Here is a 113,065-nt window from a genome sequence, read left to right as displayed (position 1 = left end):
GTGGTGTTGCGGGCGTGTTGGGCGCCCTAAAGCGTGGGGCAGGGAGGTGGTTGGTTTCAGGGGCTTGGTTGTTGTAGAGAAGCTAAAAGCTATTGCTAAATTCTAAAACCCTGCTACAATTCGCATCATGGAACTTCAATATCTCCTCTGCGCAGTCGTCGTTACCGGACTTTTCGTGTTCCTGTTCCCGAATACCTTTGGAAACGGCAACGAAGAGTTCGACAAGAGCATCGGCTACTGACCGCCCCGGGGAAGGTTCCCCCTCGACGGCCCCGCCTTTGCGGGGCTTTTTGTCGTCTGGCGCGTGGTTGGTGCGACTGCGTCGGGTCGCCGCTAGCTATACAACGTATGAGCAGCTGTTGCTCATCGGGTCGACGGACTCGTTAACCATCCGCCGGGCTTCGACCACTTCGAGCCCGAGGGGCTCGGATGACGCGGCAAGGCGGACATTCTCGAGAATGGAAAACATGCAGGAACTTGCAAAGGTGTTGGGGTCGATGAACTTCTTCCTTCAGCTCGCGCTGTTGGCAGGCGTCATCTACGCATCGCGCGATGCCATGGAACGCTTGCTCGCTCTGCGTGCCCAAGGGTTCGTGAAGACGGCGCCCGCGGTCGCGCTCATCGCTGGATGGGCATTCGGCGGCTATATGCTGGCCGGCCCGCTCTGCGCATTCGGGGCAGGCCTGGTCACTGCCTTGGGCATCGGGGTGTACGGCAGCGTCAAGCGCGAGCTGAAAGCTCGGGCCGCTCAGCAGCAGTGGCGACCCGCCCAGGACGCGGACATTCACGACAGGTAGCGCTGTCTGATTCGGGGCCCTCATCATGAGGGCCTTTTTTCGGCCCTTGCCCTCCCGCCTCGAGCTAAACCGTCCTGTCTAGACTGTGCAGGACAATCATCAATGGAGATTTGACATGGGCGGAAACGCACTAAATGGCATCCGGCATACGCGGCGCTTCAGCGCCGCTGAGTACCACCCCCTTGTTTCCGACGTGTTGGGCCGGGTGCAAACCATCGTGGGCCCCAACCGGCGCGCTGCAGTCATCCCGGCGTACCGGGCCAAGGAGTCGTTCGGGGACATGGATGTCCTCGTAGAAGTGACGGACGGCTCTGCGTTCGACTTTCGGCATTCCCTTGCCCGCGCATTCGGCATCGACTACCTGGTCAGTGACGGCTCGCCGGTAAACCAGCTTGATGCGCCGGTCGAAGCTGAAGTCGCGGTTCGCACCGTTGCTCAGCTTGCGGCATCGGGCAAGACGTACAGCTTTGCCTTCAACGAGCTTCAGGTCGACATTCTGCCAACGTCGCCGCTGGCGTTTGACACCTCGCTTTCCTACTACGGGTACAACGACTGCGGGAACCTCCTGGGACGGGTCGTGCACTCCTTCGGGATGAAGCTCGGGCACCTGGGCTTGCTCTACCCCTTCAAAAGCGGAACCCACGAATTCACAGAACTGCTGGTGGAACGCGACTGGAGGACCATCCTTCCCGCGTTCGGATGGCAGTACGAAACCTGGGCGGCTGGCTTCGACACGCTCGAGGACATCTTTCGCTTCGTCGCGAGCACTCCGTTCTTCAACCCTGACATCTTTCAGCTGCACAACCGAAACGCTAAGAGCCGGGTGCGCGACAGAAAGCGAACCAGCTACAAGGGTTTCCTTGCCTGGCTCGAAGAGCAGCCCGCTGGGAGCTTGCCCGCCTATCCGTATGACGCTGCGAAGGACAAGTACCTTCCGATGTTGATGGAGCGGCTGGAGGGGTGCGGCTTTCGCGAGCGCTACGCCGCAACCGCGGCCGAGTTCCGGAACTGGAATGAAGCGCGAGCGCGGTTTTGTGGCGAAGTGGTGCGCGATTGGTCGGGGCTGGACGGGCGAGACCTGGCCGGCTTGATGACCGATGTGCGCACTGCGATGGGGAGCAACCCTGCCGAAGTCCAGGCGTACGTGCTGTCGCACAGCGACGCGCAATTGAAGGAGTTGGTCACCCAATGGTCTCGCCAGCGCTTGAACGCCGCAGTTTGATTCACACCACGAGTGCAGCCCAGCCTGTTGCGCGCGCTCACCCTTCAACGCCGACCATGAACCTGGTCGGCGTTTCCTTTTTCCGAGTTCGGCCCGTAGGCGGACCTGTCCGACGTCGCACACAACTTGCTCGCGCCCCGGAGGGTCCGCGCAGCTCTTGTGGTTCTCACCATGTGTGCGCTTCGTGGTGTCGCCGTTCTCGGGGCAACGCCGTTCTACCATGCCCCCTGGGCGCGATTTCTCGGGCTCATTGCCGGACAGCACTGGGCGTACTGGCCGTCGTCTACGGTTCAGTGTGGCTGCTCTTGCGTGGGCGCGCGTCGGGAGCTTGGCCTTTCCTGGCGGCCGCCCGGTAACCGGCCGGTACCGTAATCATGTTCAGGCCTGTGGTTGCTACGACCTACTAGGAGCTCTGGCTGCTATAGCACTCTCCCCGGCCACTCAGCAGTCACTGCGAGGCGATTGCACGGTTATCCCGAATAGACGCGCGCGGGCGGACGTCAGGTAAGGAATCGCTCGGCGTGGAGCGGTGACGGAACCAGGCAGACCGCGGAGCGGCCAAAGATTCGGTAACGGTTGCGGGCGACAAAGCGGTAGACTGCATCCCGAACCGGTGCAGGCACCAGCCACGCCGCCCACGCGAGCCGCCATGCCCCGCCGACTACGTGAAGCACGCGCAGGATGGCCGCCGTATGCTGCCAAGTCTGCGTCCCGTCCACAAGCAGAAGTGTTTCCAGTCCACTGACCTTCAGCCCGGCTGTCGCCAGCAGGCGCCGCCCGGTCTCGCCTTGTATCGAAGCGAACTGGAACACGGCGTCCTTGTCGTGCTTCAGGAGGAACTGGACCCAACCATTGCACAGGAGGCACTGTGCGTCGAAGACGACAATCACGTCGCCTCCTGGGTGGGAAGCACGAGGTAGCCTCGATACGCGACAACCAGGCCCGCGCCCGGCACAGTGGCGCGCACATGAAAGTTCAGCCTGTTCGCCGTCCCCGTTTCTTCCGCGGTGACGCGCGGCATGAGCCACGTGGGGCAGCGAATGCCTGCAAACCACAGTTGCCGCAGGCGCATGACGAGCTTGCCCTCCACAGCTTCCAGTTGGAACGCCATGCGCGCAGTGCCCAGCTGCTCGACGATGCCTGGCGTGTCGAGTCGCAACGTTGAGCTCATCGCTGAGGCGGGAAACCTCCGCGTCCAGTGCTCGGTTGTCGGCGAGGCGTCCAGGCTGAATACCAGCGACCCGTGATTCTGACGACGCGGTGTACCGAGCATTCGGGCAAGCAGCTTGCCGGCCAGCGTGCTGGGTGCCTCGGTCTCAACGGCGCCGCGCAGCTCGTGGCAGCCCGCGAGCGTATGGAAGAGCCGCACCTCCGGGTCGAGCGTGGTGAAGCTCGGCCCCATCGCGCGTTCATACATAGAGGGTGTTCCTGTCAAGGCGCGGACCCCTGTCGAGCGCCTTGCTCGAAAATCGGTGCGGATGCTGCGGGTGGACGTTTCAGGTGCATGCCGAAGTCTAGCCATCCGGGCTACGGCTAGCAGGGGCGCGATGCCTGCGACAATTCAGCCCTTGACCGGGACAGAGCGTGGCGAAACCGATTCAGCTATCCAACGGCCGAACCTGGCCAACACAGCGGGCAGCCCTAGACCATTTCAAGGCGATGCTGGCGCGCTATTCGGACGACGAACGCGTCGACAACCGGATGGACCATCTCGACTTGGTTGCGCTCCTAGACCGCTTCGACCTTTCGGTTACCGACGACGCTCCGAAGACCGGCGCCGGCGCGCGCTACTTCATGCGCAGGCTCAACGTCGGAGATGGCTACAGCTCTTCAGGCTTCTGGCTCGCCCGCATCGACGCCGAGCCGACTGACTTCAGCTACATCGCTGCCCTCAAGGGAACGCCACGCTCGGACGCGAAGGAGTTCTACGACACCTGCATGGCCACGGTGCGGCCTGTGCTGACCGAAGCAAAGCTTGAGTTTTTCGCTGCCCACGCAGGCTTGGACGGACAGGTGCCCTGCGAGGTGACGGATGAGATGCTCACGCCAGAGCAAGCATTGATTGACCATGCATGGCCAACGTTCGGCCAAATCGTCGGTGCATTCAGAGTCCATCAGGGATGGGCGACCGAGATTCCGGCAACGGCAATCCGCGCGCCTCACGGGGACGAGCGCCAAAGCTCGTTCTCCGACCACGTTGTTGCGCAGGCGTTCTGCGATTTTCATCGCAGCGTCGCGACGCTCCGAGTGATTTCCGCACGGGGTGGTCCGGCGATGGAGGCTGAGAAGCGCAGAACAGTTGTCAAGCGCCCCGTCCCGCTCCCGCCGCGACCGTAGGGTAACCGAGCCGCCGCCTCCTTGAGCAAGCGCCAAACTATGAGCCGTGAAAAAATCGCGCAGAGTTTTCCACCGAACCCGTGCATCACTCTGTGGATAACCGGTGTACTTCGCGCCGAACCCGCATCAGCGCTTGGTTTGAACAGAGTGCCTCCAAATCGAGCGGTCGACGTTCTGGACAACAGCGTGCACTTGACAAGGCTCGAAGTACTGCGCCCAGAAAAAGCTGACGGCGCCCGAAGGCGCCGTTCTTGTTCGGGGCTACGCCCCTGGCGTCATGCCCACCACGCCTTGCGCTGTACGCCGATACGGTACTTGCCAGCGCCGAACACGGCGATGACAACAGCGGTCAGGAAGAAGAAGGCCTGCAGCTCGAGCGACCAGCCGCCCGACTTGCCGAGCGCGAAGAGGTGACTCGTGTGGGCCAGTAGTACGGCGACGACCATGTTGACGGCAATCACAATCGCCGCGGGGCGGGTGAACAGACCCAGGAGCAAAAGCGCGGGAGCGAGCACTTCACCGACGAGGACGAGGTTGGCGAACGCCGCCGGCAGTCCAGCTGCCGACAGCATGCGCTCAATTCCGGCGGTGCCGTTGAGAATCTTTGCGGCACCGTGGAAGAGCATGAGGCCGCCCAGGGTTGCGCGAAGAAGAAGTTTTCCGATGTGGTCTGAGGTCATGGGTAGTCCTTGGGACGTTTGCGGCGGGCGCCGAGATGCGTGGGCCTGGCTCGGGCGAGCAAGTCCTCCTTGTTGCATAGGCACAGGTTTTGTATGCGCGGGTCCGCCGTCCGCCTGCAGCACAGTGCACGAGCGCAACCCGGCCTGAAGCCCAGTGATGAGCAGCACGCTCGCGTATAAACCCGTGAGAGCGGTTGTGTGCAGCGCCGTGAGCGCAGGCGTGCGCACACAACTGTGATGGGGTGGGTACAGGCATCAAAGAGAAAGCGGCCTGCGGGGCTCGGGAAGGCCTCGCTGCGCCCGGTAACGCGATTTCTTAACCCCCTGTTTCCGGGCCCGTTTAATCGATGACTAACAGGCAAAGAAACAGGGGTAGGCGAGGTTCTTCGGGGTACAAGAGCCCCTCATTTCGGCCGAGGCCTCCGTAAGCTACTGATTTCATGGGTGAAATCGTCGCTAGGCGTGAGTCCCTGGGGCGTACCAGACCTTGCTCGGTTTCGGCCTTGCGGCCGGCTAGCCTCTTCGCCTCGATGTCGCCGGACTCGCTTCGCTCCTCCGACGCCATTCGGCTCGAGCCAGCACCTTCGCAGGTCTGGTACGCCCCATCGATTTATTCTCCGAGGTCCCGAAGCTCTTCCCGTTCGTACCCCGTCCCACGGCGGCTCAGGATGGACTTTTCTGCGCCCTGTAGGGGCGCGCGGATGGACGGCGGGAGGGTAGGCGGGGGGGCGGCAGGGAGAGGGGAAGCCCCTAGGCGCCGGATGTACTCACGCCTGCCTGCGCAGGTAGACCCAACTCTCGTTTCGCAGGAGGGAGCGGCCTGCCTGCTATCAACGATGAGGCTGCGTCCGGCGTAGAAAGGCTTGGGTCTTCCGGGGCGGCTTAAGCCCCGGGGCGCCGGTAAGGCGCGGCCTTCACCCGCACAGGCGGAGGTTGGTCTCACGCGGGAGCGCGGCGTTTATGTAGCCCTGCGGGCGCCGGAAGGCGTCGCCTTCTTTGCTCACAGGCATACCTTGCTGACAAAGGCTGCTGGCTTTGCTGAGGGGCTACGCGGCTTGCTGAGCTGGTGGTTTACCGGCGCAGGAAGGGTGCATGGACTGCTTCTGCGCAGGTAAGGTTTGTGAGTCATTCCGGCGCAGGTAGGCTTGAACTGCTGGGGCGCCGGATGAAGTCACGGACTGTTTGCGGCGCAGGAAGGCCTGGGGTTTACCGGCGCAGGAAGGGTGCATGGAGTCCTCCGGCGCAGGTGAGGTTTGAGAGTACTGCCGGCGCAGGAAGGGTTTGGTGTGGGGCTCGAACGTAGCCTTGCGCCGCGCAAGCGCGGCGTGAAGTCCCTGGGGCGCAGGCAGAGTCTGGGGCGCCACGCAGGCGTGGCGGTGAGGCCTTAGGGCGCAGGGGCGGAGCGTGCGGGGGACTCGAAAAGCCTGGGCATGCTCCGCAGGTCTGGTACATCCCTCGGTACTGACGGCCGAGGTCCGGAAGCTCATCGCGTCCGTACCCGTCCCACGGCGGCTCAGGATGGACCTTCCTGCTTTCTGCTCCTTGGGGCTTCGCCCTCTGTGCGTTCTGAGCACTCTGCGCATATACGTCTGCGGGCTATTGGGGCGGCGGGTCTTGGCCTGCTATGTGTGCTCCCTTTATGGAATCAAGGAGAGGTGGAGGTCTGGCTATGGTGCGCAACGTAGGTTCGGAGTAGCGGATGAGGGGGTAGGAAGGACTGGGGCTTCCGCTGGACTTAAGCGCTGCGGATGCATGTCGGCATATACAGCTCCCCCACACCGGTGAGCTTCGCTTCCACTTGCCTGCGGCGCGATGAACTCCCTCGCGGGCAGGACTGCCGGCTCCGTTTTTGAAGGCAAGGAGGGGCTGCGCGAAGGCTTGGTCATGCTCCTGGCGGGGCTGGTGCTGCTTGTGAGGAAGGGCGGGGAGGCGGTCGGTCCGACGTTGGATTTGACGCGCGGGGGGAGTTCGAGTTGCCACCGGGAACCGCGGGGCGGCAGGCCTGCGGGGTGGCGCGGGGTGGCGCGGCGTGGCGCGGCGTGGCGCGGCGTAGCGCGACTAGGGGAGAACAAGTTCTCTAAAGCGTAAAAGGGTGACGGTTCTTTTCGGCCCCGACCAGGGGCTTGGCTGGAACGCCTGCATGCTGGCGGGGGCACTGGGTGCTGGTAGCAAGGAGGGCCTGCCGGCGCACATACTTCATCCTGCGCAGATAGGGTTTAGGGTTTACGGATGGACCGCCATCTGTTATAATGCAAGAGCCGTAGGCCGTCTTTCAAGAAGTCTAAACAGATAGCCGCCAAGCCCACCGGGGCCTCACCTGACCACTTCTCGAGTCCGGGTACGCGGTCCCCGCGCGTGAGGGGTTTGGTCTCCTTCGCATGCCCTGGCCGACACCCGCCGGGCGCCTCGACTCCCCAGAACTTCCAGCCTCGCGGCAGCCGCATCTGGCCACCCCGACGGTGTCTTCTTCCTCCTTCGGCCCGGCTCGACTCCTGGGCCTGGGGCCTTGCGCTTTCCCGCCAGCGACCCTCGGCGTCATGGAGCCGTGAGGCATAAACACGCGCGCTAGACAGTCTTCGGGTTGGCCGCCACCTGGCCTGGCCACTCGTCCGGTGCAGCGCGCCTGGCGCTGCAAGCCCATCCTTCGAGGACCTGCTGAACCATGACCGCCAATCCGCCTTCCGCTCCCGACAACGCCTGGCCGACGGCCGACCCTGCCGACGCGGACTTCGCTGCGATGCTTGCTGAGTGCCATGCACTGGACCGGGACGAGCCGGATTTCGAGGCTCGGCGCGACGCTCTGACCGAACGCGTTTTCCGCCTGCTGCTTGCCCGAATGGCTGTGCACCGCGAGCTATTTCCCACGCTTTGGGCGCAGGGCTCGCCGCATTCCCGCCACATGGAATGCCTCATCTGCGCCAGCCCGCTGGAGTCGATGCCTGATGACAAGCTGGTCTTCTGGAGCATCTTCGACGGCCGGTTCGAGTGCACCATCGACGACCAGAAGCGGCCGCGCGCCTTCAAGACCGTGAGCATTCCCGAGGCCTACCTGGGCGTCGACGGCGTGCAGGTCATGCGCGCTGACGCTGCCACCTTCAACAGCGGCGCCGCGGCTTGAGCCTCCCGACTGGCCGGAGCTGGACGAGCGTCTGCAGGCCTCGAACTGGTTCCTTGCCACCTGTGAGGCCGGCCAGGCCCTGAGCGGCGAGCAGTCCCTCCGAGCAGCAAAACATCTTCTTCCTTGGACCCTGAGCATGACCTCGCCCACCCACATTCTCGACGACGCCACCGCCGACGCAGGCGAGGCCTCCTCGAACTCTCGCGCTGCGGCAGCCCCGGGGCTCGAGGCTCTGCGGGCATACGCCTTCGCCGGCTTCTTCCTGCCTGAAATCAAGGCGGAGCACGAGCGCCTGAACGAGCAGGCCGCGGCCGTCATCGCACGGCGAACCGTGCTGCGGGACCGGGTTTGGGAGTTGTTGAAAGCCCGGGTCGCGCTCCACCGCGAGCTGTTCCCGACCCTTTGGGCTCAGGATTTCCCGGTGACTGAGCACCTGGCGTACGAGTACTACGAGTGCCCGCCGGACGACTGGTCGAACGACGCGCTGGACCACTGGAGCGTGCGCGCCGGCCGGTTCGAGGCCACGATTGCCGACAAGGACGTGGACGCCAAGTTCAAGCTCCTGAGCATCCCGGAGGTCTACATGGGACCCGACGGCGAGCGTGCGATGCGCGACGACGCCGCGCTTGTGAATGCGCATCTGGATGCCTGACCCAACTGGTCTGCCGCAGAGTCCGCTGGTTTAAGACGGCGCTGCTACACGCCGCGCGAACTCAAAAAGGACCACGATGATTGACGCACGCACAATCGAAGAGCGAATCGCCGAGCTGGCCCACCAGGCGGGGCTGCGCTATGTCGACGCAACTATGCCAGGGGCGCGGGTGGTTCAGATGCCGGGCTTCCTCGTCCGTTTCGGCGGACTGGACGCCCCTGAGTGTGACGGCTTCAAACAGGCTCGATTCGTACGCCTGGTGGCTACGCAGTTCCGCAGGCCCTTCCGCCTGCGACGCGACCGCACCCTCGACTACCCAGCGTACGGCGCCTGCTTTGAGCCGCTGAGCGACAAGAAAATCCTGGCCGAGGTCAAGCGGTGGGCGCTCGCGACTTCCTGGAAAGACAGGCACATCCGCCGGCTCCCGCTGCCCCAGTCCGTCCGGAAAAGCTTGCTCGCAGAGCTCGAGCTGGCACTCCAGGCTTAGCCGTCCGAGCAACAACTCGGCATCTGGCCAAGCGCACCCGCGCGGCGCCGGTCAGGCGCCGAACTCCCTCCGCCCACATTCCCGAGCGCGCGGCCGGCCGCCCACCAGAGCGCCCGCCGCACCTGCAACGCCTTGCCTTCCCGCTCTCCCGTCCTTCACCTGGCCATTGGGCAGGCAGTCGGCTCTTGCGCTAGGGCCTAAAGCGTTTCTGGGCGCGCCGGCTTTCTACACCTGCTCAGGACCTCACTCAACTGGACAGGACATATGAAGCACGTCGACTACAGCAAATACCCGGTGGCCGAAGCCCGCAAGCCCCGCGCGCACTTCACCGAAAAACTCATCCGCGCGTGCAAGCGGCTGGTCGAAAGTTCGGAGCGAGTGATGTCGTTTACCCCGCTTCTCCCCTCCCTTCCGGACCACGCGTACATCCGGATTTCCCGCCTCTGGGTCGTCGGCTCGTATGCCCGTGGCGCCACGACCTGCGGTGACCTGGACCTGGTCGCCGAGTGCAAGACCCTCGACGGGATGCAACCTTTCCCCGCTGTCATCAAGAAGAACTTCTTTGGTCCCGTGCCCAGCGTCAGCCTGTATTGCGGCACGCCGCAGGACAATACGTCGGGCGTCGCGTTCGCGGATGCCGTGCTTGTTTGGGAGCAAGGCCTGGACTGGCAGGCCGCCATCAAGGCAATCCCGAAAGTCGCCAACGCCGGTCGATTCTGGCGCGAAACCGATGAGATTCCCGTGCGCTTGCAGCAAACGACCCTGGACTGGGCGATTTTGAAAGGACTGCTGGAGCTGGAGCGCGATGGCAAGCTCACCTGGAAGTTCGTCCCGCTCACGCGCGTGGAGTCGGTGTTTCGACCCATCGGAGGACGAGAAGGAGGCTGCCGAGATGCTCTGCGAACAGAGCGAAGCCAAGCGTCAGCTGGCCCCGGCCGTTCTCGGTCTCGCTCGCCAGCTGCGGCGAGAAAAGGGAGTCGACGAGGCCCCCTGTCAGCGTTGCTTCGATGACCGCCACCTCTGTTTCGGCGGCGTGGAAGTTCATGTCGAGCGAGCCAATTTCGACCACCGAACGCTGGACAGCATCCGCAAAACCTGCATCGTCTTCGCACCAAAACTCAGCACCCGCGGGCCCAACGGCTTCTGGGTCATCGAGCGCGGGCCGGAGCATCCGCTGACCAAGCAGTTCGCTGAAGCGAGCGCTTGGATTCAAGAAGTTGGAGGCGGCCGGTCCGTTGAGACCCTCTTCTGCTACGACGCTTTCGAGGCGTCAGGCCCGACATTGTTCGCAACGCAAGAGGCTGGACTGACGGAGGTCGCTGGATGGATACAAGACGACCCCGAGGCAGGGTATCGGCTGAGGGAGCTTCGTGGCTCGCAGGTCTTGGAAGCAATCGCCGGCCACGACCTGGTTGAGTGCTGGGATAGCAGTGGCGCGTTTCCCCTCACCCAACGGGGTAAGGAGTACGTCCGTGCGTGCGAGGATGAGGCCTTGACCCTGGCGCAGTTCTCCGACTACGCGCACGGCAAGACGACCGAAGCAGCCTGAGCCGGCCGCGGCGCCGGCAGGGTTGGCCGTCCGCTGAGGGGCGTTCCCTTCACCCCACCCGGCGCCGACTCCCACCGCCCTTCGACCCTGTCGGCAGTTGCTGGCGGGGTTTTCTCGTGTGGGCCGTGTCACTTCCTTCCCGCTCAGGGCTGTCACAGTCTCATCTGGCCACTTCCGGCGGCGCGCCAAGGATACGTTTTAGCTGCCCGTTGCTAATGCTGAACCGGTTCCCCGAGCCGCTCTTCCGGCATCGTGCCCGGCTTCCGCCAGCAGCTTCGGGCTCCTTGCCTCGGAGGAGGCTTGCGAATGCTGCAGTAGGGCCGGCAGAATGCTCACACTGAGATTGCACGAGGAGGCTACCCGTGTCGAAAATTACTCCCCGACCTAGGGGGCCAAGCCCTTTGGCCGTCGCAGCAGCACTCAGCATGGCAAGCGGAGGGTGCTTCGCAGACATCGGCAAGCACTCTGAAAGCAGTCCGGAGGTGCAGGTGTACCGTGCTCTGCAAAAGGAGTTCTTGGAGGGGCCGCAGGGCAAGGAGCTCTTTGCCCGGTTGGGCGCGACGCTTTGCCAGCCGAAGTCTGAGCGCCGGGGTGACATCTACAGGTTGGATTCCGCGAGCAGTTTTTCAACAATCACCGGTGCCGCGGCTGACGCATACCCGTGCGCTCAGCTGATTGAGGGCACACCGGTCTGCGGGCAACTGGAGGGCCCCCCGTACTTTCAGGGCCCGGCAGATTCGGTCTGGCGCTTGCCAATGCATGGCGTGGCGTACGCGACCTACGTACGAGAACTTGCGCGGCGCGCCTCAATACCTCCAGGGGAGATTGAAGCTGAGCTAGCAGACATCGAAGAAGGCACGCTGGCGAGCATCCAAAGAACGTTGTCGCCCTCGGCCGCCGGCCCTGATTCCATGCGCACTCGCCTCGTGAACAATCCAGCGACCAAGGAGTTGAGCCTCATGGTCAAGTGGAACGCCTATGTCCTGGCGTTGCCAGATGCGCAGCGGGCAACGACCCCCGTCCTGTTGTCGGCTCGCCCTGTATGGGGCCAGTGTTACAACTCGCCCGGGACGGAGTACTTGGTGCGGTCGGTGCCGCCCGGTGCGATGATTCGCATCATCCAGGACTTCGACTGGAGGCTGTGTGGTGCGTTGAAGCAGGACCCCTGGGGCGATAAATGTGTGGGATGGACGGTGGTCGTCGCCAAGCGCGTCCTCATCGGAACATATCGGTACGAAGCACAGTGGCAGGACGGCAAGCGTTCGCGGCAAGTCTTGAACGTGGATGGGCGAACCGGAGACACACTGGACTTGCCTTGAGGCGTCTGGCTCCGGACGCAGGGACTCGAGTAAAGCCCCTTGCGAACTGCATCGTGCGCATACCGGCACCGGCCAGACGCCCGAGGCCTGGCCGCACCTGCCTTTGAGCACTCCGCAACCTCTCCCTGGCCAATTCGCGATGTGTTCGGTCGAGATGCGCTTCAAGTGGCCGCGCATCCCCGCCACTTTCCAGGAGCGGCGCGACAACCTGGCCGTGGCTCATCGTCCAGGCACTTACCTCCGGCGCCCCTAGCAGAACGCCCTCCACCCGGAGCTGGGCACCTCGACCCGGCAACACGAGCTGGAGCGCCGTCCTGATTACTCCGGAAAAGAGCGACATGTTGACCTGTTGTTCAGCAAAAACACGACACAGATGGCTTAACCCGGCTCCGAGAACCAAAAAACACGACACGTCGCTTGGCGCTAATGGCCGAAAAACACGACAATAGAAACTAATTGCACACCAAAAACACGACATTTCGCGCAACAAGGCTCGCTTGACCATGAAAAAAACGACAACGGTACTGGACGACACCCTCGTTCTGTACGCGGAGCTCTCGTCAGCGCAGGTGCGAACTGCTCAACGGCGACTCGCGGCGGGGGACCTGAAGCTTGTGGCCAAGGGCTTCGCAACCTCCTTGCCCGAGGGTGACTGGGAAGCCCTGGTCGCACGTCACCGAACCCGTGTGCTGGCCGCGTTCTTCCCCGGCACCGTCGTGAGCTTTCGAACCGCGTTCGACGGCGGTAGCCCGAGCAAGGGCACCGTCTTCCTGGTGGGCACGTACCGCCGCACCGTAGAGCTGCCCGGCCTTACGGTAGAGGTCTGGAAGGGACCGCCGCCGCAGGCTGGCGATGGCCAGATGATGGGGCGACCGATTTACTTCGCGTCGGAGCCTCGGATGTTGCTTGAGAACCTGTCACCAAGTCGAGGGGAGAGCCGCAGGAGCGTTGGCGCCGAAGCCGTGGAGAGGCGGCTGCTGGACATCTGCCACTCTCGTGGCGAAGAAGCCCTGAGCCAGTTGCGAGAGCGCGCGCGTGAGCTCGTGCCCGAACTGGGCCTCGAGGACGAGTTTTCCCAACTCGACGGCTTGGTGGGCAGCATCCTGAACTCTCGCCCGAGCGTTCTGACCACTCGAGAGGGAAAGGCTCTGACCGCGGCCATCCCTTACGACAGTGCGCGCTTGGAGCTATTCGAGAACTTCGCCCAACGCTTGCGCGCCGTCCCATTGCCCATCCCTGCCTCGTCGCTGACCACGGACCGTGCTCGGCGAAACTTCGCTTTTCTGGAGTCCTACTTCTCCAACTTCATCGAAGGAACGGAGTTTGCCGTCGAGGAAGCGCGCGGCTTCGTGCTGGAGGGCGTTCCGGTGGTGGCGCGACCCAAGGACTCGCACGACATCATCGGCGTGTTCGAGCAGGCGCTCAGCCCCACTTGGTCCACGCTTACGTTGCCCGCGGGCGAGCCGGTGCTCGAGCAGCTGCGCGCACGTCACAAAAAGCAGATGGAGAACCGGCCTGAGGTGGGCCCAGGGGAGTTCAAGCTGGTTGCCAATCGAGCAGGCAACACAGAGTTTGTGCTGCCGCCACTGGTGAGAGGAACCTTGGTTGAAGGGAGCAAGCTGCTATTGAGCGTCCCTGAGGGAACAGCTCGTGCGCTTTTGGCAATGTTCCTTGTAGCCGAAGTGCATCCCTTCAATGACGGCAATGGACGCCTGGCTCGCTTGGTCATGAACGCAGAACTGTCCGCCGTCGACGGTTGCCGCATCATCGTGCCGACGCTGTATCGCGAGGAGTACCTGGACTGCTTGCGCGTGCTGACCCGCGAAGGCGACCCAGCCCCATTCATCAAAGTCATGTGCCACATCCATGACTGGACATCCCGCTTCAGCTATGACGACATTGACCAGGTCATTTCGGACATGCGGCGCTGCAACGCCTTCGAGCGTTCGCGGAACCAATTTGAGCTCCTGATGCCCTAGAAACTCGGCATCGGCACCACGGCCTCTGCCAAGGCCAGAGGCAATATTCGAGAGCGCAAGTCGCGCCGTGGCTTAGTCGGCCCCAAGGAAAAGCTCCGCCGGGTGACGGCGGAGCTGGAATAAGCACAGGGCGGGCGGCGCTTAGGTCGCGCTGCTTGCAATCACGAGGTCGCGCTCGGCACGTGCGGCGTCATCTCGGGTCCGGAAGGTGTAGTCGCCTTCCTCGTCGAGTTCACCACGCCGGTCGTCGCAGACAATGCGCCACTTCTTGTCCGGGTAGTTGTTGCTGACGCAGCCACAGGCACCGGTGGGGTAGTGCAGGTTGGTGACGTACCAGCCTCCGTTGCGCCAGGGCAGGTATTGCGGCTCCCACGCGAAGACACCAATGGCGAAGCGGTCGGGGCTGCCTTCGATGGCGGCGCTCTTAACCAGAACCACGGGCTCACCGGCGAAGCGCTCGGCGGCCTCGTTGACGGTGCCTCTGAAGTCCTCGCGGTGGGTGTAGTCGGCGGGCACGACCTGCGGGGCGGTGCCAAATTCGTGAACGACCGCGGGAAGCTTGGCGGATTTCGCGTTGCGCGGGGTAGTTTGGGTCACAGGTTTCCTTTGAGTGATTTGGTGGCAGCACAGCTGCGCGAGTTTCTAAGTCGTATAGCTCCGCCAGGCCAAGCCAGAGGATGCGCGGGCCCCGTAAAACATGTTCGCGGTGGCGCGCCAAGCTACTACGCAAGACACAACGCCCAACTGAGACGGTGGTCATCGAGCGTGGAACCGTTCCTGCCATGAGACTGGCCAAGCATCCTCAAGAGTCTATAGGCTCTGCTCGCAAATAGAAGCCTAAACAGTTTAGGTTGTCCGGCGGGCCTCAACTCTGCTAAAATGGACACACCCAGAACGCTTTTAGAACCATTCGGAGTCACGCAATTTAAAGCAGGTGCTCGATGCAACGAGCACTGTCACCGCGGCAGCTTGCGGTTCAACAGAAAACCTGTCGTACGCTCTTCCCATGCAACTTCACTCATCCACTGAAACGTTGGCGCCGGCGGCACAAGCAGTCGCTGCCTCGCCGCCCGACACCCAGGCCCCAGACGTAGGCGGCGCGGCGCGCGCGGGCGTCACCCCGACCGTTGTGCGCCCCGCACTCAAGAAGCCGTACCTGCCACCCTTCGACGTCCTGATGAAGATGGACCTCGACATGCACCAACGCCGGGGCGGTGGCTCTGGCCGCAACAACCTGCTGCGCGACCTCGGCAAACGGGCCCGGTACATCCAGAGCATGCACCAGGAAGCGTTCCTTCCCACCTGGCGAGAGCATCAGACCCGAAGCTACAAGCGCAACTTCCCGTCTGTTTTCGGCCTGGACTACTTGGCGGAGTGGTGGCTCGACGGGGACCTTTGGGTTGGCCAGTACGCGCGCCCCGAACTCCAGAACGCCGCGGCGAAGCAGTTTTTCCTCGCCCTTCCGCTGGCCTACCTGAACGAAGGTGGCGAGGAGCTGATGGCACGCGACGTCGAGGCCCGTGACTTCAGCCATGTCGCCACCGTCATCGCCTGCCTGGAGAAGCTCAAGCGTCCGCTGCGGTCCATGCGCATTCCGGCCGACTTCGCATTCCCGCCGGGGTACGTCAAAGCGCTCGAGAAGCGAAAGGCGCTTGCCTCGGCAAGAGAACCCGTGGCCATTGCGGCTCCTGCCCGTGCCAAGACGCTCTCATCGGCTCTGGCGGCAGCTCTCGCCCTGAACAACAAAGACAAACCCTGCGGCATCCCTGCTGCGCCACCTGGAAAAACATGACCAACGAATCCGCACCTGAGGCCATCGAATCCTCGCCCGTCCTCTCTCCGGCAGAGGCGGAAGCGCTCGCCCAGGACATCGTCGCCCTGGCCGACTACACCCGCGGCTATTTCAGCCGCATCCCCGGCCCGGGTGAATTCCTGGTGACCGGCTTCCAGCAAGGCCGCCGCGATGCCTTGAGCCGCATAGGCTTTTGCGTCCAGGTACGCAAGGGCGTGGGTCAGTTCAGCAGTGACATCGTTTTCATGCGTCACGCCGCCGGCAAGCTGAGCACCCACGAGAACCAGAGCTTCATCCCGATGAGCCCGTACCAGCTGAAGCTGGCGCGAAAGCTCTTCGCGGGAATTCCGGAGTCGAACCTTCCCGAGGACGAAGACATGACCCACGGATACCGCTGCCAAGCCGGCATCCACGAAGTGGGCCACATCATCGAGAACTCGGCCTCCCGTGCTGCGCCCACCGCCGGCGTAGTGCTGCTCAACGTGACCGAGGCCAACGGCAGCGTCAGCTCCACCGCGTTCATCTGAGCCTCGCGCTCACGCTCCCTATTTCTGAATCGTTCGTTGCCTGGCGCGCGCCGGCGACGCTTCAGGCTCCGCCCGCTGTTGGGCAACACACCGGAAAACTCGTCCTCATGTCCAAGACCGATACGCTCCTTCGCGCCGAGAACCTGCGTCTGCGCGGCGCCCTTCAGCAAATTGCTGCCATCGAGAACGAGATGGTCGGAGGAGACTGGGATGAAATCGACCACGCGCGCACTGTGGCGCTCGACGCGCTGAACACGCCTCCCGTCACGTTCGACCAGGTGCCCACGAAGTTCATCGACCGGTTCCAGGAGGTCCTGACGCTGCTGGCCGGCGGCAAGGCCCCCTCGCTCGAGCACTGCGACATGTGGCTGCGCAACATCCAGGCCGGCGCCGTCGACCCCCTGCAGGAGTGGGCTGCCAACAATGTCGTGCTTCCCTGGGCCCAGGGCATCGGCGCCATCGACGCGGCCCGCACGCTCGCGGAGCAGCCGGAGGAGGGTGTGGAGCACGAGTCTTTCGAAGAAGCCTATCCCTCAGAGGTCGAGGTCACCGAGTTGGATGCTGAAGCGCAGGCTGCGGAAACCGACGACGAGTGGCTGGCGCGCATGCACGTTGCCATCAAGCAGTTCCACACCCACGACTTCGGCTCCGGCCCGCAGCTGCACGCTGACTGCATCTCCGATGCGCTGCGCAAAGGCCTGGCGCGAAGTGCGGAACGCGCCAGCAATGCCGAAGGGGCAGACGGCGCGGCCGGTGCAGATTCGCTGGAGCAGAACGTTCGCTACCTCCTCGAGAGGTGCCCGTTCACGGTGCGTGACCTCTCTGGCGAGCTCACGGGTGTTCGGGGTATCGAGTCCCTCACCGGCTCCCTGGCCATCACCTTCCTGGCCATGCAATCGCGCCTGACCGGCGCCGCGCAGCAGCAAGCGGCGACCACGGGACGTGGTCTGAGCGTCGACCTTCCCGAACGTGTCGCGGACGTTGTCGCCCAGACAGCTGGCATCTCCGGTGTCTTCACGCCGCAGTTCTACCGGTTCGCGCAGGACTTGAAGGACGAGGTCCTGGCACGGGTTCCGAGCTCGGCGTTGGCCACGGGCGGACAGTCGCAGGCGGCCCAAACCCTGCACGAATTCAAGAATTTCCACCGCAACCTCTGCATGCGCTTCGACTACGTTCACGACGAGCGGGATTGGAAGCGCGACCAGGCCTCCCTCGAAGAGCACATCGCGGCGCGGTTCACTCGTAGCCCGGCGTGAGTGCGGCGCAACCACCTGGCCCATGGGGCGCGCATCCGGTGAGCAAGTCATGGTGTGTCTGGCGCGAGTGGCCCTGTGGCAGGGTTGAGTACCTGCTCCGAGCCGACGGGCAGATGCGCCGGTTTCGTTCCGAAGAAGGTGCATGCGCCACCATTGCCAAATCATCAGTTGCTATCAACGGCGCCTCAGGCGCGGCACCCAAGGATTAAATACATGGCCAACCACATCGAGAACCTTCTCGAGATACTGGACGAAATAAAGGAGCATGGGCTCTCCTGGGACGACCGGTACGACGCCGTCATGGACAAGGCGCGTCAGGCGAGCAAAGGGGCGGGAGGCCGGGGGCCTGCCAGCAAGCTGGAGGCCGAAGAGACCGCGGTGGTTCCGGAGGACGTGGTTCGGCACATCTTCACCCTGGCCGAGCGCTGGGCCGACGCTCGCGTCGATGCCATCCGCAAGCGGGCCTGGGGCCCCGAGGTGCGCAAGGCGCAGGATGCCTTGTGGGAGTTCTGCAGAGGCCTGGGCAAACAAGCCTCCGCTGCAGCGCCGGCGCCCGGCTCCGACCCGGTGCCTGGCGGCCAAGTCATGATGTCGATGCAGCCTGAGCTCGAGCTGGGCTGGGTCCGCTACGAAAAGGCGCGCAAGCTCAATCCCCAGCAGTGGGCGGACCTTCATGCCCGCAACCTGGCGGGCGAGAACTTTGACGACATGGTTGACGCCCTGCCCGTGCCCTCGACCCCGCGACCTGAAGGCTGAGGCCTTGTTCCCTGCGTGCCGGCCGAAGTGCTCGCGCGCCCTCGAAGACCGAAAAACCAATGCTCAGACGACCTGGTACCGCTGACGCAAGCCTTCGGCACCGTGAACTCCTCGGCTTCCCTTGGTGAGCTGGACCGCAAGCCCAACGAGGTATCCCATGGGTGCGTCTCGTTGCGCCATACGTGCCGTATCGCAGCCCGCCCCCTCGAACACTCTGCAACCGTGACCCTGATGCGACGACCCGGACGATGGAGAACCTGTGGCCTGAATGCGTCCGCGCCGCGAAGAAGCCGTTTCCGACGCTTGAATATCTCTGAACCCCATCATGCCTGACAGCAAATTCATCGTGAGCTTCGTGCTGCTGGCCTTCGTGGTCCTGGCGCAAAACGCTGCAACCCTTGCGGGGGCCACCCTCATTGGCGAACTCGGGCCACAGACCGCAGCCGCTGCAAAGACCCTCAACCTGGTCCTCTCCATCGCTTGCATCGGGGCCGCCACGCAATTCTTCTTTCCTCACTGGTGGGGCGAAGGAAACGAGGAATTTCGCCGTGAGCTCGAGGAGCGCGAGCGCAACCGTCGGGATTGACGACGAGCCCCGCAATCAGTGGGCGGACAGCGCACGATGCGGACAAATGAAAGGCGCTACCTGGCCGACGTCCCTGCCAGCGCGGGTAGACGCAGCCGAGGACGCCGACAAGGAAGTGACGCGCGAGCCCTCAAGGCCGGCGGCCCCCGGCCGGGACAGGCGCGAACCCGGCTTCCAGGACGCGGAAGTCAGGTGCTTGGTGACGCAGGGAGGGCTCGGCTGCACAATGCGACCACCACAGGCAAAGCAGGAGGGCGCCATGCCGAAAGCCACAGTCCTCAGAACGCGTTTTCGCTGCCTGGCCGCCTCTATGCTTTTGGGAGCCGCCGGCTCCGGCTGTCTGGCAGACATCGGCAAGCACCCAGAGGCGAGCCTTGAAGTACAGGTCTACCGGGCGCTGGAGAAGGAGTTCCTGCAAAGTGCGTCAGGCAAAACGCTGCTTGAAGAACTTGCAAAGACCCGGTGTGCCCGCTCACCGGTAAGCGCCTATAACTATGCGCCAACCGAATCGGACACACGCGTGCGAGAGATGGACGCTGCTGCGGGCAAGGCTTTGCCTTGCAACCAGCATCTGTATGGCGTGTGCGGCTATGCGAACATCACGGGGCCCAGGCCTTTTAGCTCCACCTGGGCTAGCACGATGAAGGGCGTGGCTTTCCGCTTGTACATGGTTGAGCTCGTCCGGATGACGGGCATGCAAGTTCCGGAGCTTGAGAGGGCATTGCAGGCCTTGGCAGAAAGGGACGTTCAGGACATCGCCGCGAGGTTGAGCGGCACTGAGGCCGACCCAAAGGCTGCGGCGTTCAAGGGTCTCTACCGCGAAGGTGATTACGGTGAGCTTGAGGCTTCGCTTGCGAAGAAATGGAACGGGCTGGTTCTGGCGCTCCCGGAGAGCCGTCGCCACGAGGTTCCGCTCCTGCTGTTTGGCGGCGGCATGTGCCACTTTCTGCTCGGCGACCCATTTGAGGTCAGGACAGAGCCGTCCGGGGCAACGGTGAGCTTGATTCTCGATTTCGACTGGCTGTTATGCCAGGCACTCGGGCGCGACCCGTGGAATCAATCCGACTGCCCCGGCTGGTTCGTGCTTGCATCTCCGGGGCATCGACTGCTGGGAACCTACCGCTACGAAGCCAAATGGCCGGGACGACCCGTGTCGCGGAACACAATTCGAACCGAAGGCGCGGTGGGGAAAGTCCTTGTACTGCGATGACGCACCGCACCGAGGAGAGTTGGTTCACGGTTTGGGGCACCTCACGGGTAGCGCTCTAGCGCCGGTCGCCCGTCTATGGACACAGCGGCGTGACCTGACACTCCGCGTCGGACTGCGCAGTGCGAAGCGTCAGCTGGTGGCAGCTGGCGTCGTTTGAGGCCTGCGTGGTCGGCGCGCAGCCGACGGCTCAAGACCCAGGTCCTGCAGCTTCCGGCCGAGTACGTCATCCTTTGCAACCAGGTCAAGGTCCTTCTCCAGGCGTAGCACACGCAACGCTCGAAGATAGGTTCCCAGGGCGATGTTCGGTTCGCCTTTCTCCAGCCGATGTAGTGTGTCGCGCGAAACTCCCACGCGCTCTGCCATTTGGACGGCCGAAATCTTGCGGCGTAGGCGCGCCATGCGCAGACGGTCGCCAAGCGCCTCCATCTGGCGAGCTACAGAGGGAAACGGTCGTTGGAAGGTTCTGCTCATGGTGTCCGATACTTCAGGCTCAAAGCTGTAATCTGACGATAGTATCGGACGTCGACCGGCTTAGAGCAGGGCTTTCCCGCTAAATTGCCTCCCTAGACGGAGGCAATGCGTGTCTTCATCTACCTCAATCTCCACCGGCGGTGCCTCTCCGTGCGCAGCGAGGACCGTGAGACCCGTGGCCGCGTCATCGCCCACGTCGACGCTGTCGAGCTGGAGAACGCGTCTTTCGTGGTCTCGCAGGCCGGCCGGCAGCGCGCCCTGCGAGAGAAGCGCAAGAACGTCCACGCGGGCATCCGCGGTGAGCTGGTGGGCTGGCTGGAGTCAGGCGCGAGCATTGCTGACAAGCGGCCCTGGCAGCAAAAGGTACGCAGGATGCGCGGGGTCGGCGTGACCTACGACCCGTACCGCTACAGCACCTTCGTGGACCGAGCCACGCGAGAACCTGTTTTCAAGAGCGCGCGTGTGGTGGCACTGGGGAGCTCGGTCGTTGCCCGCAAGACACGCGTGCCGACCTGACTGGGCTCACGGCGGGCGAAGCGATAGTGCGAGGCTACTTCCCGCTTGCGCCCTCGTATTGTGGTGCGCAACCATCGAAAGAACATGTTCTTCGGAGTCGCCGCTTGTGACACTGCTCGACGACTGGTAACGTATAGCGGTTTGCGGTATCTAAGCAAGCGGCCTCTACCTCTCATGCCCCGCCCGCTCCGAAAGACCTCGGCCACGTCGCTGAAGCTCACCCCCGAGGTTCGCGACCTCTGGGAGCAATGTGCGGCGGCGGAGAGCCGCAGTTTGACCAACATGTTTGAGGTCCTGGTGCGCGAGCATGCCAAGAGGTTGCATCTTGCACCCGCGCCGGCTCCCCCAGCGTCCGCCAAGAAAACCAAGCCGTCCAAGAACTAACAGGGAACCAGCTCATGGCCCAGAATTTTTCCGAACTCGCGAACTTCCTCTGGTCGGTCGCCGACCTCCTGCGCGGCGACTACAAGCAGGCGGACTATGGCAAGGTCATCCTCCCGTTCACCCTGTTGCGCCGCCTGGACTGCGTGTTGGAGAGCACGAAGGAGGATGTGCTCGCCGAGTCCAAGAAGCGCAAGGATACTGGCATCAACCTCGACCCCTTTCTCAAGCGCAAGAGCAAGCAGGCCTTCTACAACGTCAGCCCGTTTACCTTGCCGGGCCTGCTCGCTGACCAGAAGCACATTCGCCAGAACCTGGTGGCCTACCTGGGCGACTTCTCGGAAGACGCGCGCGACGTGTTCGAGCGCTTCAAGTTCACCGAGCGAGTGGCGGAGCTAGAGGAGAAGAACCTCCTGTTCCAACTGGTGCAGAAGTTCGCCAACGTCGACCTCCATCCGGACGTGGTGCCTAACGAGACCATGGGCCTCGTCTTCGAGGAGCTGATTCGGAAGTTCGCGGAAGCCTCGAACGAGACGGCCGGCGAGCACTTCACACCCCGAGAAGTCATCCACCTCATCGTGCAATGCCTCTTCGCGGGTGATGACGAAGCGCTGGCCAAGCCGGGGGTGGTGCGTTCGATGTACGACCCTACTGCTGGCACCGGCGGCATCCTGTCGGTGGGCGAGGCCGTCGCGCGCTCAATCAACAACTCTGCCGTCATCCGCCTGTTTGGCCAGGAGCTGAACGACGAGTCGTACGCCATCTGCAAGGCGGACATGCTCATCAAGGGCCAGGACCCGAAGAACATCGTCCGCGGCAACACGCTGTCGGCCGATGGCTTCGCTGGCGACAAGTTCGACTACGGGGCTGCGAACCCGCCATTCGGGGTGGACTGGAAGAAGGTCCAGGACGTCGTGAAGGCCGAGCACGAGAAAAAGGGATATGCCGGCCGTTTCGGGCCTGGCCTGCCGCGCGTCTCGGACGGCTCGTTGCTCTTCCTCATGCACCTGATTTCGAAGATGCGCCCTGCTGCCGACGGCGGCGGTCGCATCGGCATCGTCCTGAACGGCTCGCCTCTCTTCACCGGCGATGCCGGGTCTGGCGAATCAGAAATTCGCCGGTGGATTCTCGAAAACGACCTCTTGGAGGCAATCGTCGCGCTGCCTAACGACCTGTTCTACAACACCGGCATCGCGACCTACATCTGGCTGCTGTCAAACCACAAAGGCGCTGAGCGCAGGGGCAAGGTACAGCTCATCGATGCGACGCGCATGTACAAGAGGATGAAGAGCCTTGGCAACAAGCGCGTGTTCATCACCGACGAACAGGTCGAGGAAATCGTGAAGGTCTACGCGGGCGCTGTCGACCAGGCCACCTTCGCGGGTGAGTTCGCCGAGACGGGCAAGAACGGCAACGGGAGGGGTCAGGCCGAGCCGGCGCGCATTGTGTCGAAGGTCTTTGAAAACAAGTTTTTTGGATACCGCAAGGTCACCGTTGACCGACCGCCGCAGGAGGGCAAGGCGCCGCCCAAACTCAAGAAGGGGCAGAAGCCGTACGACCCAGACCTGCGCGACACCGAGAACGTGCCGCTCTCCGAAGACGTCAAGGCATACATGGTGCGCGAGGTACTGCCGCACGTGCCCGACGCGTATGTTAACGAGGACGTCTGCGACGAAAAGGACGGCCAGGTCGGCAAGGTCGGCTATGAAATCAACTTCAACCGCTACTTTTACGTGTACAAGCCGCCGCGCAAGCCGGCCGTCATCGCCAAGGAAATTGGCGAGATGGAGAAGCGGTTCATGGAGCTGATGAAGGGAGTGCTCGCTTGAGTACCCTGACGCCCTTCGTTACGAAGCATCCAACCAAGCCGCTGAAGTTCCTTGCCGGCCTGAGAGGGACCAAGGTTGACAGCGTGCCCGCCGAGGGCGTTTATGTCGGCCTAGAACAAATCGAATCTTGGACGGGCCGCTTATCCGGCATTGAGCTACAACAGCAGCCGGAAGGCAGTGCGAACGTATTCGAGCCAGGCGACGTGCTCTTCGGAAAGCTTCGCCCCTATTTGGCCAAAGGGTGGGTGGCCGAAAGTCACGGATTCAGCACGACGGAGTGTCTGGTCCTGCGAACTGAGGGTGTAGACGCACGTTTTCTTAGGTATTGTCTTCTGTCCACGGAAAATATTTCCGCCATCGATGGTTCAACCTACGGGTCAAAGATGCCGCGAGCTGACTGGAGCTTCATCGGAAGCGTCAACTTTCCAGCACCCGCTCGCTCCGACCAAGTGCGCATCGCCAACTTCCTTGACGAAAAGACCGCGCGAATTGATGCGTTGATTGCAGAGAAAGAACAACTCCTGGTGTCACTTGACGATGCACTTGAGGCCTATGCGTTCGACTTCGCGAGCGAGGGACTTCAGCGCAAAGGAACTTCCAGTGGACGCAAGGAAGGCTGGCTCGCCCGCGTGCCAGCCCATTGGTCGACTCCGAAGCTGGGCTATTTCGCAGATGTTGGAAACGGCTGCACGCCGAAGAGAGAGGTGCAGAAGTACTGGTTGGACGGAACCATGCCTTGGGTCACCAGCACCGCCATCAACGACAGAGTCATCAAGGAGACGGCAGAGTGCGTGACCGACTGCGCCCTGTCCGAAACCGGACTCCGTGTGGTGCGGCCAGGAAGCGCCATAGTTGGCCTTATCGGCCAAGGACCAACGCGGGGCATGACCGCTCGGCTGGCGATTCCGGCCACGGTGAGCCAGAACGTCGCATATGTGACCTCAAGGAGTCCCGAGGTTTCAGACGACTACCTGGTTGTCGTACTAACAGGGCTGTACACCGCACTGCGCTACCTTAGTGACGGGAGCGGCGGTGCTCAAGGGGCGATGAACTGCGACACCCTGAGAGCCTTCCGAGTACCGATTGCGCCGCGAAGCGAACAAGACGCAATCGTGCAAGCGTTCATCGCAAAAAAGCACGCGATTGAAGGCTTGCAGGAACATGCCAGAGCGCATATCCAGCGCTTAAGCGAGTACCGCTCTTCGCTGATTTCCGCGGCGGTGACCGGCCTCCTGCAGGTCGGCACTGTGCTCAAGGGGGCTATCTGATTCCCAAGCCGCTGCTGGACGTGAAGAGGCGGACCTTCTTGCCTTCGTTGAGCAGGAGGCCGGGGAGGGTCCTCAAATCACCGCTACTCTAGAGAACGACATCGCTGGAGAGGAACGTGCACCACATCTTGAACATCATGAACTATTTTGCTTCGCTGCGACCGGGTCGGCGCGACGACCCGCTGACTGCGGAGTGGAAGGGAAAACAGCTACGAGCATGGGCAAACCTCTTGATTCTGCTCATCGGATTGGGGCTGAGCGCAGCTATTGCGAGCTTCCTTGACACGATGGATGGCAACCCCGGTCTGAGTACGATGTCCGAGCGGTGGCGCCCCGCAGTCTCGTGCATGGTCGCCGGAGGACTGGGACTCGTGCTCCTCTTCACCGTATGCTCCTGGGCGGTCGGTCGCTCGCTTCTTGAAGAAGCAGGGGATTGAGTGATGCCGACCACGTCCAACATTCACACCGAACGCGTTTTCGAGAACGAGCTCTGCACGCAGCTCGAGGCTCACGGCTGGTCGGTCAAAACCCATCCCAAGCAGGCCTCCAGCTACTCGAAGGAGTACGCAATCCTGGCCGAGGACCTGCTGGCTTTCGTGCAGGATACGCAGCCCACCGAGTGGGCCAAGTTCAAGAAGTGGCACAACGGTCAGTCCGACGCTGTCTTCGTCAAGCGGGTTGCTAAGCAACTGGACACCCACGGCACGCTGCACCTCCTGCGCCATGGCTTCAAGGACGTCGACGCCAAGTTCTTCCTCTGCCAGTTCAAGCCGGCCCACAAGAAGAACCCCAAGCTGCTGGACCTGTACCAGAAGAACCGGCTCACGGTGGTCCGCCAGCTGCACTACAGCCTGCACAACGAGAACAGCATCGACCTGACGCTGTTCGTCAGCGGCCTTCCAGTCGCAACCGGCGAAATCAAGACCGACCTGACCCAGAACGTCAAGGACGCCATCAGTCAGTACAAGAAGGACCGGTTGCCGAAGGACCCGAAGTCCAAGGAGCTGGAGCCTCTTCTCCAGTTCAAAACCCGCGCGCTGGTTCACTTCGCCATCTCCAGCGACCTGGTCTTCATGACCACGAAGCTTGCGGGCGACGATACCCAGTTCCTGCCCTTCAACATAGGCAGGCCGGATGGCGTCGATATGCTGAGCGCAGGCGCCGGAAATCCGCCCGCGCCGCCCGGGAAGGGTTACCCTACTTACTACCTGTGGGAGTACGTCTGGCGACCAGATGTCTGGCTCGAGGTGCTGGGCGAGTTCATGCACCTGGAAGCGAAGGAGGTCGAGGATTCTGACGGCAAGAAGGCCACCAAGGAATCCCTCATTTTCCCGCGGTATCACCAGCTCGTGGCCGTGCAGGAACTGATTCGCGCGGCGGCCGAGGAAAGCCCGGGCAAGGACTATCTGGTCCAGCACTCCGCCGGCTCGGGCAAGTCGAATTCCATCGCCTGGGTAGCGCACCGCCTTTCCAACCTGCATGACGCGGCCGACAAGAAGACGTTCGACACAGTCGTCGTGGTAACGGACCGCCGCGTGCTGGACAAGCAGTTGCAGGACACCATCAGCCAATTCGAGCACAGGGCCGGCGTGGTGCAGGTCATCTCCGAGAACAGCGCGCAGCTGGCCATGGCCCTGAACGTGGGCGCGCCGATTGTCGTAACGACTCTGCAGAAGTTCGGCTTCATCCTGGACCAGGTCGGAGCGCTGGGGAAACGCAAGTTTGCCCTCATCGTCGACGAGGCACATTCCAGCCAGACGGGCACCGCGGCGCGCAAGCTGCGGGAGGCCCTCACCAAGGGCAAACCGAAACAGAAGGCGGCCGAAGTCATCGACGGGGTGGAAGTCCAGGTCGAGGCTGACGTCGACATCGACCCGGAAGACCTAACCTCCGAGGACATGGTCGCCCTGGCAATCGAGGGACGCAAGCGCCCCGAGAACGTCAGCTACTTCGCCTTCACGGCCACCCCAAAGTCCAAGACCTTGGAGCTGTTCGGCCGAAAAGGGCCCGAGGGCACACCGGTGCCATTCCACGTCTACTCGATGCGCCAAGCCATCGAGGAAGGCTTCATCCTGGACGTGCTGAGGCACTACACCAGCTACAGCACCTTCTATAAGCTGGGCGCGGTAGCCAATGAAAAACTTGTGCCGCAGAAGAAGGCCAAGATGGCGCTGGCTCAATACGCCAAGCTGCACCCGCACAACATTTCGCAGAAGGTCGTGGTCATCGTGGAGCACTTCCGCGAGCACGTGGCGGCCAAGATTGGCGGCAAGGCGAAGGCAATGCTGGTGACCGACAGCCGGAAGGCTGCGGTCCGCTACAAGCTGGCCATCGACCGGTACATCAAGGACCAGAAGTACACCGACCTGCGTACGCTGGTAGCATTTTCGGGCGCCGTGCTGGACCCGGACTCGGGGGCCGACGAGTTCACCGAGTCGAACATGAACGACGTCAAGGGACAGGAGCCCTCGGAGGCGTTCAAGCAGGATGAGTACCGCATCCTGCTGGTGGCCAACAAGTACCAGGTCGGCTTTGACCAGCCGCTGCTGCACACGATGTACGTCGACAAGCGCCTGTCGGGAGTGCTGGCCGTCCAGACTCTGTCGCGCCTGAACCGCATGTACCCCGGCAAGGAGGACACGTTTGTCTTAGACTTCGTGAACCGGCCCGACGAAATCCTCGCGAGTTTCCAGCCCTACTACCGCACCGCGCAGCTCGAGGACGTCACCGACCCGAACGTCGTGCACGAGCTGTTCACAAAGCTTGACAAGGCCGGCGTGTACTACTGGACCGAGGTCGAGCAGTTCGCTGCGGCCTTCTTTGACCCCAAGGTCAAGAGCCAAGGCGCCCTGCATGCCGTTCTCAAGCCCGCATTTGACCGCTATGAAGGGCTGGAGGACGAGCCACAGGAGCTGTTTCGGAAGGACCTGGGCTCGTTCCTGCGCCTTTACGAGTTTCTGTCGCAAATCATCCCCTACGACGACCCCGAGCTGGAGAAGCTTTTCGTTTTCGGAAAGAACCTGATGCCGCGCCTGGCCGCCCACGGCAAGGACAAGCACAAGCTGGAGCTTGACGCCGACGTGAAGCTGACGCACTACCGCTTGCAGAAAGTGGGCGAGCAGCAGCTGGACCTGGAAAAGGCCGAGGTCGTGAAGCTTCCTGGCATCGGCGAAGCCGGCACGGGCTCGGCGCCCGAGGACGAGAAGAAGGCGCTGCGCGAGATTGTGGCCAAGATGAATGACCTGTTCTCCGGGCACATCACCGAGTCGGACTTCATCGGCGCGGTCACCACCTGGCAAGGTCACCTGGCCAAGAACGAGAAGCTCGCTGCCCAGGCCCGCAACAACAGCGAGGAGCAGTTCGCGATGGGTGACTTCAAGGATGCCTTCACGGACGTCGTCATCGAGGCCCAGGACGCTCACAACCAGATTGCAGAGCAGTTGCTGAAGGACGAGCGCATCTTCGGCATGATGCAGAAGATGGTGGCCAAGATGGTTTGGCAGGGGTTCCAGCAGGGGCCAGCCGCCCGCACCTAGTGCCGACGCACATGCCTGAAGCCGACCTGCGGGCCGGCTCGAAACCTCCGCGCGCGGGCCGATACTGAAGCGCGCCGGACGGACGGCAGGCAACAGTTGCCGCGGGAGGTTTACCGACATGGCGAGACCGAGGCTGGCAAGCTGCAGTCGAGTTCGCAGGTTCCAAGGAGAACGGTCATCTCCTGCGCGGAAGCTGCCGCAGGGCGCCCGCGGTCAACGGAGGTCCCCCAGTCCGCCCAAAGAAAGACCGCACAGCGTGAGCTGTGCGGCCTTGAACAAGGTCTTGCGGCGAACCGCATAGTCCTGGAGGGTTGCTTGTGGGTCAAGCAATCAGGCAGCTGCTTTTATCGCGCGGCGGGCGCCGGTTACGACTTGGTCATTGCCAGGGTTGAAGAACACCGGTTGCGGCATTCGCTTCATGACACGCCAAGTGACTGCATTGAGCAGCCTGAGCGTCAGCCTTCCACGAATCTGCAATGCCGCGAGGGGCACCCAAGCGAGCCTGTCGCAGTCGATGTACAGCAAGCAACCGTGCTTCCAGCCAGCGGACTCTGCCGAGACCCGGTCCCTCGGGAAAGGGATGTAGCCAGGGCGGCGCTTGTTGTTGCCGTGAGCGTCGGTTCCGGCGTACGCGACCAGCGCCATCTCACCATCCACTTGCAGAAGGACGGAGTGGTGGTCGGCAAGATTGCGGTACTTCTCGATGAGGCGGCCTTCGATGACGGCGACCGTCTTCACGGGGAACATGCCAAACACGGTGGTGCCGGCGGGGGTGTTCTTGGTAACTTCTGTCATTTCTCTCTCCTGATGAAGGGAAAGAGGGGCGGGTGCCCCTCCGGTTGAGGGGCAACGCCGAATGCGCTGTCCTATGACGCCTATAGCGATTGAGCCGACGCGCTGGAGTCTGGCTGCCGCCGGCGAGATGGCGTCCGCGAAGAATCGGGTTTTCGCTCTGACCGCCGACGTCACAAGGGCTGGTCTCAGGCGCTGACCGCACGACGAAAGCCGCGGGACCAAGAGAAAAACCGCACAGCGTGAGCTGTGCGGTCTAGAACAAGAGTTGCGGCGAACCGCATAGTCCGGTGAGGGGTGCCTGAATGCTTGTGGGTCAAGCAATCAGGCAGCTGCTTTCATCGCGCGGCGGGCGCCGGTCACGACTTCATCATCGAGCTCGCTGTAAACGACGGGCTGGGCCCGGCGCTTCATGACGCGCATCGAAACTGCGTTGAACAGTGCATTGGACAGACGTCCACGCACTTGCAGCGCTTGGACGGGAACCCAAGCGAGCACGTCGCAGTCCACGTAGTACTCGCTGCCGAACTTCCAACCAGCCTTCTCCGCCGAGACCACATCTCTCGGGAAAGAGATGTAGCCCGGGCGGCGCTTGTTGGCTTCGTCAGCGTCGGTTCCGGCGTATGCCACCAGAGCCTTGCTGCCATCGACGCCCAGAAGGACGCAGTGATGGTCGACGAGGTTGCGTTGCTTTTCGATGAGGCGGCCATTGACGACAGTCACCGTTTTCACGGGGAACATGCCGAACACGGTGGAGCCCGCGGGGGTGTTCTTCGTAACTTGGGTCATATCTCTCTCCTTGTGATGGGAAAGAGGGGCGGGTGCCCCTCTTGGTTGAGGGGCAACGTGCGCTGTCCTATGACGTCTATAGCGAACTACCGCCCAGCGGCCGGCCGAGCTTCTTTACGCCCGTGGTGGGCCCTGACTGAGCCAGCCGTGGCCAGCTGGGCAGTCGCCCTCGGTAGACCGGCGTGCCGCGACCGGAGAACTCGTTCTTCGAGCTCGGCTGCACCAGGGAGACGGTGGGTCCACCTTCAGGACGCTGGCCAAGAAAAAACCCACCGGAAGACACCGGTGGGTTGGAAGTAGGGCTTGAGCGCGAGCTACAGAACCTGTCGAAAGTCGAAGGTCGTCGGGTTGATGGCCTTGAAGGTCGACGCAAGCACTTCAGCCAGGTGGTGGGCCTTGCCTGACAGGTCCGCATAGTCGGTGGCCACGAGGATGCCCTGGAGGACCTCGTCGTTGCGTTCGACCGAAATGCTGCCGCTTCCCATCATGTGGAAAGGGGCGTTGGCGGCGTAGAACGCCTCCTTGCTGTCCTTGTCGGGGAAGACGTCGACCCCGTCCGTGCCGATGGCGATGCTCTGGGTCACCTTGAAGTCGAGGGACGTTTCCGTGTCCTGCGCCTCCGGCTTGGCAAGTACTGTGAGCTGGAATCGCGACATGCTCTCGTTCTCGCGGAACAGCTCAGCAATGCTGAGCGCCAGTTTCGTGAAGCACGCGGCGCGGGGGTACACCACTTCGTTTTGGAGGTTACGGCTGCTCAGCAAGGTCAGGTCTGCCTGGCCCTTGAGCAGCGGAAAGTTGAGGTTGAACATGTGGTTTTTGTCTTTAAGAATGTGGCCTGGCATCCTCTATAGAGAACCGACAGGGGATGGGTTGCCCAACGAGACACCCAGTGTCGCCGAAGACGCCCTGGCCGGGTTGAGTGCGACGGCCGTGTCCTGTGGCGGAGGCCGCCCCTTTGCTGCTTCAGCCAGCGCCGCCGGCGCCCAGCAGGAAACGGCAAGGCGTCTCGCCGAACGTCGATGTAAGCGAAGGTCGGAACGGCGCAAACTCCTTGAAGGCCTTGAAAGGCTTGAACTCTTTGAAGCTTTTGAATGGCTCGAAAGCCGTTGTCTTCAATGCTTCCTTCGTCGCGCAGGAGGCGTAGCCCTCGCTGTCCCAGACCACACCCTTCGTGAACCATCCGAGGTGTTTGCCGTTAAAGCCGTAGACGTGGTAGCCGCCGCCGGTGTCGTTCTTCTCCAGATAGGCGACAGGCTTGCCGCCCCAGAGGTAGATTGTGAGCTCTTCGGCGATTGCGATGTACGCGTCCGCCCTTCCTGAGCCGCTGAAAAGCGCAACTTCCTCATCGTCGGCGTGCGCCGCAGGTGTGACCAATGCCAGGGCAAGAAGGCTGGCGGCAAACAGGGAGTGCTTCATTGGGGCAGGGCTTGTGTTGTTGTGGTTGACCAGATTCTCGCCTCGACGGAAGCCTCGGCGCCGGCGACTCGGCCTGCCGGTCCGCCCGGCGGTCGAAGAAGACGTGCTTTGGGTGAACTTTTCCGCGATTTGCAGCCGGGCGTCACCCTCACCGAGCCTTTGCTGCACGCGGGCAGCATCACGGGCCGCGGGGCATTGGCTATACGTTGCCAGGAAAACTCACGGCCTCGGCCAATCACCCATGCAAATCCATATCACTGAGCACAAGAGCGTTGGCACGCTCGACCCCCGTCCCAACCGTACCGTGCGCGTCTTCGTGGACCGTGACTACCAGTACGGCTACTTCGTGGACGAACACAAGCTGTTCGGCCTGCTCACCCCGGAGCAGCAGCTGGTCTACCTGGCCGGCGGCGAGGCGAAGCTGGATATCGAACCGGCGACCGCTCAGGTCATCATCGACGACGGTACGACGCCCTACGCGAAGCCGCAAGTGGCGGAGCCTATCCCTCCCGAGCTCGCTGATAGGCCGCAATGAAGCGCGCCACGCTGGTCGCGCTCGCGCGGGCCTCCTCACTGCACGAAGTGCAAGACGACGGTTGCCGCCACATCATCACGAACAAGGAAACCGGAGTGGCCGTTGCTGTCTATGAGAACGGCGCGCCCCACCGGGCCGACGTTGACCTGAGCATCACCACGAACATGACGATTCGTGCGAGCGCCGGTGTACTGGACCTGCCGGCAGACAAACAGGGCGCTCCCGCGGCGTTCCAAAGCTCGAGTTAAGAACTCATTCTTCCAACCAGCCCCACCGTGGGCTGGTTTTTCATTGCCTCGATGTACGAAGGCGGGATTTGCGGCTTGGAGCACCGCGGGTGCGCCGGGCTATTCGCCGGGTTCGACTGCCCCTGCCGGCTCCGCAAGCGCCGGGGGCACCAGGCCGTCTCTGGCTTGGTGGCCGTCGTCCCCAAACAGCTCCGCCATCCGGCGCTCGAGTCGAAACCGCTCAAAGTCCTGGATGTCCTGGGCCTTGCCATCAGCACGCGGCCGGCGGGAGGGGCTGACTTTCATGAAGAAGTGCAACAGGCCGCTCGTGGGCTGCTGCTGCGCTGCTTCGATGAGCTCGGACCTGGTGAAGAGCCAGATGCGGGGTGTCGACATGTCGACGAGCGCAACGAGCTGCGCCGGCGTGGTCGACGGGACCCACCAGTCGAGCAACAAGGCCCCCTTGCCCCCGCCAGGCTTGGCCGCAAACACGGTCTTCACCTGGACGGTGGCGGGCTGTGCCGAAGCAGACGAATAGGTGACCAGGTCAATGCCCGTGTCGGTGCTCATGGGAGCAGATTCGACGCCTCGAGCAAGGAGTTCGTACTGGACCAGGAGCTCGCCGCATCTTCCAATCTGCGCTGTCGAAAGTTTCATGACCGTCCACGCTGTTGACCGCGCATTCTGCCAATCCCGGGAGTTCGGCAAAAGAAAACACGCTCCACGGGCAGGCCAGGGAGCGTGTGAAGAAGGAATCGTTATGCCAACCAAGGGCTCAAGTGCGAAGCGTCAAGCACGTCGCGAAGAGCGCCGTTGGAGGAAACCTGTTTTCCGGTGAGCCGGTCGACCATTCCGAGGATGGCGCATTGCTGGCGTCCTTGTCGCGTGCAGTAGGCCTGGTCGAGCATCCCGAACCAGTCCCAGCTTCCCTTGGGGTTGAACAGGAAGGGGCTCATCGTCGGGTACGCCTGAGGGTACAGGACGATGATGTCGTTCGCTTCCGCCCACTCGTTGTAGCCAGCATGCGTGGCGAACAGCTCTCCCAACTTGTACTCGGACTGCTCGCAACCGTGGAGGGCGACATGCAGCTTGCAGCGCTTACCGCGCAGGGCAGCGGTTGGGTAGTAGACCAGCCCGGTCTCGCCCATTCCGTACAGCGTCGGATGTCGCAAGAACTCGTTCTGGCTGAATCGCGCCAGGAGGCCTTGAGGCGTCGTTCGCGACCTCAAGGGCCCGTACAGGTGCTTGAGCATCTGGCCAGCCGCATCGAAGCCGACGTTGCTGATGTACGACTCCCGATAGGGCGACAGTGCCTTCGCGTCGAAGGAATCCGTGGGCATCGTGTGCGCGCACGGCACATTGTTTACGTAACGAACATTTCCCTTGGCGGTGAACCGCTCGCAGAATTCCACCAGGCCGTCGGTCGGACCCTGAAGGACCGTCTGGTCTTCGGTGCCGCGGAACACCCAAATCCGGGCGTCTACCAGGTTCTCGAGGTCGGCGATGGCGCCGACCGTTTCGAGGTACCGCGCCTTTGAAGCCAGGCGAGCCACGTCGAGCTCGGGTCCGCCGCGCATGCCCGCAGAGAGTGCCCCGTACAGAGAGCCGTTCGAGCAGAGGAACGGACCGCCGGCGATAGAGCCCATCCCGGAAAACACGTCGCTGTAGGCGACCAGCAACTGATGGGCCATGTACGCGCCGGCGGACAAACCGGAAACCGTTACTTTAGAGACATCGACAGCCGCTTTGGAAAGCTTGTCCATATTCGTATACCTTTGATTTAGTCCTTCGAGGTATAGGAATCGGGAGCTCGGGCCTAGCCGTTGGCGAAAAGCGGGGCCGGAGGCGTTAACTGGGAACGTCGCTCGCGGCGTCGCAGGTGAGTACTCGACGGAGAAGCTCACCGTCAAGAACATGACCGCCAGTGCGGCTGGCACGGTCGAAGACCGGGGCAAGCGAGTTGCCCACAAGGGGGGCCGGAATCGATAGGTTCTGGACACCGCTCGTTCACGGCGGGCTGCCCGAAGAGTTAGCCAGCGCCGCCCAGGGGGTGGGAACCGTCCTCCGGATGCGGCGCGCAAGCTAGGAGGGTCTGTGTGTACAAAAGTAAGCAGGCTGCACTATAGTTCACGACCACAACGACGAAATGATTTAAGCCGTGATTCATCTAAAGGTTCGCTTGCCCACTTTCGCGCTGCTTCTGTTTGCATCCGTCCTGGTCACGAGCGCGCGCGCCGACGACGAGGTAACTGCTTCCGACGTCGCCGACTCTCGAGAGGTGTTCACGCGCATCGGCAAAGCGTACCTAGTAGCCAAGGACAACGGGTACATGACGAAGGCGGCCTTATTTTTCAATTTGCGGCTCGCTCGATTCACGCCCCGGCCGACCACCAAGTGCAGCCCCGAATGCAAGGATGCTATTGCGCTGCCGGCGCGCCGTGAGTTCGTTGTAGAAGCGGTGGTGGCACCCGATGACGAACGTAAAGACGTGAGGCTCACGTGCCGCGCAAACAGCATGTTCTGCCACTACCGGGTGCGCTTCACTGACGGGCAGGTCGCCTATGTGGAGGTGCACACTTTCGAGGAGTCCGTGAGCCCCTCCACGGCCATCGCATTGGACATGCCCGGCTTGTACTCAATACGCCCGAAGGTGGCGACCGCCGCGTCGCGCAAACACCAGGTGGAGCTCGACAGGCACTTCCGCAAGATTGGCATTAAGCCGGGGTTCACAATGGCTGAGGTGCTGCGCAGCGACTGGGGCAAACCTGAATTCAAGACGTCGGGCAACGGGCGAACCGCGGTCTGGGCGTACCGGACCCGGATGGTGTCCTTCATTGATGGTGTTGTTCACGAAATCAAACCCCTGGATTAGGCGTTCGTCGGCCGCCGCCGTTAACCCCGCTTCAGTCAGCCCCTTGTGGGCTGGCTTTCCTTTGCGGGCGGGCGCCGTCATCATCTTGCGAGTGCCTTGCTGTCGCACAAATGAAACGAGCCCCACAAGAGGGGCTCGTCTGCATCAGGACCTGCCTGCGCCAGCGCTTTTGCGCTAATGAGGGTGTGGCTCCTGCACGGCGGGGTGCTTCAGCCCGTGGGCAATTTCCAAGGCAGTGATGCCCGCGAGCAGTTCCATCAGCCCGAAGGCGGCGACGCTGCCCATCAGGCCGAGCTGCGGGGTGTGCCAGGCCCACATGATGAGTGGACTGAGAATCGCGCCTTGCGCGAGGCAGTCCGTGATGCCCCAGAAACTGCCGAATCGAATCTGGGCCGGCGGCAGGACGCTGCGTAAGATGCGGCCAACCTTGCCGGCCCATGCCGGCGTGTGCGCTCCACGTCGTGCCAGCCTTGCCTGCAACGCTTCCTTGATGGGCTCGCCCCGCCAAGTGAACCCCGACTTTCACGGCAACGTAGACGGACAACACGGCGTGGAGGTCGATGACAGCGGTGGTGTCCGCCAAGTTGTTACAGGCCAGCAGACCCTTGGCCACGCCCACGACACCTGCGCTGTGCGCACACTCGGCCATGAGGGTGGCGGCGTTCCAGAGGGTAATACGGGAGCTCACTTTTCATCTCCTTGGGTAGCGTCATGGTTGACGGCCGTCTTGCGCGGCGGGCCCTCGAGACGCGCCTCGAGGCGCGGCGGCACCACCGGCTCGACGTGCTTTTCGATGTGCGCCGGCGGCGGGGCGGTGTTCGGCTCGTGGCCACCGGCATGGCCGCCGCCGTGACCACCGCCGAAGATAGTTCCGATAGCCAGGCCCGCCAGAACGACAACGCTCTGGACGGCGCGCGCGACGGCGCGGTTTCTCAGTGCCAGGCCGAGGACTCGGCCTGCGAAGCGGAGGACTTGAGGATTGGGCATGGTGGCAATCTCCAGTTGGGTGGTGCGTGCTGGAGAGAGCCTAAACAGCTTTTCGGAAGCTCGATAGCCTTTAGTGGGTTCGCCCGACCAACCTAAAACTACACGCTGTCCCGCTGTGCCACCTAAAACGATTTGGCGTGTCGCGACAGCGTGAGGCCCCGGGCGGGAAGAGGCGCTGCAGGGAGTGGTTATCCAGGCAAACCCTTAGACGGCGGGTTCCGGAGGAGGCGTCGCGAACGAGCGCGAGCCAGGCGCTTTGGATGCGCGGGCCGGATTGTGCCACACGAACTCCCCCGCAAGCGCGTTCGCCGGAGAACTTTCGTTATCAGAAAACCAGTTCTCTCGGCAGAATGTGCCGCTTGGACCTGACATCCGTGGAAGGAGATTGCGATGGCGACGCGCAAAGCGAAGACCGGCAAGGTTTCGGCCGGCGCCGGAGAGTGCGGGGGTGACGTGAAGGCGCAGGCGGCGGGCAAGGTGAAAGAGGACGTCACAGACAATTGGAGGCGCCTGCTTATCGACCACATCGTCTTTGGCCTCCTCTCGTACGACATCCAAGGTAGGCGCGAGGGCACCTCGATTCACGGCGCGATGAAGCGCTGGCGCCGGCTTTGCGAAGAGGGGCTTCGGTTCGGCCGGGGTCCAGACGAGATATGGCCGACGCGCTTCTGGTTGGGGACGCAAACCGACGTCGTCTTGGACCTTGGTTGCGGAGACGCGTTTCTGGGGACGCGGCTGACCCAGGCAGGGCACGTCGAGTACATCGGCATCGACTCCTCCGCCGAATGCTTGAAATCCGTCCAGCTGACGAAGCACAATGACGGTGACGGTTCACAACCTGGAGGGCGATGACCCGCTGGCCCCTATTGGGCATCTGCGACAGCGCCCACAGTTCATTTTGGCCGTCCGACTCTTTGACCACATCAAGGACCCGGCAAAACTCTTGGCTGAGATTGGACAGCGCTACGAACCTGGCAGGTCCGCGTCGATGCTGGTTGTGACGAGTAACTTGCGCTATTTCCGTAAAACGGGGCACCCCCCTGACTTCGGAGAGCAGCCGCAGGTAGGGGGGCTTACTGAATGCCGAGACGGCCAGCAGCGCTTTCTGAGGTCCCGCACGGAGATGCGCAGGCTGTTTCGTGACGCAGGGTTTCTTATTTACGACGAGGCATCGCCCTTGCTTCCCGCCGGCGCGCAGGACCTGGACGGCTTCACTTGGCGAGAAGGTGACCATGCGGTGGCACCGTTTCACGTCTGGCTACTTGGTATCCACAGCACGCGCCGAGAGCCGGCCAATGCAACCCAGATTGAGAAATGGCTGAGCGAACTGACGTCAGAACGCGACGCGCACGGTACGGCCCACCTGCTCCTGGAGGCCATCAAGGAGAACCTTGACGGTGTTCACTGGCGCACGATTCCTGCAGATTCGCCACTCATTTACAAGCACAACACCGGAGGTCAGGTCTTCATCGTGCGCACCGGCAGGTTGGGTGCATACATGCCTGGCACCGAACCCGGGGCCGTCCGGAGGGTGGCAAAGTCGAAGGGGACGGCGGCAGAGGCGGAACTACCGCAACCTCCCGCCCCGCCCCCTCCACCGCGACAGCCCAGGGTCGTCTTAGACCCGAACGAGGCCTTTGGCGAGCTCGAAATTTTCGACCACGAGACGGAGCACGACCGACGTTTCGTCTCATCGGTGTATGGCATGCCTTTGGACAGGCGTGTACCTCTGTCGGATGTACTCGTGCTGCCCCAAGAGACGGTCCAAATACTAATGAAGCTTCCTAAAGTGCTGGGCAATCCCATGCTCGTTGACCTGCGGACGAAAAGCCTGGAGTCGTCGTTGCGCTATGAGGCACCCTACGTTGGCACGTCCAAGCTCTCGTTTCAAATCGCTGGTGCCCCCCACCCGCGTGTAGTTGAGCCGGTCAACGTCAGCATGGTTGCATCCCTCCTGGCCTTGGCCCTGGAAGCAGACCGCGAGAAGGCGCTTTACGCGCTTGATGGACGGCGCGTCATCTACATCGACCGCATTCACGAGGCGCCGTCGCGGCTCTTCCAGCGATTTCCGGGTCGGGATGTCCGGGCCGCCATCAATGGCGCACTCGAGTACCTGCAGGCAGCAGGTGTGCTTGGCCTCATGCGGCCGGTCCCGCTAATGGCGACTCCAAAGGAGAGGGAGGAGCGCTATGCGCGGCTACGCGAAGTAGCCAAAGAACGAAACGTGCACAGTGCGCTGGCCACAATCGAAAAGTCCGCGCCTGCCAGCGCCGCGGTCTTCGAACGGTTTCTGAAGAACCCGTTCTATTGCCTGATTATCGTCGAGGCCGATATGTCGCTTCGCAAGTTCGTGCTGGAGCCGACCGAGGAGCTTTTCACAGATACGAACGCTTCAATCGTAGCGAAGGGGAAGCCGAGCCCTGAGTCGTTGGCGTTCTGGCACGACGAAATGGTCAAGGTCAGCATGGACTTTTGGAGAACGCGCATCGAGGCGGATGCCTGGTGGTACGACAGTCTGGGCACCCCGCTCGCCGTGGGCCGCCAAACCGCCCCGCACCATGAACCGTTGGTCTCCAGCACTCCTGAGCCAATGCGGTGACGGTCGAGGCCTAAGGCCTTGCGGTGGGAGGCAGAATGTTAAATCGTTTGCGAAAAGCGCCTTAGTACGGTACTATTCGCATAAAATCATGAGACCCATCTCGCCCCTGTCTCAGCCAGACACTCGCCGTGCAGGTCTCGAGCCTGCCCTGCGCAAAATCCAGGCCCAGGCTCGTTACCTCGTGCGTGCCGACGAGTTGGCCAAGCTCACGGGCCGGGAGCCAGGTGGCGATGCGATGAAATCGGCGCTTCGGCGTGTCGCTCAACAAGGCCTCGTCACCCTGGCTACGAAGCGTCCTTCGACATGGCTCATCGTTCCGCCCGAGCACAGCCATTTTGGGGCGCCTCCGGTCGAGTGGTGGCTGGACGACTATTTGAAGGATGTCGAGCCACACTACTACCTTGCGTTGCTGTCGGCCGCCAGGCATTGGGGCTCCGCGCACTATGCGCTGCAAGCCACCCAAGTGATGGTTAGCCGGCCGCGGCGCGCCCAAACCATAGGCCGCCTGCGCCTGGACTTCACCGTGAAGAAGTCCATAGACAAGACACCGGTCGACTACGTCACCACGCCGGTGGCGCGTCTACGGGTCAGTACCCGCGAAGCGACGCTCCTGGACCTGGTTCGACATCAGTCCCAGGTTGGTGGCATCGAGTCGGTCGCTCGAATCGCCAAGGACCTCGCGCCGTCATTGAAATCCGATGCGCTCTTGCAAACCCTGGACGCGCTCGACCAGGTGCCGGCAGTTCAGCGCCTTGGCTTCGTCCTCGATACGCTCAAGTTAGGGGAGCAAAGCCATGTCCTCAAGAGCTGGTTGACTGGACGGCACCGGGCGTCGCAGCCCCTGGAACCAGCCAAGGTTGCGCCGTCGGGCGTGTTGCACGATTCAACGTGGGGCGTGGAGCACACCCTGCATCAAAGAAACAGTATTTCGGAGCTCGCTTGATACCCCTGAAGGAAATTGTGCCTTGGCGCTCCAAGGCACCATGGAGCGACGACTTGATGGTGGAGCAGGACTACCTGCTCAGCCAAGCCGTAGGCGCAATCTTCGCGGACGAGAAGCTGCGAAAGCAACTCGCCATGCGCGGCGGCACCGTTCTTCACAAAGGACACCTGGCTCCGGCGAGTCGATATTCGGAGGACATCGACCTTGTGCTCACGGCGAAACGGTCAAGGAGTGGCATCTCTGCGGACATTGCCACGGCGCTCAAGCCGCTGCTGGGCGAGCCCTCGGAGGTTGTTCGCACAACGGTAACGCTGGCAGTTCGGAACTTCCTCTCCAAGTCGGAAATTGCACGGGTCACCTACGTCTATGGGCCAACAAGCCTGTTGGCCGCCCAGGCCAAGCTAAAAATCGAGGTGAATCTGAACGAGCAGACGAGCCTGTACCCGCTGACCACCGTGCCTATCGAGATGCCGTTGGCAGGAGGCGGCGTCGGTTCGGTACTCGTCCCCTCGTACGACCTCGACGAGATGCTGGGGACGAAGCTGCGCGCATTACTGCAACGCGAGCACGGCCGCGACCTTTACGACCTTTGGTGGGCCTGGACCGCATCGCAGGCGCAAGGCGCCGTCGCCCGAGTGCAGCCAGCCCGCGTAGCGGAAGCGTTCCGCTACTACATGGCCCAGGAGGGAAGCACATTCACCGCGGATGACGTCAAGTCTGAATTGCTGCGGCGAATGGGTTCAAAGAAGTTTCTCAATGATATGGCGGACTACCTGCCGGTTGGTGCGACGTACAACCCGCAGGTTGCCTGCAGCGAGTTCTTGGACGTGTTTTTGCCCCACCTTACGGCGAAATCCCGTTGAGCGCGGCCGACTCCGTCAGAGCAAGAGTTCGCAGCCGCGAAAGCACTCGCGTGGCCGAGCGGAGCCGTTCAGGTGGCGACGGCGGTTTCCGCAGTTGCCGTTAATCCGGTTGCTGTGCCCAAGCAGGTGGCGCCGTGGATGCCAGCGCGGACAGAAGGGCGGGTCGTTTGAAGGGAATGCCGAAGTCTGCTTCCAGCCGTTTCATCAGGTCAGGGGAAAGTCGCCCTCGGTAGTCGCTCTCCTGGGCGTTGCCCATGATGAGCATCATCGGGCTGGCAGCCTTGATGTTGAGCCGCATGCCCAACTGCTGACTCCACAGCATCACCGCCTCGAAGCCCCCTTCTACGACGAACATGAGTAGCATTGGCGGGGGCGCGTGCGTACGGTCCTGAAGCTTATGCAACTGCACCCACGAAGCGCGGACATCGACCGGGCTTTTGGCGCCCTTGGCCACCGCGAGGAGCGCTTCTGCAAAGTCCTTGCACTCCATGGACTCGGGCTTGCCGCCCAGGGCCCTGAAGTGCAACGTTACCTGGTCGACAGCGTCGTTGGCGAAGCGAACCTTGACCCGCTCACCACAGTTGTTGAACTCCTCGAAGAAATGCGCCAAGCCGACGAAGTCGACCTGGTTGTAGTTCACGTAGGGCGGAGGTCTTAGCCCCTTCTCTACCTGAGAGAAGTCGGGGGTCACCCAAAGTCCGAGAATCCGTTTGAACGTGGCCATGCCAGAAGCTCCAATGGGCCCGAGGTTTTGCCGCGGGTACACGCAGGGAACGGCCGCCTTGTCGGCCCGCAGCGATTCGTATCCTGAAGAACGGTTCTACCTCGCCATTCGTCATCGGTACAGAGACAAAGCGCAAGAAATAAGACGCATGCGTCTTGTCGAAGGCGAAAGCGCTGCCTCACCAGCAGTAGTCCGTGCACCCGACCTTCGTCGGTTGGGTGTCGCTGGCCAATATACCGTCGGGATTGAGATAAAAAAACCAATTCCACTTGGCATTCTGGTTTTCTGGGCGTATATGCCCAGCGGAATGCAGGTGGTGCTTCGGAGGCCATGACGCCCGGACTTGGCGAGCCCCTAGCCCAGCTCGTCTCTACACCTGGAAGGCCACTCTCAAGGAAGCTCAACATGATTCAAACACGCGTTCTTCGCACAAGCGAGCAGAAGCACCAAGTCTTCGCCGGACAGCTCAAGGAGATGGAGACCAGCCTGGTCTACTTCGACCCGTACACCGCCCGGCATCGCTCGTTCATCGCTGCGATGGACGGAGAGCAAGTCATCGGCCTGGCCGCACTGAAGGAGGAGTCGACGCGCATTCCCGGCGCGATGACCATCACCTTCGTTAGTGTTCGTGAGGACCGACGCAACCAGGGCGTTGCCAAACTCCTCGTCGACGCGCTCTTCGACTTCGCGGAAGCCGAAGGCAAAGCGCTGGCCAACACGCAGTACGAAGAGGAGGGGCTGCTGTACCTGAAACCCGCTCTCGAGGCAGCAGCGTCCAGGCGTCCGCACGTCGGGTTTCACGAGTTCCCAGTCGCTCATTGACACAGTCTGTTCGCAGCTCCTCCGGGGGCTGCTTTTTTTCTGGCCGCGTGGTCGCGCGCCTCGAAAACGTGCCGCTGGCGAGGTGCCGGGCTTCGAAGCTGCTAGGCTCCGCTGCCAACAAGAGGGGTCGACGATGGTGAAGATGAAGACGAAGGTCAAGGCTTGGGAGCAGGCGATGGTCCGCGGCTTGGCGCTCGCCTTGTTTGCAGGGGGCGCGGGTGCAGAGAACTACTCTTTTGACGGGGTCCGGCTCGAGGTTCCCATCCCACCTGGCTTCTGTAAGCTCGAGGAGCACGGGCCCGACGCGGTGCTTCGTAAGGGAATCGCTCCGACACTCGGCCCGGAGCTGCGGCTGCTGTTTGCGGTCGTCGATTGCCCAAGCCTGCCAACCTTGCGGAAGGACCCGGGCTATGACGGTGACGTGTCCTTCGGCATGGTTGCTCTCATGCAGAAGGACGGAAAACCAGCTCCGATGAAGAACACAGTCAGGGACCTGGCCGTGGGGCAAGCGGGCAAGGCTCCTGAGCGCGAGCGTGTTCGCAGTCAGGTCGAAGCGTGGATGCGAATGTCGGGGCACCCCAATGTCACCGAGCGCAAGGAGCTCGGGATAGCCGACGTCGACCGCAACGGGATTTACGGACTCGCGACCGTCAAGGCCCGCGGGCGTACGAATCCGGCGCTCCTCGTACAGACGCAATCGATGACCGTCGTGAATGGGATGGGCGTTGTCGTAACCATCACCGAGCCCGTCGGGCCGCGGACGACCGTTGCCGGCATCCTGGCAGAACAGAAGCGTAACTTGGCCGCGTTGGTGTCTGCTAACGGCCCCTGAGTGGCTGCCTGACACCGCCGCCGTCGAAGGAGGTCGCACCCGAGCGCCAGAGCTCGTCAACAGTCGGGCGGAAAGAAGTTTTTCGTTCAATCGCCATATGGCTGCTCGGACGAGGGAGGCTGCAGCCTCAGCGCTTCAATGAACGCCGCGTCGTCTACCCTCGACACCGGGCATTGAGCGGCCGCCACCGGCCCCGCGGGTGCGCTAGGTCACTTGGCGGACGACGCTGTCGAGGTCCTTCCCCGCTTTGTTCTTCCAAGTCTTCCAGCCGTTCATGTTGTTGCCAACCACGATTGCAGCGGCAGCGCTCGGCGTCGGAAACGGATAGGTCTGCGTGAAAATCAAATGCTCGCCCTCCTGCTTGAGCACTCCAGCTGCTTCCAACTTTTGGCGCTTCACGTGAAAGCTCTTGTCTTTGAAACTGTCGGTGACGCTCAGACGGGCCTTTGAGCCCTTCAAAACAACCAGCCCTTCAGCTGTGTAATGGCCGCGAGCGTCAGTGCCTGCTGCATTGCAATAGTAGAGCTCGAGGTTGGTTTTGCTCTCAACAGCCCCCGGCTTCTCAAACAGGAAAAAGCCGAGGGTGCTCATGAGGGTCTCCCCCGTATCGAACAGCTCGTCGCACTCAGACTCGAGCGGCTTTGAGGTATTCAGCTTGTTGCCGTTGGTGTCGTTCTCAATGACGCAACGGCCCGCCTCCTTGGCTTTTTGAATGCAAAGTCGCTCCAGATAGAGCGAATGCGTCGTCGTCAGGCTCTCCGCACGACTGAGCAGGACCACGACGCGCTGCCAGAAATCCTTCTTCTTCTGGTGCTCGACCAAGCGTTTCTTGAGGTCGGTTGTCTGGCCGATGTAGACGAGGGGCTTTGCGGCCTCCTCCGCGTCTCCGAATAGGAAGTACACCGCGCCACCGGCGGCCTCGGGCATCGCCAGGAACTCCTTCAAAAGAGCGCGCGGCACGTCGATGACTCTCACGATGCGCGTGGTGATTTCCGCTTGGCGAATTCCTTGGGGGTCTCCAGAAGGGAGGAATATCTGAATTGTCTTGGCGCGGGAGGACATCGGGTTCTTCTTGTGAGTTGACGGCGCGAACTCCTAGCTCGCACCAAAAAAGACGGGCAGTATCCGGCAAATCCTGACAGGTTAGATTTCCGATGTGGATTGCTCGACTTGCTTTCCGGACCCGAGGGATTCCGCCTCTGATGTCGCGGCGGCAATCGCATCCTCAACCGCTTGGGCTGCCGGGTCCGATTCCGAAGCCTCCTCGAGCTCAGGCAAGCGCCACTCCCGATACTCGACCAGCGAAGGCGCACGCTCCAGAGCGCCCAGAGGCTCGATGCCCATCGCCTTCAGGCGAGCAAGCAGCTCCTCGACGACCTCGTCTCTCCGCAGCGACCAGGTCGAAGCGAAGCAGCGCCAGAACGTCCAGCCGGCTCGCTCGAGCACGCGCTGGCGGCCCATGTCGGCCTGCCAACGGTCGGGCCCGTGGAACTCGTCCCCGTCACATTCGATGGCCAGGCGAGCATCGTCAGCGCCTTCGACCACCATGTCGATGCGGAAGGAGCCTGCCTTCACCTGCGGCACCACGCGATAGCCGCGGCTGTAGAGCTCGGTGTAGACCTGTTTCTCGAAGCCAGATTCGCACAGCTCGATGAGCGACTTGGCCTGGTCGTCCTTGAACTCCTCCATCGGCCGGCTGAAGTGCTCCAGGAGCCCACGGCGCAGGTCCAGGTGCGACAGGTCTGACATCTGAACCGAGCGCACCAGGTACATCCGGTCTCGTGCACGGCTTGCCGCTACGTTGAACCGCTGCTCGGAACTGTTGCCGGAGAGCGCCTTCGAGCGCTGCGGGTCAGCGACCATCGAGAGGAACATGATGTCGCGTTCGCTGCCCTGGAAAAGGCGGGCGTCGCCCACGTCGAACCGCCGGCGGATGAGTTCCTTGGCATCTAGGCGCTGACGCACCAAAGTATCAATTCTCTTGGCCTGTTCGGGGCCCAGGAGTGACACGACCCCGATGGTCCGGCCGGCAAGCTGTGGGTTGGCGACGATGGCCTCGATTTCCGCCAGGATGCACTGCGCTTCCAGGCTGTTCTCGTCCTTCACGCCGCGCATGCCGCCGGGCACGAAGATGTCCACAAGCGGAGGGTCGATGCGCTCAGAGGCCTTCGGAATGCGCAGGGGCTGGATGCCGTCGTAGAACCTGTCGCTGTAGGCAATGATGGCCGGCACGCAGCGGAAGTGTTCCCGCAGCATCACCTTCTGGGCCGCGAAGACGGTTGAGGCGATGTCGTAGAGCGACTTCTCCGGCGTCAGCACGGTCGCGTACGGCTGCTCGCTCAGGAACCGGTCACGCAGTTCCTGAATTCGAACGGCCGAGACGAAGCTGCCGTCGGGCGAGACCTGCTTATCGTCTCCGACCACCAGAATCTTCTTGCCGCGCAGCACCGCGGGCAGCGCCCACAGGTCCGACTGGCTTGCCTCGTCGACGATGACGAGGTCGAAGGCGCCAAGCTGCGCCGGGAGGCTCTCGGACACCTTGGCGTGGCTCATCACCCAGCAGGGGATGGCGCCCTGCGCGTCCAGCATCGCTTTCTGCGCGTCGCGACGGTGCCGCGTCGCATTCGGGCCGGTGCCCATGCCGATACGGCGGACCGCTGTCCGGTAGGTCTCCAGTGCCGCCAGCACTCTTGGCGAAGCTCCGAGCTTGGTTGAGAGCCAGGCGGATTTGGACACGACGCTCTCGTAGAGCCGGGCGAGGCCTGCCTCCAGGTCTCGCCGGCGCGCCGCGAGTGTGCGCAGCTCTTCGCGCGATTCGATGGCATCCAGATGGGCGCGGACACGCGACCACGTCCAGGCCTCGCGCCAGCTGACTGGCAGGACAGGGTCATCTCCAGACGCGTCGACCACCGAAGTTCTGATTCGCACAGCAAGCTTGGCGGCGCCGGCGCGCTCCAACCTGTCCGCCACGTCGTTCACCAGCGCCAGGTCATGGCCGAGGCCTTCCACTCGGCGCACGTCACTCACGAGCTCCGCGTATCGTGCCGTGGCCCGTTCAACAGGGATGGCTGTGTTGCCTAGCTCATTCGCAACGAAGGCGCGCAGGGCGTCGGAGACCGGACCGGTCGTTCCCGCAAGCTTCTCCTGCAGCGTCACCAGGGTCGTGGCTGCCTTGGCCAACTCGAGACGGGTCAGATGACTGCGCAGATGGCGCTGCATCTCTTCGAGCTGGGAGGACAAGCCACGCAGCAGCATCTTTGGAGGGTTCGCAAAAACGCGTTCTCCAAGAGCCGGCAACTGCGCGTCGAACTGCATGGCTAGCGTGTGTGCCTTCCTGGCAATGCCCGTGACCAGCTCAACGCGCCGCAGCCCGACCACGCCACCCTTGAGCTCAGGCAAGGAGAGAAGGTCGGCGACCTCGTTCCACCGCACGCCGAACGAAAGAACTTGTTCGTGGAGCGCCAGGTAGCGGTGCACGTGCTTCCAGTGGTCGACGGAGGCAGGCGCCAGGCCGCTTACCCGGATGGCATTCACGAGCTCCTTGATGTCGCTGCCGCCGAAGCTCATGAGACCAAAGGGTTTGCCGGTTTCCGCAGCGCGCTGCACGGCTTCGCGCACCTTCGGCTGCGCCAGCGCCTGCTCAGGCACCTCCACCGGCGTCTTCAGGAACTGGGCGCGCGCTGCAATCAGCTGCTCGATGTTGGCAAAGAGTGCCTCGAAGGCGGCCCGTTCGCTCGCAAAGGTCGCCTGGCCACACTTCTTGCGCAGCTCCAGGGTCCACAGCTCGCCGGATTCCTCGAGCTCGAAAGCGAGTTGCCGTGCCTCCTCGACCTTTGCCAGCAGGCGACGGGCGTCATCCAATACCTCAGGGGTCATGGCGCGCAACGCCAGCAGGCCTCCATTGGCTTCTGCAGCCTCGATTTCGCGCAAGCTGACCAGCGCGTCGTGCAGCTGGGCCACCTCTGCAGCTGGCAACAAGGCGTTGCTCGAAGGGATGCGGGCGAGGGCGTAGTCCAAGTCTTGGCCAAGCCGGCGACGGGCTTCACGGGTCTGGGCGGCCAGCGCTGCGTCCATGGGCGGCGCATGCGCGGCATCGAGCGACAGCGCGTCATCGAACCATGCGTGCTTCTCCTGGCCCGAGATGACCAGCTCTGCCATCTTTTGCGCGCGCATCTGCACCCCGTCGACCTCGATGTCCGAGAGCTGTGCCATCGCAATCGCGTCCACCCGTCGGTCGATGGTCGCGAGCTCCTCGTGCGCGCGGTCGATGCCGCTGCGCTCGGTGCGAATCTGCTCGTTCACCACCTCGGGGTTGAGCTGCGAGACGTTGTGGATGATGGCCTCGATGGAGCCCTGAAACTGGCGCATGCCTTCGCGGTCACCGGAGAGGAGCGCCACGGTCAGCGGCCGGACGGTCTCCGGAATCTTGGACTGCAGCACCTCGAGCGCCTGCTCGCCTTTGGAGGTCACCAGCACCTTACGCCCCGTGGCCAGGTAGTGGCAAACGATGTTGGCGATGGTGTGAGTCTTGCCCGTCCCGGGCGGGCCTTGCACGGCGACACCACTCGAGCGTTCGAGCTGCTCGACGATGGTGACCTGCTCGTGGTTGTAGGGCAGGGGGAAGAAGAGCTCCTGCACCTGGTTGCGGCCGCCGTAGTTGCCTGAAACACCGGAGAGCCCGCGGAACGCGACCGGCACGTGCGTGGCCAGTTGGTCCGATGGTGGCGTGACCAGCGAGAGTGGCCCGAGAGGAATCTCGACGCCGGGCGTGAGGCGCGCCTTCAGGCGCTCGATGTCCTCTTCCAGGTAGTTGACGGACTTCGGGCGGGACAAAAGAACCCATGCGTCGGTGACCACCAGGTCCTCGCCAGGCTTCGGGAAGGCCTCTGCTCCAGGCTCGTAGCGCCCCTTGTCATGCAGGTTGCCGGCGATGAGCTTGAGCAGGTGCTCGTAGCTGCCCGAATCAAAGGGGCTCACTGGGCGGTCTGCGCTCTTCTCCAATGCCGCGCGAGCGGCCTTCTCGACCTCGGGCGCGCTGAGCAGCTGGCAGGCAGCGAACGCATCGAACGAGAACTGCGGGCCGACGGCGCGCGGGCGCAGCTCAAGCGCTAGCGTGCGGTCATCCATCCCGACCTCGAGAGCCTGAGTGATGAGCGGGTACTGGAAATCGACGACCGATGTCGTGCCGCGCTCAGTGTAATTCAGCTTCCAGGCTGACACGCCCACGCCCCAGACGAGCTCATGGGGCTTGGCGGTCTCCTCGGCCTCCAGCTGATGCTTGATGGCAAAGAGGTCGCCGTAGAGCGCGATGGTCTTGCGGCGGGGCTTCTCGCCGGTGGCCCAGGCTGTCCACAGCTGGGTGTACGCCCCAAGGGCTTCTTCGAGCCGGGTACGTGCTTCGGCGACAAAGACGACCCGCTCCTCGGCGAGCATGGCTTGGGTCGCAGCTGTCATCCGATGCTCAAACGCGACCTCGTCGATGCTCGGGCGGGCGCCCGTGGGCTCGCGGTGCGCGACGATGAGGGGCTTCCACTCGTCGTTCGGCAGCGCCGGCGGCGGGTGCGCTTCAAGGCGCGCCACCTTCAGCCACACATGGTCGCCGTCACCGGCCAGGTCGAAGTCAACACCGGGCAGGCCTTGGAGGTCGGGCTTTGCCTTCTGGAAGCCGCCCTGGCCAGAGAGCTGGAAGGCCGTGGGGTCGACGGTCTTCGCTTGCTCGAGCACGTAGTCGAGCAGCTTCTTCATCAGGTCGGGCGCGTTCATTGGGCACCTGCTTTCTCGAGCTCGCGCGCGGCCGGCGGGTTGGCGCTCAGGCCGTGGGTCCGGCAGTAGTCGAAAAGAAGTTTTTCGAGGAGGTTCGTCTGGCTGCGCTGCTCGTGAGCTGCGGCTCGCTCGAGGAGGAACTTGAACTCAGGCGTCACTCTGAAACTAATCGAGACGTTCTTCTCTGCGGCCATTTGGCTCCTCTTTGCTTTTATCGGCTGTATAGAGGTTCACCATACAAGACTTCGCTGTGTTGCCGACTGCTTGCGGCTCAATGAACTGGTGCACCTGTGAAGTTGTTTGCACCATCGCTTGCTGTGACGGGCAGGACAGGGCAGATGGGCGGCTCAGCCCTCGGACGAACGGCCGTGCAACGCCGCCGACGAGTTCAAAGGACAGGTTCAAAAAGCTGAAAAGGGCCACTTCTATGTTGTGTGGTCCAGACTTTCCAGCCGACGTCCCGCGGCAGGGCGGCCAAGGTGTTCCCTCGGGATGAAACCTACGCAGCCATTGGCCCATGGATGATGCCGGAGTACGCGTTCTCGAGCGCCTGTGCCAAAGCTGAAATCATGAGACAGTGCCGCCGTGCCATGGCTGTGTATGCGACGCGGCAGGCTAAACTGATACGCTATAGGCTACGTTTTAAAGGTAGAATTCAAAGATGACGGTTTTAAGCAAGCTAAGCATTTCCAAGGCGGTTGTCCGCCATGCTGCGCTTGCACGATGTCTGTGCGCGAATCACGTCAACCGATTCCCGCAGCCATCGAACGAACCATCATGCATCTCAAAGATTCCCTCTCGGGCGCGCTGAAGCGCGTCGAACCCACCGACGTTTCAATCTACGCTTGCGGCATCACGCCGTACTCGTCCGCGCATGTCGGTCACGCACGCACCTATGTCGTCTTCGACCTCCTGAAGCGCGTCCTCACGGCGCAGGGTCACCGTGTGCGCCTGGTGCGCAACATCACAGACATTGACGACAAAATCATCAACACGGCCAAGACGGCCGGCGTTGCCTGGCACGAGCTCTCGGACAAGTACGCCGAGGAGAACCGCCAGCTGATGCGCGCCACCGGGCTGGATGTTCCGGAGGAGCCGAAGGCGAGCGAGTACCTGGCCGACATGTTCTGGCTCATGAAGCAGCTCATCGGCCTGGGGCTGGCCTACGTGGCGAGCACGGGTGACGTGCTCTACCGGGTGAGCGCCTATGACGGTGCACTGTTGATGCCCCACAAGGAAGGCGCACTTCGCTCGGAGCAAGGCGCCACGCGGGTGAGTACTGACGGCAAGGAGGACCTGCGGGACTTTGCGCTGTGGAAAACCACTTCTCGGGATGAGCCTGGCTTCGAATCGCCCTGGGGCTGGGGCCGCCCGGGCTGGCACATCGAGTGCTCCGCAATGATTCGCGCGCTCTTTGGCGGCAGCGTGACCATCCACGGAGGCGGCGTCGACCTCAAGTTCCCGCACCACCAGGCGGAGATGATGCAGTCGGAGCCGGTGTTCGGCCGGCCCCTGGCCGAAATCTGGATGCACAACGGCTCGGTCCTGTCCGATGGTCGCAAGATGAGCAAGAGCGAGGGCAACTTCGTCACTTGGCAGGCGGCCCTCGACTCCGCGGAGGCGTTGGCGCCGGGCCTGGGCGGGCAGCTGCTGAGCTTCGCGCTGGTGCAGGCTCACTGGCAGAAGCCGCTGGACTGGAATGACAAGCTTCTGGCGTCCACCCATGCGGACGTGCTGCAGCTCACCCAGGATTTGGCTGGCGTTGTGCCTGGGACAGCGGATGCTCTCATTGAGGTTCTGGCGGACAACCTGAATGCACCTGCCGGCAGCTTTTGGCTGAAGCAGGAGCTCAAGGGCGGCACACCTGCGCGATTGGCGGCCGGTCTGCACTTCTTCGGTATCGACGTCGATGCCTGGGCCCGCCTGCCCCGTTCGGCCGCGGTGAGCTTGAGCCACACGGACATCGACGACCTGCAGTCGCAGCGACAGCAGGCCCGGGCTGCCAAGAACTGGGCGCTCGCCGACGAAATCCGCCAGCGGTTGAATGCCCATGGCGTTGCCGTCAGCGACGCGCCCGTCGCGCAGCTGTAGTCCGACTCGGCTCGAAATTCCATCCCCAAGGACGCCTTGTGCCGCGAGAACGATGGCAAGCCTGCACCTTGCGAGGAGGCATTTTGGGCAGCTGACGGCCGAAAACAAAATGCCCTGCATCGCAGGGCTTCCTCCGACTCTGGCAAGGACTACTGGTCGGAATGCCCGCGGGCCTTTGCTGCATGCGAGCTCGCGTGCCACAGGCTTTCGAACACTTCGTAGGCCACGATGAGTCCCAGAAGCTCATGCATGCCCAGCACGGCAGCGCATGCCGTCGGGCCCAGCTGAGAGGCATGCCACAGCCACATCGCGAGCGGCGCCAGCATGACCCCGTTCGCCACTGCATCGACCAGGCCAAGCCAAGAGCTCAGGCGGAGCTGCGCTTTGGGCAGGAGCCGACGAACGCACGCACCGAAGGTGCGGGCCCACCTAGGCTGCTCGTTTCCGTAGCGGGCCAGCACATACGCTTTCGCGGGGGCCCCAAACAAATGCACCGAAAGCTTGGCCGCGACGTAGATGGCGGCCAGGGCGTTCGGGTCGGTGAAGACCGATACCGCGTCGGCCAGGTTCTGCGCCGCCAACAGGCCGCGGGCCACCGCGAACACGCCCGCGCTGTGAGCGGCTTGCGTGCCCAGCAGAAGGAAACCCCAGAGTGTCAGTTTAGTGCTCACTTTCGGCTCCTTGCATGATGTGTGCTGTGGTGGCAGCGCGAGGCTTGTTGAACTCGGCTTCGAGCAGATGAGGTGCAAAACGCTCCTCGTGCTCGCGCTTTTGGATGGGCGCCGGCGGCTGGGTAGGTTCTGGCTCGTGGCCGCCTCCGTGGGTATCGCCGTGGGTTCCGCTGAAAAAGGCACCAAGGGATAAGCCGAGCGACACGGCGACGGCGGTTGCCAGCCGACGCACAGCAGGTTCCTTCAGGCAGGCGGTCGCGACGGCGGTGATGACCTGGACGATGGGGCTGAACACGACAATCTCCGGTTGGGTTTTAGATGACCCAATCATCCGGATTGAAACGGGAAAGTCTTTAGGGTACTTTGCGTTGACTCTAAAACGTTCCCTGAACTCGCCGCCCGGGCTACTGAGCCACCGCGCAGCACGGTCCGAAAACCGTCGTCAGGGCGTTTCAGGGGGCCGAAAGACGAGGGCCGGGAAAACCCCAGTGCCTTGTCATCGGGTCGGGGCCCCTCGTCGCAGTGCTCGGCTCAGCGGACCGTCGTATTCGGCGGAATTCTGCCATGCGTGCGGGCGTGGGGGTAACGTCCAGGCGTGGAACCTTCATATCAAGAACGCGTTTTTTGGGCAGAATTCTCCGCTTCGGGGAATCCTCCTCGACGGAGGACAGGCATGGCAGCGCAAGACGCAGAGGATGTCGATGGTGCCGACCAGGGCCGGGAGGTCCGAGACGCTGGCGACGCAACCGATGAGCTTCGCCGAGAACTGGTCGACCCAATCGTGCAAGGTCTGTTGTGCTACGACCCCACGGGAAGCCGAGATGTCACCTCCATCCAGGCGGCGCTACAGAGGTGGGAGGGGCTTTGCGACCAGGCGACAAGCGCTGAGTTGACGCCAGAGAAGATGTGGACCTACAAGGATTGGCCCTCCAACAAGCGTCACGACAGAGTGCTGGACCTCGGGTGTGGCGATGCAGTCATCGGCCACAAACTGATGAATGCGCCGAATGTCGCCGCCTACGTCGGCGTGGATAAGGAATCGGAACGGCTCAAGGCTGCGCAGCCCTCCAAGTTCATGCAGGTTCTCGTCAGGAACCTCGAGGAAGACGACCCCTTCGGATTCATAGACACGAAGGAGATGCCGAACATCATCCTGGCAATTCGGCTTTTCGACCACATCGCTGACCCGGCTAAGCTTTTGCTCGCACTCGGGCAGCTGTTCGAACCGGGCCGGGAAGGAATCATGTTGGTGGCGACGAGCAACAGGCGCTATTTCAAGAAGGACCTGGGTCCCGAAGACTTCAGCACTGAAAAGCAGGATGAGCCCTCCTTGACCGAGTGCCGGGATGGGCTCCATCGGCATTTGCGGTCCCGAACGGCGATGAGACGACACTTCCGAGACGCAGGCTTTCACGTCTTCGACGAGGCCTCACCCCTCCTTCCGGCGAGCATCGACCGTCTCAAGGGTTTCACAAAGCGCAACGGAGACCACGCGGTAGCGCCATTCCACATCTGGTTGCTTGGGATATACAGCACACGGCGCATTCAGGCCTCACGCAAGGACATCGACAAGTGGGTTGCAGAGCTCGCGGCCGCGCGTAGAAGTCTCGGGCCAGAGGAAAACCCCGGTCCGGCCCACTTGCTGCTGAGCGCCATCAGCGACGATATCCTCCCTGGTGTGCATTGGCGCACGGTTGCCGTCAACCATCCGATAGCCTACAAGCACAACACGGCCGGCCAGGTCTTCATTGTTGAGAGTGGACGATTCGGAGCCTACCTTCCTGGTACTGAGCCATCCCCGGCCCTCACCGTCAGTGCGGAGCCTCGAGTGGTCTTCGACCCCAACGAGGTGTTTGGCGAGCTCGAGGTGTTCAACCAGGACAGGGAGCATGACCGACGCTACGTGGCTTCGGTCTATGCCATGCCGGGCGAAGACAAGGCTGCCAAGTTCTACAACGTGTTGGTCCTTCCTGTGAAGCCGACGGTGCAGGCCTTGATGGGGGTGGCCACGGTGCTCGGCAACCCCATGCTGCAGGATTTGCGCACGAAGAGTTTGGAGTCGAATTTGCGCTATCACGCCCAATACAACGGCGTGGAGCGCTTCAGCTTTACCTCCCCGACCGGGGTGACCACGACTGTAAGGCCGGCATTCGTCATCGTGGTGGCATCGCTGCTCGCGTTGGCTCTTGAAGCGGACAGGGAAAAAGGGCTGTACTCGCTCGATGGACGGCGGGTGGTCTATATCGACCGAATCGACCTGGCAGCGGAACGGCTGCTGCGCCGGTCAGGATTCAAGGACGCGAATGCCATCAACGGAGCTCTGAAGTATCTCCAGGCCGCGGGCATTATCGGGGTATTGAGGCCTGTGCCTGACGTCGCAGCCGAACGGGTGGCAGCAGCGGCGCGGCTGGAGCTTGCGGCGAGCGAGCTGTACGGCGTTCGAAAGGCCACGGCTAACGTTCCTGGCAGCAAGGAGGTGTTCGACGGATTCATCAGGAACAGCTATATATGCATGGTGCTGGTGGAGCGCGAGATGGCGCTGCGCAAGTTTCTCCTGGAGCCCACTCAGGCGCTATTCGATGAGACAACGAGGGGAATAGCGGCCCAGGACCCCGCCAGCGCGGAGACGCAGGAGTACTGGCGGGCGGAAATGGACAAGGTGAGCATGCAGTTCTGGAAGCGGCGCATTGAGGTCGGTGCATGGGCTTACGACAGTCTCGGGTTCCCGTTGTCGAAGTTCGCGGGAGCGAAGCGGCCGGCCAGAGTGCAATGACCCACGGAGATGGCGACGGCCGCGTCGTTCAGTTGGGGAAGAGTGGCGGTATCTCCAGCATCTCCGTCGGGGGCCCGCGTCCTGGCAACATGGCTGTTTCACACTCGTCCGCCACCTTCTTGAGGTCCCAGGGGCCTATTGCCCGCCTACGGGCCACACTGGATGGCGTGCCGACGGCCGCAAGGACGCTTACGCCGACGTACAGCCACACGTTGCCGCGCATCTCAGCCTGTTTGAAGGAGCAAAACCGTTCTGCTTCGAGGCGGACGTAAACGCTAAAAGGGCGTCCAAGCTCCAATAGTGCTACGTCCTCCACGACGCTGCCTCTCACCTGCGAAACGTGCCCAAGTCCCCCGGCGCGCAACTCAGCGGTGCTCGGCTCTCCCTCCTGCTCCAGCGGCTGTGGCGGCCTCATTGCTTGAGCTGCGAATTCTCCGAAGCTTGGCGTTGCTATAGCGGCGGCTGTGCTTAGCCGGCGGGTGGTGCGCACGCCGGGGCCAAGGATTCTGGGTGTGAAGTACAGCAGCTGCTCACCATAGTCCAGGGCAATGCTGCCCGCACCGGACGTGAAGCCCAGGAGCTGGCACTCAATCACTGACTCACCGGCTTGGGTCATTGGGCCCAACTTGCAGAATGAGGTCAATGGCTCCACCTCTACCGTCTCCTGGGGTTCCCCTCTTGGAGTGCCTGCAACTTGCGCCTGTTCCAGGAGTCCTGAAGAGGTACTCAGCGCGAGAACAGCGCTCATCAAAATTGCTGCTGGCAGGGAGACTGCAAGCAGGACGAGTGCCGGCGCGGTGAGGATGGAGGACAAAAGACCTGCCCACCTGCGGCGAAAAAGGGCTCCCGCAAGGCTCCGGGAAGCGCGAATCGCCGCGACCACGAGAGCGAGATACAAGGGGACTAAAGCCAAGTACGACAACAAGCTCGCAACAAGCCCCGCATACATGGCGGTCGGCAGCTCACGGGGCGAGGTGGGCACACTGTTGAAGTCGTAGTTGCCTAGTCCAAGCACCCCGCGTATTGGTGCAAGCGGAACCAAGGCGCCCGAGACCAGAAATGCAATCAGCCAGGCGCTGAGCGCGAGGGCGAACGTCGTCGCGGCCAGCAGTCGGACACCGTGGGCAGCGCGACCATTTACGAGCTTCGCAGCAAACCAAGGGACCAGCGCCCAGGCCAGCCCGAGAGCAAGCAAAGGTACAAACGCCGCGAGGTATCGCGATGGCGTCAGCACGTTGCCGAGCGATACCGCCAGCGAAAAGGGGTCTACTATGCGCGGCCCATGGGCGAGCACTGGGTAAAGGACGCTGAATAGCGCGGTGGACACCAGGAGCACGCCAACCCAGCCGAGGACGCGCCTATCGGCCTCCAATTTGCAAAGCTTGTCGACGGGATGCCGACTCATCAACGTGCCGTAGCCGTGGATGACGGAGCCCCACACCCGCTTGACCAATTCCAGCCAGCCTGCAAGCCAGTCTTCCCCTTCGGATACCAGAGGAAGCCGCTGCCGCAGCTTCTGGGTCTCCTGTGCCATCCTACGGGAACGGGACCGAAGTGAGCCCCCGGGTTTCCGCGCTGCGGACCCTCTCAAGCTCCAACGCCTTTTTGGGTGGGCCATCCTTCGCTCCTTCGCCCACATCATCAAGGCGCGGCGTCACCTTGGCAACTCGTTCGGAGCCGGCCATGAGCTAGGAGCCAGGCCCAGCGACCGTCCGCGCTGGGCGATTCGAGAGGGCTAGCAAAAGAAAACGAGCCCAGAGGGCTTGTTTGCAGCCAATCAGGCTAGTCGTCGAGGAGGTCGGCGCCGCCGTCGGGGGCCAGCTCGGGCACCAGCATCGACACGGCAAAGCCGATGCGCTCCATCGCATGTGAAATCCGGTGGAAGCCGAACCAGTGCACATCTTTGACCGCCGGGCAATCCCCATAGGGCTGCTCGTAGCTCAGAACGTAGCCCTTGTCGCGGCCGTCGGCATAGCGCAGACCGATGCCCGCATCCTTGTGACCAGGTACCAGTGAGCCGCGCAGGAACGTATTCAGGCAGGGCCGTTTGGGATAGTTCACCCCGGGCATGTCATCAGAAAACCTGTCCGCAGCTTCTGCAGCCAGGCGGAGGACGTCCTTGATGCTCAGGTTGCTCCCGGTGTACTGGTCGAACGTACCGTGGTAGTCCGGGGAATCCAGCAAGGCTGGGTCGTCCCAGAACTGCCGGATGTGCAGCGTGTGCCGCCCGAAACGTTCCTCGAGGACCACGACCCAGTTCGTGCTCTGTGTTTCCACGACGAACGCCTTGACGACATGCGGCGGTAGCTTCTCGCCGCCAATCAGGCCGAGGAGGCCCTTTGCGCCGGCGGGTACCTCTTCTGCCTCCACCTCGCGATGAGGGATGAAGTAGCAGTACGCGTCGTTGCCGAACTCGAACGAGTTGCTGGCGTCGTGGCCCTCGGCGACCAGCTTGTCGTAGAGGGCGACGTATCCTGCGAGGACGCCTTGCACCGCCAGGCCGACGTAGTTGGCCATCGTGCTCTCGAGCTCGAGGTTGCGAAGGGCCGCCTTGTCGCGGCGCTTGAGCTCAAAAAGCTCGGCCAGGACGACGGGGCGCTCCAGAAGCGAAAACTGCTCGCAGCAGCCGGCCTCCATTGCGACGCGCAGGGACGCGGCGAGCGTCTTCAGCTCTGTCATGCTTTTCATGTTCGTTTCCTTGTTGATTGACCTTCCTTGTGTAGGAAGCTGCAAACAAGGGACGGGGTAGGCTTCTCCGAAAACATCACAAGCTGGCGCGGTGTGCCTGGGTTGCGCCTCACAAAGCAATCAAGTCTGCTGGACGTTGCGCTAACCGGCCGCTCCGATTGCCCGCTGTTGCCCTTTAGTGGCCGCCGGGTGCGGCAGTTTGCCAACGGGCATCGCCTAGACCCCATAGAACTCGCGCGTTTGATGTCCATTGAGGGCCGTACCCTGACTTTTGCAGGGTCCGTAAATCAAGTTGCTGATTGAGCGCGCCAGCGATGCGGCGTCCTGCTGGGGAGGAGGCGGTATGCCATGCACGAGCATCATCTGCCGTACCTCTCGCACAGTACGTCGCCTGCTGAAGGGCTCGAATACCCAATCACCGGGAGCAACGTCGTCACGCGCAATAAGACCTGCGAGCGTCTTCAATCCAAGGCGAAAGTCGACGCTCAACGCCTCTACGCTGAGGTAGCGGCGATGCTCGAGAGTTCGAAGGTTCCAGGCGAACCACTTGTGCAGGACTGTGTCTCTCAGAACCTCATGGGCGGAGTTGTAGTTTTTCGCGGTGCCCCAATAAGTGTTTAGCAGCGCCTGCTCGCCTGCAAGCATTGCCTCTCTCGTCTCGAATCTCTCGATGATTCCAAAACGAAAATCAGACAGCCCCCAGCCGTTCTTCTGAATGTCCAAGCACATCAGATGGTTCCCGACTCTGGCTGTGCGGGCAGCTTTAATAGCCCGCCGATGTTCTGCCCACCGGCTTGAAGTATTGCTCGTCGACCCAACGTAGAACTTGCCGTTCCGCTCGTTTTTTATCTTGTAAGTGACAAACGGACGTTCGCTTTCCATCATTCTCCCTTTCTACGCTTCTTCCGTTTCTAGTGTTCCGTGTCGACGCCAACTGCTGACCTGACCGGGGTTCAAAGGACTCTAAACGGTAGCGTTAAGTGTTTTAGAGTCATCAATGATACAATGCAGCCATCGGGTATTCCGCCCTAAAACACAAGGGTAAGAAGAATCGAATGAGCGAAATGAACGGCTGGGCCTGGTTTGCCCTTTGGTATGCGACTGGCCTGCTGACAAGCTTGTTCTGGCCGCTCAGATATCGCAAGAACATGCGTCGGCGCGACTGGGATGTTGTGCTCAAGCGGTTGCCCTTGATGGCGCTCTGTGGCCCGTTGGGCCTGATTCTTTTCTTCCCGGTCTAGGCCGACGAGTTCCTCAGCCGACAAGGCCCGGCCATGCCGGAAAGGGCGTGGCCGTGGCAGGAGCCGTTGTGCCTTCCTGCTTGTCCGCAATGCCAGCTGCCCCTTCCGCTACCGCGGTCGCCGAATGAGCTTTCAATGTACGCTGCTGGAGGGCCATGTGGCGTGACAGGACTGAAACGGCCAACGCCTGAGGCACACCGTCCAAGTCGCCCAACTCGAACTCCACCTGGTCGCCGGCGTCGAGCTTCCCTTTGCCTGCGACGACCTGTGAGAGGTGGAAGCTCACCTTACCCGACGTCTTGCTCGCAATGAGCCCTCGGCCCGTGATGCGGTTGAAATCAGCGACTTTGCCGGTCATTCTCATTCAGCACTCCATCCTCGTTGTTGCAGCATTTTAGGCGCGCATCTGATGCACTCCGATGCGGACTAACGCGCACTCCGTTGAGACCGTTTGCGGCGGCCCGCAGCGGTAGACTGCAGCCTGGTGGCTTCTGAGAGGACCGCAATGAAGACGACGAAGGCTTGGGTGCGAGGAGAGGGCGTGGTCCTCGAGATGGACCTCGAGACCGGAGACGCCCGGATTGAGTGTGGGCATTTGGGCAGGCTCACCGCTCGTGCCAAGGAGGTACGAGCCGGCGCCAAGCTTAGCGTTGGGCAGCGGGTGGACTTCGACATCGTCGTTTGCGGCGGGACCGCCTCGGCCGTTGACGTTCGGGTGCTTCCAGAAAAAGCCGGTGTAGCGCCCCGGCCAGCGCCCGTCTACGGAAGGGCGAGCCCCAACGTACTCCGGCCAGGGCCGCTCGAACCTGGTTCCGCAAGCCGTTCTGCCAGGTCCGCGGGGCCGCGGGAGGTCCCGGCTTGGCCACAGCGGTCGCCGCAACCGGTCTCGACCGGACAAGGAGTTTTCTCTCGCCTGCCGGATGAGCGGACGCACCCAAATGCTGCCGGTGCTTCCCAGGTGCAAGTTCTGCCTAAGGCCCGGCCGGCGGCGCCCGCCATGGAGCCAAAGCCCAGAACGGCGCGCCGCCAACGCCCGGACGTCACGGAAACGCATGACCGCTGCGGACACTGCGGAAAGCTGATGGTCCCAATACTCGTTGTCAGAAAGGGCAGGGCGGTCCGCTCTCTGTGTCGGTTTTGCGGGGGCACGCACATCGATTTCACGAAGAGCAGCGGCGCCGGGGTGGCGGCCGCGCTGTTGTTGCTCGGCCTCCTCGCGAGCTGAAGCTCGAGCCTAGAACACTTCGTAGAGCTTCTTCTCGCGGCCGCGCGGGTCAAGCGCGCTGCAATGTCGGATTGCCTTGGGCGTTTCGGTATAGCCCTCGACCGACTTTCCAGGCAGGACCCGCAGTCCGGTGAGCTCGAGCTTCACGAACTCGCGGTCGCGCACGGTCCTCGACGAATAGTCCGAGATGTGCTCTCCGCCCTTGCCCTTGCGGCCATCGCCCGAGGTATTTCCGAACAAAAGGGAAAAGTCTTCGTCAGGCGCCACGACAGCTGAGCCCGTCGCTAGATGCTTCGGCCGAGGCCTTGCAGGCGGGACGTAATCTGGAGTCATGGTCACCGGGGGAAGGTCAACCTCGCACTGCACGGTGAGCCCGGTCAGCACTGACTGGCTGGCGTTGAGCACGTCCACGTACAGCGCCTTCCCATCCTTCTTGAACGAGACACCCAGCTTCTGGGCATCCTCTGTTGGTAGCAGTCGGTCCGCAGCATGGCAAACCGACGTGAACAAGAGGGCGGTTGCAAGGATTGGCAGCAGGGGTTTCTTGAGCATCTGTTGGTGGCGGGTGGTCGGCTGCGAGAGTGTATTGCCGGGCGCGAGGTACCAAGAACGACTTTGTCACGAAGGGCGCGAAGAAGACCCCCGGCGAACGAATCGCCAGGGGGCAAAGCCAGCCGACAAAGGGAGGAGGAGGGAAAGACTGTCGGCCGCGTGAGCATCTTCAGCCCACGCCGGCGATTCTACGCGTCGGGACGGTGGGCCGCGTCTTCCGAACTCGGCCTAAGACGCAAGTTGCATTCGCCCGCCGTCGGCCGGTCGCGCAATACGTCGGAACACCCCAAACGGTTTTAGCAGTGGGGTGCAATGCATTTTAGGTCCGTTGTTGTAGGGGCTCTGATAAAATGCAACGGAGCTGAGCGGTTCAGCGGCCTACCCCCAGGAAAACCCCCTCTATGACTGCATCTCTCGTGAGCGCCCCTGACAGCTCTGCATCTGCGCCTTCCAACTTTGCCGACAAGCTCGAGGCTCTTGCTGCCCTCAAGGGCAGCGACCCTACGACATGTTCAGAACGCTGGCGTGTCAAGGACGAGCTCGCAGCGACTCTGTTGCAGCGCATGCAGCTGCATCGGACCCTTTTCGAGCCCCTGTGGACGAGCACCGATGCGCCGCCGCGGACGTACTCGGATGACTTCCCCCCGGTAGACCCCGCGACGGACAGCATCCATGAGTGCTATGAGGCGGACGGCATCCTGTACGCGGTCGTGCAGCGCAATCCTCCCGGAGCTGCCTTTGCAAACCTGCTCAGGATTGGTTTTCCGATGCCCTACCTTGCAGACAAGGGGTTGGAGCTGATGTGCGAGCACGCGACGGCGACGCTGAAAGCGCGCGAAGCTGCCCTCAAGACCATGGTCCGGGACTTCGATGCCACCAAAAGCAAAGCGCTCAAGGTGATATCCGCGGCCCTCGGCCATCCGGAGCACTGACGCCGAAGGGGCCGTTCTATCGGCGATAAGTTCGCTCGCTACATGCGATGCCCGTCGGCGTTCGGCGGGGAAACGGAGTTAACGTGGCAACCTTCACGTCGAGCAAACAGGGCAGCCAAGGCAGGGAGAAAAAGCCTTCCAAGACGGGACCACAAATCTTTCACGCGGCCGCCGTCGACCACTGCGTTCGTCTCATCCGCGCCAAGCGCCTGCCCCTGATGGTCGGCGCCATACTCCAGCGGACACCCAAGCCGAGCCCGGAGGGCCAGAAGGGCCGCTGAGCATTCGTGGGGCGGTCAGCAGACAAGCAGGCGCTCCAGGCACCTGCGGATTTCTACGAGGCGGTCAAGAACCGACGCGCGGTGGCGCTGAGCCCGACCGCAGGCGAGCTTGGCGACTTTGCACCGGCGTTCGAGCATGAGCCGCTTGAGGGAGCGCGCGCGTCGCTCAGCGGCGCCCCTTAGGTACTCGGGCCTCCGGCCTACCCTCGCCACTCTGCAGAATCTTCAGCACGGTCATTTGCGACACGCCCACCAGGCGACCGATAGCCTGCGCGCTGAGCGATGACCGCTGGTACTGGAACCAGATTCTCTCGAGGAGTGCTTCTCTGGAATCGTAGCGACCTGTCGTCTGCTTTCGCCCCCGCTTCTTGGTCGAGCTAGGCTCGGTGGAGGGCATTGGGGTGGCGTCGGGCTCGTTCATCTAAAGGCTAGGTGGAAAGGTGATTTTTAGCTAAAATGCGCATCTGCTAAAGCATTTCTCTAGAGCGTTGGTCGCTTCATCCGCGAGGCGCGCACGCCCATTCGGCACACCTGAGGACACATTCTCCTATGACGACAACTCAACCCCGTAGCGGCCAGGTATCCGCGCTTCGCCTGACGCCCCGGCAGCGCACGCTGATTTGCGGAATGATGCACCAGCCACAGCGCCAGGCATGGCGCCACTACGAGCATCCGGGAACCTTCGACTCGCTCATCAGACGAGGCCTGGCCAAGGTGGTGAGCACCAAGCGCGAGAAGGTCGTGCGTGCGGAACTGACGGTCGCTGGCGCACGGGCCTGGGCGAAACTCACGGGGAACGTGCTGGACGAGCCCGCGCCGAAAGGGAAGGCTGTCAAGCCTCCGGCCATTGAGCACTCCGAGGCAGAGCTGGTCTTCGCCGCGCTCGCCACCGGCCACTGGACGGTCGAGCGCAACCTTCCGCTGTCATACCTCACGGCCGCAGCCAACAAGCGAAACGCATGGTCCGTTCGGAGGCGCGAGGCGCCGTTCTGTGCCGACCGTCGAGACTCGCCTCGCTCCTGGTCGGCGCCCACTGCCCAGAAGGCCCTCACCGCTGCCTGCGTTGACCTCAAGCTCCCGTTGCCCCAACCTGATAAAGCCTGAGCGCCGAGGATTTGTCCCAGACGCTCACCCTCACAATAAGTAGTATTCCTATGCCCGACGCGCTCCTGCATTCTCTCGACTCCCGCACCGCCGCGGCCGTGCGCGGGCTGCTCGTCCTCGTAGACTCGTACGCTGAAACGCGCCACAAGTGCGGCGCGTAGTACAACGCCCGGGCGGCCGAAGCTCGCAAGCAACTCATCGCAGGCTTGGTCGCAGAGCTCCCCGCGCTGCATCCGTGCGCTCAACAGGGCGCACCAAGTGCTCCGGCGTTCGTCGCACAGGGTCGTACCACCCCTCCGAGCCCGCGCGGATTCAGCTGCGACTGAGGCCAGCGGGGCCAGATTCTGGCCTCCGTAGAATGGTGGTTTACTTGGACTTTAGAATCATGACCGAAAAGACAACCAACGCCTTCTCTCGCCCACTGACCCCCAGCACGGAGCTGGCAGCAGTCATCGGCTCGACGCCCCAGCCCCGCACGCAAGTGACGAAGCTGCTGTGGGAGTACATCAAGGCGAACAACCTGCAAAACCCCGGGAACAAGCGCAACATCCTTTGCGACGCCAAGCTGAAAGCGGTGATGGGCAAGGACGAAGTGACGATGTTCGAGATGACCGCCCTAGTCGGCAAGCACCTGAGCTGACACCTCCGGCTCCTCCGCGCCTTCTATAACGTTACCCATGCCACGCCAATCCGACGACCTCACGCTCAAGCGAGCCCTGGCCCCTGCAGTACTGGACCGCGAGAGCTATGCCCAAGCGTATGGCGGCAAGGGACCGGAGGCTGAAGCGGCGACAGCCCTCAAGTTTGCGTTCGAGGCCCTTCGAGGCAAGAGCCTGAAGTCCTTGACCTCCGAGGAACGAGAGACCGCGCGGCTGGCGCTTATCTACGCCGAGCAGTGGGAGGCGTCGCTGGCCGAGGCCAATGAAGGCCTTCCTGATGCGCAGGAGCCGCTGCAGGAGGCCGCTGCCTTCCGCAAGATGAGGCTGCGCCTATGGGGGCGCACTGCGATGGAAGCAGCGCTTGCTGGCGGCAAGCCCGTAGACATCCGGAGCCTGTAGCCGCGGTCGGCGCTCCGCCGGCACTTCAGGCTTGGTGTTCTCCCTGATGCCTAGTCGCAAGAAGGTCCTGAACATCTGCAATCAACTCGAGCTTGCGAACGTTGGTGCCGGGGCACGCATGCGTGGTCTCAGGGTCCTCGCGATGGAGCTTCGTGGTCATGGGCTCGAGCCCAAGAATGGCGCAAAGGGTGGCCATGGCGGCAACGGTGTTGTGCCGAACCTTCAGCCCTCTGCCGGCGTCGAACGCGTCCCTGTCGAAGTCGCCGAGCATTTCGATGCCGAGTGACTGCTTGTTCCACGAAGGCGAGTGCACGCCTGACATCGTGAGTGGCGTGAAGACCCAAATGCGCTTGTCGTCAATGAAGAGGTGAGGGCCCGCGCTCCATTTCATCTTGTCCCGGTAGTAGGTTGCGAAGTTGCCCATGTGCGTCTTCGTGAATCCGTTCGGCCGCTGCGCCAGGGTCGGTACACCCGTGTTGTGGACGACAAGGAACGAGGGACGCCAGGCAGTCCAGGCCAAGCTGTGGCAGTAGGTGTCGAACGCGTCGACATCAAACGACTGGTCGACAGTAACCTTCCAGGCCATAGGTTCCTCCGAGCTGCTGCTTTAAGCGGACGAACTCCCCTGTTGCCAATCATCCATCGTCCGGTACCTGAATGCAATCGAGAACGGCTTCTTTCAGACCTGATGCCCGGCCCAAGGGGCCAAACGCATGCAATGCGCAGAGGGTACCCGGCGGCTAGCCCCGATGCTCTGTTCGCCCGTCCTTGTGGAGCCAAACGCCGCCTTCCAAGTAGCCCGGCTCGCCATTTCCTGGACTTACTGCCTGGAACAGCTGGGCAGCTTCGTCGTGTTCGGCTCGATAGCGCTCGTTTGACTCCTTTCGACCCAGGCCGGCCTTCTGGAAAAACGAAGGTTCTATCTCCTGGTCCTGGGTGAAACAGTGCGATGCGTCGTTGACGCGTTGGTGGACGGCTGTTCCGCTTTCCTCAAAGTTGTACTCGGCCACCCAATCGGCCTCGCGTCGGAGGCTGATGCTGGCATCGCCTTTTTCGTTGAGCAGCTCTTCGAGCTTAAGGGGCGTCACGACGACGTCGACTCCGCGTTTGCGGACCAGAACGAACATCGTCCTTGCCGCGGTCGCGAAGTAGAGGGCTCCCATCCAGCGAGAGGAGGCGGTCGCCTGCATCTTGAAGCCCTTGGCGCGCAGTTCTGCAATCAGCTCATCACGGGTCATCGCTTTCCTTTCAGCGTGCTCGACCTGGGCCCGCCAAGCGCGCCGCCTGGCTGAGCCGGCACCAGTTCGGCGGTAAGCATTGTGTCTTACATTTGAACCGCCATCCCTCGACCCAAGGCAGGCAGGGCGTCGGGCCTGCGCGGGTTCGGTGGTTTCGCCCGGTCGCCGGGGCAGGCGCTCATTTCATCTCAGACGTCTCCGATGAGCGCATCACGCGCCGATTCACGTGCCGCGTGGTCCTCGTGGAAGCGCACCCGGGAGCGCACGAACTTCTTGGCGCCACGCTTGGCATTCGCGTAGCCCTGATGGCCGTTGGAGTTGTCTCCGCCGAAGCAGGTCCCGATGGTGCGGTCTGACAGTGCCGAATAAGAGCCGGCGCCGTCGAGGGGGCTGTGCCGATAGCGCTCGCTGTCCTTGCGGGACTTGTCGCCCTGGCGGCGGTGGTTGGTCTTGCTCATCGAGAACCCTTCGCCTGGTCAGAAGCTGCTGTGAAAGCCCCGCTCGAACGGGAAGTTGACCTTCAGCACTTCCGCGGCCAAGTGTCCGGAGTCGTACAGCGCGGTGACTGCTTCCCGGAAGGCGACCACCTTGGCCGGCTGCTTCCCCCGCCAGTGCTCGACGGCTGAGAACCCCTTCACGACATAGACGCAACCGGAGACGAAGTCCGGGGCCCTTTCCTTGGAGCGCAGAACCCGCAGCGTGCAGGTCGCGACGTCCCAGGACGCGCCTTCCTTGGGGTTGGGCAGCTGGATGTAGATGCTGGGGTCGCTGAACGAGGACTCGTTCCATGCGCAGATGGCGGGGAACCCCGAGCGAAGGAGCTGATTTTCCAGGCGCAGCAGCAGAGCCTCGATGGCCAGGTTGCGGGCTTGGTAGAAAAGCTCGTTCATGCCGCCAGGGGTCGGCTGGAGCGTTCGGAGCTTCGTAATCTTCTGAGCGAGTTGCATGAGATGCGTGGGGGTGAGGCGCGGCGCGCGGGTGGGAACCTATAGCGGAACCGTCTTAAACCCGCTTGGGGCACTGGCCTCGAACCGCCGCGCTCCCTATACCAGGAAGGCTGCCAAAGCCTGCCGCGCGAGCCTCTTCGGAGGTCCGGTAAATTTGGCGGTTCCCAGAACCCTGTCAGACGCAGCTTTCCCAGTCATTCCGACTGGCCTTGCTGGCAACTCGCGCACCCAAGCTTTACCCCTATCGGAGGCCAGTCAGAACCTGATTGGAAACAAAAATGGACATTTCTCAAAGCAAGCTCAAGGCCAAAGTTCTCTCGACGTACCTGCGCGAGATTGGCTCGCCCATCAAGCACGGCCAGGCGCTCGACGCCATGGCCCGCATCAACGGGCACCGTACCTGGAACGAGTTTTCTGCATCTGCACAGAACGTCGACCTGGCGCCTGCCGTGTCGCAGACCATGCATGTGCTCCCTGTGCTCAGCGTCTTCGCCGGCCAGCGCGACACGTTGCGGGCCCCTGCTCGCATCAAGTCGGACGACAACCGCATGACGGCGGACTTCGATGCCACTGCCTGGCTGGACCAGGCCAGCGACAAGGAGCTCTCGGACCTGGTTGAAATCGGATTCGGAGGCGACTACGCATCCGACGCCGCCGGCGAGTTCATGGGCGCGCGGGACGCAGAGGTCGATGCGGTGTTCAAGTACATCGAGCGGGCGCAGGAGTTCCTCGGCCGCCGGGAATCACTCGGCTTCGAAGTCGACGTGAACCCGGAAGGTGTCTGGGCTTACCTGCGGGCGTTCCGGTACGCGCTGTATGTCCGGCTCACCCTGGCGCAGCATTTCGGTCCGGTTGCCAAATGGCCAGCAGACCTTGTCGTCTCGCGGCTGAGCACTGAGCCCGCAACCTTCGTCATCGAAACGCCCGGCGTCAAGGAAACGAGTTTTGCAGACGAGGACTTCGCCTGGACGGCCGTTGGCCGCGCCCTGGAGGAAGGCCTCGCGGACGAGCGCGGCATCACGATGGAGGCCGAGGAAGTCGCCCCGTGGTCGGGAATCCGGGAAGGCAGCACACCCGCACTGCCGACTCTGGTTCCCGGCCGTTTCCTGGAGGAGGGTGGCAAGCACCTGGTGCTGGCGGGTACGTCCCCGCTCACGCACGCGGAGCTCCGCCGCATCACCGACGATGGTGAACACGTCCTGGACGTCGTGCTTGGCGTAGAACTAGAGGACATCGCCTCAGGCATTGACTCGCTCAACGACCACGTTTCCGAGCGCATCACTGGCGGCATCTGCGACCTCACCGGTCTCAGCTACCACGGCTATGCCGGCGCGGACGTTGCCGACCTTGCGGGCAACTTTGGCGCCATCATCCGCGTCCGGGCGCACTGGACGCCGATTGACGGCATCGAGGACGACAACGAAGGCTAACCCCGTGCGCCCCTGAGCGCTCATTCGACCCTGCTGGCAAGCGATTGCTGGCAGGGTTTTTTCTTGGCTCCTCGAGGCGCTACGGCGAGACCGACGTCGACCTTCGCGACTCCGGGTTCGGGAGGCACGAGCACCTCGAGGACCTCTAGCGCATCTTCAAGGGCTGACGCCCTTTTCGGTTCTTGCAGGCTGTGCAGGCTTTGCCTGACAATTTCGACCGCTGGACGTCCGCAACGGCGTCAGGCTGGCCAATAAGCTACCAAGTCAGACCTGAGGTCGCTGGCTCGTGGGTGCTGCTGCAGGTTCTGCTCCAGCGAGCGTGTTGCCGAGGTCCGCCTGCGTCGAACAAGATTGGAGAGGAGAAGTCGGGAATGGAACCTGGAGATTTGGCCGCAGGCGCAGTGCGCCGGAGCTCGCCAGGCCTGGCGCGCCTCGCACGGCTCCTCGGGTGGCTGGAGCTCATCCTTTTCGGGTTGGCTGTTGCCTCCATCGCCATCTCCGCGCAGAACATCTTGGCGGGAGATGCCTTTGCACTCAGGTCATTGAGGTCGTTCGCAAAGGTTTCCGCTTGGTTCTTCGGCCAGTGCCTGTGGTGCACAGGACGCGAGACCACAGGGGGCATCCTGGCGAACCTGGCTGGGGGTTTCGGCTACCTCCTCGGGGTGTTCTCCCCGCTGGTGTTTGGGCTAGGACTGGGCATTTTGCGCAGGGCTGTCGAGCTTCGCGCCTCAGCTCTGGACAGGGCGGCGGGCACACCTTGGCCCGCTGTGTGGCTGCGCCCATCATTCCTTGCTCCGGCGCTCGCGGCGGCGGGTAGCCTGGTGCTCGCGCTTAGTGCCGTCTACAGCAGCTCGCGGCCCGCGTCGTCCCCTGCAAGACCGTCTTCGGCTGAAGCGTTTTTGGATTCGCCTTCAGGAACATCCCTGTTTGTCGTGCAGGTGGGCGTCTTCGAGAATGAAGAGGAGGCGAACCGCGTCCAGGCGATGCTGGAGCGCGTCGGTCTGCGTCCCTTCGCCACGGCGCCGCAAGGAGGGAAGGTGCGTGTGCGCCTGGGGCCATACCCGAGTCGCGATGACGCTCTGACGGCCGCGCAGGCCGTAAGAAGGCTCGAACTCCCAGCCGCGGTGCTCGACGTCAGCCGTTGAGGGCCGCTTCGCCCGAAAGCGAAACAAAAGTGCCTGCTCGAGAGGCGCAGACGGGCAACGCCTGCTAGCGGGCCTCTCTTCAGGAGCAGACGCTGCAGCGAGAAAAGGGCCCCCGTGTGATGCTTCACAGGGGGCCAGGGTCGTCACGCAAGAAGGGAGGAGGAGAGGGGTATTGCAGCGCGACGACGATGCAATCATGATGCACCCCTCCAATGAAGGGCGTCGGCGAGTATGCAGCGGCTGGGCAGGCCGTGTCCTAACCCGAAAGCTCCAGGCGCGCCCTAACCAGGATGCAAAAGAACAGAGCCCGGGTTCTCCCGGGCTCTGTGATGTGGCCGCTTGTCGGCTTCAGCTGAACTTGAACTGGAGCCTGGTGCCGTACTGCGTGTAAGGCGTGGGAGCGACCGGGCCGTAGGTGCCCGTGGTCAACGCCTTGCGGGTAGCCGTCACCTTCACGACGCAACTGGCGCCGGGAGCGACATTGCTGCACGCCGACATGTCATAGGTGAAGTTCGCCGGGACAAAGTTGTTGTAGCCCGTCACGTTGTTGATTCCGGTCCAGTTTGCATTCTGCGTCCCGTCGTTGCGCACGGTCGCATTGAGTGTCTTCGACGTGCCCACGGCCAGTGCACCGAAGTCCACCAAGCCATTAGCCGGTGAGACGACGTTTGGTTTGTTACCAAGGATGGTTGCGGTCAGTGGCTTCACGCCCTTGATTGTCCCGCCATCGGGAATCGTCGCCGTGTATGCAACGCTGTAAGTTCCTACCCCGATACTAGAGCCAGCGCTCAGGTAGAACGAGAGTGCGCAAGTTTGACCAGGCGGAACGTTCACGCAGTTGTTGCTATCTCCAAAGAATGGGCTGGTAACGCTATTTCCGAATACCACACTAGGGATGGTCGCTGTTCCCGTGTTCAAGAACTCAACGCTGTCAGGGTACCCCCCGCTGTTGTACGGCACAGCAAAGGCCGGATGGTGCACGACAGACAACTCACGATAGACCCCTGTGCCGGAGACCGTGAAGCTCGTCTGCCCCCCCGGGCCGTCGTGGAATACGGTGACGAGGGCTGTGCTGATACCCATCGTCGTTGGCGTGAAGGCAATTCGGACTGCGAAGTCAGTTGCACCAGAAGGTGCAGTAGCCGCGTCGAAGCCAGGCAGGTCCCGTGTCACTGATTCCAGGTAAGGACTTGCGTAGTTCGTTATCGAGCTCGCCGTTGTCGAATCCCGAGAGCCTCGACCTGTCGCGGCAATCTTGAACGGGGTACCCGACTGGACCTGAACACCGGTGAACCGGACCGCACCCGCCGTCCCCATGTTGCGCACGAAGAAATACTTGAACGAGGAGCTGCCGACGAGTGCATCGCCGAGGGGAGTGGGCGGCACATACCCCGGGCCCTCGGACACTGCGAAGCTCACGTCATACGCCGTGCGCGCAGTGAGGTCGAGCGGCAGGGGGGAGACGTTGTCGCCGTTGTGCTCGACCAGTAGCTGCGCATTGAAGTCGCCAATCTTGTTCGGAGCGAACTCAATCCGGACGTACGAGCCGGCCGGGAGATTGACGGCGACGTCGCGAGTTCCCGCCGGTGGAACGGCCCCTGTATATGAGGCAATCGAAAAGGCCGAAGCATCGGGTCCGACGATGCGGAATCTCGTAATTTGGAGGCTGCCCGCTTGCGTAGGGTTCACCACATAGAAGACCTTACCCTTTGATGCGTTGACGCCGTTCGGGTTGTACGTGACGAGGCCGAAGTCGGGCGAGACGACAGGGTCGACGGCAGATGAGCTGTCCGACCAGGCCGCGGTCGCCTGCACGCCCGTGCCCTCTAGCTGAAACGTCGTGCTGCCGCCAGGTCCGTCATGGAACACCGTCACCGTCGCTGTGACCCTGCCGCGCTGGGTCGGGGTGAACTTGAAGTTGAGGGCCAGGTCGGTGGACGTGGCCGGCGCCGTCGCGACATCCGCCCCCTGCATGCTGAAGCTTGCCGAAGTGGCCCCTGCCGGGAACGTGGTGGTCGGTCCATACTGCGTCTCCGCGCCGCGGCGTGCGAAATTGGCCGAAACCGCCGTGAATGCGGGGTCGCCCGTCAACTGGATGCCGGTATACGTGACGCTTCCGCGCGTGCCGACATTGCGCACAAAGGCCGTGCCGGTGGCGGTTGCGCCCACGGCAACGATGCCCTTGTCGACATTCGCGGCTTGCAGGACGACATCACGCACGCCCTGGCCCTGCAGGTCGAGTGCCAGCGGAGACGTGTTCATGCCGTCGTGGTCCACCAACACTTGCGCTGTGTGGCTCCCGGACTTGGTCGGCGTGAACTGGATGCGAAACGACAGGCTCGGGTACGCGCCCTCGACCATGTTGGCCGGAGACACGTCCTGAGTCGACACAGAGGTGGCGCCGCTGTACGCAACAATCTTGAAACTCGCTGCGTCAGGGCCGGCCAAGCGGATTCGGTTCACGCGCAGCGTTCCGACCCCGGTGGTGTTGACGACGAAGAACGTCTTCGCCACCGCCTCGGCAGGCGCGCCTGCTTCGCCGTTGAAAGTGGCGGAGCCCAAGTTGCCATTGGGCACCGCTGCGGGCGAACCGGCGGTCTCAGACAGTGCTGCCGCTGCGCGCACGCCCTCCCCGCTGATTTCGAAGGACGTCTTGCCGCCAGGGCCATCGTGGAAGACGGTCACGGTGGCCGTGTGCGCCCCGGTGGTGGTCGGCTTGAACTTCAGCTGGGTGTACATGTCCGTCCATCCGCTCGCAACGGACGGGTCCGTCAGCGTTCGCGTGTACGCGGCGTAGCGCGTACCTGCGGGATAGGGCGTCGCGCCGTTCTTGTTCGTCACGGTAGCCGCGCCGGCTTCGGAGATGGAGAAGGCCGGCGAGCCTACGACCTGAATTCCCGTCACGGTGAGGCTACCCACCGTGCCAAGGTTGCGAACATAGGTCGTCAGGGTGGCCTCGGCTCCCAAGCCGACGCTCGGGAACGAGGGAATCGCGACCTCACCTGCGCCGCCGGAGGCCACCACACGCACGTCGCGCGCGCCGGTTCCCCTGAGAGCCAGGATGGTCGGAGAGCCGTTGTCGGCATTGTGCGAAAGCAACAGCTGCGCGTCGTGCTGGCCCATCCGGGTCGGCTGGAATTGCACGGTGACACCGAGCGGTGAAGTGGCGCTCGTTTGCGCCATCTCCAGTGGCGCGATGGATTGCGCCGGCAGGCGGTCGCCCGCGGCTTTCGGCGAAATGGACGTGATGTGGAACGCTCCCGCGTCCGCGCCCACGAGTTGAAGGTCGCTCACCTTGAGCAGCTTGCCCTGCGATTCCGTGGTCAGCAGATAGAAGGTCTTGACTGCTGACCCGGCAGCTTCGGATGCCTCGTTGTACGACAGCGTCCCGAAGTCCCCAGAAGGCGCAACCACGGGCAGGGCACTCGAGCTGGAGAGCTCGGCCTTGTTGAAGTACTGCGCTTCACCGTACAGCGGCAGTTGCACCTGGCGCGCGCCGTTGTACCGAATGGTCAACTGTGCGTTGTGAACGCCCTTGGCCAGCGGTGCGTAGGACAACACGACAGCGAGGTGGGGGTAGGCGCCGTTGCCGACGTCAACGACCGCGCCCGTAGCGCTCAACTTATCGGGCGCAATCGTAGCGCCGCTGACCTTGTTCGAGCCGCTGCTGGCAGCTGCCACGACATTCGTGATGCGGAAGTGGGGAGCGTCGGGGCCGGTGATGGTAATGACCGGCTCGTTGATGCGCGTAGCGGCTGCCTGGACCAGGTTCAGCAGGTAGATGTTGCGTGCGACCGCGGGGTTGCCCTGGCCGGCTTCGCTAAGCGCGGCCACGACGCCGAAGTTTCCGCTGACCAGGCCGAGCCCACCCGCGGAGTTCGACAAGGCGAAGTCGGGTTCCTCGACCGTTGCGAACAAGGAAAGCGGCGCCGTGGAGCCGCCCTGCGGCACGGAGGTCGCGGCGACCACGGTCCCGGACGCGGCGCCCAGGGTCGAACCGGTGGCGATGACCTCGACGGTGCAGCTGGCCTTTGCCGCCAAGGAGGCGGGGAATGCCTGCGGGCAGGTGCCCTGTGTCCCGAGCGAGAAGACCGAAGCCGTCGGGGAGCTGACGATGATGCTCGAGAGCATGACCGGCGCCGTGCCGGCGTTGGTGAGGGTCACCGTGCTGGAGGCCGAGGAGCCCTGCGCCACGGCACCGAAATTGCCGCCGGCCGGACCCCAGGCCAGGTCGGCCGCCGGAGCGACGTACTGGATGGCGGCCGGAAGGCTGGCGGTGCCGGCGACGTTCGTCACGCTCAGGGCAACGCTGCCTTCGGCGACGATTGTGCGCGCTGGCACGGTCACAGTAGCCTGCGTGAGGCTGCGCACAACGATGGTCGCAAGCCGGCCTTCAACCGTTGCGGTCATGCCGGCAACAAAGTTGGTCCCCGACACCTGGGTCGTCCACCCGCCCGCGAGGGACCCGGACGCGGGGGACACGTCAGCGATGGTCGGTGCAGCCACGTACTGGACAGCACCAGCGCGCGACGCCGTGGTCACGCCGTTGTTCACCAGGCGCATGTCCGCGAGGCCCGCGGCGTGCGCCGGCGCGGTGACGGTCAGCTGCGTGGCGCTGACGAGGTTCACCGGTGCGGCCTCGACGCCGCCGATGAAGACCTGCGTCGTGTCGGAGAAGCCCGTACCTTGCACGACGACGGTCGCGCCGCCGGCCGCGGGGACCATGCTCGGGCTGACGGCAACAATGCTCGGCGACGAGGCGGTCGCGGTCAGTGGGACGGTCAGCTGGCCGGCGGTCGTCATGATGACCAGTGACGAGCTCAGAGCGCCATTGCCCTGGCCGGTAGCGCGCACGAGGATGTCGCAGGACGAGCCGGCGTCGATGGCTTCGCCGCATGCGTTTTCTGTTGCGAAGCCGGCTTGACTCGTGAGCGAGACCGAGCTGACCCGCATCGGGAGGGTCCCGGTGTTGTTCACGGTCACCAGGCGGTCTTGTGGGGCCGTGGAATAGACGACCCCGAAGTCCACCGCGGTCGGCGTAGCCTGGGCGGTCGTGGTGATGCCGGTCCCCGTCAAGGCGACGTCGATGGCGCCTGCGGAGTTGGAAGTCGACAGGCGAAGCGTGCCGGTGCGCGGGCCGGCGCCGGCCGGCGTGAAGGCGACGGCAACTTGGCACTGCTCCCCGGCCGCCAGGATGCCCGGGCAACCAGAAGTCGCGCCGTAGCTCGAGGTTCCGGCAGTCACCTGCGCGGAGTACACGGCAACGCTCTGGAGGCCGTCGTTGGTGAGGGTCACCACCTGGGGTGCCGACGTGAATCCGACGGGCTGGTCAGCAAAGGACACGTTCGTCGGAGTCACGGAGATGTGCGCCGGCGGGCCTTCACCAGCCAGGGACACGACGCGGGACTCGCCAGAGAGCGGAACGATGCGCAGCGCAGCTTCATGCCGGCCGGCCATCGTCGGCGAGAAGGCGACAGTCACGGTGCAGGACTGGCCCGCGCCCAGGGAATCCGGGCAGGACGGCGTGGCGGTGAATGCCTGGGCGCTGTCGCCCTCAACCGTGATGCCGGTAATAGGCAGTGCCGCGGTACCGACGTTTTGCACCTGGACGGACAGTTGGGCTGAGGCTCCGATGGCGAGTGCGCCGAAGCCCAAGGTCGCCGGGTTGACCGCGAGCACGCCGATGCGGCCCACGCCATTCAACGCCACGCGGGCGGTCTGGGTCGTCGGGTCGTTGGTCGAAACGAGGAGCCAGTCAGCGTGCGTCCCGCCGGTGACCGGTGAATGCTGCACGAACACGCTGCAGGTGCCCTCCGGCGCCACGGAGGAGCCGCAGGTCGTGCGCTTGGTGAACTCGCCACCGATGCCGATGCCGGAAATTTGAAGTGCTGCCGTGCCGGTATTGCGCACGACGACTTCCTGCTCGGCGGATGCCGTGCCCACGTCGTCGGAGCCGAAGTCGAGTGCGGCGGTCGAGAGCGAAAGTTTCGGAGCGGTCACTTGCGTCTGGACGCTGGCCAACTCAACCTTCACCGTTTGCTGCGTCTCGGTCACGAGCGTGAGCTCGGCCTGGTCCTCGGAACCGCTGCCGACATATTGAACGGTCAGGTCACAGTACTGGCCGGTCGCGATGAGCGTGTCGCAGCCGGTGGTCACAGAGAAGCTGGCGCTGCCGCTGACGATGCGCTGATTGAGGGCCACGGCGTCGGGCCCCTGGTTCGCAACCCGGACCTGCTTGCTCGAGGGCGTGCCCAGTGCAACGTTCTCGTAGGTCAGCGCGAGTGGCGTCACGGTGACCGTGGCGGCGGGCGCCTTGGCGACGCCCTGCACGTGCAGGGGCACGGGTGCCAGCGACACATCGGCCGTCTTGAAGCGGATGTCGAGTTGGGCGGCATGGTCGCGCTCCTCGCGGGGCGTGCCGCTGACCACGATGTCGCAGCTGGTGCCTGGGACCAGGCGTACCACGCAGTCGAGGCCGCGCGAGAAGGCGGCGAGGTCCGAGCCGTTGAGGTTGATGCTGTCGACCACCACGTCCACGTCGCCGTTGTTGCTCAGCCGCAGCTTTTGAGAAATCGACTTGTTGATGACGACTCGCCCGAAATCGACAGCCGGCTGGCTCAGGGACACCGAGGTGGCAGGTGCCGTCGTGGACGTGCCGTAGCCGCTCAGGGCGACCGCAATGGATGTGCCGGCGCTCGTCTGGACCAGGAGGCGGGCTTGCGTGGCGGATGCCGCGTCCGGCTGGTAGGCAACCAGGGCGGAACAGGATTGACCGGGCTCGAGGCCCAGGCCGCAATCGTTGTTGGCCGCAAACTGGTCAGCACCTGTGCCCTGCAGACTGATGCCTGTGAGCTTGGTGACGGCGCTGCCGCGATTGGTCATCGTGACGACCTTCGCCGGCGAGAGCTCGCCCACGCGCACGCCACCGAAGGCGAGGGTGGTCGGCGTGACCTCGATGTAGCCGGAGCTGCCCACGCCGGACAGCGGAACGAGGAACTGGGGCAGTTTGGCGTCGTTCGAATCGATGACCAGCGCCGAGCTGTGGAGGCCCGCGCCAGTCGGCGCAAAGATGACAGCGACCTGGCACGACTGCTGGGAAGCCAGTGCGGAGCCGCAGTTGCTGCTCTGGTTGAACGCAGCGGTGTCAAGGACATCCAGGCCGCGAATATCCAGCGTGCCAGTGCCGACGTTCGAGACGTTCACGTAGACCACGGAGGAAACCTTGCCGACGGCGGTCGACGCGAAGGTCACCTGGCCAGGGGACACCCGGATGGATGCGGTGCCTTCCTCGCCATCTCCGCCACCGGGGGTCGTTGCGGACAGGTTCACGACGGCAGTCGGATTGGACAGGTCGTTGGAGCTGAGGGCCAGCGACGCGCTGCGTTGGCCGGCCGCCACGGGCGTGTAGGCCACGGTCAACTGGCAAGAGCCGTGCGGCGCCACCGGGGTGGTCGTGCAGTTCTCAATCACGTTGAACTCTGCGGTTCCCGTGAGCTTGAACGTCCGGATGACCAGGCTCGCATCGCCCTGGTTGGTCACCGTCAGCGTCTTGCTGGCGGTCTGGCCGAGTGCGACGCTGCCGAAAGAAAGGGATGCGTCACTGAGCCGCATCGCCGGTGCTGCTGCCGTCCCCGCCAGCGGGACGGTCAGGCGCTGGCCGCCCGTGGATTGCACGGTCAGCATGCCCGCTTCGGCGCCGCCGGCGGTGGAGTTGTAGCGCACCGTCACGCCGCAGGAGGCGGCGGGGGCGAGGCTGCTCGAGCAGGCGGAGTTCACCAGGCTAAAGGCTTCGCCCGTCACCGTAGCGCTGGCCACGCCGACTGCAGTCGTACCGACGTTGTCGATGCGCACCACCCGGTCGAGCGGGGTGCCAATGCTCCCCCCCCCGAAGTCGAGGGCGTCCGGCGTCGCAGCGAGGAGCGTGGGGGTGGCCGTGGTGCCCTGGGCGGCCACATGGACGCTCAAGGCCTGGCCGTTACCGAGCGATGCCGTCACCTCAGCCGAGTACGTCTGGGCGGCGGCCACGTCAGCCCGCACCTGGACCTCGCAGGAGGCCGTTGCACCCAGGCTGGCGCCACAGGTGCTGGTGGTCGTGAAATTCGCGGCGTCCGCGCCCGTCACGTTCACGCCGGCGATGGCGACCGCGGTGGCGCCAGTATTGGTCAGCGTGAACTTGCGGGTGACCGCCTGGGGGATGCCCACCGAGCCGAAGTCGAGCGACTCGGGGAACACGCGGACGTTGCCAGCAATAGCGGCACCCGCCCCGGTCAGGAGAACGGATTTTTCGGTGCCGTCGGAGGTCTGGACGTCCAGGGAGCCGGCCCAGCTGCGACCACTCGCGTTGGGGGTGAACTGGACCGCGATGGAGCACGAGGCACCGGCATCCATGGCGCTGCCACAGTCGTTGGCCAAACTGAAGACCTGGTTGCCGGGAGCGCGAACGCCCACGCTCGAGACCCGGATGCTGCCGGGGCCCGGGTTCGTCACGGTGACTGTTTTCGCGGCAGAAGCCACGTCCTTGGCCACTTCGCCGAATTCAAGGGACGCCGGTGAGACGTTCACCTCGCCGACGAGACCTTGTCCCTTCAGCGTCACCAGGGCCAAGGGTTGGCGGGGGTCGTTATTCTCGATGGCCAGCGAGGCGAGAGCCTGCTTTCCGTCCAGCGGTGTGAAGCTCACTGCGACTTGGCACGACTGGTTCGGCTGCAGCGGGGTGCCGCAGTTGTTGCTGCTCGAGAAGCGCTCGGGGTCGGTCACGCCGATGCCATTGACTTCCAGGGGAAGGCGGCCGGTATTGGTGACGTCGACAGTCTTGGTCGCGGCGGTCAGTCCGACGCCGACGCTGCCGAAGTCCACGGTTGCAGGTGCAACCTGGATGCGCGGCGAAATGACATAGCCGGTGAGCGGGATTTGCAGGTTCTGGCCTTCGCCCGTCGTGACGGTGAGGGAACCGCCCGCGTAGTCGAGCGCGGCGGCCGAGAACTGGACTTCGAGGTCACAGGTTCCCTGGGGCGCCAACTCGTCGGTGCAGCCGCTCAGCACCACGAAGCTGCTCGCGGGCGAGGCAGACGTTTGCATCACGTTGGCCGCAACGGTGCCCGTGTTCGTGAGTCGCACCGTCCTCTTGACCGCGGCGTTGAGCGTCGTCTCGCCGAAGTCCACGGTCGTGGGGGCTGCGACCAGCTTGGAGTTCAGTGCAACCGAGCGCGCGACCAGGCCGACGGCGGCAGGGCTTGCGGGGTCATCCGACGCCAGCTCGAGGCTGGCGCTGTAGGACTTGTGCCCCGTCGGGTTCAGGCTGACGTCGATGGCACATGTCGCACGCTCGGCGAGCGCCTCCGGGCATTGGTTCTGGAGGGTGAAGGAGCCCGCGTCGGCGCCCTTGAGCGCGGCCGCCGAGAGCTGCAGCGCCTTGGTTCCCGCGTTGACGAGGGTGACGGTCCGCGTCACCGTGCCCGCATCCGGTTCCAGGGTCCCGAAGTCCACGGTCGAGGAGGTCACCAGCTTCGGTGTCGGCGTTGTGGGAATGGTCTCGGTGCCGCCGATACCCAGGAGCCAGACGTCGCGCACCTTCTCTCCGCTCTTCACGCGCAGCGCGCCCATGCGTTGACCCAGCGCCGTCGGGGTGAACGAGACGGTCACGATGCAGGTGTTGCCTGGCGCGAGCGAACCACCGCAGTTGTCGCTCAGCTTGAAGTCACCGCCGCCTGCCTCGAGCAAGTAGGGCTGGCTCAGGCTAACCGGCGCCGTGCCCGTGTTCTTGATGGCGAGCTGCTTGCTGGTGCTGGTGGTCCCGACTTTCCAGGTGCCGAAGTTCCAGCCGCTGTCGGAGATTTCCACGTCCGACAGCAGCGGCACGGAATTGCCCAGGAGTTGCGCTTCAGCCTTGGCGCCTGCGCCATGGACCGTCAAGGTGCCGGTATGGAGGCCTGCCGTCTGCGGGAGGTACGAGACCAGCATCGTGCAATCGCCACCGGCAGGCAACATCGAGCAGCCCTGCGTGTCGATGGCAAAAGGAGCCTCCGCGCGTACGGCCATACCTGCCACGGGCACGTCGCTGTGGTTCACGACCCTGACAGGGCGCGTGCTGCTTTGCGTGCGCGCGACATCCCCGAAGTCCGTGGCCGCGGGCTGAATCTCCAAGTCCGCCGCGCTCTGACCGACCTTGAGGTCGATGGGAATGCGGTACATGTGTTCTGAAGCAGCGGCCAGGACGGGTTGCAGGGCAATTGTTGCGCTCAGCAAGGCTGAAACGGCACGTTTGAAGTAGGGTCGCATGGGTCGGAACTCGTCAAGGGTGCGGGCGAAAATTGCCCGTATTTAGGCGTATTCGAAGGTGTAGCGAATCACCTTTTAGCTCGCCAGCGCCTAAAACCCAAGGTCTTTGGGGCGTGGATATAGGGCGGCTCCCGCTCTAGCCTCATGGGGAAACGCGGCTCGGGCTCGCGCGTGGCTACACAACGCAGGCCATCAACTCCACGCAAGCCTGCAACATGTACCAACTAAACCAAATCAAGCACGAAACTGCCAACTTCTGGGTTCTCGACGTCGGCCGGAAAGGCTTCGAGGTGTACCAGACAGGCCTGACGCACTCGACCCGCGTCGCGAGCATCGGCCGCGCGACCGAGCAATGCCCCAACCTGGGGCTGCCGCGCGCCATTCGGGAGTGCGAGAGGCGCGAACGCGAACTCCCGCCGGCCATCGACCAGGCGGAACCTTCCCGGCCCCCGGGTCAAGTCCGGGACGCTGCCGCACGCGGTGCCGTAGGAGCGGCCATGGCTGCCCAGTAGCAATCCACCATTCAAATGCGCCACCTTCATCGGTGGCGCATTTCTGCTTGGGCCCAACAGGGTCGGGTCATGCGTGCACAGGCACCGCGGGACACCCCCATTTTCTGGCTATAAGTCAGCTCCGTTTTCCCGCTAAGCGATTTAAATTGCAAGCCCCGACCGCTGGCTGCTAAAATCGGTGGACACGCCGGACCTATAAGGCGAACACTTGGCACCAGGGTGCCCGTTTTAAGACGGCGCACCCCGACCGGCCCCGCCCCATCTCGTCGACCGAGCGACCCCGGCGTCTTGGCCGACTCGGATGGCGCGCCTCCAGGCCTGAGACCTGACCCAGAAGAAAAGGAGTTCTTGTGAGCACCGACACCATTGCCCTCCGGAGCGTGAAGGACCTCGCCGCCGCGGCCGATGCGCGCACTTCGAGCATCGCGCGCAACCTGCTCGCGCTGGCCGACTCGTATGCGGACATTCGCCACGTCAGGGGCGCGCCCGAATACAACGCCCATGCCGCGCACGCCCGCAACCTCCTCATTGCTGCCATTGCACAGGCTCTCTCCAGCCAGCAGGAAGCCCTCACGTCCGCTGCGCTTGACCTGCGTGCGATTGCAGCGACCGCGGGTGTGGACTACGCCCAGAAGGCGGCCACGAGTGCCGAGCGAGCGCTCGTCGCCCCAGTGGTAATCCAGGTGGCGCAGCCTGCAGGCCCGCGAGCCAAGCAACGGGTCGAGACGGATGTGTCCAGTACTGACGGCGCTCTGCTCGATGAGGGTCTTGCTATGGCGGCCTGACCCATGCCCGCTGGAGGCTGAACGTTAGGGCCGACGATGCCATGGCGCTGCATGGAGCAGTGGGACCGTGCTCGATTGCCCGCCGGCACGATGTCTTGTGGGGTAACCTTCAACGTCTAATCGACCACTCGAGGCGTCCATGTTCATCGAGCATCCCAGCCAAGTTCTGAATGCGCTATTCCGCGATAAGCCTTACCAAGGGGCAAATCCAAAAAGCGCAAAATTCCTGTTCATTGGCCTCGACGCGAACTATCACGCAGAAGTAGAAGACGAGCCAATCTTCAAGAAGCTGCGGGAGTACCACGAAGACGGAGTCGCCTTCTGGCGCAGTCACCAACGGCATCATCCGTTTTTACTAGAGCAGTACCCATACCGAGGAGACGGCCGCTTCTATCACAGCAGCTTCGCCCGCATCGGCTTTACGCCGGAGCATGCGAGCCAAGTCGCATTCATAGAGTTACTGCACATTCCTACGGTCGGGCGAAGTCGCCTCGTGCGAGCAGACTTAGACGACGCCCATCTATCCAAGCTCAGCGACTATGTCCTGGATGGCGACGCAGAGCACGTCTTCGTGTCGAAAAAGGTGGCTCGCCTGATGCATGCCACGAAGCGCTTCCGATGGCTGGAAAAGCGACCGCTGGGCCAATTTGGACCGCTCGACATCCTATATCGTCAAGAAACGAAGACTGTCTACAGCCATACGCACTTCTCCGCATATGGCAAATATGAGGCACAGAAGGTCGATGAGGCGGACGCAATCCGGTCACTTCTTCGCGAATCCTCCAGCAAGTGCGTGTAGATGTTTTTGCGGGCAAGTCGCGGTAAATAGCAGATTTCTCAGGTCCGTAGGCCTTTTCGCCGGTGGCAGGCGTGTGCGTAGAAGGCTTGCTAAGCCCGTCAGCTCTGCTCGAGGCGCTGCGCCGCGTGCGCAAGGGAATCGATGTCGCCACCCGGCGGCTGTGAAGTTCACCATGCCGCTTGGCGGAGACCGGGACTTATTTCACGGAATAATGAGGGTGCGGGCGCGCAACCAGTCCATTCGGACCGTGCGCGACAAAGGCACGTTGGCCAGAATCCGGCCATGGACCGAACAATCACCTCGCATCTGGTCGCCACAAGGTCTTTCGTGGACGCATTCCTCAACGACATGTCGCAGCGTGGCCGCGCGCGAGGCGCCCTCGTGCCTGAGCCATCTGGGGACGCTGACGACATTTCGTTGGTGCCAATGAACCCTATGGAGGTGATGCGAGTCGCGAGCGACTGGCGACGCCTGGCCGGTGTGGACCAACGTGCTGAGCGGGTCGCACAGGCCCTTGAAGTCGTAGCGACCGCACGTCGAAGCTCGGCGCAGGTGCGAACAAGCCGGGTGGCCCGGCTTTTCGCCGGCTGCAGGGGAAGCTAGGTGAAGGCTTCCCGCGCCGGCCGCACATGCTGCCATTCGGGGCGGGGACCCGCGCGATGCCAGGTGAGACGCGTAACGGCGCACTGCATGCGGGCCGGCTACACTCGCCTTGCCGCGGCCGGCACGAGTGGTTCGTTCCGGCAAATCGGCTCTGAACGTCCATTGAGGTGTTCGAGAAAAACAAGAGGAGTGCCATGAGCGAGGAATCTAAAACTAAGAAGCCCTTCTTCAAGCGCCTATGGTTCTGGGCCTTGGTCGCAGTCGTCGTCGTCGGGGCCTCCATGGGAGAACGCAAGAACGACTCCAAGGTCGCCAGCACATCGTCGACAACCTCCAGCGAAAAAGCTAAGGACCCGAAGAAATCCGTCGTAACGCTCCCGCCCGCGGAGGAAGACCTCATTCGGGTCATCAGCGGAGCTCAGCGTGAGTCGAAGGACGCCGAGAACGACATGCAGCGAGGCGGCACCAAGGCAAATCGCGACAAGCTGATTTGTCAACAGATGCGTTCGCTTGCTGTAAGCAACTGGGTCGGCAAGGTCGAGAAGATTGACTCCAACAGTGACGGAAAGGGAGTTCTCGAGCTGTCTATTGCCCCCGGCATCACTGTGAAGACGTGGAACAACGCCATCTCGGACGTGCTCCACGGCACACTCATCGAGCCAGGCACGCCGGTTTTCCAAACAGCCTCCCAGATGAAGAGGGGTCAGTATGCGGTGTTCTCCGGCTCGTTCTTTCGCGGCACCGAGGCGGACTGCCTTGCTGAGCAGAGCGTGACCCTGCGCGGGAAGCTGGAGGCGCCCGAACTTGTCTTCAAATTCTCAAGCGTAGCGCCGTACATCGCTACTCAGAGCGCTGCGGCGGCTCAAGGCCCGGTGCCCGCGTCCAATCCGGCCGTCACGACAGCAGTGCCGCAGGCGGCGGCCGCTGCCACTGTAGACCCCGCCGCTGGCACCAAGGTCGTGGGGCAAATCGAGGCAGACGGGCCGAAGACGCTCGGCACCGTCGCCGGGGAGCTCAAGGTCACTGAGTTGCCTTCTGGGGAGCGAGCTGTCACGTTGGGCGGTGCGCCTCTGTTTACCGGCGAGGACGCCCAATGGCAAAGCATCGTCCGGCGGTTCGCGCTTTCTGGGGGCCGGGATGCCGTACTCCTTGCGAGCAGCGGTGGCCGCGGCAATAGCTGTGAAACGCTCTACTTCTTCGTCATCTTGGAGAAGAACAACCAAGCGAAGTGGACGCCTGAGTTTGGAACCTGCTCTCCCGGCGGTACTTTTTCCCAGGACGGCGACCGAATCTCGCTCAGCCTGCCTGCGGTTGGAAAGATGGAAGTGAGCATCTTCGACGGCAAGCAGGTGATTGAAGACGGGAAGCCAGTCGTGCTGGTGGCTGGCAACGACCCTTCGAAGTGAACGGAAGTGGCGGAACGGCGCCAGGCTGACCCGCTACGCATTGCGTCCGGCGGGCGCCGACTGTATCGAGCCAGAGCACCGAGACGCGGGCGCCTAGGTCCCCTGTGAGACCATTGGCGCCGATTGCCCCGACTCGGTTCAGCTCTTGCACTCAATGAACATTGAGTTCGGTCCCCGCACGAACGTGGCGCCGGCGCCCATCGGGGTCACGATTCCATTCGGCCCGTCCTGCCGGTCTACGAGGCTGTAGCCCTGTGGGCAGAGCTTGGCGGCTTCCTCGTAGCAAGCATGAAGAACTGCGCTGCCGCACTTGACCGTGTATGCAGTTCGCCCGTTCGGACCCGGTATGGGTTTCGAGCTGATAGCGCAGCCGTGAAGTACCAAGGCCGTCGCAACAATCGCACTCGCCTTCAAAAAGCGCATAGGTGACTTCTCCTCGTTCCCGATTGGCGAGTGTACAGAACTGCTTTCCTATTCCCGAGTGCGCCGGGGTTCGGGCTGCAGGGGCTTGAGCGCAGCCTTCTGCGCCGCCCGGAGGTCCCGGACCAAACCGCAGGGGAAAAAAGGCATGGAAGGGTTGCCGATATGCTTGCCACCGGCTGACCCTTGGCGCCCAGCACAGCAGGACAAACGGCCCCCAATAATCGTGACAAACGGCTTAAGGATGACAGTAAGGGGCAACGTAGACTTCTGCCATGGGAAGCAGTCACACGGCAACACGATGTTTGAGGCTCTAAAGTTGTTCCTTGCAGGGGCGATTTTATTCGGGCTATTACCGAAATCCTGCACAGCCGACTGCACCGTGTGTGGCCGCTTTGAAGCAGTGGACGGCTGCTCTACTCTGTCTGTGTATAAAGATGGAACCGCAGCGCTGGTGGCCCAGTGCATCGGTCCGGCCAGGGCACCTCGAACCGAGGTCTACAAGTACACCCTAGAGCAGGGTTACGACAGCGACCATTTTGAGTTGTTCACCACGGGGCCCCTTCAAGCGGGGTCAAGCGCTCCGTTTCGCATTTCGATGAAGCGAGCGGGCTCCGACGACTGGGAACCAGTTGGCTACCATCAAAGAATGGATTCGCGCTACCGGCGCCGTTAGGTTTTGCGCCAAAGCCACTCCGCGACTATGAATTCCCCTGGGGCTGTGTCGCAGTCGAATCGTTGCCGGTGGACCGCTGATGCCGTTGCTGCGAATACCTGTCCAAGCCCCAAGATAGGAGGAACGAGCCGACGATGGCTGCTGCCAGGTACAGGATAGGGGAGTCAAACCCGCTTTGCTTCAGGCCCCGATGGCCACCCAAATTCCCCCGCCTATGGCCACCTCAAACTCCCCCACCTGAACTGATCGGGGATAGGGGTTAAACGCCGGCGCCGTCGGCACCTGTTGGCAGGACATTGATCCGGTCTTCCTCGAGGGAAGGCCAAGGAGTGAATGTCTTGAAGTCCAACCAACGCGCCACCATAGAGACACTGCTGGAGCGCAATACATCGCAACGCGAGATCGCCCGCATCACGGGCATCGACCGCAAGACGGTCAGGAGCTATCACCAACGCTGGCTGGAGCAACTGCAGTCAAATTCCCCCGGGGTGGCCACCGGCTCGGCCCAGCAAATTCCCCCACCCTGGCCACCGGCTGCTGTGCCGGTGGCCACCTCCCTGTGCGAACCCTGGCGCGAGTTCATCGAAGCCCAGTTGCGTCTGAAGCGCAACGCCATGGCCATCTTCCAGGACCTGGTCGACCAGCACGGATTTACTGGTCAGTACAACTCGGTCAAACGCTTCTGTGCAAAGCTGCGCCACAAGGAGCCCGAGCAGTTCGACCGCCTGTCCTTTCTGCCTGGGGAGGAGATGCAGGTGGACTACGGCGAGGGCGCGCCCACCCGCGTGCCGGGCAGCGAGCGGTACCGCAAGCCCCGCCTGTTCGTGGCCACGCTGCGCTACTCGCGCGCCAGTTTCCGCTGCGTGGTCTGGAAGTCCAGCCAGCAAATCTGGGCCGAGTTGCACGAGCAGGCTCTGCGGTACTTCGGTGGCTGCCCGCAGTACGTGGTTCTCGACAATCTGAAGGAAGGCGTCTTCAAGCCCGACCTGTACGAGCCCGAACTCAACAAAGTCTACGCCGCCACCCTGGCGCACTATGGCGTGGTGGCCGACCCGGCGCGGGTGCGAGACCCCAACCGCAAGGGCACGGTGGAGCATGCCATTGGCCACACCCAGGCCACGGCCTTGAAGGGCCGGCGCTTTGAGTCCATCGAGGCCCAGAACGAGTTCCTGGCGCACTGGGAGAAGAGCTGGGCAGCCAAGCGCATCCACGGCACCGAGCGGCGCCAGGTGCAGGCCATGTTCGAGGAGGAGCGCAGCCACCTCAAACCTCTGCCGCTCCTGGGCATGCAGTATTTCGAGGAGGCGGTGCGCACCGTCTGCGACGACAGCTGCGTGCGGGTGGATCACAGCAGCTACGCCGCTCGCCCGGCGAACATCGGCTCCAAGATGCTGGTGCGCATCTATGCCCAGCGCATCGAGATCCGCGATCTGCAAACCGGCGCCTTGCTGCGCACCCACGCCAAGGCCGAGCGGCCCGGCACGGTGGTGCTGCCCATGGAGGAGCGGGTATTCAATCCTTCGCGCGAGACCCGTCTGATCCTGCGTCAGGCTGGCGAGATCGGTGAGCACGCCAAACGGCTGTGTGAGCTGCTCTTTGCCATCGAGGGTCGGGTGGGCCAGCGCAAGCTCTGGGGCATCGTCAGCCTGGCCAGGCGATACCCAGCGCACTGCGTCGACACCGCCTGCGCACAGGCCCTGGAGCAGGGGATTTACAGCTACAAGCGCGTGCTGGCTTTGACCGAGGCCATCTTTGCCCAGGCGCTCAACGCCATCGAGACCCAGTCCAGCGGTGCGCCCGCCGGCGGCGGGCGCACGCTGACCCAGCAGCACGAGCTCATCCGCGACGCCGATGAGTACGCCGATCTGTTCGCGCACGCTGCGGCCGTCACAGCCACGAGCACGCTCGAGTCCGCCACGGCGAACACCACCACCAACAACACCAACAACGCACCTGGAATTCAGCCATGAACATGATCGAGATCGAACGCGCGCTGCGCGAGCTGCGTCTGTCCGGCATTGCCGAGACCCTGTCCACCCGCGTGATGCAGGCCCAGGCCGCGCAGGAGCCCTTCCTGGAGACCTTTGGGGCCATGCTGCAAGACGAACTGGACCGCCGGCGCTCGCGTCTGACCGAGCGCCGCTTCAAGCGCTCGGGCCTGGATGAGCGGCCCTCGCTGGCTGACTTCGACTGGCGTTTCAACCCGAAGCTGCCGCGCAGCGCCTGCTTCGAGTTGCATACCCTGAAGTTCATCGGCGAGGGCGCCAATGCGCTGATCATCGGCAAGCCCGGTACCGGCAAGAGCCATGTGGCCAAGGCCGTGGCCTACCAGGCCACGCTGCAGGGATACGACGCGCGTTACCTGGAAGCCGACACCGAGTTTGCTCGCTACGCGTTGGCCAGCGACTCAGAGCGCACCGAGCTGCTCAAGGACTGGGTCTCACCGGACCTGATCATCCTCGATGACCTGTTCCTGGCCAGACGCATCAGCGAGCACGCAGCCGAGGTGCTGCAGGCCATCGTGCACCAGCGCTACAAGCTGCGCCGCTCCATCGTCATCACATCCAACCGCGTGGTGCAGGACTGGGGCAAATATCTGGGCGACGCCACCATGGCCACCACCATCCTGGACCGCCTCATGCACCGCTGCGCAATGCTGGAGTTCGAGGGCAAGAGCTACCGCCTCAAGGAGGCTGCCGCACGCATCGCCATCACACCCGAGTCGTCATAATCTGGTCGTCCTGCCTGGGGGAATTTGGGGTGGCCAAGGGTGGGGGAATTTGACCTGGCCATCGGGGCTTCAGGAAATAGAACGCTGGGATGTGGATGATGTAGAGCGGGTAGGAGATATCGCCAAGCAACCGAAGTGCCGCTGAGCCGCTCGATTGCGCGCCTACGGATTTTGCAATTCGCTTAAAGGTCCAGAGCACGGCAAGCAAGGTGAATGCCTGCAGTGCGAAGCTGTCGATGCCGACGTGCAGGAACTGGTCGACCTGGTCTCGCTTCCAACTCGAGGCGAACTGGATGGATATGGCGAGGAGAATGTGCAGCGCAAACATCCACCCTACCTCATTCAGTATGGGCTGGTAGCGCTGCGGCTCTCGCGCAAGCCTGAATCCCGCCAGCCAGATGAAGGACAGGAATACGAGGTTGAGGCCATACCCCACGCCCGAATAGTAGTTCCAGTGAAACAGCGTCCGACCGCAGGTGTGCGCGAGGAACGCGACGAACGACACGCGCGCCAGCAGCTGCAGGGTCGAAGGCTTCAGGCTGAAGAGTAGCGGCGTGAGCAGGTAAAGCCAGAACTCCAGCGCCAGGCTCCAAGCAGGGCCGACGAACGAGTCGCTGGTCACAATCTGATTCAGGAAGAGCACGTTCGCCACGAGCAACCAGGCCGACGGCATGGTGCCGTGCTCCATCGCGAAGACGACGCAAGTCAGGGCGAGCGCGGCGATGTAAATTGGATAGATTCTTAGAGTGCGCCGCCGGAGGAACGCTTTCGGCTCTTTCTGGTACGAGGTGCCTATCGAAAACCCACTAATCAGCAGGAAGCCCAGCACCGCTTCAAAGGCGCCGAATTTTGGAACCAACGCCCAAATCCCGACCGGGACAAAGTCGGGCAGATGGTTTACTGCAACGATGAAGGCCAGGACAAAGCGCAGGCCCGCAAGCACGCTCCATTTATCGATTTGCATTTGACAGGCGCGATGTTGTTTTGAAGACGTTCCTCAGTCCGAGGCCAGTCCCTGGTAGCTCTATTGCTCATACCCGGAAGTCGTTTTGAACGCACTCCGCCGTTTCTCTACGGTCGGCACGCTCCCGCTGGCTTAAGCGCTCGAATCGGCTGTTCGCCTCGAGCGCGATGTCGCATGCCATCGGCCCAGGAATCGGGCCAGGCCTTAGGCCTTTTCTGCACGACCCACCTGCCCTTGGCCGGGAGGCGGGCGTTGGCGCAGGGAATGAAGCAGGCGAGGATGACGTTCTGCACTTTGCTTCGGCCGAAGCGGGAGGCGTCAATACAGGTAGACCGCACCCGAGTAGGCCGTCGCGGGTCCGGTCGGAACGCCATTGATGCCAGAGGTCACGTTCGTCTCACTGGGGGCACCTACAGCCAAGGTTCCGCCCTCGCGTGAAAGGGAAACGGCCCAGCCGAAGCCGCTCACCGAACCGCTCAGGGCAGTTGGCCTGGCCTTGACGAAATCCTCGAGCTTCCATAAACCCGTTCGGTGGTGGAAGGTTTGCACCGCACCTGTGGTGCCACCGACCATATCCAGTGGCCCTGAGCCATTGATGCCAGTTGCGGTAGAGCGGTCGAAGACAATGCCCACCGCCATGAGCAGTCCATCGTATGAAAGCGAGATGCTTTGCCCCATGCCCTGGTTTGCGTACGTGACCGCAGGCTTGAGGGTCGTCTCGAGTGCATAGGCGCCCCCGGGCGCGCGCCGGTAGGTGTGGACCGCACCGGAATTGAGCGCTGGCGGCGCCGTACCGTCAAAGCCAGTCGTGCTGTTCCAGCCTGAACTTTCGTTCGTGGCGCCGACGGCAAGGACACTGCCGTCACCTGAGAGCGCAACCGTGATGCCAAAGACCGTCGGCAGGGCGGGAGTGGGCGACTTCAGGAAGGACGTACGCGTCCAGCTCGAGCCGTTGGCAGCATAGACGTGAACCGCACCAGATATCACGCCCGCATTGCTCGTCTCGTCGCCATCCGCGATGCTGGGGTGCGCATACTCACCGATGGCCAGCGTACTCCCGTCGGGCGAAAGCGCCAAACCATGGCCGAAATGCGCGAAGAAATGGGGATGCGACGCAACGAGCCGCGTTTGCTGTGACCAGGCGCCGGCAGATTGCTCGAATACGTAGACCGCCCCTTCCCGTGTGGCCACGCCAAGCGATTCATCCGGAGCTGCGACCGCCAGACGCGTCCCGTCAGCTGACAAGGAAACGGCGCTCCCGAAGGAAGAGTACCCAGCGACCGAGCGCTTGAGATAGGCCTGTTGCGACCAGGTCGCGCCACTGCGCTTGAAGACATAGGCAGCCCCGGTGCCGGGGAGCGAGTCGTTGTTCGGGTCCGCACCTGTTCCGGTTCCCGAACTCGCCTCGGCTTCAGCGCCCACGGCCAACGTCGAGCCATCCTCGGAGAGCGCTACCGACGCGCCGAAGTAGTCGTTTGGGTCATTGTTGTCCGCCAGCACCCGGGCCTCGAACTTCCACTGGCTCGAACCGACGCGGGAGTAGATGTCGACCTTGCCCGTGTTGGTCACCCAGAACTTCGAACCGACCGCTAGCGTGCTGCCGTCACCTGAAACCGCAACCGAAAGACCGAAGTTCGTGTTGCCCGCGGGTACCGGCGCTCTGAAGTGTCCGATGGCCAGGCTGGGCACCGGCGTCACCGAGTCCGAAAAGGGGCTGCAGCCACTCGCATTGCACGCTTGAACCGCGAACTCAGTGGGTACCTGCTCGAGCAGGGGCAGATTGAGTAGGCTGAACGTTGTTGACAGGAGGTTGTCCGCCATCAGCGTGAGCGAGCTCGGCGTGACGGTGCTCTGGCCGAGCTTGTAGTACGTGGCGCCAGATACCGGCGTCCAGGCAAGGATGTAGCTCTTCACGCCATAGCTGACGGTCGGGGTCGCTGGCTTGTTCGGCGCCGGCGGCGGCGGGACGTTCGCACAGCTGATGGCTACGTCGCCGACCGTGCCCTGGACCGTCCCCGAGCCGAGTGCGACGGTGCAGGCCTGCCCGGTAGGCAGGGTGCGGACCGTCACCGCGTACGCGCTTCCGTAAGCCAAGGCGGTCGGAAATTGGAAGGTACCGTTTGAGCTGAGGTTCAGCTCGTCGCCCCCGTTGTTGCGAAGCACGAGGGTGCCGCTCAGCCCGCTGAGGCTTCCGCCCACGTTGAACGTCGAGACGGCGCAAACCACCCGGATAGCCGTGACTGCGGCGGTTACCGAGCCTTCGCCAGCGCTCACGGAGCACAGGTGCCCCTGGGGTTGCGCCGCCACGGTGACGGCATAAGGGTTGCCTGCTGTGATGGTCTTGGGGAACTGGAAACTGCCGTTGGCGGTGATGCTGATGGCGTCGCCGCCGTTGTTGTGCAGAACAAGCGTTCCGCTCAGGCCCGACACTTCTCCACCAACGCGGAACTCCTTTTCAGGAGTCGGAGCGGGTTCTGCCGGCGCCGCAGGCGATGGCGTCTCCGCTACAGGAAACATAAAGCCTCCGCCTCCGCCTCCACCGCCGCCGCCGCAGGCACTGAGAGCAAGCGCTGCTGCGGCTGCAAGCCAGGCGCGTTTGTAGTTGAGCCATTGGAATGGCGTTGTGGTCCCCAGCGTCACTGTAGCCCTTTGTTGTTAATTTAGGCTACGCAATGTAACCGAAATGTACTGCTGTCAGGTGCCAGGGCGCGCCGGTGTCTGCAGAAAAGTTCGCGAACAGCGCCGAATATCGATGCTTTTGCAACCGTGGCCCCCGCGGAGGCTCCCTCCCTGCAAGTCCTTTAAGCTTTAGCGAGCCGTGGGCGTCTTATAGGAGCGTCCCTCCGCTCCCTACCGAGTGGATTCTTCATGCCTGGCCTTTCCTTTGCACGACCCTGCATCAGCTTCCGACGACAAGGATGGCTGACGCGCCTGAGGGCACGTGCGGCAGACGCCGCCGCCTTCTGCCTGCGTGAATGCAACGCTTGATGCGAGCATCAACACGGCGACCAGCGAAAAGACAACCCTGCGAGTGATGTCTGCGAGCAAATAGAGGGTGGCGTTGCGAAGGAAGCCTCGGGGCGGACGTTGGATATGAAATGAAGACATGGGCAGCCTCGGCGAGGAGGGCGTATCAAGTTCAGGGCGAGACAGAGCACAGGGGACGTAACTGTCCGGATACAGCGTCTAGCCTTCCCGCTTAGCCTTTGGCGGGCGAGCCTATTGCGCCCCGCCCGCGAAGAGGCGGGACGCCCTCCGAGTTGACTAAAATGTGTCTCGGCCGAAATAGGGTTCTAAAATACAAGTGACTGCTATAATGCGATTTCGCGGCCTCTTTAGCGGGTTCGCATTCCAGAGATTGATAGGTCATGACCACAACTGCCGCCACAAGCTTGAGCTCCTCTGAAGTCCGCAGCCTCACCGTGTCCTCGGCGCTCGCGGCACTGCGGCAGGGGACCGGGCGTGCCGAGCCGCGCGACCAGATGTTGAACGCTGACGCGCTGCGAGCGCTGCGCCCTGTGCTCGAGCAGCGCATGGCCGTGCACCGTTCGCTGTTCGAGCCCACGTGGGTGAAAGGTGACGGCGTATTCGAGAGCTTCCTTGACGAGTTTCCGTCGCTGGACCCCGGGGCCGACCAGCTGATGAACGCCGGCGTTCGCGACGACGTTATCTTCTTCGAGGTCGCGCGCCACCGCGAGGGCGTTGGCCTGAGGTATTCCCACATGCTGCGTTTTCCGCTGAGGTATCTGAGCGACGGGGGTGAAGCTACCTTGCGTACAGAGGCGCTAGCCCGGCTGAGCAAGCAGCAGCAAGCGCTGGAAGCGAAGAACGCGGCATTCTCCGATGCAGAGACTGCGGTGCTCACCACCCTTCGGCAGCTGGCTCGCGAAGACCAGGCTGGCGCATGAACGCGATAACGTCACCCCAAACACCTCTGTGCGACTGCCTCCTCGAGGCACTGGACCCCGTCGGCGCGAGTTCCCCCTCCGAAGCTGGCTGGATGGCCGCCGCGCATCTATTCCTCAGCAGGATTACGCCTCCCTCTCTCGAAGCGCTTCTCGTGAGAGCATGTGAAGGTGCGGCCAGGGACAAGGAGCCTTTGCGCACCACCGCGCATGTTCATTTCATCGCCCTGGTGCTGAGCGAAAAGAAAGCCCTGGGCCTGGTCGAGCCCGAGGCGCGTGCGCTCCTGCTGCTTTTGGCCGGGCAGGTCGACCAAATGGAAAACATCTTTTCGTCTTGCGTGCTGCCCGAGTGGGAAGACACCGTGGACGCGAGCAGTGCAAGCTGACACTCAGCCCGACTTCTATGACGCCAACCTGTCCCTCGCAAGCCACAGACGGTCCAGCCGCTGCGCAGCGCCACGTGGCACCCGCGGGAACGCCTCTGTCCGACGCGTTGGAGCGCACGCGCGTCGAGCTCGGCCAGCAGCGCACACCCGCATACGGCGATGCCCTTGCGCTGTGCCGCTGCCTGGAAGCAGAACTTGTCGCGCTGCGAGACACGCCCCAGCCGGCTGCAATGCAGCGCGCCGACCGCACCGAGATTCATAAGCGCTTGACGCGGCTGCAGACCGGAGGCTGCACCTGCATGACGAAGACGCCGGTGCTGGCGTATCACAGCGAGAGTTGCCGATACCGGCTCGCGTCCGAGGTTGACCTGCTACTTGCGGCCGAGGAGCAGACGGTGCCCTCGGCGCCGGTGCCGAGCATTGAGGAAATGGCGGCATTGCTCGGCAGATTGCGCTATGCGCTGCGCAAGCATGCCGGTACCGTGCCTTTCGCCATGGAAGTCGCGGACCGAGCGGGGGAGTACCTTCGGCGCCATGGACTGCAAGGTTCCCCTCTGAGGACGGGGGCCCGCGAGCCCGGTCAAGACAGGGCCTAGCAATCCTGCAGCAGCCCCAGCCCTCCCAGCTGGGCTTTTTTTCATGCTTTCGCCGTGGGAGGGGCCGCCGTACTTAGGGTGGCCAGGTCCGGCCGCCGGCCAGGGTGAATAATGCGCCGGATGCACACCCCAGATTCGCTGAAGGCCTTCCTCGAGGCGCAACCGCTGCGTGGCGCCCTGTTGGCAAAGCTCGCGCCTGCCAAGGACGGGCACCACCCCCGGCCACATCTCGCCGCGGTGCACGTTCTCCTCAGCACCGCGACGCCGTCCGTCATGGAGTTCAAGCTGGAGCATTCCTGCCTTCTTGCGGATTCGACGTCGGACACGCCCGACCAGGCCGTATTCGTCTTTTTCCAGCAGCATCTGAAGCAGGGCGGCCTAGACGGCATGACCGACACTGACCTCCTTGCAACGCGCTATCTCTTCCTGGCCTTTGCCGACGAATTGAAAAATGTCTTTTCGGCGGTGCACGAAGAGTGGGTGCCAAGGCGTCGGCCCGGCGCGCTACTGCTTCCGCCGCGCCGGACCCGTGAGTGACCTCAAATGGACCCACTGCAGTTTGCACGCAATCTGCGCAGCCCGGCCTTGCCGGCCAACGCTTCGGAGTCAGCGAAGCTAAGGCGGGTGGCCAATGGCGTGCGAGCCATCGTACCGCCGCAGCTGCAGGCACTTGGCTTGACACCTACGACCGAATGGGGCGGACGCCGGGAGTTCATCCTCGGCTACATCGGCGGTGTCGCGCTGGGCATCTGCCGGGCGCTGAACATCGGGCGTCTCTCGGCAGAAGCTGCGCTATCGGCGGTGATGGATATGGCCGGTGCGTTCGCGAACGACAAGCCGACCGTGGGCGAGCTCGTCGGGTTAATCGAGGACGGCCGCCGAGCCTTCCTGGCTGGGATGGCTGCTGGGCGCGCCGACGGCCTTGCATGGGAGACGACCACCCCCGCCGCAGGCCTCGTCGGTGCCTTTCAATCAGGGCGCCGAACTTCCCCGCCAGGGCAGGCCGACCCTTCCGCCGAACCGGCAGGCACCCGCTTTGGCAAGGCCGGCGTCGCAATGCGACGCTTGGAGCGCTATCTGGTCGAGCACCTGCCGCGGGTAACGCTAATCCTCTGCACCGCCCTGGTACTCGGCATCACCTTCCAGGCTTGGTCGACGCGCCACGCCGGAAAGACTGCTATCAAGGAGCGGGAGGAAGCGGAGCAGGCTGTGGGCAGGGATGCGAGCAACAGTGCAGCAATCCTTCTTGGGGCCTACCAGAAGTGCCGTATCGTCGGCGTCAGTGACTTGCACCTTTGTGCGACGCACAACGGGCCTTTCCCTCAAGACCGCGCCGCCAAGGCGATGGCAGCCCTCGCCCTGGACTATCGCGCGAGGTTCGACAGCAGTTGTGCCCAGGTGCACAGTACCCAGGAATGTCTGGACCTGCTGTCGCGCGCCTTGCGGATAACGCAGGCCGAGGAGGCACTGGAAAAGTAGTTCGAGACGGCAACCTTGCCGGAGACGGCGAGAAGCGCGCGAGGTGCAGGGGCGGCCCTATACGCAGCAGGCCCCAACGGAGATTCTTATGAAACGTGTTCACTTCCTGCCGCGGCACATGGCGGAGAAAATCCACCCCTTGCCGAACTGCGGCGTCATCTCGCTGACGACACCTGGCGACCCGGACGCTGTGCTCCATTCGGGATGGGCAGCAGTTCTGCGCCTCGCATTCCACGATGCCGACAAGCCTGAGCCGGAGCGCATCGTGTTCAGCAAGGAGATGGCCCGCGAAATCGTGGCCTTTCTGCGCGCGAACGAGCAGCTCGACGAAGTGCTGGTGCATTGCGACCTTGGCATCAGCCGAAGCGCGGCCGTCGCGCTTTTCATCCGGGACACCTTCGACGTCCTTACCTACCGTCGGGGCGTTCCGGTCGACATCCGCTACAGCCAATACAACCGCCTAGTATATCGCCTTTTGAGCGACGCCTACTGGCGGGACGCTGATTGAACAAATACCGCCATCTGGCGGTATTTTTTTGCTCTCAGCGCTGAGCTGGCGCGACCTTTGTCGCGTTTCCGAACCTCCCCGCGCCGGGCCTGAAAAACGCCCTGCAACCAGAAGGCTGCAGGGCGGGAATGGTCAGAATTGGGCGACTGGCTTGACGCCGAGCCTGGCCGGAACGCCCCGAATCAGGTTCAGGAACTTGTCGTCCGGCTGCTTCTCCGACTTCTGCACGACGCCATAGGTGTCGTAAGGGCCGTTTACGGCAACGTACGCTCCGACGTGAAGCTGGAAACGCGAGGACAGCTGGTAGAGGCTGCCGGTGTACTTTGGGTTGGCCATGGGGTGTCCTGGAATGCTGCTGCAGCGCAAAGAGCGGCAAGGCGGGCAGCGGTTTAGAAGGTGACTGCCTTGTCTAGTGACGACGCCTCCTAGCATCTCATTTTGCTTGGCTAAAACGCGTGCGAGATGCTAAACTGTTTAGCAACTCTTAGCCCAAGGCTTATAGGCGACCTAGCATAGTTCTCCTCGTTCAGACTGGGGCTTCTTCGAACTCTTCTAGCCGAGCTCAATCGGTCGACAATGCTTGCAACTGAACTCTCAGAGGCCCACCTGCGTGAACACGAGGCCATGGCGGTCCTGCGCGGCCTGTTGGAGGCTGGCTCGCCGCTGCTGGTGGCCTATAGCGGAGGCAAGGACTCCTCCATCGTCCTGGCCCTGACGCTCAACGCTGCCCTCAGCCTAAAACGCGCCGGCGGCATCGTGCCACCCATCCTGGTCACCCACGGAGACACCGGCATCGAGAACCCAACCGTCTCGGCGCTGGCGATGCAGGAGTTGGAGAAGGTGCGTCGATTCGCCGTCCGCCATGGCCTGGTCGTACGGGCCGACGTCGCCCGCCCGGCGCTCAACGACACCTGGGCGGTCTCGGTTCTCTCGGGGCGCAAGCTCCCGACCTTCGCAAACTCGTCGTCTCGCGACTGCACCATCGGCTACAAGATTTTGCCAATGGTTAAGCTGCGAAAGCGCCTCCTGGCCGCGTTCGGCAAGCACGCCGGCCGCCCAGTCACCGTCATTGGCACCCGATTCGAGGAATCTACTGGTCGCGCGGAACGCATGGACGAGCGCAAGGAGTCCGCCTTCGTGCCCTGGGAGAAGGATGGCGCGCTCTACCTAAGCCCCATCGCGCTATGGACGTCGGACGATGTCTGGGAGAGCCTCGGAAGAATGCGTGCTGGCGACATGGAGGCCTTCACCGACGCGGCCGACGTGTTCGACCTCTACGCCGCGGGTGGCGGTTCCTCCTGCGCAGTAGTCGCCGACATGGCGAGTGAGGGCGCCAAGAAGTCGCGGGCCTGCGGTGCACGCTTCGGGTGTTCGCTTTGCGCGGCCGTCGGCCGGGACAAGTCGCTTGAGAACATGCTCGAGTCGGGCCCCGGCTACGCCTGGCTCCGCGGGCTCAACAACATCCAGCGCTTCCTAGTGGACACGCAGTACGATTTTGACCGCAGGACGTGGCTTGGGCGCACCTTGGACAAGGACGGGTTCCTGCCGGTGGCGCCGGACACGTATTCGCCGGCGATGCTCAAAGAACTCCTTCGCTACTGCCTGACCGCCGATGCCGACGAAGCGCGCGCCTGCCGCAGAGACGGCCTGGCCGCGCCACGCTTCGAGCTGGTCTCGCCGCAGGCTCTTGTTGCCATCGATGCACTGTGGGGGCTTCACGGCAACGCCGAGCGCCCTTTCGCCGCGGTGGAGGTGTGGCTGGACGTGCACGTGAACGGCGCGCGCTACTATCCGCCGAAGGACGTGATTGCGTATCCGGTCCAGAGCTTTCCGGCGCCGCGCTTCATCGCTGTGGGGGAGGAATGGGACCAGGGGTACGCGGGGGACTATTCAGGCCTTCGCGACCTGCACGCCGAGCTCGCGGCACGCGAGGGCACGCCCAACCGCAGGCTGGGTAACGGCCGAGAAGTCCTGCAGTTGTGGGAGTCCGAGCTGTTCGAGGTCGACGTGGAGGGCGCGGACACGTTCCTGGCCTGGGAGGCGGAGGGCAAGGTTGCCGACACCGCCAGCGGCGCTTCGTCGGGCGCCATCTCGTTCTTCTATTACGCGCAGCTCGGCGTCCTGGCCACGTCCGCGCGCCACACCGGCATGCTGGATTCCATCGTCCGGCGGACACGTTGGAAGCAACGTGAAGGGGTCGCGGGGCCGGTGTCTGCTGCCAAGGTGAAGGCGATGGCGCTCTCCAAGACTGAGCGGGACGTTCAGGCTGCGCAGCGTCAGGCGTCAGGAAACGCCTTCCTTGGCCCGACTCCCGAAGTGCCACTGCGCATGAAGCTGTGCCGCCCAGCCTATGTCTGAAGGTCGCCCCGGCAGGTGCCTCCCCTAACCATCGCCTACGACGGTACCTCGCGGCGATGCCCTTTGCTACACGCTTAAGGCAGTCTCCCTTAAAGCAACCAGTATGAACAACCAGTCGCTCCCCCTCGCCGTCTGTCTCATGGCGGTTGTCGGCAATCACGTCGTAGCCGTTTCGCGACGCGACGACCCCACGCAGTGGGGCCTGCCTGGCGGCAAGGTCGACCCCGGCGAGACCGAACTGCAAGCGCTCTTGCGAGAAACGAAGGAAGAGATTGGCCTTGACGTCAGGACATCCGACGTCGTGCCGCTGTTCGTCGGTCCCTGCGGCGGCGAGAACGGTACCAGGCGCTTCCTGGTGACAACGTACCTCCTCAACGCGCCGGCGCCCGAACTCTCCGCCTTGCAAGCAGAAGAGGGCCTGGCGGTCGCGTTGCAGCCCATCGCGCTGCTGCTGCGCCCGGACACGTCCCCCTTTGCTGCATACAACCAACAAGTCTCGTGGGCGTACGCCAAGCACATGGATGCCGCGCAAGCTTGATTCCAAGCAGCCCGGGCCTCGCGCCTGGGCTTTTTCCTGCCCATTCAGGCAGCGAGGTGCCCGCTGGGAACTGCTGCTGCATCGTGCAGCTTCCAGCGGCCTGCCCCGCGCTCGGTGCGGGTAAGCACGGCGGCGCCGAGGAGGGAGGACACCCGTGCGGGCGGGTTCTTCAATTCGCCAGGAGCGCCGAGCGCGGCGCGCAGCTTTTCCGTGACGTACTCGTTGGGCTGCGGCGCATTGCAGTGCAGGCAGATGTTGCTTGTCGGCGCCTTGGACCTCCTGCCGAGGTTGATTTCATACTGCTCGATACGGTTTAGACCGAGGCCGGCAAGCTCGCTCGAGCTTAGCGCGGCCTGCACGCCGGCGAGGGTCTGGGAAAGAGAAGCAGCGGTGAGCGGGTGATACCACCAGGGTTGTTCCGCGCTGTCGAGCATCCCGCAGACGTGCTTCAGCTGCCGTTTGCATGTCCAGCACTCGCCCAACAGGTATCCGACGTGGAGCGTTCGGGTGTATTCAGGCACCTCGTAGGTCAGCCGCTTGCCCAGCAGCGCCTCAACGAACTCGGGCAGCGCCAGAGGGAATCCTTTGACCCGGGGCGGCACGCCGACCTCGAAGTCCTCGAGGGAGAAGACCGGGGTTTCCTTGTCCGTCAACGGCGCAATGCCGCTCTTCATCGGCGCGTGGAACCAGGCGCCGCGTACCCCGGAATCCCTGTAGCGGCGTTGCCGCCGAAGCGTCTCGGCGTGCGGCTGCGGGGACATCTGCACTTCGAACGCGACCTGGGCACGGCCGCGCTCGCAGAAGACGTCGGCAATCCACGCCTCGCCGGTGGGGCAGGCCCCCGGCCGCTCAGTGGTCACCGTCCAGCCGGCCGCGTGCGCCGCCTGCGCGATGAGCTGTTTGCAGTAGAGGTGCTGGGCGCTTTCAGGGGCGGTGGCACAAGGTCCCTTACGGGCGTGCGCAAAGAAATAGTTCCCGAGCGGGCTCGTCTTGGGTACCGCTGCACGCTGGCAACAGGGCATGGTCAAGCCGAGCCGCTTGTAGGTAGCCTTGAGCTCCTCCCACTGGCCTTCCTCAAATTCGAAGGCGTGCAGGTTTGTCGTACCGGTGGTAGCGCGCAGAGGCATCGAGGGTTAGTCGTTCGGCGTAGCTTGGATGATAGGGGCGCGGGGCTGTGGCGGCGACCCTCAACTTTTCCCTCATTCTGCCGATAACCCCTTCCAAACCCCCCAACGAAGGGGGGGGCGACCCTCGTATTCATCCGCGCCGGCGATTCCGCGGGCGTGCTGACCTTCGCTATACGGCAAAGGGTCAACTCTCATCAAGGAAGCACTGTGCTCATCACCCAACAAGAAGTGGAGGCGCTCGCCCAAAAGCGAGGCCTGGTTCTCGAATTCCCCAAGGCTTGGGCCTTGAACAAGTGGGATATCGAACTGGTCAAGCCGCAGCCCGAAGGCACGAAGCCACCTGCCGAGCCTCGCAAGGTCCTGCAGACCAACAATGTCGGCGACCTGTGTCGATTCCTGGGCAAGGACGGCTACACGGAGATGGCGGGCAAGCAAATCCGCCGCACCGAGCCGACCATCTTCCACCTGTGGCACCACGACGGCACGCTCCTTCATAAGTTCACGGGCCCGGTCGCGCTGATGCGCGACTAGCCGGGCCACTGCAACGCAATACATGCATCCGCATTCGGGCCGAATAGTGCCCCGCTCGGCCGTAAACGTAAACGGGTCGATGAGCGAACCGTCGGGGCCGACGCTCATGGTCCAAACCTGAAGGCGCTGACCGAGGCAAACGGGGCCCGGGCCACGGAAGGGAGCCAGACCTCAAGCGGGAAAACGCGCAGCGTCACAATCCGCTGGTATGTCGCGTCCCCACGGCAAACATGCCTGTGGAGGCCAAGGGGGGCAGGAGGCGCGCTTTCGAGAGCGTCTCATTCCGCTTAAGCGGTGAGACGCATGAGACGCGATGCGCACGAAGCAGCAATGGCCACCGAGGCTTCTGCCTGGCGTGCTCCGGCCCCGCCAGCGCCAGGCCATGGAGCTGTTGGTGAACAATGCATCCCACTGCCCATGCCTGTTCTTTGAGGGAGTCCGCGTGCCGCATGCCTTGACGTTTGAAAACTACTTCCTGGAAGCGGAGGAGGGGCGCGTTCGCCTGAAGGTCGTTCCGTCGGTCGATGGGCTTGTGCTCGACCAGGACGACCGATACGCCTTTGACTTCGTGCTCCTTCCGGCGGCAAGGGCCGGGGCCTGGGCGGACGTCTACCTCTTCACCTGCGACACCTGCGGGGACCCAGGCTGCGCTCGCATCGAGGGCGCCATTAGGCTGGAGGCGAGCCTCGGGCACACGACCTGGGTGATACCCGAATCGCTCCGCTCACAGCTGAATCCTGCGTTCCATGGCAAAGGACCGCTGAAACTCACCTTTGATGACAAGGCGTACTCGGCGGAGCTCGAACGCGTCATGGATGCCGTCAGGGCGGAGTCACGTCGTCTTGGCCGCAATGTTGACCTCGTCCCTTGGACGATGAGCGACGGCGAGCCCACGCTGGACCTGGAGGCGCACGTCGAAAAACTCATTCTCCGCAGGAGGTGGCTCGAATGGCGGGAGCGGGTGTGGGGTGCGCTCGACGACACGCACCTGGAGCTCGAGTTTCCAAGCGGCTACGTCCATGCCATCACGGTGGAGTGCCTCGCAAACCTCGTTGTGGGCAAAGGGCCCGCGACACCCTGGACCGAGCAGGTTGGCCGCGAAATCGAAGCGGACGTGGCGCCGCGCTTGAAAGCAGAGCTCGAGTCCGTCGTGGCTCTCGCCAAGACGCTGGGGTGGCCAACCATCTTGCGCGAGGGATTCACTGCTGACCGCAGCCCGGAAGGCCTAGAGCTGGGCGAACTCGAGCGAGAGACTGGATGGTCACAAGCGAAGCTGTCGCTCACGACGCACGCGCAGCGCTACCCGCCAGATTCTGAATAGTCGACGCGCGAAGGCCGAGCCACCGACCCCCTCGATGCAGGCCCACATCCTGCCCTTCTAGCTAGACAGAGGTCACCGAAACGGCCATCATGCCGCCTGGCGCGTCAGAGCGCGGTCAAAGGAGCGGCGATGCACGTTCTTCATTCTGTAGCGTGGAGAAGCTGGCGACTTCTCGCCGCATCAATCCTTGCTTTCAATGCCCTTCATCTCGCGGTAGCACAGCCACGAGGAGGCCAGACCGTTTCGTTTGATGTTACCGAGGCATCCGGGGCCTCACGCAAGCTGCAAGGAGTGCTCTACAAACCCACTGGCGCTCCAAAGGGGGCCGTGGTTCTGGTACATGGCTCCTCCGGCTGGACAGACCACCGAGAAGGCCACTACGGGCGTGCTCTGAGTGAGCGCGGCTACACCGTCCTTGCCATCGACACGTTTGGGCCGCGGGGAATCTCCAACACTGGAGAAAACCAAAGTCAGCTGACGACACTGCAGCAAACGCGTGATGCCTTCGCAGCGCGCCGTTTCCTGGTCGAACAATCGCACCTGCCAGCGCGCATAGCCGTCATGGGATTCTCTCGCGGTGGGCTCGTTGCGCTCTACGCGGCTGACCGAACATACCTGCCAGAGCAGAGCGACCGGTTCGCCGTCGCCATTCCTTTCTATCCGAGCTGCAGTGCCCGACCGCGAGAGCCCAAGCCAGCAAGCGTGGTCTTCATGGCGCTGGGGGAAAAGGATGACTACACCGGCGTGAAGCCGTGCGAAGAACTTGCCAAGGACTATGCGAATGCCGGAGGGAAGATTGAGGTCAAGGTGTACGCCGGAGCCAGTCACGGCTTCGACGGCGACCCAGCCAACACGCGCCTCTTTCGAGCCAGCACGGTTGAGAACTACATGGAGTGTGCGGTTGTAGTGGAGCCGGATGGTCGGTACGCACTGGGCGGAAAGTACTTTTCCGAAGCGAACTACGAGGAACTACTTGGCGAGATGAGGAAGGGCTGCATGAAGAAGGGAGCATCTTTCTGGACGAACACAGCGCAGAAAGAAGCGGCGACCCGAGATGTGCTCGAATTCCTAGACGCGCGGCTCACGGGAAACTAACTAGCACGGTCCCAGGTCGGCCTTCGAGGCCTCGGATGGCAGTCTTGTGGGCTCCGGCTTGCCCTTGAAGGTCACCACACGCGGAACCATGAACTTCCCGCAGTGCCCACAACTTTCCTTGTCGTCGGGTGCAGGGGCTCTACGGTCGGCGAACGAGACAACTTCTTATGCTCCCACTCAAAGTGTGAAGCTCATTCTGGTAACCGAGTGCGGGGGATTCAGGTCCCATTTGTAAGGGAGGTGAAGTCTCACGTCCTGGGCCTCGTGGCCTCAGTGCCCATAGACGGAATGTGATTGAACGCGGGCCCCTTTCCGATGGTGCGGGCCCAGAGGCAAGGCCATAGACCGCGCTGCCGGGGAACTCAAGTCGAACGCCTTAGCTCCGGCGCTGCGCCGTTTCCTCCGCTGCTTCCCCCGTTGGCCGGGGGGCTCTTTTCATGTCTCGGTTCGCCCCATCGGCCCAAGCGCGTCACGCCGGCTATCCACAGGAGCGGAGCTCCGCTGCTGCGAGTACTTGTCCAGTCCCCAGTACAGAAGGAACGAGACCGCCACGACTGCCGCCAAGTAGAGGGTCGGAGATTCGAGCGAAGCGCGCTTCAGCAGATAAAACACTGGGATGTGGGCCACGTACATCGGGTAGGAAATGTCGCCAAGCAGTCGCAGCGTTGCCGAGCCACCTGCTCCCACCCCAGGGTACGTCGTGAACCGTCTGAACGTCCACAGTACAACGACCAACGTGAATGCCTGCAAGGCGAAATGGTCGATGCCGCTGTTGAGGAAGTCATCGATGTGGCCACGCTTCCAGCTGGAGGCAAACTGGATGGCAGTGGCGAGCACGATGTGCAGCGCGAACATCCAGCCAACTTCCTTCAGGATGGGAACGGAATTCTCCGGCTCTCGAGCAAGCCGAAGGCCGGCTAGCCAGATGAAGGAGAGCAACAACAGATTCAGGCCGTAGCCCACCCCAGAAAAGTAGTTCCAGTGGAAGAGGGTTCGCCCGCAGGTGTATGCCAGGTAGGCTGCGAATGAGGCTGCCGTCAAGGCACGCAACGTGGACGGGCGGAGCTTGAAGAGCAAAGGGGTCAGACAGTAGAGCCAGACCTCCAGAGCCAAGGTCCAGGCTGGCCCAACAAAGGAGTCGCTGGTCAGAATCTGATTCAAGAACAGGACGTTGACCAAGACAAGCCAAGCCGACGGGAACGTGTCGTGCTCAAGCGCGAAGACGCCACACGTCAGTACGACTGCCGCAAGGTAAACCGGATAGATACGCAGCGCCCGGCGCCAGAGGAACCCCGCTGGCTCCTTCGCGTACGACGCTCCGATGGAGTAGCCGCTGATGAGGAGGAAACCGAGTATCGCCTCGAAGGCACCGAACTTTGGGATGAAATCCCAGGTGCCGAGGGCCACGAAGTCGGGCAAATGATTCACTGCGACGACGAACGCCAGCACGAATCTCAGCCCTGCGAGGGCGCTCCACTTTTGGATTTGCATTTTGTCGGATGAATGTTGATGGGTTTGCGGGCTCAGCAATGCGACTGCCATCGCCAACTGCGCGCCTGCGAACCCACCACGAAGGGGTAACGGGAGGGGTCATCGCCTCGGGCCCACCGGTCCTTCAAACGGCCTAGCAGCGCCGCCAGACCACCTTGCTTGGCTGCGTAAGCCAGATGCTTGCGGTAGAGCTCGCGCTCCATGGCCAGCACCATCCGCAGGGAAGAGATGTTCTCCTCTGTGTACGCCCACACGCCGTGGACAACGAAGTTTCCGGGGCGGCTCGCGTCAGGCCTGGGTCGAGCTTCAATGTCCGTAGCTCCAATGCTCCTCAGGAACTCGACGCGCGCCGCTGCGACCATCAACCCGTCGCCGTGCATCTCGAGTTCCCGACTCAGCGCGAAGTGCACAGCCTGAATAGCCGGGAAGCGCTCGGCCAGGAACATGGTCACCTCGGCCAGCAATAGAGGTGCGAAGTTGCGAACTTCCCTTCTTGAAGACGGCGAGGGCACAAAGCGGCCGACGCGAACCTCAGACCTGTCGGGGCTAGCCTCGACAGGCTCCACTGTGCCCAGCAGGCGGGCACCCTCATAGACGAACATCGGCTCGCCCAACTCGTACCTCGACAGGCCTGGGCCCGAGAGGTGGAGTTGATGAGGCGGGGAGGGCGGTGCCATTGATTTCATGCTTTCTCGCTCCCTCATCAATGAAGCGTTAGCCCGCAGTACGTCAAGCTCGTCGCCTGCGCCTTCGCGTTCAGGCGCAACAGCTTTCGGCCCCTGCCTTGTCGCGCGTCGGAGAGGCTGCGGTCGCGCAGCACCTTGCGGAAGCGGTAGCCGACGGTGACGACCTGGCCATGAGCGACGACCGCGTACGCGGAGCGGGTCTCGCTTGCGAGGCGCAGCGCCTCGGCACATTCATTGCGGGCAATCTGGCGCAAGGCGCTGCTGTCCAGGGTGACCACCTCAGCTCCGAGGTGGTCATGGGAGTAGTGGCCGTACCGCAGCAGACAATCGAGCAGGAGGCTGTTCATCCCGCGCTGCTGGACGCGCAGGGATGCGTGGGCGCTGAGAGTGGCCGCGACGCCCTCGGTTTGCGTGGAAAAGTGCATCGAACCTGACATCACGAACTCCTCTTTTTGTTTGCAATGCAGGTAGTATTTGCACAAGGGTGGCTCATAGCGTGAGCCACTGATACCAAAGAGTTACTCCCCAGCCGCCACAAGCCCCATGGACCGGACCGAGCGCTTCTACAAAATCGATTCCTTGCTCCAGCGGGGAAGGCCGGTGCCCATCGCCAGGATGCTGGAGGAACTGGAGGTCTCCCGGGCCACCTTCAAGCGCGACATCGAATACATGCGCGACCGTCTCCAAGCGCCCATTGAGTGGGACCGAGATGCCGGTGGCTACGTGTACGCCGGGGCCGGGCCGGGCCTGGAAAGGCAAGAACTCCCGGGGATGTGGTTCAACTCGAGTGAGGCGTATGCGTTGCTGATGATGCAAGCGCTGCTGTCGGAGATGCAGCCAGGGTTGCTGGGCTCACATATAGAGCCTCTGCGGGCGCGACTGCGCGCCGTCATCGAGACAGGACAGCACGCCGCTTCCGACGTCGAGGGCCGCGTGCGCCTGATAACCACCGGCGCGCGGGCCGTGCCAGACAAGCACTTCGAAGTCGTGGCCGCTGCCTTGTTACGCGGCGAACGTCTTAAGTTGAAATATTTTGCCAAGGGGCGTGGCGAAAGCAGCGAGCGTGAGGTGTCGCCCCAGATGCTCTTGCACTACCGCTCGAACTGGCTTCTCTGCGCATACTGTCATGTTCGCAACGGCTTGCGGTCGTTCGCGATGGATTCGATGGAGGCCGTAGAGGTTCTCGCTCGCCCTGCAGGGAAGGTGCCGAACAAGGTGCTTGCCTCGTTCATTGGCGAGGGCTACGGCATTTTCAGCGGCAGCCAACTCACCTGGGCAAAGCTGCGCTTCAGCGCCGAGCGCGCCCGCTGGGTGTCGCGCGAGAGCTGGCACCCGAAGCAACGCATGACGCGCGACGCCCAGGACCGCTTAGTGCTGGAGGTCCCGTATGCCGATGCACGGGAGTTGACGATGGACATCCTGCGCCACGGGCCTCATGTCGAGGTCTTGGAGCCGCCGACCTTGCGTGCGCAGGTGGCGCAAGAGTTAGCTCGGGCGATGGAGCAATACCAAGCCGCTTAAAGGGGTGCATCGGACACCTGTTTGCGGGCCACTGGTCGCTCGTGAGCACTGCCCCGAAGCCGGACCAGCGAACCCCTAATCGAGCTCAGGTCCGGAACCTAGCGACGGCCTCAATCGGCGGGTCGAGCGCGGCTTCTGCAGTGTGTGCCCACTGACCACGTGACACGCAATCGGCGCGATACGCGCTTCCGTCCATGGCAGGACATCAAGCCCGGTTCCAGTTACGATTGCCGGCGGGTGCCACCGACAAACCAAAGAAAAATGAACAAACTCGCAGCCTGCGCCATGCTCGCGGCCACGACGATTCAAGCGCAGACACTGCCGAGCGACGTGGACGAGCGTGGCAGCTACCACGAGGCGCATGTCTACCACGTCATGTTCCGCACAGAGGCGGATGCCAAAGAAGTAGCGTCGCTCCGAACTGTCCCCAAGGAGCGTTTGCTGCCAGCCTTCAAGGTGGCGGCTGTCGCCAAGAGCATCGACCCAGGCTCGCGCCAAGCGGGCGGAGACCTCGGGGTGATTAAAGAGGGCACGATGGTGCGCCCTTTCGAAGCAGCGGCCTTCGCTACCGCGCCTGGCCACATGAGCGGTCCGGTCCAAACGGAGTTTGGCTGGCACTTGGTGTACGTTGCGTCGGCGAAATCGACCCCCGTCGCGCAGGTCTGTGCCCAAACTCTCAAGGCCCAGCTGAGGGCGACGCCGGGACTGCCTGCGAACGTGATTGAGCTCACGAAGAGCTACAAGCCAGGGATGCCGGGCTTTGAGGGCAAGGTGGCGCGGTTACTCGGTCCGCTCTGGGCCTCCCCTCAAGAACATGGATGGAAATCTCACCTTTCTTAAGGTGGGGTCCACCGATGCGTCTGGCAACACGGAGGTCCTGCAGCACACGGAGTACCCGTACGCACGCCTGAACACTTCGCCCCTGGCATGCAAACGGTCGGAGCGAACCAGATACCTGGTGAACTGCAAACAGGGCATTGTCCAATTTCATTCGGCTGAAGAGCAGGCGCTCCGAGGTGGTCAAGGACTCATTGTCAATCGACGGCCCTCAATCGCCGGCGCTATCGACAAGGCAGAGTACGGCGGGTTCTACCGGCAGCTGCGCGCCCTTGCTTGCAGGCCGGAGCTCAAGACCTAAGATATGAGGAGGCCCGATTTTCCATCGTGGCGCCACGGCAAGCCTTCTCGTAGGGGCTTCCTGCATTCGGGCCAGAAGCAGACGGTCAGCCCCTGTCGCCAATCCTTGAGAATCCGTCCATGTATGCCTTAGAAATCTCCATCAACGGACGAGACGCTGTCACCGGCGGCGCAACCGACCTGTGCGTGCTCTCTGCCATCATCACCCTGACAGGGAAGCTGGGCCCTGAGGCTGCACCGCCGCGGGATGATGGAAGCGTCGACATGGACTTGCGTCTTGGAGGACTGACGGCACGCGCGGACGGGGCCGCCGACGAACACTTGGATTGGTTACGAGCGAATTTGAAGGCTGGGGATGTGGTGAGCATCCGCGTCGTCGAGACAGCCACTGCCGACCCTGTAATTTCTGGGCATGAGGCTGAGCGCGTCGCAGACGATGAAAGGGCCTATTTCGAGCATTGCAGGAAGGCATATCTTGAGATGCGTGAGAAGTATGAGCCGACCTCCGCGGCTTAGGGCGTGTGGGTGTGAGACGCTGCCAACCGCCGCGCCGGCCAAAAAGACGGTCGTTTCGGGCCTCCACTTCTCAGCGTCGATGTAGGATTCCCTTCGATGTCCGACGACTCTCTCGCAACGTTTACCCGCCGGCTGTCGGCCGAGTGGCTACCCGCCTATTGCAATTACTCAGCCCGGCAGTATTCGCCGGCGGGGTACAAGGCGATATCCAATAAGGTGACGACAGCTGATGCCAGGGGCTTCCTCCGCGCGCTGGATAGCGGCATCGTGGTGCACGGGAAACGTGGCGGATACCGACTGCCCCACGGCAAGACCGAGGAAGTGATTTTCTGGGAGGGTTCCAGAGACGCCGTCCCGAGGAGCATCACGCCTTGGCTGGAACCGGTCATTGCCATTAGCTCGGTGGCACGCCTCCATTTCGAACTTGGATGGCCCGTGACCTGCTTGGCACTGCAGTCGGCCAAGTGGGAATTCGACCTGACCGCGTCTCTTCCCGGCAACCTGGAGACGGAGTACATCGCCGGCGAGGTCAAGAAGACCGAGAAGGAACTCGACGCGCTCATCGAGCATATGCTCAACCTGGCTCCCCAGTCCGAGGTGGATGAGAAGTCCCTGACGGGCCCGAAGCTGAACGCCTACCGGAAGTTGAATCGTCGTCGCGCACCGTTCTTTTGGGCCGTGGGACCGGGGGGTGTCAGCCACGCATTTGCTGTCGTGCACTCACCCGAGTTGAAGATATTCTTCACCCATGTGCCGCTAGACCGGCTGGCCTGCCCAGGTAGCGTTGAGCCGGCACGCTCTGAGACGGACGCGACCGGCTGGTAGAGCTCTACAAGACTACTCAACGCTCGCGTTGCGGCCAATACCGGAAGTTCGTCACGACCCTCCAGTTCCGCTAGCGTTGCCTTGATTGAAGGCCTATTGACCGTGGCGCGGTCGATAAAGGCCTCCACACGAACGAAAACGTGGCCCATCGCGGGGGGCGCCGAACTCCCTTCTCGAGGGTTTCACGTGAAGTTCACCGGGAACGCACGGTGCGGCTCTAACGTAGCGCGTGCATTCGGTGTGAAGTGCAAGACTGGGGAGATTCTGCTTGTGACCCGTTCGACGATGAAGCTCGCTGTGCCGCTGTTGCTGACCTTGACCGTTGCAGGGGCGGCGGCAGGTTCGTTGTTGGAAACCAAAGGTCCAGTGCTCGCCGGTTCTGTAACTCGACCTGAGTGCAAAGAGGCGCTCGTCATTGCCCAAGCAGCGTTCGCATCGGACTCGCCTCGTCTCTACGCTCCCTTCTTGCTGCCGTCCGTCCTGTCGAGCGAACTGGTGTTGGGAGCGTCAGAACTCGACCTCTCTGGCGGCGACGCGCTTCAGGTCGATGAGACGATGTTTGAGAAGCACCGTACACCGGATAGCACCATCGCCAGAGCCGTGTATTGGCAGCGGCATGGAGAACATGGGCACCGCTTGATTGTGCAAGAAACTCCGCGCGGGTGGCGCGGAGATGCATATTCCGCCTTCATCACGCCCGATGAGCAGACTGTTGGCGACTTCGTTGCGCGTCTTGGCCAACCCGCGCAGCGGGGGTCGAACGGCGAGATTCTCTCGGGCGTGTGGAGGCCCCCCCCTGGTATTCAGGCACGGCGCATCAGGGGCACTCTGGCTCATCGATGTGGGGCAGCCTTTTGTCTTTCTCGCAGCTTGGTCTGTGTATGCGCTCGAACGCGGTCCTAGCCCAAGTTGCCGAATTGACTTCCGGCCGGCGTCTGCAAAAGATGCGAGTGCGCTGCTCCCTGAGCCGACAGCCGCTCTCGTGCGCCTGCTGGATAAGGCAATCGGGTCCGGTGCGGGCGAAGGTACGCAGCAACCAACGGCGTGGATACAGGTGGACGTTCAGCACACGCTGGCGAACGCCGCGCTGCGTCCGTGGGCGGTTCAGCAACCGTTCAACTCGAGGAGCGAGGTGGATTCCGGGCTGGCCGAGTGGGCAGGCAAGGATACGTATAACCGTCAATTGTTCCAAGCGTTTGGGATGAAGTATCCGGCTGCAGAGAGGGCGCTTGCGGCTCACTATCGGCACCGCTTTCACCTGGGGCGGAGCCAATCAAAGCGGATGGCGGCGTACTCGTTGGACGTCGCATTTCGCTCTCATTTCACGTTTCCTAAGGAAAATACTAATACTCCAGGGGGGAACCCTGCGCCGGCGAACCCCTGGCACAGTTTCAATCCACCTCGTGACGGCTGGTGACCTCCATAGGCAGAATGTGGGCCATCAGGGACAGTCAAGCGCGACGTCCGAAGCGCGTGCGCTCTGTCCTGAGGCCGGTCACGATTGCGCCTGCACTACGTACAGGCAGCCTGCCACTTTCGACTACCGATGCCTTCAATTGACCACGTCGAGGAGCACCTGCCAGGACTGCAACTCGCCTTCTTCGAGATTGTCTGGCCTGCGTTCGATTGGCTTGGAGCAATCGGTCTGCGCCCCGAGCCAGGCCATGTAGTGTCGGTGCAGCTACGGGCCTCAGAGCTTCCGACTAAAGGTGACCTCGATGACTGTAAACGGCTCCTTCGAGACGTTCTAGACGCGGCGTTCGCCGGTGTGAAGGTCAAAATCCACATCACCAAAGACAAACCTGGGGCAGAAGTTAAGGGTTGGTACCTCGGTATGTCGCCGGACCTTTTTAAAGTCATCGCGAGTTCGCATGCACCTTGGCGTCTTGAGCGCGGTCGATAGCCTTAGCGGCGCCTGGAGGCCTTTGATATCGGTCCGCAGCCGTCCGAAGCCTTCGTTCTTGATGGCGTCTCAATTCCAGTTCAACTGAACTGCAACAAAACGCGCCTCTTCCAGTTGGCTTTCGATGCCGTCCGGGTTACATTTTGCTGACATAAATCGGCTGCGCGAACCGTGCGCGGCCACGAACGAGGAGCGCCGTAGCAATGATTTGCCCGCAATGCGAGGCTGAAAACACGTTCGCGGCCGCGCGCTGCACCGACTGCGGGAAACCCTTCGGTCCGTCACGCGACAATCGGGACGAACCAGCCTCGCGTGCAAGCGAAGTCGCACCGGCATCCAACGTGACGCGTCCCAGTTCTTCAGCGTCACCAGCCGAGGTGCTAGGCCAGCCGCAGAACCTCGACTGGCTCGTCCGCTATGCGCTCTGGGGCATGCCTGTCACGTATATCGGCTTGGTCGCAGCATCCGCGTTTGGGCTGAAGCCGCCAATGCTTGTTTTCAAGGTGCTCCTTGGAGGCGGCGCTCTATGGCCGTTGCGCGCGTTGCTCAAGAAGGAACCCAGCAACGAGCGCGCCCTGGTCGCAAGAAAGTTCGGGCGCATCCAAATGGCCGTGATGCTCGCCGCAGAACTGACCATGATTCCCTTCATGTTTGTGTTGCCGGCCCAATCTTGGTTGTTGGTCGGGGGAATCTTTTTGCTCGTGGCTTTCGGTGTGCATCTTGTAGTCGGTGTCATAGGCACACGTCGCCTCAGAGGCTTTGCACAGCTCGGCGGATAGCTCGCTGGCGCTGGCGGCGACGAATTGCTTGCGCGGACGCCTCCAACCGGCCAAGACCGGACCTTCGACCCTACCCTCTGACTTCTCAAAACATGAGCCAACTCTGCACCTTCGCGGGCGTCCGCATCGCTCTCCCCAACGGCTGGGTCGACATCAGCGACGACATGCCCGAAGGAACACCGCCCACCCTGGCAAAGCCGGAAGGGGTCGGGGCACTGCAGTTCTCTGTAGGACGGTATCTTTCCGGCGCCAACCCACAAGTCAGCCCGGACGACCTTGACGCGATGCTCAAGGAGTTCGCCGACACACGTTCTCTTGGCGTGGCTGCGAACGTCGAACGAGGCAAGTCCGCGAGCCACTATGTCGGCGGGAGCTTCCTGCATGCAGGCGACGTGATTCGCGCCTGGTACTTGACCAACGGCTCCGACGTGGCACTTGTCACCTACGTGGCAGCCGCTGAAAGCGGCGATGCCGCGGGCGAGCTCGCTGACGCGGGCACTATCGTCAGGTCCGTTGATTTCGGCTGAACGTCAAAGGGCAAGATGCGGCCACAACCGGCCCTTCATCCGCATTTCCTATTCATGCCGAACATCGAAGACTTTTCATCGTTGAGCACGGAAGAGTTGGTGCAGGCTTTGTCCATCAGCCTGTACGAACCTCCCCTAAATCGCCTTCGAGAAACCTTGGCATCGCGGCCTGAGGTTTTTCGTGTGCTGACGCTCGTACTCGACTTCGATACCGAGGTCTCGATGAGCGGGATTCTCGGATTCTTGGAAAATTCCACCGGCCAGTGGCTCAGCGAGACCATTGAAGCCTTCGACCTCATCAGTGCCAACGAAACCGCCGGCATCCTTCGCCGCGTTCACCAGGCGATGAATCGACATGGCATAACCCCAACGACCTTACGTTCCGAAGTGAATGCCGGAACGCTGTATGACGTTGTTTCGTTCGGCGAGCTTCATGGAGCGAAGAGCCAGGCCATGTCTCGCGAAGTGATGCAGATTGCCGGCGACCTCTACGTCGGCAATCCTGGTTCGCAGGAGGAACCTTGGCGCCTGCTCTATGAGTATGTTGAGCCAAGGCGTCAGCAGCTCTTGGATGTGCTTAGTCAGATTTGACTCCGGCCAGGCGACGAACTGCAACAGCCGCTTTGGGGCAACGGCTACTTCCGCTATGGGCCTGCCCAGAAGTACGGCGCCGAGAAACCGGATGTTCGAGGCGTATGACGGGTTCGTGCCCGTTGCCGTCGCAGCTGTACCTCGACATCGGAGACAGCTATCCGCCACCTAGCGGTCAAACAAGCATTACCGCGTCATTGCCCCGCGCGCACTTGCGCTGCCTGAGGCACCGCTTGCGAGGTCGTACTTTGACGCCCTGGTTATCGCAGCCGACTGCCGATGCGCGACCTGGAGGGCCAAGGTACCGGCCGCCCAGGTTGGTCAGTTGGGCAGCCGTAAGTTGCCGACGTGGATGCCTTGCGCCGTCGCCGGCAAGAAGTCGGCGCACTCGTTAATTTGTGCCACGACGAGCGCTCATCAGGGTGCGCAGGGGCGCGCCGTCCTGTATACACTGCCGCCACCAGAAGAACGAACGGCCCATCGAGCCCTAGCTGAATGCAGAACTCAGGCGAACAAGCGAAAGCGCAGGGCCAAACCGCCACGCAGATGGACCAGGGCGCTGAGGCGCCAGTCCAGGATGGTGGGGTGCCATCCCAATCGTCGACCGAGCAGGCCGGTGCGTCCACTGCGAAGCCAAACTTGGCCGCAATCGCGGTGGCGACAGCAGTCGCTTTGGTGGTTGTCTATGGCATCTTTCAGGGCTGGTTTGGCACCAAAGTGACCCCCGCAAGGCTGGCAGGCACCTGGGAGTGCGACGGCCAGGGCCGGCCCATGTACGAGTTCGACCCCGCCGGCACGTACACACAGTCGACAATTGGCGACCCGAATTCGTCCGACTCGGCGAAGCGGGCCAGCATGGAGGTCAAAGGAACGTTCGCCATCTCGGGCGGTGAGGTGACCATGACCCCAAAGCGCGTGCTCGCGGCGGTAGAGCCCCAAGACCTCCCTCTGTTTGCGCCGGCCATGCGGTCCGGGGCCATCCGCCTTCTTGGCAGCAACACCTTCGAGATTCTTCCTGGCCAGGGCAGCACCACGATGAGTGCAAAGCTTTCCGACAAGACACTGACCTTCCGGGTGACCCGGCGCGTCGACGCTCGAGGTTCGGTGGTCAATCCGCCCGCGGGCGCCTGGCAGCCATTTGAGTGCACCAAGGGATAGCCCGTCGAGGGCTTTTGGTCTTCAAGAATCAATGAAACAAGCAGGAGGAGCGTTCATGAGATGTTTGGCTTTAGCGGCATCGTTGCTGCTGGTGAGTTCGTTTGCGGCCGGTCAATCGCGAGTCCCTGAGAAACTGCGGCGCAGCGCCAGTCCCGAAGCCATTGCGGCCCTGTCGGAGGCTTCCGGAGAGAAGCCGGAGGTCATCAGGGCCATCCAAATGTTCAGGACGCAGCTTGAAAGCATCCGCGCGACGCGGGAAGACGAGCTCGAATTCAGCCGGGAAGAGGTCGCGGAATTTCATCGAAAAAACCCGAACTTCAAGCCCGACAACGCCGACCAACTTCTGCTGGTTTGCTTCGACTGGAGGCCTGTTGCTCAGCAGGTTTCTGACATAGTCCCCTGGATACTCTTGCTTAGTTCCTATGGGCCTTGTTTCGAGCAGGGGTCCGCGAGTGCATACGTGGTCAATCGTGCCTTGGTCAAAGTCGCGATTTTCAAAATGCGAGAGCTCGCGCCGAGCAGCTGGTCGACTCCCTGGCCAGGGGAAAAAATCGACCGAGTCGAGAGCTATATCTTGGGAAGCAACAAGAAGAACATCGAATTGCTCGCCGAACTGATGCGCAAGGAAGCGGTGGCTGCCATGTCCCCCGCCCAAAAGGCTGCGCATGAGAAAAGCGAGCAAGCTCAAAAGGCGGCAGGGCGCGCGAACATGTGCCAGTTCATGAAGGCAACAGTCGACCAGGCAATCAAGGCAGGTGATAGAGCTTCGGCCGAAAATACGCTTGCCTCGATGTCGTTGCACGGCTGCAAGTAGTACCAGCGCTGAAGATGCGTTGCCTACAGGGCAGTCCTCTTCGCGCTGATGACGAATGGCCAATACCTTGATTTCCCGGCCTGGAATGAGGATGGCAGGCGCTGCTGCCCTTCGTACATTGCGCGGCATGGCATCACAAACCCGCCGGAGCGATGCAGCATCGAATGGCGCTACCGGGCATCGCAGCGCGTGCATCCGCACTGGCGCCGCCTCCGCGCCATAGGAGCCCGAGCTCGGCGGCTCGTCCGGAAGCTGGGAACCCGCCCCGCGTGCCGAACTGCGAGCAAGCTG

General features: G+C 62.9%; 102 protein-coding genes. 66 read left to right on the top strand and 36 right to left on the bottom strand.

Going from position 1 to position 113,065, the window contains the following annotated elements; genetic code table 11:
- Positions 1-467: 467 nt before the first annotated feature.
- Together G3W89_RS31565 and G3W89_RS31560 are read left to right on the top strand one after the other, a co-directional pair.
- Complete coding sequence (locus tag G3W89_RS31565; protein ID WP_102905921.1) at positions 468-797, top strand: hypothetical protein; 330 nt, start codon at positions 468-470, stop codon at positions 795-797.
- Positions 798-912: 115 nt separating this feature from the next.
- Positions 913-2,019 carry a hypothetical protein gene (locus tag G3W89_RS31560; RefSeq protein ID WP_162570777.1) on the top strand — a complete coding sequence of 369 codons (1,107 nt, stop codon included), beginning with the start codon at positions 913-915 and terminating at the stop codon, positions 2,017-2,019.
- Between the two features lie 500 nt (positions 2,020-2,519).
- Here G3W89_RS31560 and G3W89_RS31555 read toward each other — a convergent pair whose 3' ends face one another.
- Both G3W89_RS31555 and G3W89_RS31550 read right to left on the bottom strand, forming a co-directional pair.
- Positions 2,520-2,909, bottom strand: coding sequence for a thiol-disulfide oxidoreductase DCC family protein (locus tag G3W89_RS31555; protein WP_068677328.1), 390 nt, complete (start codon positions 2,907-2,909; stop codon positions 2,520-2,522).
- On the bottom strand, positions 2,906-3,436 hold the full coding sequence (locus tag G3W89_RS31550; RefSeq protein ID WP_068677329.1) for a DUF4166 domain-containing protein: 531 nt from the start codon (positions 3,434-3,436) through the stop codon (positions 2,906-2,908). Before G3W89_RS31550 ends, G3W89_RS31555 begins: the two co-directional genes overlap by 4 nt.
- 167 nt (positions 3,437-3,603) lie before the next feature.
- Here G3W89_RS31550 and G3W89_RS31545 point away from each other — a divergent pair, with 167 nt between their 5' ends.
- Complete coding sequence (locus G3W89_RS31545) at positions 3,604-4,356, top strand: DUF3223 domain-containing protein (RefSeq protein ID WP_068677331.1); 753 nt, start codon at positions 3,604-3,606, stop codon at positions 4,354-4,356.
- A 275-nt stretch (positions 4,357-4,631) separates the two neighbouring features.
- Here the strand turns inward: G3W89_RS31545 and G3W89_RS31540 are convergent, their stop codons facing one another.
- Entirely contained in the window at positions 4,632-5,036 is a 405-nt protein-coding gene (locus G3W89_RS31540) for a DoxX family protein (RefSeq protein ID WP_068677333.1), read from the bottom strand.
- A 2,662-nt stretch (positions 5,037-7,698) separates the two neighbouring features.
- Here G3W89_RS31540 and G3W89_RS31535 point away from each other — a divergent pair.
- From G3W89_RS31535 to G3W89_RS31505, 7 genes are all read left to right on the top strand, one after another.
- Positions 7,699-8,154 (top strand): hypothetical protein, encoded by a 456-nt coding sequence (locus tag G3W89_RS31535; protein ID WP_068677340.1) that lies wholly within the window; start codon positions 7,699-7,701, stop codon positions 8,152-8,154.
- Positions 8,155-8,290: 136 nt separating this feature from the next.
- Positions 8,291-8,806, top strand: a complete 516-nt coding sequence (locus G3W89_RS31530; RefSeq protein WP_068677341.1) for a hypothetical protein — start codon at positions 8,291-8,293, stop codon at positions 8,804-8,806.
- A 76-nt stretch (positions 8,807-8,882) separates the two neighbouring features.
- A complete protein-coding gene (locus tag G3W89_RS31525; protein ID WP_068677343.1) occupies positions 8,883-9,293 on the top strand; it encodes a hypothetical protein in 411 nt (136 codons plus the stop codon).
- A 264-nt stretch (positions 9,294-9,557) separates the two neighbouring features.
- Positions 9,558-10,304, top strand: coding sequence for a hypothetical protein (locus G3W89_RS31520; RefSeq protein ID WP_162570778.1), 747 nt, complete (start codon positions 9,558-9,560; stop codon positions 10,302-10,304).
- Positions 10,186-10,842 carry a hypothetical protein gene (locus tag G3W89_RS31515; protein ID WP_162577747.1) on the top strand — a complete coding sequence of 219 codons (657 nt, stop codon included), beginning with the start codon at positions 10,186-10,188 and terminating at the stop codon, positions 10,840-10,842. The genes G3W89_RS31520 and G3W89_RS31515 overlap by 119 nt, the downstream gene beginning before the upstream one ends.
- A 425-nt stretch (positions 10,843-11,267) precedes the next feature.
- Positions 11,268-12,161, top strand: coding sequence for a hypothetical protein (locus G3W89_RS31510; RefSeq protein ID WP_068677347.1), 894 nt, complete (start codon positions 11,268-11,270; stop codon positions 12,159-12,161).
- 503 nt (positions 12,162-12,664) lie between these two features.
- Positions 12,665-14,140 carry a Fic family protein gene (locus tag G3W89_RS31505; protein ID WP_068677349.1) on the top strand — a complete coding sequence of 492 codons (1,476 nt, stop codon included), beginning with the start codon at positions 12,665-12,667 and terminating at the stop codon, positions 14,138-14,140.
- Between the two features lie 141 nt (positions 14,141-14,281).
- Here G3W89_RS31505 and G3W89_RS33130 read toward each other — a convergent pair whose 3' ends face one another.
- Entirely contained in the window at positions 14,282-14,737 is a 456-nt protein-coding gene (locus G3W89_RS33130) for a hypothetical protein (RefSeq protein ID WP_180988656.1), read from the bottom strand.
- A gap of 409 nt (positions 14,738-15,146) precedes the next feature.
- Between G3W89_RS33130 and G3W89_RS31495 the strand changes: the two genes are divergently transcribed.
- The 6 genes from G3W89_RS31495 to G3W89_RS31470 all read left to right on the top strand — a co-directional run bounded on the left by G3W89_RS31495 (position 15,147) and on the right by G3W89_RS31470 (position 20,267).
- The gene (locus G3W89_RS31495; protein WP_162570781.1) at positions 15,147-15,932 is read left to right on the top strand and encodes a hypothetical protein; all 786 of its coding nucleotides are present in this window, start codon (positions 15,147-15,149) and stop codon (positions 15,930-15,932) included.
- The gene (locus G3W89_RS31490; protein ID WP_068677353.1) at positions 15,929-16,459 is read left to right on the top strand and encodes a hypothetical protein; all 531 of its coding nucleotides are present in this window, start codon (positions 15,929-15,931) and stop codon (positions 16,457-16,459) included. The genes G3W89_RS31495 and G3W89_RS31490 overlap by 4 nt, the downstream gene beginning before the upstream one ends.
- A gap of 107 nt (positions 16,460-16,566) precedes the next feature.
- The gene (locus G3W89_RS31485) at positions 16,567-17,715 is read left to right on the top strand and encodes a hypothetical protein (RefSeq protein WP_068677355.1); all 1,149 of its coding nucleotides are present in this window, start codon (positions 16,567-16,569) and stop codon (positions 17,713-17,715) included.
- A 213-nt stretch (positions 17,716-17,928) separates the two neighbouring features.
- A complete protein-coding gene (locus G3W89_RS31480) occupies positions 17,929-18,471 on the top strand; it encodes a hypothetical protein (RefSeq protein ID WP_068677357.1) in 543 nt (180 codons plus the stop codon).
- A gap of 325 nt (positions 18,472-18,796) precedes the next feature.
- A complete protein-coding gene (locus G3W89_RS31475; RefSeq protein ID WP_068677359.1) occupies positions 18,797-19,057 on the top strand; it encodes a hypothetical protein in 261 nt (86 codons plus the stop codon).
- 259 nt (positions 19,058-19,316) lie between these two features.
- A complete protein-coding gene (locus G3W89_RS31470; protein WP_146039505.1) occupies positions 19,317-20,267 on the top strand; it encodes a hypothetical protein in 951 nt (316 codons plus the stop codon).
- A 129-nt stretch (positions 20,268-20,396) separates the two neighbouring features.
- Here the strand turns inward: G3W89_RS31470 and G3W89_RS31465 are convergent, their stop codons facing one another.
- Positions 20,397-20,738, bottom strand: coding sequence for a helix-turn-helix transcriptional regulator (locus G3W89_RS31465; RefSeq protein ID WP_068677363.1), 342 nt, complete (start codon positions 20,736-20,738; stop codon positions 20,397-20,399).
- 105 nt (positions 20,739-20,843) lie between these two features.
- Here G3W89_RS31465 and G3W89_RS31460 point away from each other — a divergent pair, with 105 nt between their 5' ends.
- The 5 genes from G3W89_RS31460 to G3W89_RS31440 all read left to right on the top strand — a co-directional run bounded on the left by G3W89_RS31460 (position 20,844) and on the right by G3W89_RS31440 (position 28,268).
- Positions 20,844-21,254, top strand: a complete 411-nt coding sequence (locus tag G3W89_RS31460) for a hypothetical protein (protein ID WP_068677365.1) — start codon at positions 20,844-20,846, stop codon at positions 21,252-21,254.
- A 398-nt stretch (positions 21,255-21,652) separates the two neighbouring features.
- Positions 21,653-23,464 carry a type I restriction-modification system subunit M gene (locus G3W89_RS31455; protein WP_162570782.1) on the top strand — a complete coding sequence of 604 codons (1,812 nt, stop codon included), beginning with the start codon at positions 21,653-21,655 and terminating at the stop codon, positions 23,462-23,464.
- A complete protein-coding gene (locus G3W89_RS31450) occupies positions 23,461-24,732 on the top strand; it encodes a restriction endonuclease subunit S (RefSeq protein ID WP_068677372.1) in 1,272 nt (423 codons plus the stop codon). Before G3W89_RS31455 ends, G3W89_RS31450 begins: the two co-directional genes overlap by 4 nt.
- 116 nt (positions 24,733-24,848) lie before the next feature.
- Positions 24,849-25,169 carry a hypothetical protein gene (locus G3W89_RS31445; RefSeq protein WP_232076907.1) on the top strand — a complete coding sequence of 107 codons (321 nt, stop codon included), beginning with the start codon at positions 24,849-24,851 and terminating at the stop codon, positions 25,167-25,169.
- A 3-nt stretch (positions 25,170-25,172) separates the two neighbouring features.
- Positions 25,173-28,268: a type I restriction endonuclease subunit R gene (locus G3W89_RS31440; RefSeq protein WP_162570784.1), complete on the top strand. Its 3,096-nt coding sequence runs from the start codon at positions 25,173-25,175 to the stop codon at positions 28,266-28,268.
- A gap of 330 nt (positions 28,269-28,598) precedes the next feature.
- On the opposite strand, the gene G3W89_RS31435 is transcribed toward G3W89_RS31440, so the two are convergent.
- The 4 genes from G3W89_RS31435 to G3W89_RS31420 form a co-directional block, all read right to left on the bottom strand.
- Positions 28,599-29,063: a hypothetical protein gene (locus G3W89_RS31435; RefSeq protein ID WP_162570785.1), complete on the bottom strand. Its 465-nt coding sequence runs from the start codon at positions 29,061-29,063 to the stop codon at positions 28,599-28,601.
- 321 nt (positions 29,064-29,384) lie between these two features.
- Positions 29,385-29,849, bottom strand: coding sequence for a hypothetical protein (locus tag G3W89_RS31430; RefSeq protein ID WP_068677378.1), 465 nt, complete (start codon positions 29,847-29,849; stop codon positions 29,385-29,387).
- 314 nt (positions 29,850-30,163) lie between these two features.
- Positions 30,164-30,658 carry a hypothetical protein gene (locus G3W89_RS31425; protein WP_068677380.1) on the bottom strand — a complete coding sequence of 165 codons (495 nt, stop codon included), beginning with the start codon at positions 30,656-30,658 and terminating at the stop codon, positions 30,164-30,166.
- 154 nt (positions 30,659-30,812) lie between these two features.
- Positions 30,813-31,265, bottom strand: coding sequence for a 4-fold beta flower protein (locus G3W89_RS31420; protein WP_083944319.1), 453 nt, complete (start codon positions 31,263-31,265; stop codon positions 30,813-30,815).
- Positions 31,266-31,506: 241 nt separating this feature from the next.
- Here G3W89_RS31420 and G3W89_RS31415 point away from each other — a divergent pair, with 241 nt between their 5' ends.
- Complete coding sequence (locus G3W89_RS31415) at positions 31,507-31,800, top strand: hypothetical protein (RefSeq protein ID WP_068677382.1); 294 nt, start codon at positions 31,507-31,509, stop codon at positions 31,798-31,800.
- On the top strand, positions 31,797-32,048 hold the full coding sequence (locus G3W89_RS31410) for a hypothetical protein (RefSeq protein WP_068677384.1): 252 nt from the start codon (positions 31,797-31,799) through the stop codon (positions 32,046-32,048). The genes G3W89_RS31415 and G3W89_RS31410 overlap by 4 nt, the downstream gene beginning before the upstream one ends.
- 99 nt (positions 32,049-32,147) lie before the next feature.
- Here G3W89_RS31410 and G3W89_RS31405 read toward each other — a convergent pair whose 3' ends face one another.
- Positions 32,148-32,597 (bottom strand): hypothetical protein, encoded by a 450-nt coding sequence (locus G3W89_RS31405; protein ID WP_146039507.1) that lies wholly within the window; start codon positions 32,595-32,597, stop codon positions 32,148-32,150.
- 188 nt (positions 32,598-32,785) lie between these two features.
- Complete coding sequence (locus G3W89_RS31400; RefSeq protein WP_068677387.1) at positions 32,786-33,790, bottom strand: extracellular catalytic domain type 2 short-chain-length polyhydroxyalkanoate depolymerase; 1,005 nt, start codon at positions 33,788-33,790, stop codon at positions 32,786-32,788.
- Between the two features lie 395 nt (positions 33,791-34,185).
- On the opposite strand from G3W89_RS31400, the gene G3W89_RS31395 reads away from it, so the two are divergent.
- Entirely contained in the window at positions 34,186-34,899 is a 714-nt protein-coding gene (locus G3W89_RS31395; protein WP_068677389.1) for a hypothetical protein, read from the top strand.
- Between the two features lie 174 nt (positions 34,900-35,073).
- On the opposite strand, the gene G3W89_RS31390 is transcribed toward G3W89_RS31395, so the two are convergent.
- Complete coding sequence (locus G3W89_RS31390) at positions 35,074-35,379, bottom strand: hypothetical protein (protein WP_068677391.1); 306 nt, start codon at positions 35,377-35,379, stop codon at positions 35,074-35,076.
- A gap of 204 nt (positions 35,380-35,583) precedes the next feature.
- Positions 35,584-35,886, bottom strand: a complete 303-nt coding sequence (locus G3W89_RS31385; protein ID WP_068677393.1) for a hypothetical protein — start codon at positions 35,884-35,886, stop codon at positions 35,584-35,586.
- Positions 35,887-36,276: 390 nt separating this feature from the next.
- Here G3W89_RS31385 and G3W89_RS31380 point away from each other — a divergent pair, with 390 nt between their 5' ends.
- The 4 genes from G3W89_RS31380 (at position 36,277) to G3W89_RS31365 (ending at position 40,291) form a co-directional block, all read left to right on the top strand.
- On the top strand, positions 36,277-36,738 hold the full coding sequence (locus tag G3W89_RS31380) for a class I SAM-dependent methyltransferase (protein ID WP_068677395.1): 462 nt from the start codon (positions 36,277-36,279) through the stop codon (positions 36,736-36,738).
- Positions 36,704-38,485, top strand: a complete 1,782-nt coding sequence (locus G3W89_RS31375; RefSeq protein WP_162577745.1) for a hypothetical protein — start codon at positions 36,704-36,706, stop codon at positions 38,483-38,485. Before G3W89_RS31380 ends, G3W89_RS31375 begins: the two co-directional genes overlap by 35 nt.
- A gap of 88 nt (positions 38,486-38,573) precedes the next feature.
- Complete coding sequence (locus G3W89_RS31370; protein WP_068677399.1) at positions 38,574-39,428, top strand: type IV toxin-antitoxin system AbiEi family antitoxin domain-containing protein; 855 nt, start codon at positions 38,574-38,576, stop codon at positions 39,426-39,428.
- 56 nt (positions 39,429-39,484) lie between these two features.
- A complete protein-coding gene (locus tag G3W89_RS31365) occupies positions 39,485-40,291 on the top strand; it encodes a nucleotidyl transferase AbiEii/AbiGii toxin family protein (RefSeq protein WP_162571146.1) in 807 nt (268 codons plus the stop codon).
- A gap of 100 nt (positions 40,292-40,391) precedes the next feature.
- Here the strand turns inward: G3W89_RS31365 and G3W89_RS31360 are convergent, their stop codons facing one another.
- Complete coding sequence (locus G3W89_RS31360; protein ID WP_068674517.1) at positions 40,392-41,015, bottom strand: hypothetical protein; 624 nt, start codon at positions 41,013-41,015, stop codon at positions 40,392-40,394.
- A 405-nt stretch (positions 41,016-41,420) separates the two neighbouring features.
- Here G3W89_RS31360 and G3W89_RS31355 point away from each other — a divergent pair, with 405 nt between their 5' ends.
- Together G3W89_RS31355 and G3W89_RS31350 are read left to right on the top strand one after the other, a co-directional pair.
- Entirely contained in the window at positions 41,421-41,837 is a 417-nt protein-coding gene (locus G3W89_RS31355; protein ID WP_068674515.1) for a GNAT family N-acetyltransferase, read from the top strand.
- Positions 41,838-41,970: 133 nt separating this feature from the next.
- The gene (locus tag G3W89_RS31350) at positions 41,971-42,669 is read left to right on the top strand and encodes a hypothetical protein (RefSeq protein WP_068674513.1); all 699 of its coding nucleotides are present in this window, start codon (positions 41,971-41,973) and stop codon (positions 42,667-42,669) included.
- Between the two features lie 204 nt (positions 42,670-42,873).
- Here G3W89_RS31350 and G3W89_RS31345 read toward each other — a convergent pair whose 3' ends face one another.
- The 3 genes from G3W89_RS31345 to G3W89_RS31335 form a co-directional block, all read right to left on the bottom strand.
- On the bottom strand, positions 42,874-43,731 hold the full coding sequence (locus tag G3W89_RS31345; protein ID WP_162570787.1) for a GIY-YIG nuclease family protein: 858 nt from the start codon (positions 43,729-43,731) through the stop codon (positions 42,874-42,876).
- An 81-nt stretch (positions 43,732-43,812) separates the two neighbouring features.
- A complete protein-coding gene (locus G3W89_RS31340; protein ID WP_068674509.1) occupies positions 43,813-48,432 on the bottom strand; it encodes an AAA domain-containing protein in 4,620 nt (1,539 codons plus the stop codon).
- Positions 48,429-48,626 (bottom strand): hypothetical protein, encoded by a 198-nt coding sequence (locus tag G3W89_RS31335; protein ID WP_068674507.1) that lies wholly within the window; start codon positions 48,624-48,626, stop codon positions 48,429-48,431. Before G3W89_RS31335 ends, G3W89_RS31340 begins: the two co-directional genes overlap by 4 nt.
- 583 nt (positions 48,627-49,209) lie before the next feature.
- On the opposite strand from G3W89_RS31335, the gene G3W89_RS31330 reads away from it, so the two are divergent.
- Entirely contained in the window at positions 49,210-50,523 is a 1,314-nt protein-coding gene (locus G3W89_RS31330; protein ID WP_162487205.1) for a CysS/YqeB C-terminal domain-containing protein, read from the top strand.
- Between the two features lie 149 nt (positions 50,524-50,672).
- Here G3W89_RS31330 and G3W89_RS31325 read toward each other — a convergent pair whose 3' ends face one another.
- Both G3W89_RS31325 and G3W89_RS31320 read right to left on the bottom strand, forming a co-directional pair.
- Complete coding sequence (locus G3W89_RS31325; protein WP_068674505.1) at positions 50,673-51,194, bottom strand: hypothetical protein; 522 nt, start codon at positions 51,192-51,194, stop codon at positions 50,673-50,675.
- Positions 51,184-51,489: a hypothetical protein gene (locus G3W89_RS31320; protein ID WP_068674503.1), complete on the bottom strand. Its 306-nt coding sequence runs from the start codon at positions 51,487-51,489 to the stop codon at positions 51,184-51,186. Before G3W89_RS31320 ends, G3W89_RS31325 begins: the two co-directional genes overlap by 11 nt.
- Before the next feature lie 378 nt (positions 51,490-51,867).
- Here G3W89_RS31320 and G3W89_RS31315 point away from each other — a divergent pair, with 378 nt between their 5' ends.
- Positions 51,868-53,967, top strand: coding sequence for a class I SAM-dependent methyltransferase (locus G3W89_RS31315; protein WP_068674501.1), 2,100 nt, complete (start codon positions 51,868-51,870; stop codon positions 53,965-53,967).
- 28 nt (positions 53,968-53,995) lie between these two features.
- On the opposite strand, the gene G3W89_RS31310 is transcribed toward G3W89_RS31315, so the two are convergent.
- The 3 genes from G3W89_RS31310 to G3W89_RS31300 form a co-directional block, all read right to left on the bottom strand.
- Positions 53,996-55,501 (bottom strand): hypothetical protein, encoded by a 1,506-nt coding sequence (locus tag G3W89_RS31310; protein ID WP_068674499.1) that lies wholly within the window; start codon positions 55,499-55,501, stop codon positions 53,996-53,998.
- A gap of 248 nt (positions 55,502-55,749) precedes the next feature.
- Positions 55,750-56,646: a hypothetical protein gene (locus G3W89_RS31305; protein ID WP_162577744.1), complete on the bottom strand. Its 897-nt coding sequence runs from the start codon at positions 56,644-56,646 to the stop codon at positions 55,750-55,752.
- 225 nt (positions 56,647-56,871) lie between these two features.
- Positions 56,872-57,540 carry a GIY-YIG nuclease family protein gene (locus G3W89_RS31300; RefSeq protein ID WP_162577743.1) on the bottom strand — a complete coding sequence of 223 codons (669 nt, stop codon included), beginning with the start codon at positions 57,538-57,540 and terminating at the stop codon, positions 56,872-56,874.
- Positions 57,541-57,710: 170 nt separating this feature from the next.
- On the opposite strand from G3W89_RS31300, the gene G3W89_RS31295 reads away from it, so the two are divergent.
- Complete coding sequence (locus G3W89_RS31295) at positions 57,711-57,896, top strand: hypothetical protein (RefSeq protein WP_102905932.1); 186 nt, start codon at positions 57,711-57,713, stop codon at positions 57,894-57,896.
- Positions 57,897-57,909: 13 nt separating this feature from the next.
- Here the strand turns inward: G3W89_RS31295 and G3W89_RS31290 are convergent, their stop codons facing one another.
- Both G3W89_RS31290 and G3W89_RS31285 read right to left on the bottom strand, forming a co-directional pair.
- Positions 57,910-58,260, bottom strand: a complete 351-nt coding sequence (locus tag G3W89_RS31290) for a cold shock domain-containing protein (protein ID WP_068674495.1) — start codon at positions 58,258-58,260, stop codon at positions 57,910-57,912.
- An 870-nt stretch (positions 58,261-59,130) separates the two neighbouring features.
- Complete coding sequence (locus G3W89_RS31285) at positions 59,131-59,673, bottom strand: hypothetical protein (protein WP_162570790.1); 543 nt, start codon at positions 59,671-59,673, stop codon at positions 59,131-59,133.
- A 401-nt stretch (positions 59,674-60,074) separates the two neighbouring features.
- Here G3W89_RS31285 and G3W89_RS31280 point away from each other — a divergent pair, with 401 nt between their 5' ends.
- The 5 genes from G3W89_RS31280 to G3W89_RS31260 all read left to right on the top strand — a co-directional run bounded on the left by G3W89_RS31280 (position 60,075) and on the right by G3W89_RS31260 (position 63,048).
- The gene (locus G3W89_RS31280; RefSeq protein WP_162570791.1) at positions 60,075-60,605 is read left to right on the top strand and encodes a hypothetical protein; all 531 of its coding nucleotides are present in this window, start codon (positions 60,075-60,077) and stop codon (positions 60,603-60,605) included.
- An 83-nt stretch (positions 60,606-60,688) separates the two neighbouring features.
- Positions 60,689-60,886, top strand: a complete 198-nt coding sequence (locus G3W89_RS31275) for a hypothetical protein (RefSeq protein ID WP_162570792.1) — start codon at positions 60,689-60,691, stop codon at positions 60,884-60,886.
- Positions 60,887-61,435: 549 nt separating this feature from the next.
- Positions 61,436-61,990 carry a hypothetical protein gene (locus tag G3W89_RS31270; protein ID WP_162570793.1) on the top strand — a complete coding sequence of 185 codons (555 nt, stop codon included), beginning with the start codon at positions 61,436-61,438 and terminating at the stop codon, positions 61,988-61,990.
- A 385-nt stretch (positions 61,991-62,375) separates the two neighbouring features.
- Positions 62,376-62,630, top strand: a complete 255-nt coding sequence (locus G3W89_RS31265; RefSeq protein ID WP_083944163.1) for an SWIB/MDM2 domain-containing protein — start codon at positions 62,376-62,378, stop codon at positions 62,628-62,630.
- Positions 62,631-62,667: 37 nt separating this feature from the next.
- Entirely contained in the window at positions 62,668-63,048 is a 381-nt protein-coding gene (locus G3W89_RS31260) for a hypothetical protein (RefSeq protein WP_162570794.1), read from the top strand.
- Positions 63,049-63,073: 25 nt separating this feature from the next.
- Here G3W89_RS31260 and G3W89_RS31255 read toward each other — a convergent pair whose 3' ends face one another.
- The 4 genes from G3W89_RS31255 to G3W89_RS31240 form a co-directional block, all read right to left on the bottom strand.
- Complete coding sequence (locus G3W89_RS31255; protein ID WP_162570795.1) at positions 63,074-63,634, bottom strand: peptidoglycan recognition protein family protein; 561 nt, start codon at positions 63,632-63,634, stop codon at positions 63,074-63,076.
- Between the two features lie 154 nt (positions 63,635-63,788).
- A complete protein-coding gene (locus tag G3W89_RS31250) occupies positions 63,789-64,286 on the bottom strand; it encodes a hypothetical protein (protein ID WP_162570796.1) in 498 nt (165 codons plus the stop codon).
- A gap of 188 nt (positions 64,287-64,474) precedes the next feature.
- On the bottom strand, positions 64,475-64,744 hold the full coding sequence (locus G3W89_RS31245; protein ID WP_162570797.1) for a hypothetical protein: 270 nt from the start codon (positions 64,742-64,744) through the stop codon (positions 64,475-64,477).
- A gap of 18 nt (positions 64,745-64,762) precedes the next feature.
- The gene (locus G3W89_RS31240) at positions 64,763-65,176 is read right to left on the bottom strand and encodes a hypothetical protein (RefSeq protein ID WP_162577742.1); all 414 of its coding nucleotides are present in this window, start codon (positions 65,174-65,176) and stop codon (positions 64,763-64,765) included.
- Between the two features lie 335 nt (positions 65,177-65,511).
- Between G3W89_RS31240 and G3W89_RS31235 the strand changes: the two genes are divergently transcribed.
- Complete coding sequence (locus G3W89_RS31235; RefSeq protein ID WP_068674476.1) at positions 65,512-66,663, top strand: glyoxalase superfamily protein; 1,152 nt, start codon at positions 65,512-65,514, stop codon at positions 66,661-66,663.
- Positions 66,664-67,034: 371 nt separating this feature from the next.
- Positions 67,035-67,808 carry an SPOR domain-containing protein gene (locus G3W89_RS31230; protein ID WP_083944162.1) on the top strand — a complete coding sequence of 258 codons (774 nt, stop codon included), beginning with the start codon at positions 67,035-67,037 and terminating at the stop codon, positions 67,806-67,808.
- 348 nt (positions 67,809-68,156) lie between these two features.
- Here G3W89_RS31230 and G3W89_RS31225 read toward each other — a convergent pair whose 3' ends face one another.
- Entirely contained in the window at positions 68,157-78,086 is a 9,930-nt protein-coding gene (locus G3W89_RS31225; RefSeq protein ID WP_162570799.1) for a choice-of-anchor D domain-containing protein, read from the bottom strand.
- Between the two features lie 215 nt (positions 78,087-78,301).
- On the opposite strand from G3W89_RS31225, the gene G3W89_RS31220 reads away from it, so the two are divergent.
- The 6 genes from G3W89_RS31220 (at position 78,302) to istB (ending at position 86,018) form a co-directional block, all read left to right on the top strand.
- Positions 78,302-78,598: a hypothetical protein gene (locus G3W89_RS31220; protein ID WP_068674470.1), complete on the top strand. Its 297-nt coding sequence runs from the start codon at positions 78,302-78,304 to the stop codon at positions 78,596-78,598.
- Positions 78,599-78,948: 350 nt separating this feature from the next.
- Positions 78,949-79,383, top strand: a complete 435-nt coding sequence (locus G3W89_RS31215) for a hypothetical protein (RefSeq protein WP_068674468.1) — start codon at positions 78,949-78,951, stop codon at positions 79,381-79,383.
- 139 nt (positions 79,384-79,522) lie between these two features.
- A complete protein-coding gene (locus tag G3W89_RS31210) occupies positions 79,523-80,182 on the top strand; it encodes a hypothetical protein (RefSeq protein ID WP_068674466.1) in 660 nt (219 codons plus the stop codon).
- A 797-nt stretch (positions 80,183-80,979) separates the two neighbouring features.
- Positions 80,980-82,191 carry a hypothetical protein gene (locus G3W89_RS31205; protein ID WP_162570801.1) on the top strand — a complete coding sequence of 404 codons (1,212 nt, stop codon included), beginning with the start codon at positions 80,980-80,982 and terminating at the stop codon, positions 82,189-82,191.
- Between the two features lie 1,425 nt (positions 82,192-83,616).
- Complete coding sequence (istA, locus tag G3W89_RS31200) at positions 83,617-85,257, top strand: IS21 family transposase (RefSeq protein ID WP_087743140.1); 1,641 nt, start codon at positions 83,617-83,619, stop codon at positions 85,255-85,257.
- Positions 85,254-86,018 (top strand): IS21-like element helper ATPase IstB, encoded by a 765-nt coding sequence (istB, locus tag G3W89_RS31195; protein WP_060983853.1) that lies wholly within the window; start codon positions 85,254-85,256, stop codon positions 86,016-86,018. Before istA ends, istB begins: the two co-directional genes overlap by 4 nt.
- Here istB and G3W89_RS31190 read toward each other — a convergent pair.
- Together G3W89_RS31190 and G3W89_RS31185 are read right to left on the bottom strand one after the other, a co-directional pair.
- Complete coding sequence (locus tag G3W89_RS31190; protein ID WP_162577741.1) at positions 85,999-86,982, bottom strand: acyltransferase family protein; 984 nt, start codon at positions 86,980-86,982, stop codon at positions 85,999-86,001. The two genes, istB and G3W89_RS31190, sit on opposite strands and share 20 nt — an antisense overlap.
- Positions 86,983-87,300: 318 nt before the next feature.
- On the bottom strand, positions 87,301-89,622 hold the full coding sequence (locus G3W89_RS31185) for an FG-GAP repeat protein (protein ID WP_146039512.1): 2,322 nt from the start codon (positions 89,620-89,622) through the stop codon (positions 87,301-87,303).
- Positions 89,623-90,350: 728 nt separating this feature from the next.
- On the opposite strand from G3W89_RS31185, the gene G3W89_RS31180 reads away from it, so the two are divergent.
- From G3W89_RS31180 to G3W89_RS31155, 6 genes are all read left to right on the top strand, one after another.
- A complete protein-coding gene (locus G3W89_RS31180; RefSeq protein WP_068674454.1) occupies positions 90,351-90,890 on the top strand; it encodes a hypothetical protein in 540 nt (179 codons plus the stop codon).
- Positions 90,891-91,081: 191 nt separating this feature from the next.
- On the top strand, positions 91,082-91,273 hold the full coding sequence (locus G3W89_RS31175) for a hypothetical protein (RefSeq protein ID WP_068674452.1): 192 nt from the start codon (positions 91,082-91,084) through the stop codon (positions 91,271-91,273).
- A 74-nt stretch (positions 91,274-91,347) separates the two neighbouring features.
- Entirely contained in the window at positions 91,348-91,869 is a 522-nt protein-coding gene (locus tag G3W89_RS31170) for a hypothetical protein (protein ID WP_068674451.1), read from the top strand.
- A gap of 120 nt (positions 91,870-91,989) precedes the next feature.
- Positions 91,990-92,406 (top strand): hypothetical protein, encoded by a 417-nt coding sequence (locus G3W89_RS31165; RefSeq protein ID WP_068674449.1) that lies wholly within the window; start codon positions 91,990-91,992, stop codon positions 92,404-92,406.
- Positions 92,407-92,412: 6 nt separating this feature from the next.
- On the top strand, positions 92,413-93,348 hold the full coding sequence (locus G3W89_RS31160) for a hypothetical protein (protein WP_068674447.1): 936 nt from the start codon (positions 92,413-92,415) through the stop codon (positions 93,346-93,348).
- A gap of 88 nt (positions 93,349-93,436) precedes the next feature.
- On the top strand, positions 93,437-93,856 hold the full coding sequence (locus tag G3W89_RS31155) for a dual specificity protein phosphatase family protein (protein ID WP_068674445.1): 420 nt from the start codon (positions 93,437-93,439) through the stop codon (positions 93,854-93,856).
- Positions 93,857-93,988: 132 nt separating this feature from the next.
- Here G3W89_RS31155 and G3W89_RS31150 read toward each other — a convergent pair whose 3' ends face one another.
- Positions 93,989-94,192 (bottom strand): hypothetical protein, encoded by a 204-nt coding sequence (locus tag G3W89_RS31150; protein ID WP_068674443.1) that lies wholly within the window; start codon positions 94,190-94,192, stop codon positions 93,989-93,991.
- Between the two features lie 288 nt (positions 94,193-94,480).
- Between G3W89_RS31150 and G3W89_RS31145 the strand changes: the two genes are divergently transcribed.
- Both G3W89_RS31145 and G3W89_RS31140 read left to right on the top strand, forming a co-directional pair.
- Entirely contained in the window at positions 94,481-96,214 is a 1,734-nt protein-coding gene (locus tag G3W89_RS31145) for a phosphoadenosine phosphosulfate reductase domain-containing protein (protein ID WP_068674441.1), read from the top strand.
- Between the two features lie 103 nt (positions 96,215-96,317).
- Positions 96,318-96,752: an NUDIX hydrolase gene (locus G3W89_RS31140; protein WP_068674439.1), complete on the top strand. Its 435-nt coding sequence runs from the start codon at positions 96,318-96,320 to the stop codon at positions 96,750-96,752.
- A gap of 44 nt (positions 96,753-96,796) precedes the next feature.
- Here G3W89_RS31140 and G3W89_RS31135 read toward each other — a convergent pair whose 3' ends face one another.
- Entirely contained in the window at positions 96,797-97,879 is a 1,083-nt protein-coding gene (locus G3W89_RS31135) for a competence protein CoiA family protein (protein ID WP_068674437.1), read from the bottom strand.
- A 207-nt stretch (positions 97,880-98,086) separates the two neighbouring features.
- On the opposite strand from G3W89_RS31135, the gene G3W89_RS31130 reads away from it, so the two are divergent.
- The 3 genes from G3W89_RS31130 to G3W89_RS31120 all read left to right on the top strand — a co-directional run bounded on the left by G3W89_RS31130 (position 98,087) and on the right by G3W89_RS31120 (position 100,826).
- On the top strand, positions 98,087-98,410 hold the full coding sequence (locus G3W89_RS31130) for a hypothetical protein (RefSeq protein WP_068674435.1): 324 nt from the start codon (positions 98,087-98,089) through the stop codon (positions 98,408-98,410).
- Between the two features lie 394 nt (positions 98,411-98,804).
- Positions 98,805-99,731, top strand: coding sequence for a hypothetical protein (locus G3W89_RS31125; protein WP_162570802.1), 927 nt, complete (start codon positions 98,805-98,807; stop codon positions 99,729-99,731).
- Between the two features lie 129 nt (positions 99,732-99,860).
- Positions 99,861-100,826 (top strand): dienelactone hydrolase family protein, encoded by a 966-nt coding sequence (locus G3W89_RS31120; RefSeq protein WP_162570803.1) that lies wholly within the window; start codon positions 99,861-99,863, stop codon positions 100,824-100,826.
- Positions 100,827-101,261: 435 nt separating this feature from the next.
- On the opposite strand, the gene G3W89_RS31115 is transcribed toward G3W89_RS31120, so the two are convergent.
- From G3W89_RS31115 to G3W89_RS31105, 3 genes are all read right to left on the bottom strand, one after another.
- Positions 101,262-102,368, bottom strand: coding sequence for an acyltransferase family protein (locus G3W89_RS31115; protein WP_162577740.1), 1,107 nt, complete (start codon positions 102,366-102,368; stop codon positions 101,262-101,264).
- Positions 102,350-102,919, bottom strand: coding sequence for a hypothetical protein (locus G3W89_RS31110; protein WP_162570805.1), 570 nt, complete (start codon positions 102,917-102,919; stop codon positions 102,350-102,352). The genes G3W89_RS31115 and G3W89_RS31110 overlap by 19 nt, the downstream gene beginning before the upstream one ends.
- Positions 102,920-103,020: 101 nt before the next feature.
- Positions 103,021-103,485, bottom strand: coding sequence for a hypothetical protein (locus tag G3W89_RS31105; protein ID WP_162570806.1), 465 nt, complete (start codon positions 103,483-103,485; stop codon positions 103,021-103,023).
- Positions 103,486-103,546: 61 nt separating this feature from the next.
- Between G3W89_RS31105 and G3W89_RS31100 the strand changes: the two genes are divergently transcribed.
- The 9 genes from G3W89_RS31100 (at position 103,547) to G3W89_RS31060 (ending at position 112,774) form a co-directional block, all read left to right on the top strand.
- Positions 103,547-104,524, top strand: a complete 978-nt coding sequence (locus tag G3W89_RS31100) for a helix-turn-helix transcriptional regulator (RefSeq protein ID WP_162570807.1) — start codon at positions 103,547-103,549, stop codon at positions 104,522-104,524.
- A 261-nt stretch (positions 104,525-104,785) separates the two neighbouring features.
- Positions 104,786-105,364, top strand: a complete 579-nt coding sequence (locus tag G3W89_RS31095; protein WP_162570808.1) for a peptidylprolyl isomerase — start codon at positions 104,786-104,788, stop codon at positions 105,362-105,364.
- A gap of 417 nt (positions 105,365-105,781) precedes the next feature.
- Positions 105,782-106,177, top strand: a complete 396-nt coding sequence (locus G3W89_RS31090) for a hypothetical protein (RefSeq protein WP_162570809.1) — start codon at positions 105,782-105,784, stop codon at positions 106,175-106,177.
- A gap of 96 nt (positions 106,178-106,273) precedes the next feature.
- A complete protein-coding gene (locus tag G3W89_RS31085; protein WP_162570810.1) occupies positions 106,274-107,002 on the top strand; it encodes a hypothetical protein in 729 nt (242 codons plus the stop codon).
- Positions 107,003-109,108: 2,106 nt separating this feature from the next.
- Entirely contained in the window at positions 109,109-109,684 is a 576-nt protein-coding gene (locus G3W89_RS31080) for a hypothetical protein (protein ID WP_162570812.1), read from the top strand.
- 92 nt (positions 109,685-109,776) lie between these two features.
- A complete protein-coding gene (locus G3W89_RS31075; protein WP_162570813.1) occupies positions 109,777-110,211 on the top strand; it encodes a hypothetical protein in 435 nt (144 codons plus the stop codon).
- A gap of 54 nt (positions 110,212-110,265) precedes the next feature.
- A complete protein-coding gene (locus tag G3W89_RS31070; protein ID WP_162570814.1) occupies positions 110,266-110,802 on the top strand; it encodes a DMP19 family protein in 537 nt (178 codons plus the stop codon).
- 495 nt (positions 110,803-111,297) lie between these two features.
- Positions 111,298-111,960, top strand: coding sequence for a hypothetical protein (locus tag G3W89_RS31065; protein WP_162570815.1), 663 nt, complete (start codon positions 111,298-111,300; stop codon positions 111,958-111,960).
- A 31-nt stretch (positions 111,961-111,991) separates the two neighbouring features.
- A complete protein-coding gene (locus tag G3W89_RS31060; RefSeq protein ID WP_162577739.1) occupies positions 111,992-112,774 on the top strand; it encodes a hypothetical protein in 783 nt (260 codons plus the stop codon).
- Positions 112,775-113,065 lie beyond the last annotated feature (291 nt).

Source organism: Variovorax sp. PBL-H6 (genome assembly GCF_901827155.1).
Classification (GTDB): domain Bacteria; phylum Pseudomonadota; class Gammaproteobacteria; order Burkholderiales; family Burkholderiaceae_C; genus Variovorax.
This window is presented reverse-complemented; position numbering and strand designations above follow the sequence as displayed.

What these genes read in the sequence shown, in the direction of transcription:
- G3W89_RS31565 (WP_102905921.1), top strand. Translation starts at nt 468, where the DNA reads ATGCAGGAACTTGCAAAGGTGTTGGGGTCGATGAACTTCTTCCTTCAG.
- G3W89_RS31560 (WP_162570777.1), top strand. Translation starts at nt 913, where the DNA reads ATGGGCGGAAACGCACTAAATGGCATCCGGCATACGCGGCGCTTCAGC.
- G3W89_RS31550 (WP_068677329.1), bottom strand. Translation starts at nt 3,436, where the DNA reads ATGTATGAACGCGCGATGGGGCCGAGCTTCACCACGCTCGACCCGGAG.
- G3W89_RS31540 (WP_068677333.1), bottom strand. Translation starts at nt 5,036, where the DNA reads ATGACCTCAGACCACATCGGAAAACTTCTTCTTCGCGCAACCCTGGGC.
- G3W89_RS31535 (WP_068677340.1), top strand. Translation starts at nt 7,699, where the DNA reads ATGACCGCCAATCCGCCTTCCGCTCCCGACAACGCCTGGCCGACGGCC.
- G3W89_RS31530 (WP_068677341.1), top strand. Translation starts at nt 8,291, where the DNA reads ATGACCTCGCCCACCCACATTCTCGACGACGCCACCGCCGACGCAGGC.
- G3W89_RS31525 (WP_068677343.1), top strand. Translation starts at nt 8,883, where the DNA reads ATGATTGACGCACGCACAATCGAAGAGCGAATCGCCGAGCTGGCCCAC.
- G3W89_RS31520 (WP_162570778.1), top strand. Translation starts at nt 9,558, where the DNA reads ATGAAGCACGTCGACTACAGCAAATACCCGGTGGCCGAAGCCCGCAAG.
- G3W89_RS31515 (WP_162577747.1), top strand. Translation starts at nt 10,186, where the DNA reads ATGCTCTGCGAACAGAGCGAAGCCAAGCGTCAGCTGGCCCCGGCCGTT.
- G3W89_RS31510 (WP_068677347.1), top strand. Translation starts at nt 11,268, where the DNA reads ATGGCAAGCGGAGGGTGCTTCGCAGACATCGGCAAGCACTCTGAAAGC.
- G3W89_RS31505 (WP_068677349.1), top strand. Translation starts at nt 12,665, where the DNA reads ATGAAAAAAACGACAACGGTACTGGACGACACCCTCGTTCTGTACGCG.
- G3W89_RS31495 (WP_162570781.1), top strand. Translation starts at nt 15,147, where the DNA reads ATGCAACTTCACTCATCCACTGAAACGTTGGCGCCGGCGGCACAAGCA.
- G3W89_RS31490 (WP_068677353.1), top strand. Translation starts at nt 15,929, where the DNA reads ATGACCAACGAATCCGCACCTGAGGCCATCGAATCCTCGCCCGTCCTC.
- G3W89_RS31485 (WP_068677355.1), top strand. Translation starts at nt 16,567, where the DNA reads ATGTCCAAGACCGATACGCTCCTTCGCGCCGAGAACCTGCGTCTGCGC.
- G3W89_RS31480 (WP_068677357.1), top strand. Translation starts at nt 17,929, where the DNA reads ATGGCCAACCACATCGAGAACCTTCTCGAGATACTGGACGAAATAAAG.
- G3W89_RS31475 (WP_068677359.1), top strand. Translation starts at nt 18,797, where the DNA reads ATGCCTGACAGCAAATTCATCGTGAGCTTCGTGCTGCTGGCCTTCGTG.
- G3W89_RS31470 (WP_146039505.1), top strand. Translation starts at nt 19,317, where the DNA reads ATGCCGAAAGCCACAGTCCTCAGAACGCGTTTTCGCTGCCTGGCCGCC.
- G3W89_RS31465 (WP_068677363.1), bottom strand. Translation starts at nt 20,738, where the DNA reads ATGAGCAGAACCTTCCAACGACCGTTTCCCTCTGTAGCTCGCCAGATG.
- G3W89_RS31460 (WP_068677365.1), top strand. Translation starts at nt 20,844, where the DNA reads ATGCGTGTCTTCATCTACCTCAATCTCCACCGGCGGTGCCTCTCCGTG.
- G3W89_RS31455 (WP_162570782.1), top strand. Translation starts at nt 21,653, where the DNA reads ATGGCCCAGAATTTTTCCGAACTCGCGAACTTCCTCTGGTCGGTCGCC.
- G3W89_RS31440 (WP_162570784.1), top strand. Translation starts at nt 25,173, where the DNA reads ATGCCGACCACGTCCAACATTCACACCGAACGCGTTTTCGAGAACGAG.
- G3W89_RS31435 (WP_162570785.1), bottom strand. Translation starts at nt 29,063, where the DNA reads ATGACAGAAGTTACCAAGAACACCCCCGCCGGCACCACCGTGTTTGGC.
- G3W89_RS31430 (WP_068677378.1), bottom strand. Translation starts at nt 29,849, where the DNA reads ATGACCCAAGTTACGAAGAACACCCCCGCGGGCTCCACCGTGTTCGGC.
- G3W89_RS31425 (WP_068677380.1), bottom strand. Translation starts at nt 30,658, where the DNA reads ATGTTCAACCTCAACTTTCCGCTGCTCAAGGGCCAGGCAGACCTGACC.
- G3W89_RS31420 (WP_083944319.1), bottom strand. Translation starts at nt 31,265, where the DNA reads ATGAAGCACTCCCTGTTTGCCGCCAGCCTTCTTGCCCTGGCATTGGTC.
- G3W89_RS31415 (WP_068677382.1), top strand. Translation starts at nt 31,507, where the DNA reads ATGCAAATCCATATCACTGAGCACAAGAGCGTTGGCACGCTCGACCCC.
- G3W89_RS31410 (WP_068677384.1), top strand. Translation starts at nt 31,797, where the DNA reads ATGAAGCGCGCCACGCTGGTCGCGCTCGCGCGGGCCTCCTCACTGCAC.
- G3W89_RS31405 (WP_146039507.1), bottom strand. Translation starts at nt 32,597, where the DNA reads ATGAGCACCGACACGGGCATTGACCTGGTCACCTATTCGTCTGCTTCG.
- G3W89_RS31400 (WP_068677387.1), bottom strand. Translation starts at nt 33,790, where the DNA reads ATGGACAAGCTTTCCAAAGCGGCTGTCGATGTCTCTAAAGTAACGGTT.
- G3W89_RS31385 (WP_068677393.1), bottom strand. Translation starts at nt 35,886, where the DNA reads ATGCCCAATCCTCAAGTCCTCCGCTTCGCAGGCCGAGTCCTCGGCCTG.
- G3W89_RS31380 (WP_068677395.1), top strand. Translation starts at nt 36,277, where the DNA reads ATGGCGACGCGCAAAGCGAAGACCGGCAAGGTTTCGGCCGGCGCCGGA.
- G3W89_RS31375 (WP_162577745.1), top strand. Translation starts at nt 36,704, where the DNA reads ATGACGGTGACGGTTCACAACCTGGAGGGCGATGACCCGCTGGCCCCT.
- G3W89_RS31370 (WP_068677399.1), top strand. Translation starts at nt 38,574, where the DNA reads ATGAGACCCATCTCGCCCCTGTCTCAGCCAGACACTCGCCGTGCAGGT.
- G3W89_RS31365 (WP_162571146.1), top strand. Translation starts at nt 39,485, where the DNA reads ATGGTGGAGCAGGACTACCTGCTCAGCCAAGCCGTAGGCGCAATCTTC.
- G3W89_RS31360 (WP_068674517.1), bottom strand. Translation starts at nt 41,015, where the DNA reads ATGGCCACGTTCAAACGGATTCTCGGACTTTGGGTGACCCCCGACTTC.
- G3W89_RS31355 (WP_068674515.1), top strand. Translation starts at nt 41,421, where the DNA reads ATGATTCAAACACGCGTTCTTCGCACAAGCGAGCAGAAGCACCAAGTC.
- G3W89_RS31350 (WP_068674513.1), top strand. Translation starts at nt 41,971, where the DNA reads ATGGTGAAGATGAAGACGAAGGTCAAGGCTTGGGAGCAGGCGATGGTC.
- G3W89_RS31345 (WP_162570787.1), bottom strand. Translation starts at nt 43,731, where the DNA reads ATGTCCTCCCGCGCCAAGACAATTCAGATATTCCTCCCTTCTGGAGAC.
- G3W89_RS31340 (WP_068674509.1), bottom strand. Translation starts at nt 48,432, where the DNA reads ATGAACGCGCCCGACCTGATGAAGAAGCTGCTCGACTACGTGCTCGAG.
- G3W89_RS31335 (WP_068674507.1), bottom strand. Translation starts at nt 48,626, where the DNA reads ATGGCCGCAGAGAAGAACGTCTCGATTAGTTTCAGAGTGACGCCTGAG.
- G3W89_RS31330 (WP_162487205.1), top strand. Translation starts at nt 49,210, where the DNA reads ATGCATCTCAAAGATTCCCTCTCGGGCGCGCTGAAGCGCGTCGAACCC.
- G3W89_RS31315 (WP_068674501.1), top strand. Translation starts at nt 51,868, where the DNA reads ATGGCAGCGCAAGACGCAGAGGATGTCGATGGTGCCGACCAGGGCCGG.
- G3W89_RS31310 (WP_068674499.1), bottom strand. Translation starts at nt 55,501, where the DNA reads ATGGCACAGGAGACCCAGAAGCTGCGGCAGCGGCTTCCTCTGGTATCC.
- G3W89_RS31305 (WP_162577744.1), bottom strand. Translation starts at nt 56,646, where the DNA reads ATGACAGAGCTGAAGACGCTCGCCGCGTCCCTGCGCGTCGCAATGGAG.
- G3W89_RS31300 (WP_162577743.1), bottom strand. Translation starts at nt 57,540, where the DNA reads ATGATGGAAAGCGAACGTCCGTTTGTCACTTACAAGATAAAAAACGAG.
- G3W89_RS31295 (WP_102905932.1), top strand. Translation starts at nt 57,711, where the DNA reads ATGAGCGAAATGAACGGCTGGGCCTGGTTTGCCCTTTGGTATGCGACT.
- G3W89_RS31290 (WP_068674495.1), bottom strand. Translation starts at nt 58,260, where the DNA reads ATGAGAATGACCGGCAAAGTCGCTGATTTCAACCGCATCACGGGCCGA.
- G3W89_RS31285 (WP_162570790.1), bottom strand. Translation starts at nt 59,673, where the DNA reads ATGCTCAAGAAACCCCTGCTGCCAATCCTTGCAACCGCCCTCTTGTTC.
- G3W89_RS31280 (WP_162570791.1), top strand. Translation starts at nt 60,075, where the DNA reads ATGACTGCATCTCTCGTGAGCGCCCCTGACAGCTCTGCATCTGCGCCT.
- G3W89_RS31270 (WP_162570793.1), top strand. Translation starts at nt 61,436, where the DNA reads ATGACGACAACTCAACCCCGTAGCGGCCAGGTATCCGCGCTTCGCCTG.
- G3W89_RS31265 (WP_083944163.1), top strand. Translation starts at nt 62,376, where the DNA reads ATGACCGAAAAGACAACCAACGCCTTCTCTCGCCCACTGACCCCCAGC.
- G3W89_RS31260 (WP_162570794.1), top strand. Translation starts at nt 62,668, where the DNA reads ATGCCACGCCAATCCGACGACCTCACGCTCAAGCGAGCCCTGGCCCCT.
- G3W89_RS31255 (WP_162570795.1), bottom strand. Translation starts at nt 63,634, where the DNA reads ATGGCCTGGAAGGTTACTGTCGACCAGTCGTTTGATGTCGACGCGTTC.
- G3W89_RS31250 (WP_162570796.1), bottom strand. Translation starts at nt 64,286, where the DNA reads ATGACCCGTGATGAGCTGATTGCAGAACTGCGCGCCAAGGGCTTCAAG.
- G3W89_RS31245 (WP_162570797.1), bottom strand. Translation starts at nt 64,744, where the DNA reads ATGAGCAAGACCAACCACCGCCGCCAGGGCGACAAGTCCCGCAAGGAC.
- G3W89_RS31240 (WP_162577742.1), bottom strand. Translation starts at nt 65,176, where the DNA reads ATGAACGAGCTTTTCTACCAAGCCCGCAACCTGGCCATCGAGGCTCTG.
- G3W89_RS31235 (WP_068674476.1), top strand. Translation starts at nt 65,512, where the DNA reads ATGGACATTTCTCAAAGCAAGCTCAAGGCCAAAGTTCTCTCGACGTAC.
- G3W89_RS31230 (WP_083944162.1), top strand. Translation starts at nt 67,035, where the DNA reads ATGGAACCTGGAGATTTGGCCGCAGGCGCAGTGCGCCGGAGCTCGCCA.
- G3W89_RS31225 (WP_162570799.1), bottom strand. Translation starts at nt 78,086, where the DNA reads ATGCGACCCTACTTCAAACGTGCCGTTTCAGCCTTGCTGAGCGCAACA.
- G3W89_RS31220 (WP_068674470.1), top strand. Translation starts at nt 78,302, where the DNA reads ATGTACCAACTAAACCAAATCAAGCACGAAACTGCCAACTTCTGGGTT.
- G3W89_RS31210 (WP_068674466.1), top strand. Translation starts at nt 79,523, where the DNA reads ATGTTCATCGAGCATCCCAGCCAAGTTCTGAATGCGCTATTCCGCGAT.
- G3W89_RS31205 (WP_162570801.1), top strand. Translation starts at nt 80,980, where the DNA reads ATGAGCGAGGAATCTAAAACTAAGAAGCCCTTCTTCAAGCGCCTATGG.
- istB (WP_060983853.1), top strand. Translation starts at nt 85,254, where the DNA reads ATGAACATGATCGAGATCGAACGCGCGCTGCGCGAGCTGCGTCTGTCC.
- G3W89_RS31190 (WP_162577741.1), bottom strand. Translation starts at nt 86,982, where the DNA reads ATGCAAATCGATAAATGGAGCGTGCTTGCGGGCCTGCGCTTTGTCCTG.
- G3W89_RS31180 (WP_068674454.1), top strand. Translation starts at nt 90,351, where the DNA reads ATGACCACAACTGCCGCCACAAGCTTGAGCTCCTCTGAAGTCCGCAGC.
- G3W89_RS31165 (WP_068674449.1), top strand. Translation starts at nt 91,990, where the DNA reads ATGCACACCCCAGATTCGCTGAAGGCCTTCCTCGAGGCGCAACCGCTG.
- G3W89_RS31160 (WP_068674447.1), top strand. Translation starts at nt 92,413, where the DNA reads ATGGACCCACTGCAGTTTGCACGCAATCTGCGCAGCCCGGCCTTGCCG.
- G3W89_RS31155 (WP_068674445.1), top strand. Translation starts at nt 93,437, where the DNA reads ATGAAACGTGTTCACTTCCTGCCGCGGCACATGGCGGAGAAAATCCAC.
- G3W89_RS31150 (WP_068674443.1), bottom strand. Translation starts at nt 94,192, where the DNA reads ATGGCCAACCCAAAGTACACCGGCAGCCTCTACCAGCTGTCCTCGCGT.
- G3W89_RS31145 (WP_068674441.1), top strand. Translation starts at nt 94,481, where the DNA reads ATGGCGGTCCTGCGCGGCCTGTTGGAGGCTGGCTCGCCGCTGCTGGTG.
- G3W89_RS31140 (WP_068674439.1), top strand. Translation starts at nt 96,318, where the DNA reads ATGAACAACCAGTCGCTCCCCCTCGCCGTCTGTCTCATGGCGGTTGTC.
- G3W89_RS31135 (WP_068674437.1), bottom strand. Translation starts at nt 97,879, where the DNA reads ATGCCTCTGCGCGCTACCACCGGTACGACAAACCTGCACGCCTTCGAA.
- G3W89_RS31120 (WP_162570803.1), top strand. Translation starts at nt 99,861, where the DNA reads ATGCACGTTCTTCATTCTGTAGCGTGGAGAAGCTGGCGACTTCTCGCC.
- G3W89_RS31115 (WP_162577740.1), bottom strand. Translation starts at nt 102,368, where the DNA reads ATGGCAGTCGCATTGCTGAGCCCGCAAACCCATCAACATTCATCCGAC.
- G3W89_RS31110 (WP_162570805.1), bottom strand. Translation starts at nt 102,919, where the DNA reads ATGTTCGTCTATGAGGGTGCCCGCCTGCTGGGCACAGTGGAGCCTGTC.
- G3W89_RS31100 (WP_162570807.1), top strand. Translation starts at nt 103,547, where the DNA reads ATGGACCGGACCGAGCGCTTCTACAAAATCGATTCCTTGCTCCAGCGG.
- G3W89_RS31095 (WP_162570808.1), top strand. Translation starts at nt 104,786, where the DNA reads ATGAACAAACTCGCAGCCTGCGCCATGCTCGCGGCCACGACGATTCAA.
- G3W89_RS31090 (WP_162570809.1), top strand. Translation starts at nt 105,782, where the DNA reads ATGTATGCCTTAGAAATCTCCATCAACGGACGAGACGCTGTCACCGGC.
- G3W89_RS31085 (WP_162570810.1), top strand. Translation starts at nt 106,274, where the DNA reads ATGTCCGACGACTCTCTCGCAACGTTTACCCGCCGGCTGTCGGCCGAG.
- G3W89_RS31080 (WP_162570812.1), top strand. Translation starts at nt 109,109, where the DNA reads ATGATTTGCCCGCAATGCGAGGCTGAAAACACGTTCGCGGCCGCGCGC.
- G3W89_RS31075 (WP_162570813.1), top strand. Translation starts at nt 109,777, where the DNA reads ATGAGCCAACTCTGCACCTTCGCGGGCGTCCGCATCGCTCTCCCCAAC.
- G3W89_RS31070 (WP_162570814.1), top strand. Translation starts at nt 110,266, where the DNA reads ATGCCGAACATCGAAGACTTTTCATCGTTGAGCACGGAAGAGTTGGTG.
- G3W89_RS31065 (WP_162570815.1), top strand. Translation starts at nt 111,298, where the DNA reads ATGCAGAACTCAGGCGAACAAGCGAAAGCGCAGGGCCAAACCGCCACG.
- G3W89_RS31060 (WP_162577739.1), top strand. Translation starts at nt 111,992, where the DNA reads ATGAAACAAGCAGGAGGAGCGTTCATGAGATGTTTGGCTTTAGCGGCA.